The sequence below is a fragment of the Tessaracoccus pujii genome, from assembly GCF_054483895.1.
In genome coordinates this window covers 510226-622274 of sequence record NZ_CM137012.1, presented here as the reverse complement: position 1 = coordinate 622274, position 112049 = coordinate 510226, and the positions used below count along the sequence as shown (strand labels likewise).

Sequence of the window (112049 nt, the reverse complement as noted above, 5' to 3'; positions counted from 1 at the left end):
GGCCCCCGGTGTGGTGCACATGTCCACCAGCACGTCCCACCTGGTGGCCTGCAGTTCGGCCTCCTCCGCGAGTTCGCGTTGGGCCGCGACCACCCACTCCTCGCCGTCGAGGTCCAGCAGGCCGGCCGGGATCTCCACCAGCTCCATCCGCACGGGATGGCGGTACTGGCGCAGCACCGCGATCTCGTCGGTGTCTTCGCGCCAGGCGACGACGGCCACCGCGCCTGGATGCGTGAGGTACTGCCGATCGATCACCTCACCTGAGGGCGTGGTCACCTCCTCGTCCACGAACGCCGACACCCGGCCCTCGCCCAGCACGGTGCGGGAACGCACCGGCCAGCTCATCTGCTCATCGGTGCGCATCGGCTGCGGTCTCCTGTCGGGCCAGGGCTGCGGCGATCAGTCCGGAGAACAGCGGGTGGGGCCGGGTGGGCCGCGACTTCAGCTCCGGGTGGGCCTGAGTCCCGACGTAATACGGATGGACCTCGACCGGCAGCTCGACGAACTCCACCAGCCGTCCGTCCGGCGAAGTTCCCGACACCATCAGCCCAGCCTCCTCCAGCTGCCCGCGATAGGCGTTGTTGACCTCGTAGCGGTGCCGGTGCCGCTCGTCGACCCTCAGTCGACCGTAGGCGCGGGCCACCTGGCTGCCCTCGGCGAGGACGGCGGGATAGGAGCCCAGCCGCATCGTGCCGCCCAGGTCTCCCCCGCCGTCGACGATGCTGACCTGCTCCGCCATCGTCGCGATGACCGGGTGGGTGGTGTGGGGGTCGAACTCGCTTGAGGCGGCGTCGCGGATGCCGGCGAGGGAGCGGGCGGCCTCGATGACCATGCACTGGAGCCCGAGGCAGAGCCCGAGCGTGGGAATGCCGTGTTCCCGCGCGTGGGTGAGCGCCCCCAGCTTGCCCTCCACCCCGCGGATGCCAAAGCCGCCCGGCACGCAGACCGCGTCGACGCCGGCCAGCTGGTGGGCGGCGCCCTCCGGGGTGTCGCAGTCATCGGACCGGATCCAGCGCAGCTCGATGCTGGCCCGGTGCGCGAACCCGGCGGCGCGAAGCGCCTCGGACACCGACAGGTAGGCGTCGGGCAGGTCGATGTACTTGCCCACGAGGGCCACGGTGAGGTGCCGCACGGGATGCTCCACACGGCCGAGCAGGTCGTCCCACGCCCGCCAGTTCACATCGCGGAAGCTGAGGTTGAGTCGCCGCACCACGTAGGCGTCGAGCCCTTCGCCGTGCAGCACCCTGGGGATCGCGTAGATGCTGGGGGCATCGGGGCAGCTGACCACAGCCTCCTCGTCGACGTCGCACATGAGCGCGATCTTGCGCTTGAGGGGCTCGGAGATGGGACGCTCCGCACGACACACGATGGCGTCCGGCTGGATGCCCACCTGGCGCAGCGCCGCGACGGAGTGCTGCGTCGGCTTGGTCTTCATCTCCCCCGACGGCTTGATGTAGGGCACCAGGGACACGTGGAGGAAGAACACGTTCCCCCGGCCGATCTCGTGACGCACCTGGCGGGCCGCCTCGAGGAACGGCAGTGACTCGATGTCTCCGACCGTGCCGCCGATCTCGTGGATCACCACGTCGACGCCTTCGGCCTCCATGGCCATCATGCGGTCGCGGATCTCGCCGGTGATGTGCGGGATGACCTGGACGGTGTCCCCGAGGTAGTCGCCCCGGCGCTCCTTGGCGATCACCGTGGAGTACACCTTGCCGGTGGTGACGTTGGCATCCCCGGAGAGATTCACGTCGAGGAACCGCTCGTAGTGGCCGATGTCGAGGTCTGTCTCGGCGCCGTCCTCCGTGACGAACACCTCCCCGTGCTGGAAGGGGTTCATGGTGCCTGGGTCCACGTTGAGATAGGGGTCCAGTTTCTGCATCGTAACCCGTAGCCCGCGGGAGATGAGCAGGTTGCCGAGGCTGGAGGCCGTGAGTCCCTTGCCGAGCGAGGAAACGACCCCGCCGGTGACGAACACGTGCTTGGTGATCTTCGAGTTATCCACGGAACTCCAGCGTATGGACTCGACGCGCCGGAGTCCTCGCCGCGCCGTGGGCGAAACGAAAACGTAACACCGTCATCGGGCCGGCCGGTCCGCCGACGCCCTGTGGAGCAGCTCGGCGGCATGGTCGAGGCCCTTCGCCGACGACGACTCGCCTCCCATCATGCGCGCGAGTTCCGCGGCCCGCTCCTCATGACCCAGGCGGCGCACGCCGGATGTGGTCACCTGCCCGTCGGAGGCCTTGTGCACGACGAAATGGGCGTCGGCGAACGCCGCCACCTGTGCGAGGTGGGTGACGACGATGACCTGCGATCGCTCCGCCAGGCGCTGCAGCCTGCGGCCGATCTCCAGGCCCACTGCGCCACCGACACCGGCGTCCACCTCGTCGAACACGAAGGTCTGCCCCTCCGTGCCGCCGGCCAGGACCACCTCGAGCGCCAATCGGACCCGCGACAGTTCGCCGCCCGAGGCGACCTTGCCCAACGGCGCGGGCGCGGAGCCGGGGTTGGCCGAGAACAGCAGCTCAACGCGATCCCCGCCGTGCGGGCCCAGGGGGACGGGGGTGATCTCGAACCGCAGTTCGGCGTGGGGCATCGCCAGCGCGGCCAGCTCCTCCCTGACCCGGGCGGCCAGCGAGACGGCCGCCTCCCGGCGAGCGGAGGAGATGACGGCGGCGTCCGCCGCCAGGCCGGCGTCGAGATCCGAGATGCGGCCACGCAGCTCCGTGATCCGCTCGTCGCTGCCCACCAGTTGGGTGAGGCGCACCGCCGCCTCCTCGGCCCACCGGAGCACCTCCTCGACGGTGGCACCGTACTTGCGGGTGAGGCCCGCCAGCTGAGAGCGCCGCTCCCCCACCGCCTCAAGCCTGAGCGGGTCCGCCACGAGGTCGTCGAGATATCCGGCCACCTCGGCGGCCAGGTCGTTGGCCAGCATGCCCAGCTCGTGGGCCCGCGCGGCGAGTGCCGTGGCCTGGTCGTCGCGCTCCGCCAGCTGGACCAGCGCCTTGCGCGCCTCGCCGACGAGCCCCACGGCGTTGGGCGCGTCGAAGTCGGCCTCCGAGCCGCTCAGGCCCTCCTGCGCGGCCGTGGCGAGCCTGCGCAGGTCGTCGAGGTCCATGAGGCGCACCTGTTCGGCCGCCAGCTCGTGGTCCTCGCCCGAGTAGGGGGCCACTGCCGTGATCTCGGCCAGGCCGAAGCGCAGCATGTCCGCCTCCCGGGCGCGTGACATGGCCTCCGCCTCGAGGTGCCCCAGCTCCGCCGCGGCCGCGCGGCGCTCCACGTAGGCGTCGCGGTAGCGCTGCAGCTCGGCCGGCCGGGCCTGCGCGTCGAGCATTTCCCGCTGCCGCTCGGGCGTCGACAGCCGCATCTGCCCGGACTGCCCGTGGATGGTGGCCGTCTCGCTGATCAGCTCGGCCAGGGCCGCCACCGGGACCCCCGCGCCGCCCACGACGGCCCGTGACCTGCCCTGAGCCGTGACCTGCCGCAGCGTCACCACCTCCCCGTCGTCGGATTCGCCGCCGAGTTCGTGCACGCGTTCGACGAGGTGCGGGGGGAGCTGCCAGCGGCCCTCGACGACGGCGCGGTCCCTCCCCCGCCGGACGATCCCGGCGTCAGCCCGCACACCCAGCAGGTGGCCCAGCCCGGCCACCACCATCGTCTTGCCCGCGCCCGTCTCACCGGTCAGCGCGGTCAGGCCCGGCCCCAGCTCCAGATGCGCCTCGTCGACCACCCCGAAAGCCGTCAGCCGCAACGCCGACAGCATCAGCGGTCGCTCCTCTTGCGCCACCCGTCGATGGGCAGCGCGAACTTCTTCACCAGGCGGGTGGTGAACGGCTGCTCGCCCATGCGTGCGATGCGCACCGGATGCCGGTGGGAACGCACGCTGACCCACTCCCCCGGCGCGAGATCGTGGCTGCGCCGGCCGTCGCACCACAGCATGCCGAGAGGGGCCGAACCCTCCGGCAGCTCGAGCTTGACCACCGACGAAGGGCTCAGCACCATGGGGCGGTTGAACAGGGCGTGCGCAGCCAGCGGCACCACCAGCATGGCCCGGACGTCCGGCCACACCACCGGCCCACCGGCGGAGAAGGCGTAGGCCGTCGAGCCCGTGGGCGTTGAGACCAGCACACCGTCGCAGCCCCACCGCGACAAGGGTCGCTCGTCGACGCTGACCAAGACGTTGAGCATGCGTTCGCGCGCCAGCTTCTCCAAGGACACCTCGTTGACGGCCTGCGAGGACCAGGTGATGGTGCCGTCCGCATCGCACACCTCGACCTGCAGCGCGATCCGCTCCTCGACGAGGTAGAGCCGGTTGGCCACGACGCCCGGCAGCGCGTGGATGTCCGAGGGTTCCAACTCCGCCAGGAAGCCGACGTGACCCAGGTTGACCCCGAGCAGCGGCACGCCCATCGGCAGCGCCCATTCCGCCGCTCGGAGGATGGTGCCGTCACCACCGAACACCACGGCGAGTTCCGCCGGCGTGCCGTCCAGGGCATGGATCCGGGCTTCCGGCACCCGGGCGCTGACGCGATCCAGATCGCTGGGGAACACCAGGAAGGCAAAGCCCATGGCGTGCAGGTCCGTGATGAACTGGGCGGCCTTGTCGATCGCCTCGTCTCGTTCGGGGTGGACGAGCACCGCCACAGTTCGTTGCATCACGCACCCACCCTACCGAGTGAGGTGCACGAAGTACTCCACGTTTCCTGCTGCTCCCGGCAGGTCGCTGGCCCCCCGCCACCGCTCCACCCATCCGAGCTCACCGGCGGTGCGTGCCACGTCGTCGACGGCGCGCCTCCGCTGCCGGTCGTCGCGGACCACGCCCCCGTGCCCCAGTGCTTCGCGCCCCACCTCGAACTGTGGCTTCACAAGCAGCAGCGCCGCCCCCTCGGGATGCAGCACCGGGAGAAGTGTGGGCAGCAGGAGGCGCAGCGAGATGAACGACACGTCGCCGACGATCAGGTCCACGGGATCGCCGTCCACGTCGTCGAGGCTCAGGTACCGGAGGTTGAGGCCCTCGTGGACGCGGACGCGGGGGTCGCGGCGAAGGATCGGCGCCAGTTGGTCGTGGCCCACGTCGACGGCATACACCACGTCGGCGCCACGCTCCAGGCACACCTGGGTGAATCCACCCGTCGATGCGCCCGCGTCGAGCACCCGGCCCCGCACCTCTACCCGGGAAGCCTCCAGCGCGCCCAACAGCTTGTGGGCAGCACGCGAGACCCACTGGTCGGTCTCCGCCTCCACCACATCCTCAGGGCCCACGCCGACGGATGGTTTGGACGCCGTCACGCCGTTGATGCTCACCCGGCCCTCGCCGACGAGGGCCGAGGCGTGGGAGCGCGAGCGGGCGAGGCCGCGCTCCACCAGCGCGAGGTCCAGTCTCACCGACCCACTCCGGGAATACCGGGCTGGACCACCCCCGGGTCGTTGTTCAGAACGCCCGCCAGGATGGCCTGCGCCTCACCCAGCCGCGCGGTCTGTTCGTCCAATGGGAGGTCGTCGAGCCCCTCGAGGCCGGCCATGACCTCCTCGACCAATGCCATCCGCCGCACGTGCGGGGCCACGAAGTGGTGAGGGGACGGCGAGGCGGTCATCGCAGGGTGTCGAGCGAGTTGAGCACCGCGGAGATGTCCACGCCGAAACGCCACTTGGCCTGCAGTGCCGCCCACAGCGCGTCGAGTTGCTCGTCCCGGGTGACCGGCCGGGTCGACAGATAGCCGGACCCGTCGATGAGGTCGATCTCCTGATACCCGCACACGAATCGTTGCCGGCGCAGCTCGGCCTCGCGGGGCGGTTCCAACAGCGCAGCGGCGTCGAATCCGATGTAGGTGGGCCGGTAGTCCGGCGGAGCCTCGGCGAGATCGGCCTTGCCGTGGGCGCCCGTGAAGACGAACAGCGAGTCCATCGACACGGTGTTGGCGCCGAGGATGTCCGTGTCGGTCCGGTCACCCACGAAGATGGGGCGCTTAGCGCCGATCCGCAGGACCGTCTCGTCCAGAAGTGGCCGGAAAGGCTTGCCCGCGATCTTGGGCTCCACGTTCACGCAGACGCGCACCACCGCCAACTGTGACCCCAGGCCCGGAACGATCCCCCGGTCCGACGGCCGGGTGAGATCAGGGTTGGTGGCGTACCAGGCCGCGCCCCGCTGAACCGCCAGGGCCGCTTCCTCCAGCCGCGCCCACTCGATGGTGGGGTTGTATCCCTGGACCACGGCGTCGGGTGCATCCTCCAGGGACGTCACCACGACGAAGCCCGCGGCGGTCAGCTGCTCGGCCAACGCGTCGGTCCCCACGGCGAGAATCCGGGCCCCGGCAGGCAGGTCAGCGGCCAGCATCCGGAGGGTGGCCTGGGTGGAGTTGACCACGTCCTCCTCGGTGGCGTGGATGCCCAGCTCTGTGAGGTGCGACGCGACCGTGGCCGGAGTGCGGGCCGCGTTGTTGGTGACGAAGCCCAGGCGTGTGCCTCTGGACCTCAATTCATCCAGAGCCTCGGCCACCCCGTCGACGGCGTAGGGACCGAGATAGATCACCCCGTCGAGATCGAACAGCGCAGCGTCATACTGAGAGGCCAATGCGTGCATCAGTCCTGTTCCTCCTCGACGTCGGTCTCGACCTGGGAATCATCCGTCCGTCCCTCCGCTGCGCGCTCCTCGTCATCAGAGGGAGCAGGCGCGGGCACAGCATCGGGGGCGAGCTCGTCGTAGTCCGGTTCGTCGTCCTCCGCCTCGTCGTCGGGGAGCACCTCGTCCTCCGCCTGGTCGTCAGGGAGCACCTCCTCGGTGTCGTTCTCATCCGAGGGGTCGGCGACGTCTTCGTCAGAGTCCTCTGAGTCCCCCTGATCGTCGGAGTCATCCTCATTCGCGATGTCCTCAGCGTCGGAAACCTCAGCGCCCTCATCATCGGAGTCCGGCTCTTCGCTGTCCTGTGCGTCGTCGTCATCGTCAACGTCGCCATCTGAGGGCTCGTCTTCGTCTTCGTCCTCGTCTTCGTCCGGCGTGAAGTCCGGGAGCACGACACCATCGAGGTTCGCGATCCGGTCCGCCGTGTCCAGCTCCGTGTTCTGGTCCAGGGCGGCCGCCGAGGTGAACCACTGTCGGGCGCCGTCGAGGTCGCCATCCTCCTCGAGCAGATTCGCGTAGGCGTACCGCAACCGGGCCTGACCGAACGGTGGCCCAACCTTGCGACTGATCGCCGCCTGGAGGAGTCGCAGGGCCTCGGGACGCTGACCGAGGTCATCGCGGACACCGGCCTCCACGAGCAGGCATTCGATGCGCAACCAGATGTCCTTGGTGCGGGGGTCGAGTTCGTTCAGGATCTCCAGTGCGTCGCGGGGCCTCCCCAAGGCGCGCTCACAGTCGGCGATGACCGGGATGAGTTCATCTCCCCCGGACATGCGGCGGATCGCCCGGAATTCACGCAGAGCGATGCCGTACTCACCGGCGGCGTACGCGGTCTCGGCCGCGGCCTCCCTGACGATCGGAAGACGGCCGGCTCGACGGCGTGCGGCCTCCGCATGCCGGAACGCCAACTGCGGGTCGAGATCCACCAGCTGACCGGCCGCCCAGATGTGTGCTCCGACGATGTCGGCGAGATCCTTGGGCAGCCCCTTCAGCTCGGCACGCACGCCGACCGGCAGCTCAGACTCCACGAACTCCCGGGGGGTCTCCGGCTCGTCAGGCTGCGCGGCAGTCCCGGGACGCGGGCGGTACTCCTCGTCCCGGTTACCACGCTGAGGGCGGTCGCCCTGGGGATGCGAGCCGCGATCGTCGCGGTTTCCGTATTGGGGGCGGTCGCCCTGGGGGCGTGAGCCGCGGTCGTCACGGTTGCCCCATTGGGGGCGGTCGCCCTGGGGGCGTGAGCCGCGGTCGTCACGGTTGCCCCATTGGGGGCGGTCACCCTGCGGACGTGAGCCGCGGTCGTCACGGTTTCCGTACTGGGGGCGGTCGCCCTGCGGACGGGAGCCGCGGTCGTCACGGTTGCCCCATTGGGGGCGTGAGCCGCGGTCGTCACGGTTTCCGTACTGCGGGCGGTCACCCTGCGGACGCGAGCCACGGTCGTCACGGTTCCCGTACTGGGGACGGTCACCCTGCGGACGCGAGCCACGGTCGTCACGGTTCCCGTACTGGGGACGGTCGCCCTGGGGACGTGACCCGCGGTCGTCACGGTTCCCGTACTGGGGACGGTCGCCCTGGGGACGTGACCCGCGGTCGTCACGGTTCCCGTACTGGGGACGGTCGCCCTGGGGACGTGACCCGCGGTCGTCACGGTTCCCGTACTGGGGACGGTCGCCCTGGGGACGTGACCCGCGGTCGTCACGGTTCCCGTACTGCGGACGGTCGCCCTGCGGACGCGACCCGCGATCATCCCGGTTCCCGTACTGCGGACGGTCGCCCTGCGGACGCGACCCGCGATCATCCCGGTTCCCGTACTGCGGACGGTCACCCTGCGGACGCGAGCCACGATCATCACGATTGCCCCACGAGGAGCGTTGACCCTCTGATCTTCCTCCGCCTCCCGAGCCGCGTCGGTCTCCCGATGAGCGCTCAGGCCGGCCCGAACGATCGCCCTGACCACGGGGCCGGCCCTCCTGCGGGCCTTGACGATCGTCGTTCGGTGTGGAGTTATCACTAGACATGGGTCCATCTTCCCAGGATCGAGCCATTCCACCCAATTCTGGCGCTCCTGCCTGCCAGGACGCCGCACGCGGCGTCGGGAGCCCAGGGGAAAACAAAAAACCCCCCGACCGAAGTCGGGGGGTTTTTATAAGTCCGGCGGCGTCCTAGTCTCCCACAAGGTCCCCCTTGCAGTACCATCGGCGCTGAGAGGCTTAACTTCCGGGTTCGGGATGGGACCGGGTGTTTCCCTCTCGCTATGACCACCGAAACACTATGGAAATAGTGTCGGTTTCTCGAGCTCTCATGTTATTGAGTTATCAAGGTCCCGACCGTATCTCGGGAACCTCACAGTGGACGCGTAGCATCTTTGTAGGGAACAAGCCCTCGGCCTATTAGTATCGGTCAGCTCCGTGCATTACTGCACTTCCACATCCGACCTATCACCCCATGGTCTATAGGGGGCCTTACCAGATTATTCTGTGGGAGCCCTCATCTTGAAGCGTGCTTCCCGCTTAGATGCTTTCAGCGGTTATCACTTCCCAACGTAGCCAACCAGCCGTGCTCTTGGTAGAACAACTGGCACACCAGAGGTTAGTCCGTCCCGGTCCTCTCGTACTAAGGACAGCTCTTCTCAAGACTCCTACGCGCGCAGCGGATAGGGACCGAACTGTCTCACGACGTTCTAAACCCAGCTCGCGTGCCGCTTTAATGGGCGAACAGCCCAACCCTTGGGACCGACTCCAGCCCCAGGATGCGACGAGCCGACATCGAGGTGCCAAACCATGCCGTCGCTATGGACGCTCGGGCAAGATCAGCCTGTTATCCCCGGGGTACCTTTTATCCGTTGAGTCCTGGCGCTTCCATGTGCCACCAGAAGATCACTAGTCCCGACTTTCGTCCCTGCTCGAGATGTCTCTCTCGCAGTCAAGCTCCCTTGTGCACTTACACTCGAAACCTGATTGCCAACCAGGCTGAGGGAACCTTTGGGCGCCTCCGTTACCTTTTAGGAGGCGACCGCCCCAGTCAAACTACCCATCAGGCACTGTCCCTGATCCAGATAATGGACCTAGGTTAGATAACCAGAGTGACCAGAGTGGTATTTCAACGATGACTCCACCTGAACTGGCGTCCAAGCTTCAAAGTCTCCCACCTATCCTACACAAGTCACACCGATCACCAATACCAAACTATAGTGAAGGTCCCGGGGTCTTTCCGTCCTGCTGCGCGTAACGAGCATCTTTACTCGTAGTGCAATTTCGCCGAGTCCATGGTGGAGACAGCGCCCAAATCGTTACTCCATTCGTGCAGGTCGGAACTTACCCGACAAGGAATTTCGCTACCTTAGGATGGTTATAGTTACCACCGCCGTTTACTGGGGCTTAAGTTCAAGGCTTCGCCGAAGCTAACCCTTCCCCTTAACCTTCCAGCACCGGGCAGGAGTCAGTCCGTATACATCGTCTTACGACTTAGCACGGACCTGTGTTTTTAGTAAACAGTCGCTTGGGCCTGGTCTCTGCGACCCTCGACGCTTTCGAAGTAAATTCTAATACGTCTTAGGTCCCCCTTATTCCGAAGTTACGGGGGTATTTTGCCGAGTTCCTTCACCATGGTTATCTCGATCGCCTTAGTATTCTCTACCTATCCACCTGTGTCGGTTTGGGGTACGGGCGGCTAATATCTCGCTCACGAAGCTTTTCTAGGCAGCATAGGATCACTCTTACGGTTACCAAAGTAACCGACCCATCATGTCTCAGGCTTAATGAAACGCGGATTTGCCTACGTTTCGCCCTACGCACTTAGCCCGGGGATATCCAAACCCGAGAAGAGCTACCTTCCTGCGTCCCTCCGCAGCTTGCCTAATACAAGTTTGGGTCGCAGACTCAGTCAGCCTCGGTCCGAAGACCTCCGCTGACCTTGCGTGCTTAGCATTACTCGCCTCGGCATTGGCGATATTTCGCCGGTACGGGAATATCAACCCGTTGTCCATCGACTACGCCTGTCGGCCTCGCCTTAGGTCCCGACTTACCCAGGGCAGATTAGCTTGACCCTGGAACCCTTGGATATTCGGCGGACGGGTTTCTCACCCGTCTTTCGCTACTCATGCCTGCATTCTCACTCGTGTGCTCTCCACGGCTGGGTTACCCCGCCGCTTCACTGTGCACACGACGCTCCCCTACCCATCCGTACAACCTTACGGTTATGTGTACGAATGCCATAGCTTCGGCGGATAACTTGAGCCCCGCTAAATTGTCGGCGCAGAATCACTTGACCAGTGAGCTATTACGCACTCTTTCAAGGGTGGCTGCTTCCAAGCCAACCTCCTGGTTGTCTCCGCGACTCCACATCCTTTTCCACTTAGTTATCGCTTAGGGGCCTTAGCTGATGATCTGGGCTGTTTCCCTCTCGACTATGAAGCTTATCCCCCACAGTCTCACTGCCGCACTCTAACTTACCGGCATTCGGAGTTTGACTAATTTCGGTAAGCTTGTGGGCCCCCTAGACTATTCAGTGCTCTACCTCCGGTAAGAAACATGCGACGCTGCACCTAAATGCATTTCGGGGAGAACCAGCTATCACGGAGTTTGATTGGCCTTTCACCCCTATCCACAGCTCATCTCCTCGGTTTTCAACCCAAGTGAGTTCGGGCCTCCACGACGTCTTACCGTCGCTTCACCCTGGCCATGGATAGATCACTCCGCTTCGGGTCTAGAGCACGCGACTATATCGCCCTATTAGGACTTGCTTTCGCTACGGCTTCCCCACACGGGTTAACCTCGCCACGTACCACTAACTCGCAGGCTCATTCTTCAAAAGGCACGCCGTCACCCTTGCAGGCTCCGACGGATTGTATGCGATCGGTTTCAGGTACTATTTCACTCCCCTCCCGGGGTACTTTTCACCTTTCCCTCACGGTACTTGTCCGCTATCGGTCACCAAGGAGTATTTAGGCTTAGCGGATGGTCCCGCCAGATTCATGCGGAATTTCAGGGGTTCCGCATTACTTGGGGTTACGCTCGAGAGTGAATAACTTACGTCTACAGGAGTGTTACCTTCTTTGCTGTGGCCTTCGCAGCACACTTCGACTTCGTTAATCATTTCTTACTCTCTGACTGCTTGACAGCACAGTCTGAACGGCCCCACTACACCCCAATTGCAACGCCTGTCAGCTATCACACAATTGAGGTTTGGCCTCTTCCGCTTTCGCTCGCCACTACTCACGGAATCACGGTTGTTTTCTCTTCCTGCGGGTACTGAGATGTTTCACTTCCCCGCGTTCCCTCCAACTGCCCTATGTGTTCAGGCAGAGGTTGCCGGACATGACTCCGGTATTTCAAGGTTTCCCTATTCGGAAATCCTCGGATCAAAGCTCGTTTACCAGCTCCCCGAGGCTTATCGCAGGTTACAACGTCCTTCTTCGGCTCTTGGTGCCAAGGCATCCACCGATCGCACTTAGTAGCTTGTTACATTCTACAAAGATGCTCGCGTCCACTGTGAAGTTCTCAAGATACGGGCGGGCCCAGGCAGTCCGGTATCATGACGATACCTTTCGGCGCTGGTCCGCGTTGAAGGCGTTGCTTTCGCAACCGACCCTTCAGGACCCAACAGCGTGCTCAGGTCTCACTCCGCCGGCTGACTTTCCACTCCTGATTACTCAGGTTGTACTGACAGATCGACTTCGTTCGACTTAATGGTCAATGTTCCACATTCCGGTGCCTGCCTGGCCGAAGACGTATGCTTCGGAACCAGACATTGGACAGGGACGCTAGGCGACCCTGTCTGAGGCTCCTTAGAAAGGAGGTGATCCAGCCGCACCTTCCGGTACGGCTACCTTGTTACGACTTAGTCCTAATTACCGGTCCCACCTTCGACGGCTCCCTCCACAAGGGTTAGGCCACCGGCTTCGGGTGTTACCGACTTTCATGACTTGACGGGCGGTGTGTACAAGCCCCGGGAACGTATTCACCGCAGCGTTGCTGATCTGCGATTACTAGCGACTCCGACTTCATGGGGTCGAGTTGCAGACCCCAATCCGAACTGAGACCGGCTTTTTGGGATTCGCTCACCCTTGCAGGTTTGCAGCCCTTTGTACCGGCCATTGTAGCATGCGTGAAGCCCTGGACATAAGGGGCATGATGACTTGACGTCATCCCCACCTTCCTCCGAGTTGACCCCGGCGGTCTCCTATGAGTCCCCGGCATTATCCGCTGGCAACATAGGACGAGGGTTGCGCTCGTTGCGGGACTTAACCCAACATCTCACGACACGAGCTGACGACAGCCATGCACCACCTGTAAACCGACCATAAAGGGGCACCTATTTCTAGATGTTTCCGGCATATGTCAAACCCAGGTAAGGTTCTTCGCGTTGCATCGAATTAATCCGCATGCTCCGCCGCTTGTGCGGGGCCCCGTCAATTCCTTTGAGTTTTAGCCTTGCGGCCGTACTCCCCAGGCGGGGTACTTAATGCGTTAGCTGCGGCACGGAGAACGTGGAATGTCCCCCACACCTAGTACCCACCGTTTACGGCGTGGACTACCAGGGTATCTAAGCCTGTTTGCTCCCCACGCTTTCGCTTCTCAGCGTCAGGAAAGGTCCAGAGAACCGCCTTCGCCACTGGTGTTCCTCCTGATATCTACGCATTCCACCGCTTCACCAGGAATTCCATTCTCCCCTACCTTCCTCAAGTCTGCCCGTATCGGAAGCAGGCTCAGGGTTGAGCCCTGAGTTTTCACTCCCGACGTGACAAACCGCCTACAAGCTCTTTACGCCCAATAAATCCGGACAACGCTCGCACCCTACGTATCACCGCGGCTGCTGGCACGTAGTTAGCCGGTGCTTCTTCTGCAGGTACCGTCACTTGCGCTTCGTCCCTGCTGAAAGCGGTTTACAACCCGAAGGCCGTCATCCCGCACGCGGCGTTGCTGCATCAGGCTTTCGCCCATTGTGCAATATTCCCCACTGCTGCCTCCCGTAGGAGTTTGGGCCGTATCTCAGTCCCAATGTGGCCGGTCGCCCTCTCAGGCCGGCTACCCGTCGGAGCCTTGGTGAGCCATTACCTCACCAACAAGCTGATAGGCCGCGAGTCCATCCTTGACCGCCGGAGCTTTCCAACTTCCTCGATGCCGAGGAGGTTCGTATCCGGTATTAGCACCTGTTTCCAGGTGTTATCCCGATGTCAAGGGCAGGTTACTCACGTGTTACTCACCCGTTCGCCACTCGTGTACCCCCGAAGGGGCCTTACCGTTCGACTTGCATGTGTTAAGCACGCCGCCAGCGTTCGTCCTGAGCCAGGATCAAACTCTCCGTTGAAATTTATCGGTGCAGGCCGAGGCCTGTTTAACCGTCAACTTAACTTTAGTTTGAAACTGACAGATTTCCATTGCTGGATCTATCTATATTTCAACTTCAAAGGAATCCGTACGTGACCGAAATCACGTGACGGGTTCGCAATTGCAGAGCAAGCCCTGCAATGTGCATGTATTTGGCATTGACTTTAAGCACGCTGTTGAGTTCTCAAGTTTCGGGTGCGTCCCGCGCTTCTGTCTTTCGACTTCCGCTTGGGGCAACTCGCTTAACTTTACTTTGAAGTGTTCCGCTAGTCAAATCGGCGGGCTTCTCAGTTCAGTTGTTTGCCGCTAGGCGGCTCGTCCAACTTTACTCTCTTGCGTTCGGCCTGTCAAATCAACCTGACTGGTTCGAGCGGATCGTGAGTGACTCAATCCCCTATTGACTAGGGGATTTGTCTAGGACCACCGCTTTCGCGGCTCGACCTACATTACTCACCTGTGCTCGCCCCTGTCAAACCGTCTGACTTGGGGCCGATCGCTGTTGAGTTGTCAGAGACTGCCGAGGCAGCCTGGTGAACACTACCCGACTCGCTCCGGCCGATCAACTCGGCTGGTCCGGGCCGCACTCGTAGTCCGGGCCTTGAGCGGGTTCTTGCTGAACGCACACTCGCCCGCAGTTCTGAGATGGGTGGTGGCTTCGGGTCCGTCCTGTCGTCCGGTGCACCGTCGAAGCTTGATGAACAATACACAGGCCGTTTGGAGGGCGCAAATCAGGGGGAGGCGTGGCTCCACGCCGCCTCTCGTCAGCACGTAGCCTGGCGCCATGCGCACTCGTTCTGTCGGCCCCGCGCTCCTCGCGGCTCTCGTAGTCGCTGTTCCCGCGTGCGCGCCCGTGGGACTGCCACCCACCGCCACGCCCCTTCCGACCACCAGCTCGGCAGCGGCCACCTCGGCGCCGTCGTCGTCGCGGCCCCCGGCCAGTGCCGATCCCTCCCCCAGCCCGTCACCGGCGCGGTCCGTGACGATCAACGTCAGCGGCGACCTGCTCTGGCACAACTCCCTGTGGGACAGCGCCGTGCTGGACGCGCGGGTGACCGGCGAGCCCCGTTTCGACTTCTTTCCGCAACTCGCTTCGCTCCAGCCCTACGTCGCCGCTGCGGACATGGCTATCTGTCACTCGGAGGTGCCGTTCGCCGAGGAGGACGGCCCCTACCGCAACTACCCGATGTTCGCCGCCCCCCAGGAGATCGCTCCCGCCATCAGAGAGGTGGGGTGGGACCTCTGCACCACGGCGTCGAACCACACCATGGATGCGGGCTGGGACGGGCTGGTGCGCACTGTCGAGGTGCACCGCGCAGCCGGCATCCTCACCGCCGGTTCGTACCCGACACAGGAAGACGCCACCACACCCGTGATCTACACCACGGAATCCGGAGTGCGCGTGGCCGTGATCAGCCAGACCTACGGGCTCAACGGCATCGCCAAGGCCAAGGACAAACCGTGGTCCGTGGAACTGTTGAACGCGGAGCTCGCGGTCGCGCAGGCCGAGCGCGCCCGCGAGGCCGGCGCGGACATCGTCGCCGTCCACATGCACGCCGGCGACGAGTACTCCAGCAGCATCAACGAGCAGCAGCGGGCGTTCGCAGAGACGGTGACGGCCTCACCGCACGTGGATCTGGTCTTCGGTCAGCACGCTCACGTGGTCCAGCCAATCGACCGCGTCAACGACACCTGGGTCATCTACGGCGCTGGCAACCTCATCGCGTCGAGCGGACCGGCCAAGCCACGCTCCTACGACGGCTACATGGCCCAAGTGACGTTCACCGAGCGAAGCGACGGGGGCTTCGAGGCCACCGGAGCTGAGTTCGCCCCGACGTTCATCACGCGGATGGCCGGATCGACGCCGGCCCGGGTCCACCTCATCCCCGACGCGCTCAAGGCCGGGACGCCCTTGAAAGCCGAGATGCTCGCCTCCGCGGCGCGGACCAGGGAGACGGTGCGCTCGCTGGGCGTGGAGGGCCTGACGGAGCGTCAGTGACTCACGCGACGAACACGCCGCCCACGGTCCTGCGACCGCGCCGGAGGATCGCGAACCGGCCGTGGAGCAGGAGGTCCGCCGTGAGCAGCAACTCGGGGTCCAGGATCTTCTCGTTGTTGAGGTAGGCGCCGCCCTCCGCGATGGCACGGCGCGCGGCGCCCTTGGACTCGACGACCCCCGACAGGGCCATGGCGTCGACCACACTGCAGTCCCCATGGATAGGTTGGCCACCGACGTCCCCGAGTACCGCCTCCAACGTCGAGGGCGCCAACTCCTCGAGCCTGCCGCGGCCGAACAGCGCGGCCGCGGCGCGGACCGCAGCCTCACGCTCAGCGACGCCGTGCACGAGGTCCGTCACGTCGTCCGCCAGCGCACGCTGCGCCGCGCGCTTGAACGGCTCCTCCGCAGTGGCCCGCTCCAGCGCCTCGATCTCCTCCCTGCCCCGGAAGGAGAACACCTTCAGGTAGTCGATGACCTTCGAATCCTCGGCGTTGAGGAAGAACTGATGGAACGCGTACGGCGAGGTGAGCGTGCCGTCCAGCCACACCGTCCCGGACTCCGTCTTCCCGAACTTGGTGCCGTCCGCCTTGGTCAGCAGAGGGGTGGCCATGGCATGCACACGGCCCTGGTCGCTCCGTCGGATCAACTCGACGCCCGCCGTCAGGTTTCCCCACTGATCCGAGCCGCCGGTCTGCAGTGTCACGCCGTACCTGCGGTGCAGCTCTCGGTAGTCCATGGACTGGAGGAGGACGTAGGAGAACTCCGTGTACGAGATGCCGGACTCCAGCCGTCGAGCCACCACGTCTCGCGCGAGCATGCGGTTGACCGGAAAGTGCCTGCCCACGTCGCGCAGGAAGTCCAGCACCGACATCTGGCTCGTCCAGTCGAAGTTGTTGACCATGGTGGCGGCGTTGGAGCCGTCGAAGGAGACGAATCGCTCCACCTGGGCCCGGATCCGCTCCACCCAGCCGGCCACCACCTCGGTCGAGTTCATCACCCGCTCCCCTGACTCCTTCGGGTCACCGATGAGGCCCGTGGCGCCGCCCACCAGCATGTAGGGATGGTGGCCGGCATCCTGCAGGCGGCGGGCTAGCAGCAGCTGGACGAGGTTGCCCGTGTGGACGCTCTGCGCCGTGGGATCGAATCCCACGTAGAACTTCACAGCCCCAGCATCCAGATGCGCGGCGAGCGCCTCCGGATCCGTCGAGTGGGCCACGAGGCCACGCCAGCGAAGATCGTCGAGGAGTGCGTTCACGCCCGTCAGCATATCCCCAGGGTGCGATACCGCCTCTGCCGTGCGGCGCGACGCTCGTCGCCCGGCCGCGCGATGACCCGCAGCACCTCGTCGTGGAGCGCGGCTCCCAACCGCCGGCAGAACTGCGCCCTGTCCGCGGCCGGGTCGTCGGGCTCGGGCACCACCCTGTCGACGATGCCCGCGGCCATGAGGTCGCGCGCCCGAACGCCCTGCGCAGCTGCCATCTCGGGCGCCCGCGCAGTGTCCCGGTGCACGATCGCGGCCGCACCCTCCGGAGGCAGCGGCGCCAGCCACGCGTGCTCGCTGGCCACCACCCTGTCGGCCGGCGTGAGCGCCAGGGCTATGCCACCGGTGCCCTGGCCCATGAGCAGGCTCACCGTCGGGGTGGGCAGCGTGAGCAGTTCGCTGAGCGTGCGCGCGATCTCGGAGGCGAGCCCCCGCTCCTCGGCCTCCTTGGAGAGGGCCGCACCCGGCGTGTCGATGACGCTGACCAGAGGCAGGTTCAATTCGCGCGCCAGGCGGATCCCCCGTCGCACCTCCCGCAGCGCGGCCGGATCCAGCGGCCGGCCCTGGTCGTGGCGGTCCTGCCCCACGACGACACACGGCGCCTCACCCCACCTGGCGAGCGCGAGCACCGATCCCGGGTGGGACTCTCCGTCGCCGGTGCCGTTCAGCATCGTCACGTCCCCGGCCGCGAGCGCCAGCAGGTCACGCAGACCCGGTCGGTCCGGTCGGCGCGTCCGCAGCACCGACTCCCACGCCGGCACATCCGGCAGGTCGACCGCCGGCGGATCGGGCACCCGAGCCGGGGGCGGCCCCTGCTCCATCACCCGCAGCAGCCTGTCGAGGACGCCCGCCACCTCCCCGGGCGCGCACACGGCGTCGATGACGCCCCGCTCCGCCAGATTCTCCGACAGCTGGACGCCGGCGGGGAACGGTTCCCCGTATAGCGCCTCATACACACGAGGGCCGAGGAACCCGACCAGGGCCCCGGGCTCCGCCAGCGTGACGTGCCCCAGCGATCCCCAGGACGCGAACACCCCGCCCATCGTGGGGTGACGCAGGTAGACGAGGTAGGGCAGGCACACGTCCTTGTGTGCCATGACCGCGCCGGTGATCTTGACCATCTGCAGGAACGCCACCGTGCCCTCCTGCATGCGCGTCCCCCCGCCCACCGGGAGCGCCAGGATGGGGAGCCGCTCACGCGTCGCCCGCTCGATGCCCGCAGTCAGCCGTTCCCCTGCCGACACCCCGATCGAGCCGCCGAGGAAGGCCGGGTCCCCGGCGACCACGGCGACGCGCCGCCCACGCAGCCTGCCCTCGCACGTGACCACCGACTCGTCCCGGCCGGTGGCGGCGCGGGCCGCGTCGAGGTCCGCACGGTACGACTCGACGCGTGGTGGATCGACGACGGGGACGTCCCAGGTTCGGCGCGAGCCCGCGTCCAGCAGGACCGCGAGCAGTTCCTCGACGCCGAGGCGGGGCACCGGTCTGCCCGTCTCAGCCGGCGACGAACTCAGCCAGCGCGGCCTGGGCCGCTCGCAGTTCGCGGGTCTGCTCACGCACCCGCGACGGCGCCGTGCCGCCCCTGCCGTCGCGGGAGGCGACGGAGCCCTCCACCGTCAACACGTCCAGGACCGAGGCATCGAGCACCGGAGAGATGGCGGGCAGGTCCTCCACCGTCAGATCCTGCAGCGTGAGTGAGCGCGACTCGCAGTACCGCACGGCCTCCCCCGCCACCTCGTGCGCCACGGCGAACGGCACGTGGGCGCGCACCAGATGGTCGGCGATGTCAGTGGCCAGGGAGAAGCCCCGCGGCGCGACCTCCGTCATCCGCCCGGCATGGAACGTCAACGTGTCCACCATGCCGGCCACGGCGGGCAGCAGGACGTGCAACTGGTCGATGCCGTCGAAGATGGGTTCCTTGTCCTCCTGCAGGTCCCGGTTGTACGCCAGCGGGAGGCCCTTGAGGGTGGCGAGCAGGCCAGTGAGGTTGCCGATCAGGCGGCCGGCCTTACCCCGGGCCAGTTCCGCGACGTCCGGGTTCTTCTTCTGCGGCATGATCGAGCTTCCGGTGGACCACGCGTCGTGCAGAGTGGCGAAACCGAACTCCGCCGTGCACCAGAGGATCACGTCCTCGGACAGCCGGGAGAGGTCGACCCCGATCTGCGCCAGCACGAAGGCGGCCTCCGCGATGAGGTCCCGCGACGCGGTGCCGTCGATGGAGTTGGCGACCGAGGACGCGAACCCCAGCTCGCGTGCCACCAACTCCGGGTCCAGCCCGAGCGACGTGCCCGCAAGCGCCGCGGAGCCGTAAGGGCTGACGGCCAGGCGCCGATCGAGGTCACGCAGGCGGTCGATGTCGCGCATCAGCGGCCAGGCGTGGGCCAGAAGATGATGACTGAGGAGGATCGGTTGCGCCGACTGCAGGTGGGTCCGCCCCGGCATCACGACACCGAGGTGCCGCTCTGCCTGCGCGGCCAGCGCGTCGACGACCCCGTTGACGTCCTGGGCGATCAGGCGGATCTCCTCGCGCAGGTAGCTGCGAATCAGCGTGGCGATCTGGTCGTTGCGCGAGCGCCCCGCCCGCAGCCGGCCACCCAGCTCGGCCCCGACGATGCCCTTCAGACCCCGCTCCAGCGCGCCGTGGACGTCCTCGTCGGTGTCGGCGGCGACGAACTCGCCCGATTCCACCCGGCGCGCCAGCTCCGCCAGGCCGGCGTCCATCGCCGCGGCCTGCTCGTCGTTGAGGAGCCCTGCCGCCGCGAGCGCCTTGGCGTGTGCGCGGGAGCCCGCCACATCGTGCAGGGCGAGCCTCCAGTCGAACTGCGTGGACTTGCTGAGCGCGAACATGGCCTCGCTCGGGCCCCCGGCGAACCGTCCGCCCCAGAGCCGTCCCTGATCAGTGCTCATCGCGCACTCCTGTTCCTGGTCGTCCGGTCTTGGTCATCTCGGAGATCCGCAGCACCACGTCGTCCGCGGCCGCCTCGTCGACGGCGATGACGAGGATGGTGTCGTCGCCCGCGATCGTACCCATCACGCCGCCCAGAGCGGCGGCGTCCAGGCTGGCCGCGAAATACTGCGCGGCCCCTGGCGGCACCTTGAGCACGATCTGGTTGCCCGCCGAACGCAGCGACTGAAGCATCTCCGCGCAGAGCCGCGCGAGCTTGTCCATGGTGGTGCCGTGCGCCTCGTCCGTGCCCGTCGCGTACACGAGCGAGCCGTCCGTGGCCCGCTGCCGGACCGCACCGAGCGTCAGGAGATCCTTGGACAAGGTGGGTTGACTCACGGTGATCCCCTCCCCGCTCAACGCCTCGATCAGGTCCGCCTGCGAAGCGTATCGGGCCTCCCCCAACAGCTGCCGCAGGGTGGCCAGCCGCCCCGCCCTGGTGACATCAGACATGAGGATCGAGGAGGGCGGGCAGTGCCGCGACGAATCCCTCCAGATCTGCCGGGGTGGCGATCAGCGGCGGGGCCAGGCGCAATACCCCGGGCCGGGGCGCGTTGATGATGAAGCCGGCGTCCAGCGCAGCATCGGCCACCGACGCCGCGACCTCCCGCGACAGCGTCACACCCAGGAGCAGTCCGCGGCCCCGCACTCCCGTGACCAACGGATGCCGCAGCCCCAGCACGGCCTCCCGGAGCCAGCGCCCGGTGGCCCGGGCGTTGTCCAGCACTCCGCCGGCCAGAGCATCGAGCACAGCGTTTCCGGCCGCCGACGCCACCGGGTTACCGCCGAAGGTGGTGCCGTGCTGACCCGGCTGCAGGAGTGTCGCGGCGGGGCCGGTGGCGAGGCAGGCACCGATCGGGAATCCGTTGCCCAGCCCCTTGGCCAGCGTGATCAGGTCCGCAACCACGCCGTCGGCGCGATGGGCGAGATACTCGCCGCAGCGCCCGAGGCCGGTCTGGACCTCGTCGATCCACAGCAGCGCTCCGGCGTCCGCGGTGATCCGGCGGACGGCGGTGAGGAAGCCCTCGGGCGCCGGCACCACACCGTTCTCCCCCTGCACCGCCTCGACGATCACGGCCGCCGTCCGGTCGTCGACCGCGGCCCGGAGCGCCTCCGCGTCGCCGAAGGGGACGAAGGTCACCTCACCAGGCAGCGGCTCGAAGGGCTCCCGATACCTGGGGTTGTGCGTGAGCGCGAGGGCGCCCATGGTGCGCCCGTGGAAGGACCCCTCCATCGCCACCAGCCTGGTGCGGCCGGTGAGGCGCGTCAGTTTGAAGGCCGCCTCGTTGGCCTCGGTGCCCGAGTTGGTGAAGAAGACCCTCGTCTCCGGCGCTCCGGTGAAGGCCGCCAACCGCTCCGCGAGGCGGACCTGCTGCTCGCTGGCGAAGAAGTTGGACACGTGCCCCAGGCGCCCGAGCTGCCCGGTGACGGCTGCCGTCACGCCCGGATGGTTGTGGCCGAGCGCGTTGACCGCCAGGCCGGACAGGAGATCGGTGTAGCGCATGCCGTCGGCGTCGTAGAGGTGCACCCCCTCGCCCCGCTCGAAGACACGCTTGGGCGGGCCGAACGCGTTCATCATGACGGCGGCGTACCGGGCCGCGACCTCTGACTGGTTCATGCGACTGCTCCCTCGTTGGTGACCATGGTGCCCACGCCCTCGTCGGTGAAGATCTCCAGCAGCAGGCAGTGCGGGATGCGGCCGTCGATGACCGTCGCGGACGTGACGCCGCCCTCCACCGCGTGCACGCAGGCCTCCATCTTCGGGATCATTCCGGAATCGAGCCCGGGCAACATGTCGCGCACCTCGTCGGTGGTGATCTGCGTGATCACGGACTCCTCGTCGGGGTAGTTGGCGTAGACGCCGGCCACATTGGTGAGCATCACCAGCCGTTTGGCGCCGAGCGCGACCGCCAGCGCCGCCGCCGCGGTGTCGCCGTTGACGTTGTGCACCTGGCCCTCGCCGTCTGGCGCCACCGTCGCGACGACGGGGATCCTGCCGGCGGCGATGAGGTCGAGGATGGCAGCCGGGTCCACCGATTCGACGTCACCGACCAGGCCCAGATCGATCTCCTCGTCGTCGACGACGAGGCCGCGACGCTTGGCCGTGAACAACCCGCCGTCCTCCCCGGACATCCCGACGGCGAACGCACCGTGCTGGTTGATGAGGTTGACCAGCTCGCGACCCACCTGGCCGACCAGGACCATGCGCACCACGTCCATGGCCTCCGGCGACGTCACCCGCAGCCCCCCGCGGAACTCCGAGGCGATGTCGAGCCGCTTGAGCATGGACGAGATCTGAGGCCCGCCCCCGTGCACCACGACCGGCCTCACGCCCACGCGGCGCAGGAACACGATGTCCTCGGCGAAGGCCCGCTTCAGCGCGTCGTCGGTCATGGCGTTGCCGCCGTACTTGATCACGACGGTCTGGCCGGCGTATTCGGCGAGCCAGGGCAGGGCCTCGATCAGAGTGCCTGCCTTGGCGATGAGTTCCGGCTGCTGCTGGATGCGGGTCTTGGTCATCATGGTCGATCCCTGGAAGCGGTGGTTAGGAGGGGTGCGGCACTGCGGTCAGGAGGAGTACTCCGCGTTCTCCCTGACGTAGTCGTAGGTGAGGTCGTTGGTGAGGATGGTGGCGCCCGCGTCTCCGGCGTGGAGGTCGACCAGCACGTGCACGTGGCGGCCGCCCAGATCCACCAGGGTGCGGTCGTCGCCGATCTGGCCGCCCCGGCAGACCATGACGCCGTTGAAGGACACGTCCAGCCGGTCAGGGTCGAACTCGGCGTCGGTCACGCCGATGGCGGAGAGCACGCGGCCCCAGTTGGGGTCGCCGCCGAAGACCGCGCACTTGAAGAGGTTGGACCTGGCGATCTCGCGACCCACGGACTCCGCGTCGCGCTCCGACGCCGCCCCCGCCACCTCGATCGCGATCTCGTGGGCGGCACCCTCCGCGTCCGCGATCAGCTGGCGGGCGAGGTCCTGGCACAGCGCGGTGAGCGCGCCCTGGAACACGGCCTGCTCCGGCACCTCACCGGAGGCACCGCTGGCCATGAGGATCACCGTGTCGTTGGTGGACATGCAGCCGTCGGAGTCCGCTCGGTCGAAACTCAGCCTCGTGGCCTCGCGCAGCGCCGCGTCGAGGGCGGTAGCGTCGAGTACGGCGTCGGTGGTGAGGACGACCAGCATCGTTGCCAGGCCCGGGGCGAGCATGCCGGCCCCCTTCGCCATCCCGCCGATCGACCACGGCCCGACGGTGACCCCCGCCTGCTTGGGCACCGAGTCCGTCGTCATGATGGCCGTCGCGGCTGCGCCTCCCCCGTCCGCGCTGAGGTGCCGGCACGCGTCCTCGACGCCGGGCAGGAGCAGGTCCATGGGGAGCCGCACGCCGATCAGCCCGGTTGAACAGACCGCCACGTTGTCCGTGATGAGGCCGAGCGCCGCCGCGACCCTCGATGCCGTGGCCGCGGAATCGGCCAAACCTTCTGGCCCTGTGCAGGCGTTGGCGCCGCCGGAGTTGAGCACCACGGCCTGCACCTGGCCGTCGGCCACCGCCTGCCTCGACCACTTCACCGGAGCCGCGACCACGCGGTTCGACGTGAACACGGCGGCGGCGGCCATGCTCGGGCCGGTGTTGACCACGACGGCGATGTCCGGGCGGCCGCTCGCCTTCAGGCCGGCCGTCACGCCGGCGGCGAGGAAGCCCGCCGGGAGGGTCACTCCGGCCACCGAGGGAAACCTCGGTGAAGGTTCTGCGCTGGTCATGGTCATTCCTCTCAGGGTGCGACGCCGACGGCGGAGAGCCCCAGGCCCTCCGGCAGGCCGAGGGCTAGGTTCATGGACTGGATGGCACCGCCGGCGGTGCCCTTGGTGAGGTTGTCGAGTGCGGAGATGGCGATCAGGCGGCCGGCGCCCTCGTCGACCACCACCTGCATCGAGACACGGTTGGATCCCGCGACCGCCGACGTCTGGGGCCACACGCCGGCGGGTAGCACCTCGATGAACGGTTCCCCAGCGTAGAAGTCGCGGTAGGCCCGCTGGGCCGCCTCCGTGGTGACACCCGCGGTCACCGGAGCTGAGCAGGTGGCGAGGATGCCGCGCGGCATGGGCACGAGCAGTGGGGTGAACGAGACGTTCACCCGGGCCGACGCGACAAGGCCGAGGTTCTGCACGATCTCCGGGGTGTGGCGATGGACCCCTCCCACGCCGTAGGGGCTCATGTTGCCCATCACCTCAGACGCGAGGAGGTGCGGCTTCAACGACTTACCAGCCCCGGACGTGCCGCTGGCCGCGACGATGACGATCTGCCCAGGATCCACCAGCCCGAGCGCGACGGCCGGCAGCAGCGCCAGCGTCGACGCCGTCGGGTAGCACCCGGGGACCGCGATCCGGCGCGCCCCCTTCAGCTTCTCCCGCTGGCCCGGCAGCTCGGGCAACCCGTAGGGCCAGGTCCCCGCGTGGGGGGATCCGTAGTAGCGCTCCCAGGCCGCGGCATCAGTGAGCCGGAAGTCCGCCCCGGCGTCGACGACCACCACGTCGTCTGCCAGCTGCGCGGCGATCGCGGCGGAAGCCCCGTGGGGCAGCGCCAGGACCACCACGTCGTGCCCGCCGAGCACCGCGGCAGTTGTGGCCTCGACGACGCGGTCCGCGAGAGGGAACAGGTGCGGCTGGTGGGAACCGAGACGGTCCCCCACGCTGGAGTTACCGGTGAGAGCGCCGATCTCCATCTCCGGGTGCTGGAGCAGCAGGCGGAGCAACTCGCCGCCCGCGTAGCCCGTGCACCCCGCCACAGCCACTGAATACGTCATGGGCTTGAGTATTCCACGGGTTCGATACATATTCCACCCCGGTCCGGATAATCTTGGCCCCCTACCGGAGAGGAGGCGCCCGTGACCGGAGTCGTCCGAACGACGCTGGCGCTCGTACTGCTCCTGGCCGCCGTCGGTGCCGCCTTCGGCGGGCTCGGCGCCCAGTGGCTGGACCAGGCCGCGCGGACGCCGGGGCCGATGCGCGAGATCGTGGCACCGCTGTCCACGGACGACCGCGTGGGTGAGGCCATCGCCGGTGAACTCAACACCGCCGCCACGCAGGAAATGCCACCACTCATCGGCCGGCTGCCGGGCGTGAGATCCCAGGTTGAGACGCTGATCGGCGAAGCTGTCGAGTCCGCGCTCAGCGACGAGGGGGTCACCCAGGCCTGGCACGTGTCCATCGACCGGTCCAGGGCGGAGTTCGTGGCTGGGCTGGACCGGATGCGCACGGAAGGGGCCGACGCCCCCACACTGTGGCTCCACCTCGAGCCCTTCGTCGAGTTGGGCGAAGCCCGGCTGGTGGATCTGACGCCCAGGCCGCTCCAGCCCTACGTGGCCCAACTCGAGCTGCCTGAGGACGTGCGGCTCGCCCTGGGCCGCCCCGCCACGGTCCAGGCGAGGTACGCGGCCGACGCCCTGGCCGTGGCCGGCCACTGGGAGTGGTTCTACGTCGCGGCGGCGGCCCTCGCGCTGGTGGGGCTGCTCGTCGGCTCGCGGCGGGGCCGGTGGGTCGCGTGGATCCTGGCGGTCGGCGCGGGCCTGGTCGGCCTGGCGCTGGGGCGCGGCCTCGTCGCCGACGTCGCGGCCCCGTCGGGTGACACGGTCGCGGCGGTGGTGGGTGCGCGCCTGGTGGAGGGCACGGCGTCGAGCCTGATGGCGTGGACCCAGCCGGCCGCCACCGTGGGCTGGGCCCTCCTGGCCCTCGGCGTGCTGGGCCTCCTCGTGGCCGCCGCCCGCCGCGGCCGAGCCACGGCGCCGCCCGCTAACTGAGCGCGGCCGCCGGGAACGAGGGTCATCGCGATAGGTTGACGCGGTCGAAAGGGAGACGCCATGACACCACAGACCTACCAGGGCATCGCCATGGTCGTGTACTTCGCCGCGATGATCGCCATCGGAGTCTGGGCGTACTACCGCACCAGCGACCTCAACGACTACATGCTGGCCGGCCGCCGGCTCGGGCCGGTGGCCGCGGCGCTGTCAGCCGGCGCCTCCGACATGTCCGGCTGGCTCCTCATGGGCCTGCCCGGCGCGCTGTACCTCTCCGGCATGGTCGAGTTCTGGATCGCCATCGGCCTCACCGTGGGGGCCTGGCTGAACTGGAAGTTCGTCGCCCCACGGCTGCGGACCTACACCGAGGTGTCGGGCGACGCCATCACCATCCCCAGCTTCTTCGGTAACCGCCTCCGGGACACCACGAAGGCGCTGCGGGTCACCGCCGGGGTGATCATCCTGGTGTTCTTCACCTTCTACGTCTCCAGCGGCATGGTGGCCGGTGGCAAGTTCTTCAACGCCTCCTTCGGCATGGATTACCGCCTCGGCATGGTCCTGGTGGCCGCGATCGTGGTGCTCTACACGCTGGTGGGCGGGTTCCTGGCCGTGTCGTACACCGATATGGTGCAAGGCCTGATGATGCTGGCCGCGCTGGTCGCGGTCCCCCTGGCGGGGATCATCCACCTGGGCGGCCCCTTCGCGTTGTACGACGCCGTCGTGGCGCTCGACGCGGACGCGTTCGCCCTCTGGGGCGCGACGACCACGGTGATGGGGGTGGTGTCGTCTGCGGCGTGGGGGCTCGGCTACTTCGGTCAGCCACACATCATCGTGCGCTTCATGGCGCTCCGCACGCCTCAGGACGCCGTGGCGGGTCGGCGCATCGGCATCGGCTGGATGCTCGTGTCGTGTTTCGGTGCGGCCGCGACCGCCCTGGTGGGCATCGCCCAGTTCAAGCGCGACGAGGGCATACTGCCGGATCAGGAAACGGTCTTCATCGCCCTCGGCCAGCTGCTGTTCCACCCACTCATCGCGGGTTTCATGCTGGCGGCCATCCTGGCGGCGATCATGTCCACCATCTCCTCCCAGCTCCTCGTCACGGCCTCCGCGCTCGTCGAGGACCTCTATCACGGGTTCGCCCGGCACGAACTGGCCCAGAAGCGCGGGGTGCTGCTCAGCCGCGTAGCGGTGCTGACGGTGTCTGTCATCGCCGCGGCCATGGCCTGGGAGCAGAACGACACCATCCTCGCCCTGGTGGCGTTCGCCTGGGCCGGATTCGGTGCGGCGTTCGGCCCCATCGTGCTGCTGAGCCTCTACTGGCGACGGCTGAGCTCGTGGGGAGCGCTGGCCGGCATGGTCGTCGGCGCGGTCACCGTCGGCATCTGGGGAACCCTGGACGGCGGCATCTTCGACGTCTACGAGATCCTGCCCGGATTCCTGCTCAACCTGGCGGCCGCGGTCCTGGTGTCATTGGCGACCTACCGACCTCATCCGGAGATCGAGGCCGAGTTCGACGAGCAGGTCCGGAAGCTGACCTCGGTGTGATCCCGGGGATCAGGCGCCATGCCCACGCGGCCCCGGCCCAGCAGGTGAGGCCGACGACCGCGCCCGCCGCGGTGATCGGCCACACCAGGGTCACCAGCGCCACCACTGCCGGGGCGACGAGCCGCCCCGTCCCGTTGATGGTGTTCCACCTGGCCAGGTGACGGGTGCGGTGCACCTCGGGGGAGAGGTCCACGCCGAGGGTCATCACGATCCCGGCGCCGAAGCCGTTGCCGAACGCCACAAGAGACGCGGAGGCGGCCAACGCCCAGAACGCCGCGGCGCCGGATCCGTCCGCGACCGAGGCCGTGAGTACCACGAGAAGGAGATACCCCGCCCCCGAGAACAGCAGGCACGGGACGAGGACCGCGGTGCGCCCATACCGGTCCATCAGCGTCCCGGCGGGGATGAACATCACGATCTCCACCACCGCCGCCACCGCGAACACCAGCGAGATCTCCTCACCGCGCAGCCCCAGCGTGGCGCCCAGGAGGGGGAGGATGAGCGGCCGGGAGATCCGCGACATGGTCAGTGGCACCGTCGCCAACCCGGCCAGCACCATGGTGACGCCGGCCGTGCGATGGGGCGCGTGCGGCGACGGGACCACGGGCAGCCTGCCGGCGGCCTGACGCACCGTCGGCCGGGCGGTGGCGTGCTCTCCGGGCAGCATGGTGACGGCCACCAGGACGGTGGCCACCGCCATCGCCAGGGCGTCCAGCGCGATCACCCAGCCCTCCGTACCGACGGCGATGATCCCGGCTCCGATCAGCGGGCCGATCACCATCCCGATGCGCATCATTCCGCCGAAGGTGCTCATGCCGCGCGCCCTCAGCTCGGGCGGGAGGGCGGTGCCGAGATAGGCCTGACGGCCGATGATCCACACCTCTCGTGCCACGGAGGACACCACGAGCGAGGCCACGAAGCCGGCCTGGTGCCACGGAGTGGAGCCACCGGATCTGGCGTGCTCCACCAGAACCAGCGTGGCCGCCTGCGTGAGGACGACGGCGATCCCGGTGACGATCATGGCCCGCCGCTCCCCCACGACCGTCATCAGCGTGCCGAGCGGAATGGGCCCGAGGACCCCGACGATGCCGGTGATCATCGTGAGGGTGGCCGCGGCGGGCACGGAGAAGCCCAACGCGAGGGCGATGAGGGGGATGACCGGCAGAGTGGCGCTCAGGCCCACGGACTGCGCGAGCGTCGGCGCGTACACGGGCCCGACGAGCGAGACCAGGACGGCACGGGCGCTCGGCGCCGTCATCGGCTCGCGGGGAGGGCCGCCACCCCGGTGGTGAACAGCGACAGGCCCCACGCGAAGTCGCGCTCGGCCTCGGACGCGTCGACGTGGGCGACCAAACCCAGCTGATGCATCTGGGCCTGAGTCTGCTCCTCCGTCACATGGCCCAGCACGAAGTGCAGGAGGGCCGCCATGCTCGCCGCCGGCTCTGCCACGCCGGCCGCGGCGAGACGGCTGCGGCCGGCGGCGCAGGGATCCACCGCACCGAGACCCAGGGCGTGCGCGGAGGCGACGAGTTCCGCGGCGTCGCGGTGGGCGAGCAGTGCCCCGCGCAGGTCTCCGGCCCAGCCGGTCAGCCACTCGGTCAGGCCGACGTCGTCGTCGGGCCGTCGCGCCGTGGCCAGGATGTGGTCCGCGACGGCCGCCAACAGCGACTGCTTGTTGGGGACGTGGTAATACAGCGCCCCCGCCTGGACCCCCAACGCGTCGGCGACCCTGCGCATGGAGAGGTCACCCAGGCCGTACTGGTCCAGGATGCGGAGTGCGGCGGCGACGATGGCACGGCGCGACAAGGCCACGGGCGTCAGCCCTGACCGCGCAGCTCGAACCACCCCGACGCGGCGACCGGACGGTAGCCGAGGCGCCTGTTGATGGCCAGCATGAAGCGGTTCTCGGACGCGTTGCCGGTGATCAGCCGACGCGCCTCGGGCCAGTGGGCGCGCACCGCGGCGTGGCTGTGGGTCTTCGCGAACCAGCCCAGCCCCTTCCCACGGTGCTGGCGCAGGATCAGCGTCTCCCACTGGTCCACGACCGGCCTTCCCTCTTCGTGGATGAGGCGCGTGAACCCGACAAGACGTCCGCTCGATACGTGGCGCACCGCCGTGTGGAGAGAGGCGCACCCGCCCCGGGCCAACGCCTGCTCGCCGTCGAGGACGCGGGCCGCATCGACCACCTCGGGCTCAAGCGCGGCGTCACCCGTCGGGACATCGGTGCTCATGGCGACCATCAGTTCGGCGAGATCGTCGCGCCACTGGGGCGGGGTGAATTCCGTCCACTGCACCAGGTCGTACTCGCGGGAGGTGCCGGCGCGCGCGGCGGCCGCGTCGCCGTCGAGCAGTCCCTGCTCCGGCAGGGTCAGGGCCGAGATCGTCTCCACCTGGACCAGCCGGAAGCCCTGGCCGAGCAGGAACGCGGCCGGCGGGGCGTCGGGATCGATCGCACCGTCGCCCTCCGCGGCGGACAACCGTCGTGTGCCACCTGGGCGGGCCGGTTCCCACGTCCATGCCTGGATCGTGTCGCGTCCGTCGGCGCGCGCCTCCGCCACCGCGGCGTTGAACAGCGCGGTCCCGACGCCCCGCCCGCGATGTGCCGGCTCGACGATCAGGCTGAGGAACCCCACGTGCCGGTTGTCGCGCTGAGGCAGGTCCAGGAAGGCCACACCCAAGGGGACCCCGTCGTCGTCGAGGGCGGCGAACGGCACAGGCCGCGTATAGGTGGGCCGGGTGCCTTCGGCCCACCTCCGCCGGACCGAGTGCGTCAGGTCATCGTCGCCGAACAGGTCACGCACGACGCCGGCCCACAGGCGCGTGTCGACCTCGTAGATCCAGAAGGTCGGATCCTCCGGCGCGGCGGGCACGTCGACTCGGGTGATCTGCACCCCCGCAGCCTACTCGGCCCCCGGAGGCACGTGCATCGCCGACGGCGACCGCCGCGGGAGCGTCAGGCCCGCTGTACCGCCCCGAACCGCTCTACCGCGACCGCGACCGCCGCCTGCCTGGCTGCCGCCGCGTCAGCGTCGGTGAGCGTCCGGTCTGCCCGGAACCGCAGCGCGAACGCCAGCGACTTCCGGCCCTCGCCGGCCTGATCACCGGTGTACACGTCGAAGAGCGAGATGGACTCCAGCAGGTCACCGGCGCCCTCGGCCAGAGCGGCCTCCACGTCGGCGGCGGCGACGTCGCGGTCCACGATCAGCGCCACGTCCTCCTTGGCGAGCGGGAACGGCGACAGTGCCCCGATACTGCCGCCGTCTGCGGCCTGGGCCAGCAGCAGATCGAGGTTGAACTCGACGGCCGCGGTGCGCTCGGGCAGGCGCAGCGAGCGTACGACGGCAGGGTGCAGCTCACCGGCGTGGCCCAGCACGATCCCGTTGATCGACAACTCGGCGCAGCGTCCCGGATGCCAGGGCGCCATGGCGACGTTGCGGCGGGACAGCCGCACGCCGACCGCCGCCGCGACCGCCTCGGCAAGGGCGACGACGTGGGTCCAGTCCGCCGCGACCGCCGGGCCAGCCCATCCGGCAGGCAACCAGTTGCCCGTGACGACGGCAGCCACGGTGTGCGGCTGCGCGGGGATGGCAGCATCGATGGCCGAGATCTCGTCCTCGGACGGGCGGTGTGCCACACCGGGGCGCGGGGCCCAGTCCTCGCCGCCGTCGAAGTAGGCCTTGCCCTGCTCGAACAGGGCCAGGTCCGTCAGGCTGCGGGACGTGTTGCGCGCGATGGCGGCGAACAGCCCCGGCAGCAGCGTGGTGCGAAGGAAGGGGTGCGTCTCCGACAGGGGGTTCGCGAGGCGAATGAGATGGCGGCGCGGATCCTCGGCCGGGATCTGGAGCTGGTCCAGGTCCTCGACGGAGGCGAACGGCAGGGAGAGCACCTCGGTGAAGCCGACGGCGGCCGCGGCCCGCAGTGCGGCCCGACGGTGACGGAAGCGCGGCGAAAGGCCCCGGCTGACCGGCGGGACCGGCACGGTGAGGCCGATGCGGTCGTAGCCGATGTGGCGGCCCACCTCTTCGACGATGTCGTAGGGGTCCGCGAGGTCGCCGCGCCAGCTGGGCACCTCGAGGGTGAGGGAGTCCCCCAGCGCCGTGACTGCCACACCGCTGGCCGTGAGAAGGCGCACGCTCTCCTCCTGGTCCACGCGCGTCCCGAGCACGGCCGGGATGAGCCCCGCCCGCAGCGAGACCCGGTGCGGCGCGGGCGCGGATCCGACGACGGTCTCCGCGGTGACGGCGCCGCCTCCGTGCGTGGTGAGAAGCGCGGCTGCGCGTCGGGCCGCCGCGTAGGACACCTGCGGGTCCACCCCGCGCTCGAACCGCTTGGACGCCTCCGACGGCAATCCGTGGCGGCGGAAGGTGCGCGACACCGATGCCGGATCGAAGTGCGCCGCCTCCAACACGATCGCGGTGGTGGAGGCGGACACCTCGGTGGCTTCGCCGCCCATCACGCCGGCCAGGCCGACAGGGCCGGAATCGTCGGTGATGAGCAGGTCGTCGGTGTTGAGTTCACGCTCCTGCCCGTCCAGGGTCCGCAGGCGTTCGCCGGCCAGCGCCGCCCGCACCCGGATGGGGCCCGAGAGTGTGGCGGCGTCGTAGGCGTGCAGCGGCTGGCCCGATTCGAGCATCACGTAGTTGGTCACATCCACCGCCAGCGAGATCGACCGCACGCCGCAGGCGCGCAGCCGATCCGCCATCCACCCTGGGGTGGGCGCGGCCGGGTCGATGCCGTCGACGGTGAGGGCGGTGAACGCCGAGCACCTCTCGTCCTCCAGGACGACGGGGTGTCCACCGTTCTGATGGGGCGGGAGGTGGTGGCGGTAGGGATCGTCGAAGGAGACGCCGTTGGCGATGGCGGCCTCGCGGGCCAGGCCACGCATCGACAGGCAGTAGCTGAGGTCCGGGGTGACCTCGAGGTCCAGCACCTCGTCGGGGGTCCAGAGCACGGACGCAGCGTCGTCGCCGGGGTGCGCAGACCCCTGTCGCAGCACGATGATGCCGTCGTGGTCCTCGCCGAGGCCCAGCTCGAGCTGGGAGCAGATCATGCCGTCGGACACGTGGCCGTAGGTCTTGCGGGCAGCGATCTCGAAGTTGCCGGGAAGGACGGTGCCTGGCAGGGCCACCACCACGAGGTCACCCTCGGCGAAGTTGTGGGCACCGCAGACGATGCCGCGGCTGGCGGGTACCCCGTCGGCGGCGGCGTCGTTGTGCGGGCCGACGTCCACCCGGCAGTACCTGATGGTCTTGCCGTTCTTCTGCGGCTCGTCGACGTAGCTGAGGACGCGCCCCACCGTCAACGGACCGCTGACCGGGGACCCGGTGGACTCGATGTGCTCCACCGTCAGGCCCACCGCGGTGAACTGGTCTGCGACGTGGGCCGTGGTGACGCCGGCGGGAAGCGTGACGAGGTCACGCAGCCACGAGATCGGTGCCTTCATCGTGCTCCTCCCAGGATGGAACGGCTGAAGCGGATGTCGCCCTCCACGAAATCTCGCAGGTCGGGGGCGCCGGTGCGGAACATGACGGTGCGGTCCACGCCCATGCCGAACGCGAAGCCGGAGTACACGTCGGTGTCGATGCCGCAGGCCTTGAGCACGCGCGGGTTGACGACGCCGCAGCCGCCCCACTCGATCCACCCCTCGGACCTGCAGGTCCGGCACGGGCGGTCGGGGTTGCCGACGGAGGCGCCGTGGCAGACGAAGCACTGCAGGTCCACCTCAGCGCTGGGCTCGGTGAACGGGAAGTAGTGCGGCCGCATGCGGGTCCGCACGTCGCCGAACATGGCACGCGCGAGGTGGTCCAGCGTCCCCCGCAGGTCCGCCATCGAGATGCCCTTGTCCACGACCAGGCCCTCCAGCTGATGGAAGACGGGCAGGTGGGTGGCGTCGTACTCGTCCGCGCGGAACACCTTGCCGGGGCTGATCAGGTACAGCGGAACGCCCCGCTCCAGGAGGGAGCGCACCTGCACCGGCGAGGTCTGGGTGCGCAACAGCCGGCCGGCAGCCGGCGGATCCACCCACAGCGTGTCCTGCAGCGCCCGGGCCGGATGATCCGGCGCCAGGTTGAGGGCGTCGAAGTTGTACCACTCCGCCTCGAGCTCGGGTCCGTCGGCCACCTCCCAGCCCATGGCGACGAACACGTCGATCATCTCGTCGATGAGGGCGGTGACGGGGTGGAGGGCCCCCTGCGGGGCCAGCGCGACGGGCAGGCTCATGTCCAGGCGCTCCCCTGCCAGCGCGGCATCGAGTTCCACCGCGGTGAGGCTCTCCTGGCGCTCGGCGAGCGCCTTGGCCACGATCCCGCGGGCCTGACCGATCCGCTGGCCGGCGTCCTTGCGTGCGTGCGGGGGGAGGGCGCCGATCTCCCGGTTGGCCAGAGCCAGCGGCGATGCGTCCCCTGCGTGCTCCAGCCGTGCCTGCTTGAGCTCGGCGGTGGTGCTGGCCGCGGCGATCGCGGACAGCGCGGCCTCCACCGAGGCGCTGACGGCCTCGGGCGCCAGGGCAGCGACCTGCTTGGGATCAAAGTTGTCATTGGGCCCGGACATCGTCGGGTCCTCCTTCGGCGGTTCGACGTTGCGCTGAGGCGGTGGCGTACAGGCACACCGCGGCCGCGCTGGAGAGGTTGAGGCTCTCCGCTCTGCCCCACATTGGCACGGCGACGACCTCATCCGCCAACCGGGCGTCTTCCTCGGGCAGGCCCCAGGCCTCGTTTCCCATGATCCACGCCACCGGCCCGCTGAGTTCCCCCGCCGCGGCCTTCAGGTCCAGGGGGACCCCGTCACCGTCGGCGGCGAGGACCCGCATGCCGTGGCGCTTGACGCGAGCCACGGCCTCCGCGAGGGGTACACCGGTGAGGATGGGCATGTGGAACAAGCTGCCCACCGTGGAGCGCACGGTCTTGGGGTTGTAGATCTCCACGCTCCCGGCCGTGAGGATGACGGCGTCAGCGCCGAACGCGTCGGCGCACCTGATGACGGTGCCGGCATTGCCCGGATCCCTGACCTGCGCGCAGATCACGACGAGGCGTGCACCGTCGAGGACGTCCCATCCGTAGTCCAGCTGTCTGCACACCGCGACGATCCCCTGCGGGGTGACCGTGTCGCTCAGTTGGCGCATCTGGTGCTCGTCCGCCCGCCACACCGGCACCTCGACACCCGCCAGGAGGTCGGCGTGCCGGATCGGGTCGTCGACGATGACCTCCACCACAAGGTCCGGCGCAGCGAGCGCCTCACGGACGGCCTGGCGGCCCTCCACGAGAAACAGCGCCGCGACGTCACGGCCCCGGCGCTGCGTGAGACGACGAACCGAACGCAGCACCGAGGCGGGCAGGCCAGGGGCGGCGTTCGGTTCCATCGTCACTGAGACGGCCCTCAGGCCGCGGCGGGCTGGTTGTCCTTGGCGACAGCGACCAGGGCGTTGAACGTGGCGGTGTCGTTGACGGCCAGCTCGGCCAGGATCTTGCGATCCACCTCGACGCCAGCGGCCTTGAGGCCGTTGATGAAGCGGTTGTAGGTCATGCCCTCGGCGCGGACCGCGGCATTGATCCGCTGGATCCAGAGCCTGCGGAAATCGCCCTTCTTGGCGCGACGGTCGCGGTAGGCGTAGGTGGCCGAGTGGAGCAGCTGCTCCTTGGCCTTGCGGTAGAGACGGGAGCGCTGGCCGCGGTAGCCGGAGGCGAGCTCGAGGACTTCACGGCGCTTCTTGTGCGCATTCACAGAACGCTTCACGCGTGCCATGGGGGTTCTCCTTGGGTGTGGTCGGCACAGCCGACGGGTGGTCTGGGTGGGGGTGACGGCGGACCGCCGGGGGCGGTACGGTCAGCGACCCTTGTGCTTGCCGAGCAGCTTGCGCATCTTCTTGACGTCGGGCGCCGCGACGGACTCCACGCTGCCCAGGCGACGGGTACGCCTCGAGGACTTGTGCTCGTTGAGGTGCCCGAGGTTGGCCTGGCGGCGCAGCAGCTTGCCGGTGCCCGTGGTCTTGAAACGCTTCTTCGCACCGGAGTGCGTCTTCATCTTCGGCATATCGTCATGCTCGCTTTCTGTTGTACTCGATCTCGTCAGAGATCGATGTCCGGGTCCATGTTGTCTGCGGGTCCGCGCTTCTTCTTCGGCGCCGGCGCAGCTGTGGCCTGGGCGCGCAGCTGTGCCTCGGCCTGGCGCTCCTGCTCCGCGTGCTCCAGGCGCTCGGCCATGCGGCGGTCGCGGTCCGCAGCCAGTTCCACCTTCGCCTCGGTCTTCTTCTTCGTCGGTCCGAGCACCATGATCATGTTGCGGCCGTCCTGCTTGGGCGAGGACTCCACATAGCCGAATTCGGTCACGTCCGCGGCGAGGCGCTTGAGCAGCTCCATGCCCAGTTCCGGCCGTGACTGCTCGCGCCCGCGGAACATGATGGTGATCTTGACCTTGTCACCGGCCTTGAGGAAGCGGACGACGTGGCCCTTCTTCGTCTCATAGTCGTGCTGGTCGATCTTGAGCCGGAGCTTCATCTCCTTGGTGCTCACGTTCGACTGGTTCCGCCGGGCGTCGCGTTCCTTCTGCGCCGCCTCGAACTTGAACTTGCCGTAGTCCATCAACTTGGCGACGGGGGGACGGGCCATCGGCGCCACTTCGACGAGATCCAGATCGTTCTCGGCCGCCAGACGCAGGGCGTCCTCGACGCGCACGATGCCTACCTGCTCGCCCTTGGGGCCGACGAGCCGGACTTCGGGTACTCGGATGCGATCATTGATCCGCGGTTCAGTGCTGATGGGTCCTCCAGTGTGAGATGTGTCAGGTACTCCGGACGAAAAAAGGCCCCCGCGCAGGCGGAGGCCACAGATGCCGGGCGCGCGGAACAACCGCTCGCCCTGGGCGACCCGGCCACCAGGGGCGGCTTCGGGTGGGAGTGACAACTCCACTTGACGCGGCAGCCGAGGCCGCCGGATAACTCAAGCATCCTACGCCGCGCCGGGGCGAAACTCCAATCGGGCTCTCACTAGGCCGGTCGGGCCCAGGCGAAGCCGCCGTCGGCCAGTTCGACGAGGGCGTTGCCCGCCGCCAAGCTCTCCAGAGCCTCGCCGTCGACGGTGAACGGCACCGGCCCCGCTATGTCGATGAGGAGGCAGCTCGCCCCAGCGGGGACGACGGTGGCACTGAGTTCGTCGAGCAGGCAGGGCACTGGACGCGCGTCGGGCCGCCACGCGCGCAGCGAGTCGTATCCGGTGAAGGCGAGAAGGTAGCTCATAGTGCCGTCGTCGAGGGTGACCGCCGCCATCTCCGCATGCCGGTCCGGGTCCGGGCCCTCGGTCTCATCCCCCGATGCCACCACGGGCAGGAGGAGGCGGCTGGCGCACAGCGCCACCAGCGCGCGGGCGTATCCCTCGTGCCCCGTTGCCCGCGCGATGGCGCCCCTCACCAACGGGTCGGCGGCGCCGTCGTCGCCGGCGAAGCGGGCGTTGGGTTGGGCGAGGGAGCGCAACTGGGGCATGCACCTGAGCGTATCGCCCGTGGACGCGTCCACGCTCTGTGCCAGACTGGGAGGCATGCCACTGACGCTGCTCGTGACCATCGCGCTGACCATCGTGATCCTCGCCGTCGCCGCGGGGATGACCGCACGGTCGCGGCGGGCGCGTCCTGCCGTGATGGGACTGGGCCTGGCCCTGATCCCCGTGGGGCTCTACCTCACCGGCGTGACCCAACTCCTGGCGGACGCCGTCGTGGCCCTGATCGACTGGCTGATGCGAACCCCGTGGACCGTGGTCACCAGCTGGGGCCTGGGCCTGTTCCTGGGCGGGGTGCTGCTGCTGGTCATCGGCGCCTTCCTGCCCAAGACCAGTCGCGCCGCACAGGCGGCTCCGGCCGCGCGGACCCCCGGGCCCGCCACCCGTCCCGCGGTCACGCCCGGCGCGGACCCGAAGACGACGGCCCCGGCGAAGCGGGCTGCCGAGAAGGGCGTCGACCCTGAGGACGCGGAGATCGAGGCACTGCTGCGCAAGCGCGGCATCATGTGAGCCGGCTCAGCCGTCGAGGTGTTCCGGATCGACGTCCCGGCTCGTGGCGCCCCTGTCGACGAGCCACCGCCGCAGCTCGACCACCTTGCGCTGACCCTCGGCGCCCTCCAGGAATTGGATGGCCAGCACCGGCCGCCTCCTCACCTCCCCCGTCCCCTTGATCAGGAGTGAGGACCACGCGTCCCCGGGGCGCAGACGCACGCCCGCGATGTCCTCCACCCGGTAGCGACGCACGAACGGCCCGTTGCGCACGGTGACACCGTCCTCGTTGGCCCAGAGGCGGGAATAGCCGATGGACAACATGATGCCCACCATCAACAGGACGAAGAACAGCAACGTGCCCGCCTGCGCCCAGGTCACGCGGTCCCGGACCTCCTTGCCGAGCGCCCACCACCCGAACAGGGCCGAAGCCATCAGCACGATGGACAGCACCACCCCGGTCATCAGAGCAGGCGGGCTGGTGTAGGACAACCGGTTCGGGAGCGGCCGCTCGCTCACAGCCGGCAGGCCACGAGCTCGGTCAGCAGGATGCCGCGAGCCCCGGCGTCGTAGAGGCGGTCCATGAGCAGGTGGGCGCCCTCCCGCGGGACGAGAGCCCGCACGGCGCACCATCCGTCCTTGGCGAGGGCGGAGACGGTGGGACCCTCGACGCCGGGGGCCAGTTCCGTCGTCCGGGCAAGGTCCTCCTGCGCCACGTTGTAATCCATCATCAGGTAGTTCTGCGCCACCAGCACCGACGTAAGCCGGGTCTCCAGCCCGTCGACGCCGGGCGGCAGCACGCCGTCGGCCCGCCGAATCAGGACCGCCTCCGAGTCACAGATGGAGTCACCGAACAACTCGAGGCCGGCGCGCTTGAGCGTCGTGCCGGTGTCCACCACGTCGGCCACCACATCGGCGACCCCGAGCCGGATCGCCGACTCCACGGCACCGTCGAGCTTGACCATCTCCGCGGCGACGCCCTGCTCGTCCAGGTAGGCCTGCAGCAGCCCTGGGTAGGACGTGGCCACCCGCTTGCCCTCGATGTCCGCGACCGTCATGGAGGAGCCGGCGGGGGCCGCGAACCTGAAGCGCGAGCCGCCGAATCCCAGCGGCATCATCTCGGTGGCCGCGGCGGCCGAATCCAGCAGCATGTCGCGCCCGGTGATGCCCACGTCGAGGTCACCACGGCCGATGTAGACCGCGATGTCACGGGGGCGCAGATAGTAGAACTCGACGCCGTGGTCCGCGTCGATCAGGGTGAGGTCCTTGGCGTCGGTACGTTGGCGGTAGCCGGCAGCGCGCAGCATGGCGGCAGCGGGTTCGGCCAGGGCGCCCTTGTTGGGGACGGCGATGCGCAGGAGGCGATCAGTGCTCACGAGGTGCCTTCGTCAGAGGTGTCAGAGGTAGCGGTAGATGTCGTCGAGGTCCAGGTCCAGCGCCAGCATCAGCACCTGGAGGTGGTAGAGCAGCTGGCTGATCTCCTCGGCGGCCTGTTCCTGCGACTCGTACTCGGCGGCCATCCACACCTCGGCGGCCTCCTCGACCACCTTCTTGCCGATCGCATGGATCCCCGCGTCCAGCCGGGCCACGGTCCCGGACCCTTCGGGGCGGGTGGCGGCAGTCTGGGTGAGCTGCTCGAAGAGTTCGTCGAAGGACTTCACGGGGCGCAGCCTACCGTCTTACAGCCGGATGCCCAGGAGCGCGTCGATGGCGGTGGCCATCTGCGCCACGGATCCGGTGTCGTCACTCTCGACGGCGAGGCTGCCGGCCACCCAGGTGTCGACAGCCCGGAGCGCGGCCGGGGCGTCGAGGTCCGTGCGGAGGGCGGTGCGCATGGCCGCGATGGTCTCGTCCGCCGGAAGCGCGGTGCCGTTGTTGAGCACGCCACGCCAGGTCTGGAGCCGGGCGGTGGCGGCGACGAGCTGGTCGGGGGTCCAGTCCCAATTGGTGCGGTAGTGGTGGTTGAGCAACGCCAGCCGGATGGCCATGGGATCGGCCCCGCTGTGACGCAGCCTGCTGACGAGTTCGAGGTTGCCCTTGGACTTGCTCATCTTCTCCCCGTTGAGCCCCACCATGCCGGAGTGCACGAAGGCCTCAGCCATGGGCTCATGCGCGGCCGCGACGGCCTCGGCCGCACACATCTCATGGTGCGGGAAGATCAGGTCCGAGCCGCCGCCCTGCAGGTCGAAATGGGGGCCGAGAAAGCGCATGGCGATGGCGGTGCACTCGATGTGCCAACCGGGCCGGCCGGCGCCCAGCGACGACGTCCAGTTCGGCTCGTCCGGGCGCGCGAACCGCCACACGAGGCAGTCCAGAGGATGCCGCTTGCCGGGGCGCTCCGGGTCCCCTCCGTTCTGGGCGAAGAGCTCGATCATGCGGGCCTCGTCGAGGTTGCTGACACCACCGAAGCCCTCAGCGGCCGCGGTGTTGAAGTACCAGTCCGGGTGCTGCTCGTCCTCGACCTGGTACACGAGACCACTGGGCAGGAGCTGTTCGATGAGCTCGATCACGCACGAAATGGATTCGACGGCGCCGATGTAGTTGCCGGGAGGCACGACCCTCAGGTCCTGCATGTCGCTGCGGAACAGCTCGATCTGGTCCTCGGCGAGTTCCTCCCACTCCTGCCCGGTGGCGGCGGCCCGCTCCAGGAGCGGATCGTCGACGTCGGTGACGTTCTGGGTGTAGTCCACGGTGAGCCCGAGGTCCCGCCAGACGCGATTGACCAGGTCGAAGGTCACGTAGGTGTTCGCGTGGCCCAGGTGCGTGGCGTCGTAGGGCGTGATGCCGCAGACATACATCCTCGCGGCGCCGTCGACGGGACCCACGGCCATCAGCTTCTGGGTGGCGGTGTCGAAGAGGCTGAGCCTCTCCGGGACATCAGCCGATGTCGGAAGGCTGGGAACGGCGACTGGGGCCCACGCATACATGGGCACCAACTTAGCGTGTTGGTTGAGGGCTAAAGCGGGGGCCAGGGGATGCCCGGCCACCGACCGCCGGGCACCGGCATGGTGCCCAGCGCTATCAGATCCTCCGCTCGCGCGGTGAGCGCCTCCCACTCCTCGTCGGCCAGCCCGGGCGCCAGGGGGGCGTTCAACGCGGCGGTCCGCGCCAGAAGGTCCAGCTCCGTCCGGGTCAGGGGGTCCCCCGCCCACCCCCACAGGACGGTGCGCAGCTTGTCGTCCACATGCAGGCTCACGCCGTGGTCCACGCCGGCCAACTCGTCACCGCGGGCCAGGAGATGGCTGGCCTTGCGGTCGGCGTTGTTGAGGAGCGCGTCGAAGACCGCCACCCGCCTCAGCCGGGGATCGTCGCGGTGGGCGAGGACCACCGGCGTGTTCTCCTCCGTGACCGCGCTGAGGATCGGCAGCCATGCCTCAGTGAGCTCCTCCGGGGCCAGGAGGTCGATGAGGTCCGTGACGTCGCCGTCGACCCACTCCTGCGCGGAGCCCTCGCCCAGCGGCCCGTCGATCCATACCGTCAGCGGGACGAGGTCCACGCCGAGCTCTCGCGAGAGGGCGTAGGCCGCCACCTCGCGGCGACCGAGGGTGCCGGTCGGAAAGTCCCACAGCGGCGCCTCCCCCGCCACCGGCTTGTACACCCATCGGCGGCCTTCGGCGTCGAGTCCGAGGAAGGTCCCGTTCGAGGCGTCCACCAGCCGCCCCACCACGCGCAGGTCCCCCACGGGTCCTGTCATGGGAACAGCGGGCCCCGATACCCGTTGGCGCGCGGGCAGATGTGACCGGCCGGATCCAGGGGTTGGCCGCATGCCGGGCACGCAGGGCGGCCCGAGGCGACCACCGTCTCGGCGCGCGCCGCGAACTCCCGGGCCATGGCCGGGGTCATCAGGATCTGCAGCAGGGAGTTCTCCCCCTCGTCATCGACCTCGTCGGAAAACAGTTCCAGCACGAGACGCTGCCGCTCCTGGTCCCAGGCCAGACCGATGGCAGCCGCCCGGAAGGACACGGTGACCGGAGCGTCCAGGGGGCCCCGGTCCGCCGGCGGCTGCCGGTCCGGCACGTCGTGACCGAGTTCGGCGAGTTGATCGAGCACCTCACCCACGCGCATCCCCAGGAGCAGCGCCTGCTGTTTCTCCACCGCGACGGCCGCGATGCGGTGGCCCTGAGCCACCTGGATGAGGAACAACCGGTTGCCAGGTTGGCCAACCGTGCCCACGACGCAGCGATCCGGGTGATCGAACTCCAGCAGCATGCCGCCAGCCTAATCCCGCACCGGGGGCGGTGGAGCGACGTCTCCGCCGCCGACGACGGGGGCGACGGTCGTCGCGAGCAGCGACCCGATGTCGGCCCCGAGGTTGACGCCCAGCACCATGGGCCGTTCTCCCCCGTACTCGACGACGCTGACGCCGGCGGGGCCGACGTGCACGCGCTGGAAGTCGTCCAGGCCCATCCCGAAGGCGTGGGCCAGGACCGCCTTGATGGGGTCGCCGTGGGAGAAGATCAGCACCGTGGCCGCCTGGCCATGGGCCGCGGCCACCCCCGCGACGGCCGCCGTGGTCCGGTCGAACATCTCGAGCATCGACTCGCCGCCCGGGAACGACACCGTCGACGGAGCGGCCTGGATGTCCGTCCACAGCGCCTCACCCTGGAGCGCGGCCAGCTTCGCGCCCGTCCACACGCCGTAGTCGCACTCGCTCATCCCGTCGAGCACAGCTGCCTCCGGGAACCCCGCCAGGGCTGCGGTCTCCCTGCAGCGCTGGATGGGTGAGGTGTAGGCCGCCGCCACAACCACGCCGGCGAGCATCTCTCCCAGCGCCCGGGCCTGCCGGCGGCCCACGTCGTCGAGCACCACCCCCGGCATGCGGCCCGCCAGCACGCCGTCGGCGTTGGCCGTCGATCTCGCGTGCCGCACCAGGACCACCTTTGTCATGGGCTTCAGCCTAGTCGGCCCCCGCGGGGGCCCAGCGGTACAGTGGCGCCCGGCATTGACGAAGGGTGTGGACGTGGACTGGTTCGAGGCGATCGTATTGGGCGTGGTGCAGGGCCTGACGGAGTTCCTGCCCATCTCCTCCAGCGCGCACGTGTCCATCGTCGGCCAACTCCTCTTCGACGGGCGGGACCCGGGGGCCGCGTTCACCGCGGTCACCCAGCTGGGCACCGAGACGGCCGTCCTCGTCTACTTCCGCAAGGACATCTGGCGGATCATCACAGCCTGGCTCGGGAGCCTCCGCGGCACCGTCGAGAGGTCGGATCCCGACGCCCGTATGGGGTGGCTGGTCATCCTCGGCTCCGTGCCCATCGTCGTCCTCGGCCTGCTGTTCCAGGACGCCATCGACTCCACGCTGCGGAACCTGTGGATCACCGTGGCGATGCTCGCCGGTGTCGCGTTGATCCTGGCCGTCGCGGACCGGATGGCGACGGACAACACCCGCGAGTTGCGGCAGCTGACCTGGCGCGACGGCGTCCTGTTCGGCCTGTTCCAGGCAGCAGCGCTGATCCCGGGAGTGTCGCGCTCAGGTGCCACCATCTCGGGCGGACTCTTCCTCGGCTACACGCGGGAGGCGGCCACGCGCTACGCGTTCCTGCTGGCCATCCCCGCCGTCTTCGGCTCCGGGCTGTACAAGCTGAAGGACATCGGAGGCGACCAGGCCACGGCGTGGGGCCCGACGGTCGCGGCTACGGTCCTGGCGTTCTTCATCGGGTACGCGGTCATCGCCTGGCTCCTGCGCTACATCTCCACCCACAACTTCCGCATCTTCGTGGTGTATCGCCTCATCCTGGCTGCCGTCGTCGCCGTGCTGATTCTCACCGGCGTCCTCGACGCGTAGGGTCGAGCGCATGCACCTGCGACCGCTCGGCGCCTCCGGCCTCCACGTGTCGCGCCTCGGGCTCGGCACGATGGCGTGGGGCCGGGACGTGGACTGGCCGGCCGCCCGCGACCTCCTTGCGGACTTCGTCGACGGCGGCGGCAACCTGGTGGACACGGCCCCGGCCTACGGCGCGGGTGTCGCGGAGAAGATGATCGGCAAGTCACTGTCTGCAGGCCTGCCCCGCGAGGCGCTGGTCATCGCCACGAAGGCCGGATTCGTCATCCGGGACGGCAAGCGCTCCATCGACACGTCTCGCGGCGCCCTGCTCAGCGACCTGGAGCAGTCGCTCCGCCGGCTCAACACCGACCACGTGGACATCTGGCAGGTCCACGCCTGGGGTGACGCCCGGATCGACGAGACCCTGTCCGCGCTGGATTCGGCCGTGAACCGGGGCATGGCGCGCTACGTCGGAGTGTCGAACTTCGTCGGGTGGCAGACCGCGACGGCGGCCACCTGGCAGGAGGCGGATCGCGGGCGCACCCCCCTCTCGAGTGTTCAGGTGGAATACTCGCTCCTCGCCCGCCGCGCCGAGGTCGAGGTGGTCGGCGCGGCCCGGCATCACGACCTGGGGATCCTGGCCTGGTCCGGGCTCGGCCGCGGCGCGCTGACGGGCAAGTACCGAGACGGCCGCCTGCCCCGGGACTCCCGGGCCGCCTCGGACCACTTCGGTTGGTTCCTGGAACCGTACCTCCAGCCGAGGTCCGCCGCGATCGTCGATGCCGTGGCCCACGCCGCGCAGGGTCTCGGCATGACCCCCGCGCAGGTGGCCCTGCTGTGGGTGCGCGATGCACCCCAGGTGGCGGCCGCGCTCGTGGGCCCCAGAACGTCGGAGCAGCTGGCGGAACTCCTGGACACCGAGGAGAAGGAGCTTGTCGCACCCATCGTGTCGGCGCTCGACGACGTGTCCGGAGGGCCGAACGCCTACCGCTGAGGCTCAGGCGATGTCGAACGCCACGTGATGGACACCCTCAGCATCGATCTCCAGGGTGAGCGAACCGACGCATCCCGCCAGGTCCTCCGTTCCTGAGCCGGGGACCACTTCGTAGCGGACCTCCTGGGTGCCGTCGCGCATGGTGCCGAACTGCTGGAAGGCGACGGTGCCGCTGCGCCCGCCGATGCGCCCCTCGAACACCTCCAGAGCCACGTAGCCGGCGGTGCCCTCCGCTGGGTTGCCGGCCGACAGCATGAATCCGCGGCTGGCTCCTTCCGCTTCCCCGCTCCACACTTTGGCGAACTCGAATCGCCGGGTACCGGGCAGAAGCCCCTCTTCCGGGGCGATCTCGATCTCGAACGTTGCGTTGACGACCATGGGCTCCTCCTCGATACGCCCACCCTAGGGGGATTTGCGCTACCCGGGCGCCTACCTGCTAGAGTTCCTTGTCGCTCCCCCTCGGGGGTGTCACTCGTCCGGGTGGCGGAATTGGTAGACGCGCTAGCTTGAGGTGCTAGTGCCCGTAAAGGGCGTGGAGGTTCAAGTCCTCTCTCGGACACATCTGGTATCCCCCAGTCGGCAAGGCGAAACGCCCGCTGACTGGGGGTTTTGCTATTTCTTGCCTCGCCACCCTCCGTCAGTGTGCGCCAATCTTCAGCACGTTCATGGCACGGATTCGCACGACGGCGGACATGCCATGAGGTTCGGCTACACAAGAAGGCCGCAGAGAAGATCGGCCGCAGCGCGCTTAAGGGCCACAAGTTCAGAGTCACCGCAGCAACCCTGGCAGGCCGCTGGCGATCGGTACGCGAGACCGAGCACCTCTTCGCTGCGGTGGTGATGTGCGTTGTTGGCATCCAACGTGTCCGCGGTGACGGGACGCCAGTGCGGGGGTCCACGCTCAGGGGGGAGACTAGAGGGTCCCACTACCGGCACGTTTCCGCGAGATGTGGTTCGGTCCCTGGAGGTGGCAGGAGCCCGCTGCGCGGTAACGTGGCGGTAGCGGCGGTGGCCCGTGGATGGGGTGAGCGTGGGGGGCGGCACTGGGGGACCGTCTCCGCGGCACTGGGGTTCGGATTCGGGCTCGTCGCAGGGAGCCGGCTAGAGCGCGGGCAGCCCAAGAACCTCACGCAACTGGGAGACGCTTGGCGATCCCTCAAGCCCCGACGAGGCGGAATAGACACGACACGTCAAGCCCACAGGGGCGCCCTCCGGCGCGAAGGGGTCACGCCCGTCCAAGAGAAGGCTCGGCGAGCCATGGAAGCCCATGCTACGGGCCTCTTCGTCGGTCTCAATCAGGACCCGCTCGACCTCGATGCCCGCTTCGATGGCCAGGTCATCGAGGCGCTGCTCAAGGAGCCGCCAGTTCGGGCAGCCGTCGAAGTACAACAACTGCACGCGCATTGTGGTACCGCCTTGTCTGCTCAGAGTCCTTGTGTATCAGACTTCAAGGGCCCCCGGGCGAGGCCGGTCTGATGGGCGATGTCGCCGGCGCCGAGCTTGACGGAATCTTGACCCGATGAGCATCGAACGCACACGACTGGCGCGTCATAGTGGTCCCACATTTCTACAAATCACTAGGAGAATCCCCGTGCCAGCTCGCCCCGGCGGTCTACGCCGCCCCCTGTTCCTCGCCGTCCTGGTGACGACCGCCCTGACGTTCACGGCCTGTGGGCAGACTGCCCCCGGGACAAGTTCGGCTGCGCCGTCGAGCAGCACCGGCGCGACGCAGGGCGCCGAGAGCACCGCCGCCACCGGAGAGGACAACGAGTCTCAGGAGCCGACGGAGATAAGGGGCACGGTCTGGGTCGCCAACGAGGACGGTGACTCCCTGTCGGCCATCGACGCCGCCACCGGGGCCCTGGTGACGACGGTGAGCGGAATCGAGAGCCCTCACAATGTTCAGGTGAGCCCGGATGGGGCCACGGTCTGGGCCGTCAGCGGTCAGGCCAACGCCCTTGTGGGACTCGATGCCGCCACCTACAAGCTGGTGGGCACCGCCCCTACCGGAGCGAGCCCTGCGCACGTTGTCGTCAGTCCCGACGGTGAACAGGTCCTTGTCACCAACGCGGGAGATGACACGCTCAGCGTCTACGACGCGGCGACGCTGGAACTCCGGGCCGTCGTCGGCCTCAGCGCGGGGCCGCATGGACTGCGTCCTACCCCGGATGGTTCGGCGGTGGTCGTGGCCAACACCACCGCGGGCACCGTCGACGTCGTGGACACCAGCACGTATGAGGTCACCGCGACGATCCCGGTCGGCGATTCGCCTCCGCAGGTTGCCGTGGCGCCCGACGGGCGGTACGCCTTCGTCAGCCTGGTCGGGTCCAGTTCCGTGGTGAAGGTTGACCTCGTGGAGCAGAGGGTCACAGGATCGGTGGCGGTTCCGGCGCCCCCGGTCCAGCTGTACCTGACCGCGGACGGGACGCGGCTGCTGTCGGCCGACCAGGGAACCGAGGACGCCCCGGGTAGCACGGTCTCGGTGATCGACCCCGCATCCATGACGGTGCAGGCGACCGTCCCCGCAGGATCCGGCCCGCACGGGGTCGTCATCGAGCCGACCGGGCAGCGAGCCTGGGTGACCAACCTCTTCGACGACACCGTCTCCGTGATCGACCTGTCGACCGACGAGACGGTCGCGACTGTGCCTGTCGGCGACAAGCCCAACGGCATCAGCTACAGTCCCCAGCCGCCGACACCCGGACCCGCCACCATCAGCATCAGCATCCCCGACTACGCCACCGAGGCCGAGGGCAACCACGCGGAGCACTGACCAATCCAGGTGCGCAGCCCTCATCCTCGTCCGTCGGATCATCCTGGCGTTGGGGGCCCCCGCCGACCGTGAGCCAGCAGGTCGGGGGCACTTCGGCGGGGATGGTCGGCGGCCGCGTACAGACTTGGTCAAGGTCTTCTCAAGATGCTCTGCAGAACCGGGGTTCTGGTGATCTCGGTCATGGGCGGTCAGTCACGATAAGGCGGTCATTCCATACCGAGGAGTTCCCGAATGAGCCGCATACTGAGCGTCGCCCCAGCCGCTGTTGTCGTCGTGTGGACGATGGTCAGTCTCTCACCGCCGGCGGTGGCGAACTCGGCGACCGAACCTCCGAGCCCTGCCGCGACCTCCAGCAGCCAACCCACTACTGGCAGCAGTGACCGGCCTCCGGGCCACGAGCACGGGCCGGCAGTCGAAGAGAGCGCACCCCCCGCGGCCTCCGCACCCGTGACGTCGTCACCCGAGCCGGAACCGGCCCCGGCCCCCGCTGAGGACTCTGTGCATGGGGAGGGCCACAACGCCTCGGCCGGCGAGCAGGCGCCGGCAGCAGGGGAGGAGACCGCGGCTGAGGAGCATGGCAGCGGCGCGGAGGAACACAGCGAGGAACCTCCTATGGACCGGCCTCGGGCTCTTGTGTTGGGCGGCTTCGGCGTGTTCAACGGCGCGGTCATGCTGTACGCGGCCCTGTTGCGCCGCAGGAGCGCCCCCGACCACAAGCGACGTCGTGAAGCGCGCGCCGCGGCACTGACCACCGACACCCACACCGTCGCGAAGGAATCCTGATGACCACTCCCACTCTGCCGACACTCGAAGGGCCCGGAGGAAAGCCCGGGGACAGGCCGGGTCCGGTCTTCCTCGACCTGGACGAGAAGCCGGACCTCACTCCCCCGCCGGCGGGTCGGAACCTGATGAGCGTCCCGTGGGTGGCCCGGATGCTGCGGAGCCGGCTGTACCCCGGCATCATCCAAGTCCCTGTAGCAATGGTGTTCGGCCTGGTCGCGTACCAGTTGCTGGTGGGCCCCGACTCTGCCCACGACAACGCCGGCACCGCTTTGATGTGGGTGCTGTGGTGGCCGCTGATCCCGATCGTGTTCGTCCTGCTGGGCAGGTTCTGGTGCGCGGTGTGCCCATTCGGGTGGCTGTCGGATCAGGTCCAGAAGTTGGTGGGGGTGAACCAGCCGGTCCCGGCCTTCCTGAAGAGGTACGGCATCTGGATCATCGACGCATCCTTCCTGCTGATCACGTGGGCAGATCATGTGTGGGGCATCGTGGAGTCGCCGTGGGGCTCAGGTGTGCTGTTGCTGCTCCTCACCAGTGCCGTGATCGTCTCCGGTGCGCTGTTCCAGCGCCGTACCTTCTGCCGCTACCTGTGCTTTCTCGGCGGTTTGGCGGGCAACTACGCCCGCACCGGCATGGTGGAGCTTCGCGCCGACGCAGACATCTGCCGCACCTGCAAGGCGCGGGCCGCGTGCTACAACGGCAACGAGAAGGTCGCGGGCTGCCCGCTGTTCACCTTCCCCCGGACGATGGACACCAACGCCAACTGCAACCTGTGCGCCAACTGCATCAAGGCGTGCCCCAATGACGCCATCCAGGTGCGGCTGCGGAAGCCGACCAGCGAGCTGTGGTTCATCAACAAGCCCTCCGTCGAGGAGTCGTTCCTCGCGATGGCCATCATGGGCATCGTGATCGTGCAGAACGTCACGATGCTGGAAGTGTGGAATACGGCGCTGGCGTGGCTGGAGGCCACGACCGGCATCACCAACTACGCGCTGATCTTCACCGTCGCATTCGCCGTCGCGGTCAGCCTGCCGGTCGGGCTGCTCATTGGTGCGTCTCGTCTGGCAGCGGGCCGCAATCTCGAGACCACGATGAAGAACTTCGCCCGGTTCGGCTACGCCCTGATCCCGCTCGACGTCGCCGGCCACATCTCCCACAACCTGTTCCACCTCCTGGCCGAGGGCGGATCGGTGATCACCACGGTCGCGGCGCTGTTCGGAACCACCTACGGCGCCGAGTCGCCGGCGCTGGCCAGCAACCTCACCATCCAGATCCTGCAGTTCGCCCTGCTGGCGTTGGGCATCGCCGGTTCCCTGTACACCGCGTGGCGCATCACCCGCCGCCGCTACCAGACGGCGAAGCGCCGGACCAGCACCTTCGTGCCGATGGCTGCCCTCGTGGGGTTCCTCGGCCTGGTCAACATCGTCTTGTTCCTCCTCCCGATGGCTCATCGAATGTGAGGGGCGCCGTCTGGACCCGCACCGACACCTGAGACCATCTCAACCACAGACCAGCCCCCAGGAGGACACCATGACGACTGCCCCGCAGACCGCGTGCGTCGACGGAAACGAAGCCGCCGCGCAGATCGCCCACCTCCTCTCCGACGTGGTGGCGATCTACCCGATCACGCCGGCTTCCACGATGGGCGAGCTGGCCGACACCTGGTCTGCGGCCGGGCGAGAAAACCTGTGGGGTGCCGTGCCTGAGGTGGTGCAGATGCAATCCGAGGCGGGCGCTGCCGGCGCCCTGCACGGGGCGATCCTCAAGGGGACGCTGGCCACCACGTTCACGGCCAGCCAGGGGCTGCTGCTGATGCTGCCCAACATGTACAAGATCGCCGGCGAGCTGACACCGGCGGTGATTCACGTCGCGGCCCGCACGCTGGCCACCCACGCCCTGTCGATCTTCGGTGACCACAGCGACGTCATGGCGGCGCGCGGCACCGGCTGGGCCATGCTCTGCGCGTCATCGGTGCAGGAGGCACACGACTTCGCCGCCGTGGCCCACGCTGCCACCCTGACCAGCAGAGTGCCGTTCCTCCACTTCTTCGACGGCTTCCGAACCTCCCACCAGATCGACCGCATCAACCTCCTGGCAAGGGAGGATGTGCGCGGCCTCGTCGACGAGGGCGCCGTGTCTGCCCACCGCGCCAGCGGGCTCAGCCCGGACGCCCCCACCATCCGCGGCACCGCGCAGAACCCGGACGTGTTCTTCCAGGCCCGCGAGGCCGCGAACCGCTTCCACGACGCCCTCCCGGAGACCGTTCAGGCGCTCTTTGACGATCTGGCGGGCAGAACGGGTCGCCGATATCGGCTCGTGGACTACACCGGTGCACCGGATGCGGAGCGGATCCTGGTGCTCATGGGCTCCGGGGTCGGCGCCGCCACCGAAACAGCGGAAGAGCTGCTCGCCCGGGGGGAGAAAGTCGGCGTGTGCACCATCCGGCTGTACCGGCCCTTCCCCGCCGCCCAGCTCCTGGAGGCGCTCCCCGCGACGGCGCGACAGGTGATGGTGCTGGACCGCACGAAAGAGCCTGGAGCCGTCGGCGAGCCGTTGTACACCGACGTCCTCGCCGCGCTCGCCGAAGGGGGTCGCGGCGACATCTCGGTCACGGGCGGCCGCTACGGCCTCGGGGGCAAGGAGTTCAACCCGGCCATGGCCAAGGGCCTCTTCGACGAACTTCTACGCGCCACGCCACGGCGGCACGTCACCGTCGGGATCGTCGACGACGTGACCGGTCTGTCTGTCCAGCCCGACCCGTCGTTCACGGTTCCCAAGGCGCCGTTGCAGGCCGTGTTCTACGGCTTGGGCTCTGACGGGACGGTCGGGGCGAACAAGGCGGCGGTGAAGATCGTCGGGAAACACACCGATCTGCACACGCAGGGGTATTTCGTCTACGACTCGAAGAAGGCGGGCTCGATCACCGTCTCGCACCTGCGCTTCGGTCCGGATCCGATCCGATCGACCTATCTGATCGACCGGGCCGACTTCATTGCCGTCCACCAGTTCCCGTTGCTGACCCGACGACGGGTCCTCGACACCGCCCGACGAGGCGCAACCGTCCTCCTGAACTCGCCTCATCCGGCTGACAAGGTCTGGTCCCACCTGCCCCGGGAGGTCCAGCAGGACATCATCGATCGCGACCTGAGCGTCTACGTGGTCGACGCCTACCGGATCGCCCGCGAGAACCACCTTGCCGGCCGCATCAACACCGTCATGCAGACATGCTTCTTCGCGCTGGTCGACCTGCTGCCCGACGCAGACGTCGAGGAGATCCTCTGCGCGTCGGCGCGTCAGGCCTACGGATCCAAGGGCAGCGATGTCGTCGCCCACAACGTGTCCGCCATCCTGGCCGCCCTCGGCGGCCTGCAGCAGGTGACCATCCCCGTCCAGGTCGAGGGCGCGGTGCGGCGGATGGCGCCGCTGCCGGGGCACGCGCCGAGGTTCGTTCGCGAGGTCACGGGCCCCATGCTTGACGGCGACGGCGACCTGCTGCCCGTCAGCGCCCTGCCGGTTGACGGGATGTTCCCCACCAACACCGCCAGGTGGGAGAAGCGCGGCCTCGCAAGCGAGGCACCGGTCTGGGACGCCGACCTGTGCACCGGCTGCGGGAAGTGCACCATCGTGTGCCCCCACGCCGCCATCCGCATGGCAGTGTTCGACCCGTCAGGGACCCAGTCACTCCCGCAGCAGTTCCCCTTCACCAAGTTCAGTTCTCGCGAACTCCCGGGGCACCGCCTCACCCTGGCGATCTCCCCCTTGGACTGCACCGCCTGCGGCCTGTGCGTCGAGGCGTGCCCGGTGGCAGACAAGGTCAACCCCGCCCACAAGGCGCTGCTGATGGAGCCCATCGGTGACCGCCTCAACTTCGACCAGGAGCATTTCGCCGCCGTCGAGGACCTCCCCCAGCCACCCCGCTCCGCACTGAAGACCGACACCGTCAAAGGCTCCCAGCTGCTGGAACCCCTGTTCACGTTCTCCGGTGCCTGCTCAGGATGCGGTGAGACGCCCTACCTCAAGCTTCTCAGCCAACTGACCGGCGACCGGCTGATCCTCGCCAATGCCACCGGCTGCTCCTCCATCTTCGGAGGAAACCTGCCCACCACCCCCTGGTCGACCGATGCCTGCGGACGCGGCCCCGCTTGGGCGAATTCCCTGTTCGAAGACAACGCCGAATTCGGGCTCGGGATCCGCCTCGCCGCCGACCATCAGCACCAGCAGGCCCGGAAGCTGCTGGCGCAGAACAGCGACGCCCTGGGAACCGATCTCGCAGCCAGCATCCTCGACGCCGACTCCGACGGCGAGGACCTGTCGCGGCTACGGCGCAACATCTCGCGCCTCAAGACCCGGATCAACGACCTCGCGCCCGTCGACGGATCCGACCTGGCACGCCTGCTGACCTTGGCCGACGAACTCGTCGACCGCACGGTGTGGATCATCGGAGGCGACGGCTGGGCACACGACATCGGATTCGGCGGCCTGGATCACGTCCTGGCCTCCGGACGCAACGTCAACATCCTCGTGCTGGACACCGAGGTGTACTCCAACACCGGCGGACAAGCGTCCAAGGCGACCCCACGGGGTGCGATCGCAAAGTTCGCCTCAGGAGGCAAGGGCACCCAGAAGAAGGACCTCGGTCGATTCGCCCTGACCTACCGCGACGTCTACGTCGCACAAGTGGCCCTCGGCGGCAACGAAATCCAAACGGTGCGAGCCCTGCAGGAGGCACAACGATGGCCGGGAGTCTCACTGGTCATCGCCTACGCCAGCTGCATCGAACACGGCATCGAGATGGCCCAGTCCCTGCACCACCAGAAAGCAGCCGTCACCAGCGGTCACTGGCCCCTGTACCGATCCCGCCCCGCAACACCCGAGCGGCCCGCAGCCTTCTCCCTCGACTCCAAATCACCCACCCGGCCCGTCCGGGAGTTCGCCCTGGCGCAAAGCAGATTCTCCCGGCTGCAGCGCACCGACCCCGCCCGCAGCGAGCACCTCCTCACCGAGATGCAACAAGACACCGACGAGCGCTGGGCCCACTACCAGGACCTGGCAGCCCCGACCCCCTGATCCTGGCCGTCTCCCATGTTCGTAGGTGTGGTTGGCGAGGCTTCGAGGGCGAATCTGCACCTAGCCGATGGCCGGTCGTCAACTTCTTGACCGAAGCGAAGGGGATCGTGCGTCAAATCCATACCTCGGTGAGGGAGAGTGGTTTCATCGGCCGAACGGCCGCCCCCGAACGAAGGAGACCACCATGATCACGAAGCGAAGGATCGCCGCCCTCGCCGCCGTCGCCGCATTAGTCGCCGCGATGACCGCTGTCCCCGCCGGAGCTGCTGACTTCACCGGACGCGAGTTCGCGGGCCACGTCCGGATGATGACCCAGTCAGAGATGGGTCTGGACGGGACCATGAACCCCGGCATGCATCAGGGGTTCTCCGGCATGGGGGCCCACCACTCCTCCTGACCGGCGCGATCGGCCCGCTCGTCACGCTATCCCCGCCAGGCCCAGCCTGGCGGGGATTCACCATGACTTCACCGCAATCGCGTGGTGATCTCGTCGAGGAGTTCCTGGGGGTCGAGCCACATGGAGGGATAGTTGCCGTACCAGCGTTGGACGCCGTCGCCGTCGATGAGGACGAAGCCGTGACCGGGCATTCCAGGGTGCATGCCCTTGTCGAGGACGTCGTAGGCCTTTGACACGGTGCCGTCGTCGAGGAGGTACGGGGTGGTGACTCCGAACTGCTGCATGTCGGGCAGGATCTGCTCAGCGGTATTCATGACGATCGGCAGGACCTCGATGCCTGCCTCAGCGAAGCCGGGGTTCTTCTCGATCTCGGCCATCTGCATGGTGCAGGATGCGCAGCCGGCGCCTTCGTTGAAGTAGATGAGCACCGGGTTGGGGCGCAGGTCGCTGAGTGTCACCGAAGTGCCGGCGGTGGTGGTGAGCGTGAAGTCTGGGGCGAGTCGCTGGGTGTCACCCTGCTCGGGGATGGCTGTCCACAGTCCGTAGCCGACGACTGCCAGCACGATCAGCGTCACTGCTCCGCCCAGGATCCGAATCACGGTGCGCCGCTTCTTGTCGCGCTGCGTTTCGGCCTGCTGGCGGGCTTTGAGTTGCTCGCGACGGGAGGCTGCCGGGGTGGCGGTGGGGGTCATCGGGGCTCCTGGGAAGGGACGGTGGCTGCGCCGGTGTCCTCAGGCGCAGCGCCGGCTGTGGGTTCGGTGTCGCAGCAGTCGTGGGCTGCGGGCGCGGGTTCGGCGCGTCGACGGTCGCGGAGGGTGGCCACGACGAACACGGCCGCCAGGGCAAGCAGCGCCAGGCCGAGGACGACTTCGGGGATGGGGGCGGTGATCGCGATCAGCCACGCGAAGACCTCGGAGAGCCAGGCACCCATGCCGAACAGCGGGGCGTCGGCGCCGGTCATCTCGGTGGCGCCGGCCTGACCGATCACCAGGATGCCCATGATCACGAACCCGACCGCGACCAGCAGGTTGACTGTGTTGGTGGCCAGCGTGAAACGGCCCAGGTTGATGCGGATCGGCTTCGCACGGAGGCTGCGCATCCGCTCGGGTCGCTTGTCCCACATCAGTGCCATCACGAACAGCGGGATCACCATTCCGAACACATAGGCCACACCGAGCACCAGCCCGCCGACTGGTGATCCGGACAGCGCCGACAGTGTCATCACCCCGGCCAGGACCGGCGCGCAGCAGCTTGAGGCGATGCCGGAGAACACTCCGAGGCTGAAGAAGGTGGCGGTGTCCCCGCGGGCGGTGTCCGGGGCACGGAGGAACGATGGCATCGACCACATCGCCCCCGACAGTGCGAGCAGCCCGAGTCCGATCATCAGCAGCCCGCCGGCCCAGTAAAGGACGACGTGGTACTTGGCGATGGCGCCGGCGACCAGGCTGACGCCCATGGTGATCGGAACCAGGACCGCCGCCAAGCCGGCGGCGAACACGAAGGTCAGCGGGATCAGGCGCCAGCGGCGGTTCTTCGCGGCGGCGGCCAGGTAGCTGGGCGCGAGGAACACGATGCAGCACGGCGCGAACAGCGCGACGCCGCCGGCGAGGAACGCTGCCAGGATTCCGCCGGCGCCGAGGAGATCGGCGCCCATCAGCGGGCACCCAGGTGGTCGACGAGCCGCGCGAGTTTGCCCCGCGGGATCCGCCCGTCGTGGAAGTAGCGTCCCGCCACCAGCGTCAAGGGAAACATCCCCGGACGGTGCTCGGCGATCAGCGCCTGACCCTCCGGAGACTCAGCCGGCACCGTCGCGAGGCGAAGCAGGCCGGCGCGGTCGAGGGCATCGAGGCGCTCGTGGGCGTCGTCACAGAAGTGGCACGCGGGGGTGGTCACCAAGGTGACGTCCACCACCTCGATCGGAGCGCTCGGCGGCGCTGACGCCAGGATGTCATTCACGATCCCAGCGTGACCCCTCCAGATCAGGGAACGGTTCATCCCGGGTCAAGGTTCGGCCAAGAAGAGTCGCCCAACCCTGCGAGGGAGGTGGGCCGGCGGGCGTGGTGTGTCAATAATGGCGGTATGGCTGAGCCCCGTAGGTCGAGTGTGTTGGTGATTGACGACGAGCGCCCGCTGGCGGGGATCGTCGCCTCCTACCTCAATAGGGCAGGTTTCGACACCGCATTGGCCTACACCGGACCCGAGGGGGTCCGCTCGGCCCAGGAGCTGGATCCCGACGTCATCATTCTTGATCTGGGTCTCCCGGGGATCGACGGCATCGAGGTGTGCCGCCAGATCCGGTTGTTCTCCGACTGCTACATCCTGATGCTGACCGCCCGGGCCGACGAGGTTGACAAGCTGATCGGCCTGTCGGTGGGCGCCGATGACTACCTGACCAAGCCGTTCAGCCCCCGCGAGCTCGTCGCCCGGGTCAACACCGTGCTGAGGCGGCCGCGCCGCCAGGCCCACGGCACACAGCCGGCAGCGCCGCGCGAGTTCGGAGTGTTGCGGGTGGATGCGGAGGGCCGTGATGTGTGGATCAACGGCGAGCCGGTGGGTTTGACCCGCACCGAGTTCGACATCCTCGACGCACTGTCGGCACGGCCGAACGTGGCGCTCAGCCGGCGGCAGATCATCGACGCGGTGTGGGGGCCGGGCTGGGTCGGTGACGATCACGTCGTCGATGTCCACGTGGCGAACCTGCGCAAGAAGCTCGACGACCCACCCGCCGAGCCGCGCTACATCCTCACGGTCCGCGGCGTCGGATATCGGATGGGACCAGGGCGATGATGCAACTGCGCGGCTCCGTCGGCCGGATGCGATGGGGCACCCGCACCTTCCTCACACAGGCGCTCGTGGTGACTGTCGGCGTGATCACGGCCGCACTGGTCGCTGTGGTGGTCGGCCCCTCCCTGTTTCACGAACACCTGGAACAACTCGGCCAGGCGGGCGGCATCGCCGAGATGGGGCACGTGGAACAGGCGTTCCTGGACGCCGGCGTCAGATCGTTGGGTATCGGGCTGGTTGTGGCGCTGGCTCTGGCCATCGGCCTGACCTGGCTGGAGACCATACGGTTGCGCCGGCCCCTGGAGCAACTGACAGCGGCCGCCGCACTGCTGGAGGCGGGCGATTACACCGCTCGCGTCCCCGAGACCGCGACAAGTCCCGAATTCCACGCCGTTGCTGAAGCATTCAACGGCATGGCCAGCCGCCTGGACTCGACCGAAACCAGCCGACGTCGGCTTCTCTCGGACGTGGCGCACGAGCTCCGCACCCCCCTGGCCACGCTGACCGCTGAGCTGGAGGCCGTCATCGACGACGTGGTCCCCTGGGACCGGGAGAGCCAACAACTGCTCACCCTGCAGGCCGCCCGGCTCAAGAAGATCGCCGCAGACCTCGACGACGTGTCGCGCGCCGAGGAGGGCCGATTCACCCTCGACACCCAGGCGCAGCCGGTGTGGGACCTCATCGAGACCGCGGTGGCCTCGGTCGCGACCAGATATGCGGACAAGGGCGTTGTGTTGTCCGCGGACTCTGACTCAGGGTTCGTCGTAGCGGATCCGCAGCGGGTGGGTCAGATTCTGGGCAACCTGCTCGACAACGCTCTGCGGCACACGCCCGCCGGTGGGATGGTGCGCATCAGCGCACGCGAATCCAAGAGTGAGGTGGTGATGATGGTCACCGACACCGGCGACGGTCTCGCTGCGGAGCAGCTCTCGAAGGTGTTCGAACGGTTCTACCGCGCCGACACGGCCCGGGCCCGCGATGCGGGCGGGTCCGGGATCGGGCTGACCATCGCGCGCAGCCTCGCCCTGGCCCACGGCGGCTCATTGACGGTCACCAGCCCGGGCCTCGGGCACGGCTCGACCTTCACCCTCAGCCTCCCCCTCGCCACCGCGCGAGCATCGGAGAGTGTCTTGACCGATTCTTGACCCTCCACGGGTTGGACCGTCAGCTGACGGTACGTAGCCTCGACATCAAGGACCGGCGACCCCCGTCGGCCAGGAACGGAGCAAGAACACATGTCACCCACGAAGCGGATCACCGCCACGTTGGCGGGGCTGGTCCTGACGGCCACCCTGGCGGCCTGCGGAAACCAGAGCACCACCCCCCCTGCAGCGACCACCTCCCCCACGGCCACCGAATCCGCGTCCGCCAGCGCCTCGTCGGAGGTCGCGGGCGACCACAACGACCAGGACACCACGTTCGCGCAGATGATGATCATCCATCACGAGGGCGCCATCGAAATGTCGCAGCTGGCGATCGAGCGCGCCGAGACCCCCGAGGTGGTGGCACTGGCCGAGCGGATCGCCGAGGCCCAGGGCCCGGAGATCGACGAGATGACCTCCTGGCTGAGCGCCTGGGGTGAGGACATCTCCCCCGGTGACCATGGCGGCATGGACATGGGCGGCATGGACATGAACGGCATGAGCCAGGAAGAGATGATGGGCCAGCTCGACGGCCTCTCGGGTACAGAGTTCGATCAGGCGTTCCTCGAGGCCATGATCGCCCACCACGAGGGCGCCATCGGAATGTCCGAGCAGCAGGTGGCCGAGGGCCAGAATCCCGACGCGGTCGCCCTGGCCGAGAAGATCATCGCCGACCAGCGGGCCGAGATCACCGAGATGGAGGACATGCTCACCAACCTCTGACCCGCGCACTCGAGAGCACGAAGCAGGCGCCCGTCCAGCCGCTGTGGCCGGACGGGTGTCATCGGGTGGGTGAGGCGCTGTGATGCCCTTCGTGTTCTTCGGAGCCGGACGCGCTGGCGGAGGCTGCCGGTTCGGGGCCGGGGGTGTTGTCTGAGTCGCTGGTGGCGGCTGGGTTGAACAACGGCCCGATCACGAACGCGGACAGGGCAAACAGCCCAGTGAACACCGCCATCCCCATCGCAGGCGCCTTCCAGGTGCCGAACCGGCGACGGAGCCGTCGCAGCAGCGGGATGCTCAACGCCAACCCCACCACGTAGAGCACGGTGTTACCGAGGACGCCGGTCAGGAGCGCGGCCCCCGCCAGGAACCCGATGTGGTGCATCACATGCGGCGCCAGCCCCATCAACGCGCCCACGGTGGCCCGGGTCCCGGCCCACAGCGCACCCCAGAACCCCCGACGGCCCCCTGCCGCACCGGCCTCTGCCTCGGCGGTCGTGCTGTCCACGGCTGTCACCGCCCGACCGCGTGCGCAAGGTTATCGTCGTAGCCGATCCGCATGAATGCGCGACCCACCAGCCACGCGCCGACCAGCAGCGCCAGTGCCTTGCTCAGCCCGTAGACCGGGATCCCCACACCAAATATCGAGAACTCTTCAGACCACACGGCCCACTCCCATCGTCGAAACGGTCACCAGACGGCGCGGCGTGCGCGCGTGGCCCCACTGCCTAGTCTCAACTGGTCGGGTAAAGCAAAGAACAGGACTCGGACAAGGTTTGGTCAAGGACGAGGTCGCATCAGGCAGCCACAGGGTGCCTGATGCGGCGCGGCAGATCTGCGCCTTCTGAAGTAGCCGGTCCTCTCCCGTGGGAATGTGTCCGAGACGACAATCATCCAGTGGATTACTGCGAACTGGGCACCCGAACCCTTGAAATGTAGTTACGTCGAGCACGTTCAGACCCGTGCCGACGCGCGCCCCCGTCACGCGCGAGCCGCCGCACCTCCCGTCGAAGCCCTGGCCGCCGGCACGGGTGTACAACCCGATCCCCGGCCGCGGAGGCGGGGCCCCAGTGCAGCTACCCACGCTCAACCCGGTCACAGGCCACCCCCACTACCGGCACGCCTCCGCGGACAGGGCCGCCAGGTACCGAACCTGAAGGCGCGGTTACGTGCCCCCAGTGGCACCCGCTGGTCTGCCTCCTGAGCGTGGACCGCCGCACTCGCGTCCCGCCTCCGCGGACCTTGGATGCCCCCGGCACAGTGGCTTGGCCACCGCGGCGGCAACCACCGCTGGGTCAACACTCCACTGGTCCGTCCGCGCGGCGGAAGAGTGCGTTCTCGCGATCAGCTGCACTTGGCACGGCCGCCACAACCGGCCTCGGCGTCGCAGCTGCACGGCGACGCCGAGCGGGCCCCGGGAGGTCAGGCAGAAGACCCGTCAGACCAAGGAGCAGGTCGTGTTCAGCCGACGATCTCGATCTCAGCACAGAAGTTGTTCACGGCGTTGGCGGTACATAGCCGGTACTGTGCGCCGCGGTCGACAGCCCGGAATTGACTGCCGGGGATCGCGGATGCATTCTTGGCCTCAGATACACGTATGCGTGCTCTGGGGGCGGTGAAATTCCGCACCGGCGGTGATAGTCCGCGACCCGGCCAACCTGTTTGGCCGGTTGACCAGGTGAAACTCCTGGACCGACGGTCAAAGTCCGGATGGGAAGCGCACGCTACGGTCGGCGGCAGCCTATCTGCCGCCTGATCGTGTGCCCCCGAGCGCGCCCGAAATGGGATGTGGGGCGCCGTGACTGAATCACCGGCAGAACTGGCCGCCATGCTGCGCGCCCTCGATCTGGCCGTCGCCGACGACGCCCCGCTCGGACCGAACCCGCGCGTGGGCTGCGTGCTGATCTCGCCCGAGGGGCGTCGCATCGCCGAGGGGCACCACCGCGGAGCGGGCACGCCGCACGCAGAGATCGACGCGCTCACCGCAGCAGGCGACCTTGCTGAGGGTGCGACGGCGGTCGTCACGCTGGAGCCGTGCAATCACTGGGGCAGGACGGGACCGTGCGCCGAGGCACTGATCGCGGCCGGGGTGCGGCGGGTGGTCTTCGCGCAGGCCGATCCCAACCCGGAGGCCGCCGGCGGGGGCAGGCGGCTTCGTGACGCGGGCGTCGACGTCGAGGGCGGCCTCCTCGCTGACGACGCGGCCGAGGTGAACCACCACTGGACCTTCGCCGTCACCCAGGGCCGACCGTACGTGACGTGGAAGTTCGCCGCGACGCTCGACGGGCGCACCGCGGCCGACGATGGCAGCTCGCGCTGGGTGTCCTCAGGCGCGGCACGTGCGGACGCGCACGGGCTTCGCGCCCGGTGCGACGCCATCGTCGCCGGGACCGGCACCGTGGCCGTGGACGACCCTCACCTCACGGTCCGCGACCGCGACGGCGCCCTGGTCGGGACCCAACCGCTGCGATTGGTCATGGGGCTGCGGGATCTTCGCCCGGGGAGCCGGGTGTTCGACGACGCGGCCGAGACGCTGCACCTGCGCACCCGCGACCCACGAGCCGCGCTGGCAGAGCTGCACCGCCGGCAACGCCGGCATGCGCTCCTCGAGGGCGGACCGACCCTGGCGGCCGCGTTCCTCCGCGAGGGCCTGATCGACGAAGTGGTGGCCTATGTGGCACCCAAGCTTCTGGGAGCCGGCAGCCCCGTGATCGGCGGCCTCGGCATATCCAGCATCGGCGACGCAGTGCACCTGACCCTCGTCGACGCCACCACCCTGCCGCCGCTCGAGACTGGCGACCCACCCAATCTGCGGCTCACCCTACGCCCGATCCCTCCAACCCCCCTTGAAAGAGAATGCTGATGTTCACTGGAATCGTCGAAGAACTGGGGCACGTGGTGGCCCTCGAGCCCTACCCGGATGCGCTGCGCCTGACCATCGACGGCCCCATGGTCACGAGCGACTCGGCGCCGGGTGACTCGATCGCGGTCAACGGCTGCTGCCTGACCGTCGTCACCCTCGACGGTGCCGCTTTCACGGCCGACCTCATGCAGGAAACCCTCGACAAGACCTCCCTCGGGTCCCTCTCCGCAGGCAGCCCTGTCAACCTCGAACGCTCCCTCACCGCGACCGCGCGGCTCGGCGGCCACATCGTCCAGGGACACGTCGACGGCACCGGGCATGTCGTGGACCGCGTGCCCAGCGAACACTGGGACACCGTCACGTTCTCGCTGCCCAGAGCGCTGGCACGCTACGTCGTCGCCAAGGGATCCATCGCCGTGGACGGCACCAGCCTCACGGTGATCTCGGTCGACGACGACGCCGAGACGTTCACCGTCGGCCTGATCCCGGAGACCCTGACCCGCACCACGCTGGGCCTTCGAGAGGTCGGCGACGAGGTCAACCTCGAGGTCGACATCATCGCCAAGTACGTCGAGCGCCTGGTGACCCGATGAGCATCCAACTCGACACCATCGAGCGGGCGATCGCTGACATCGCCGCCGGCAGGGCCGTGGTGGTCGTCGACGACGAGTCCCGCGAGAACGAGGGCGACCTCATCTTCGCCGCCGAGAAGGCCACGCCCGAGATGATGGCCTTCACCATCAGGCACTCCAGTGGCGTGATCTGCGCCCCCATGCCCGGCGACCTGCTGGACCGCATGCAGATTCCGCTGATGACCCGCGACAACGACGACCAGTACCGCACCGCGTTCACCGTCACCGTCGACGCGCGGCACGGCGTGTCCACCGGCATCAGCGCCGCCGACCGCGCCCACACCACCCGGGTCCTGGCCGACCCCACCACCCAGCCCACGGACCTCACCCGCCCTGGACACGTATTCCCGCTGCGCTACCGCGAGGGCGGAGTGCTGGCCCGCCGCGGACACACCGAGGCCGCCGTCGACCTGGCCAGGCTCGCCGGGTTGCAGCCCGTCGGCGTTCTCGTGGAGATCGTCAACGACGACGGCACCATGAAGCGCGGCCAGCAGCTCCGCGACTTCGCCGACGAACACGGCCTGGCGATGATCTCCATCGACGACCTCGCCGCCCACCGCGAACGCACCGAGCAGTTCGTCGAGCGCGTCACCGAGGCGGTTCTCCCCACCCGACACGGCGACTTTCGAGCCTTCGGCTACCGCAGCACCCTCGACGGCGAGGAACAAGTGGCCCTGGCGCTCGGCGAGATCACCGGCCCGGACCCCGTCCTGACCCGCGTGCATTCCGAATGCCTCACGGGTGACGTGTTCGGCAGCAGCCGCTGCGACTGCGGACCTCAGCTGGACCTGGCACTGGAGCGCATCGCGGCAGAAGGTCGCGGCCTGCTCGTCTACCTGCGGGGCCACGAGGGTCGCGGCATCGGGTTGGTGGCCAAGATCAACGCCTACGCCCTCCAGGAGACCGGCCGGGACACCGTGGACGCCAACACCGACCTCGGGCTCCCCGTCGACGCCCGCCGCTACACTGTGGCCGCGCAGATCATCCGCGACCTCGGCGTAGAAGCCGTACGACTCATGACCAACAACCCCGCCAAGGTCACCGCACTCCAGGAGCTGGGCACCGACGTCGCCGGACGGGTTTCGCTCGTCGTACCACCAGGGGCACACAACCTCTCCTACCTCACCACCAAACGCGACCGCATGGGACACCTCATCCCCGGCCTCCCGACCAAGTAGAAGAGAGCACTTTCATGAGCAGACACGGCGCACCCGAAACTCCCGGCGTCGACGCCAGCCGCCTCACCGTCGCCATCGTCGCGGCCAGCTGGCACAAGGAGGTGATGGACGGCCTCCTCGCCGGCTCGCTCCGTGCTTGCGCCGAGGCCGGCACCGAGCCGACGGTGGTGCGCGTACCCGGCAGCTTCGAACTACCCGTCGCCGCCGATGCGCTGGCCCGCACCCACGACGCCGTCGTCGCCCTCGGCGTCGTCATCCGCGGCGGCACCCCGCACTTCGACTTCGTGTGCTCCGCCGCCACCGACGGACTCACCCGGGTTGCACTCGATCACGCCACCCCCGTGGGCTTCGGCGTCCTCACCTGCGACACCGAGGAACAGGCACTCGCACGGGCCGGACTCGCAGACTCGGTTGAAGACAAAGGCTACGAGGCCGCCCACGCAGCCATGGATACCGCTCTGACGCTGCGCCGCCTGCGCTCACCGCACCGGCCCCGCGCCCGACGCGCCGACGGCGCCGATGAGGACCGTTCCTAGATGACGCCTTGCCGCCGCATCACGCGATCACGGCAGGACGCTATGCGAACCCGAAGACAGGCGGGAACACGCAGACCACGACGGCCGCCCACATTGCGTAGACGGGGAGATACGCCATCTGCCACCGCTCGAGCCCTGCATAGGGACGCCGTCCGCGAACGAAGTCGAGCAGAAGCCATCCGAGCCAGGCCAGATTGACCAGCAGCAGCAGATTGAGCCCCAGGGCGGCCACCTTGTTGGGGCTGGGGCCGTAGATCGCGATCCGGCTGACCATGGCGGCCAGGCCCACGAGGTCCACCGCCAGGGCACTGCCGACAAGCACGAGTTGCAGCCGGTCGAAGGCTCCCGGCCGGGCGGTGGGTTCCCGCGCGGACATCGAGTACAGCACCAGGGCGAGCACGACGACCAGCAACAGGTCGAAGATGATGAGCACCTCGCGCTCCACATCCACGAGGTTCCGGGTCCACACCATCGCCGCCAGAAAGGCCAGGAGCAGCACCGTGAACAGTGGCGTGAAGAGCTTCGTCAGCACCGGAGCCATGTTCTCCACGACGGCCTGCTTGGCCTCGACCAGCAGCGCCGCCACGATCACGGCGCCTGCGGCTCCCATCGGGAGCAGCCACGTCGCCACCGCGTCCTCGACGTCGAGACCTATGGCGGAGAAGACCCCGATCGACAGCCCCACCAGCACCCCGCCCCCTAGGGCCATCAGCGCGAAATAGATCGCCATCTCCCCCGTGAAGCGGACGACATCCATGCGGGCCTGGGAGAGTCGCCACCGCTTCCCCGTATAAGAGAGCCCGACGACGAACCACAGCAGCACGGGCAGGTGGACCGCCAGTAGTGCCTCCGTGGCAGGTGTGGGTGCGCTGTCCTCGAACGGGAAGATGTTCGCGACGACGGCAAAAGCCACGAACAGCGCGACGACCGCGGCGAGCACTGCGGCCCCTGATCGTCGGCTCCAGACGAACCACCCGGCGAGGAAGGGCAGCACGAGGAAGGCGAGGTTGCGGACGTACCACGTCCCCTCCCCCACTTCGATGCCGAGCAGTGCGGGGAGTTTGACTGCGAGCGCGGCGGCGACGGCGAAGAGGAGGCCCACCACCATCCGTCGCGTGAGCCCCTCGGTCCCCTCACCGCCCAGGACGAGTTGCTTCCACAACCGGTCGGAATGCTCCCGGGCGAACTCCCGTGACAGCACGTCGAGGGAGCCCATCCGCTTGACGGCGACCAGGAATGCCTCGTCCGCGGTCAACCCGGCACTGGTCAGTTCGCCGACCTGGCCGCGGAGGTGGTCCTCCAGTTCGTCGATATCGGGCGCGATCGCCGCCCCGCGGCGCAGGACCCAGGCGCGCCATTGACCGATCTGATCCTCCAGGCCGTGGAGGTCGGCTCCGCTGGCGTTCGTCATGGCTCAGCCCTGCCAGGCGGGTCGGTTGCCGGCGGTCAGCGCAGGCGTCGTGAGCCCGGTCCACACAGCCTCCATGGCCTCGGTGACCGCCGCCCATTGCCGACGTTGTTCCGCCAGGACGTCCACGCCACGGGCGGTGATGCGGTACTCCTTGCGTCGTCGTCCTTCCGGCGACAGGCACCAGGCGGACTCGAGGTGACCGAGCCGCTCGAGCCGGTGCAGGAGGGGATAGAGCATGCCATCGCTCCACTCGAGCCTTCCGCCCGAGACCTCCTGGATCCGCTTGAGGATCGCGTAACCGTGCGACTCCCCCTCGGCGAGTATCCCAAGGACGAGGGGCGTCGCCGAGGCGGCGACAAGGTCCTTCCCGATGCGCATGTGCGTCCTCTCGACGAGCAACACCCTGCAGTGCTAGGTATATACCTTGAGCTGCCAGGGGTCAAGGTTCGGCTAATGTCGGGACTCAAGCACCCCACCACGCTACGAAAGGCCGCCGATGCGCCTGGCACCCCTTGCGCAACCTGGCCAACGCCAGCCCCTGTTCGCTCGCCGCGGCGCCGTCGCCACCTCGCAGCCGCTTGCCGCCGAAGCCGGCCTCGCGACCCTGCGAGCGGGGGGCAACGCGGTCGACGCCGCAGTGACGATGGCCGCATGCCTGCCCGTCGTGGAGCCGTGCAGCAACGGCCTCGGCTCGGACGCATTCGCTCTGGTCTGGGACGGTGGCCGCCTGCACGCCCTCAACGGGTCGGGCCGGGCGCCCTCGACCGCCTCCGCCGCACGCCTCCGGGCCCAGGGCCGGACGACGATGCCGTCACTGGGGTGGGAGGCCGTCACCGTCCCGGGCGCGGTGCGCGCATGGGCCGACCTGCACGGCCGGTTCGGGCGCCTGCCGTTCGCCGCAGTGCTGGAGCCGGCCATCGCCCTGGCTGCGGGAGGGTTCGCGGTCTCCGGCGTCGTCGCGTGGGGCTGGCAGCGGGGCGTGGCCGCGGCCCTCGCCCGGCGGCACGAGCCCAGCGCTGCCGGCTTTGCGCCTCTGTTCGCGCCGGATGGACGCGCGCCCTCGGTGGGCGAGGTCTGGCGCAGCCCCGAGATGGCGGCAACCCTCACCGCTATCGCCGCCAGCCGCGGCGAGGACTTCTACGCCGGGGACCTCGCCGCCCGCATCGTGGCCTTCGCCCGCGCAAGTGGCGGCGGTCTGTCGCCGTCGGATCTGGCTCAGCACAGGAGCGAGTGGGTAGAGCCGATCAGCGCCAGATACCGCGACCACGAGGTCTGGGAGGCGCCACCCAACGGGCAGGGCATCGCCGCGCTCATGGCGCTCAACGTGCTCGACGGCTTCAGCCCTGCTGAGGCGGCCGACTGGCACCGGCAGATCGAGGCAGTCAAGTCCGCCCTGACCGATACCCACGCACTGGTCGGCGATCCCGCCGTCGTCGAGGTACCTGTCGACGCCCTGCTGTCACCCACCCACACCGCCCGGCGCCGCGCCGGCATCGGGGACCGCGCCACCTCGCCTGCCGCCCTGGATCCTCGAGGCTCTGACACGGTCTATCTCTGCGCCGCGGACGGCGACGGGATGATGGTGAGCTTCATCCAGAGCAACTTCCACGGCTTCGGTGCGCAGGTCGTCGTCCCCGGCACAGGGATCTCGCTGCAGAATCGCGGCGCAGGCTTCTCCCTGCGCCCCGGACACCCCAACGAGCTCGCGCCGGGAAAGCGTCCCTTCCACACGATCATTCCCGGGTTCCTCACCCGCGGCGGGGACCCCGTCGGGCCCTTCGGGGTCATGGGCGGCGACATGCAGGCCCAAGGGCACGTGCAACTGGTGCTCCACACCGTCGACGGCCGGGACGATCCCCAGACGGCGCTCGGTCGCCCGCGGTGGTTCTGGGACCCGGCCACAGGCTCGGTCCAGGTCGAGAAGTCCGCCGGCACCGATGCCGTTTCGAACCTGCGCAACCGCGGGCACGACGCGGTGGTGGCGCAGCACGCGGCCATCTTCGGCCGCGGTCAGGCCATCTGGCGCCTTGATCCGAAGGACGTCGGCAGCGTCCTCGTCGCCGGCTCCGAGCCGCGCGCAGACGGCTATCCCCTTGGCTGGTGAGGTGTTCCCGGGCCTCCGCCTGCCCCGGGGTGTCCGAGTTGGCGCCACGCCTCGTACACGGCGATGGCCGCCGCGTTCGCGAGGTTCAACGATCGCATCCCGGGCCGCATCGGGATCCGCACCCGCGCGGTGACGCGAGGATCGGCCAGCACCTCGGCAGCGAGGCCGGTGGGCTCGGGGCCGAAGAGTAGGACGTCGCCCGGCTGATAAGCGACGTCGGTGTAGGCAGCGTCGGCGTGGGCGGTGAAGGCGAACACCCGGGCTGGCAGCAGGACCCTGAAGGCATCCTCGAGTGACTCGTGGACGAACGTGGCGGCCTTGTCGCGATAGTCGACCCCGGCGCGGCGCAGCTTGGCGTCGTCCATGTCGAACCCGAGAGGGCGCACCAGATGCAGTTCCGCACCGGTGACTGCCGCGAGCCGCATCGTCGCCCCCGTGTTGTTCGGGATCCGGGGCGAATGGAACACGATGCGCATCGGGCGGGTCTCAACGGTCATGCGCCCAGCGTGCCGCGCCGGCGACTCGATGGCGAACCCATCCCTGCCAGACCTTCCCCGGCGCCCCCGGCAACCACAAGGAGTGAGACCCCCGCGACACCGGGTCCACCGGATGCTGAAAGAATCTCCTCGCCGCATGAGAGGAGAAGGTTCGTGGTCGAGATCCTGATCCGGGCGCTGTCCCTGGTGGCGATCGTGGCGATCGGGTACGGGATCAAACGGCTGGGCTGGGTGAAGGCCTCCGACTTCGGGATCTTCTCCAAGATCGTCCTGCGGATCACCCTGCCCTGCGCACTGGCGACCAGCTTCAACTCCTACACCATCCTTCCCGCACTGCTGTTGCTGGTGGTGATCGGCTTCGTCGTCAACGCCGGACAACAGGCTGCCGGATACTGGCTGAACCGCCGCAACGGTCCCAGCGCCAAGGCCTTCGGGATCTTCCACTCCGGGACCTACAACATCGGTGCCTTCTCGATGCCCTACATCTCGGGCTTCATGGGCTCGCCCGCCATGGTGTACACGGCCATGTTCGACGTCGGCAACTCGCTCGGCTCCGCCGGGGTTGGGTACGGATGGGGCATGAGCCTGGTCGACCAGTCGAAGAAGACTACCGTCAGGTCCTTTCTCAAGATCGTCTTCAGCTCGCCGATCTTCGTGACCTACCTGGTACTAGTGGTGATGCGACTGGCCCACATCACGCTGCCGGACCCGATCATCGTGTTCACCAGCACTGTCGGCGCTGCGAACCCTTTCCTCGCCATGCTGATGATCGGAGTCGGGCTCGAAATCCGGCTGCACCGCAGCAGGCTCACCCGCGCCGTCAAGTACCTGGCGATGCGCTACACGTTCGCGATCCTCCTCGCGCTGGGGGTCTGGTACGCCCTGCCCCTCGCCCGCGACATCAGAATCGTGCTCGTCATGCTGCTCTTCGCGCCGGTCGCCTCGATGGTGGTTGCGTTCTCGGAGGAGGCGGGGCTCGACGTCGAGACGAGCGCCTTCTTCACCAGCATGACGATCCTCGTCGCGATCGTGGTGATGCCCACGATCCTGCTCCTGCTGGGATGAGCATGCCTGCCCGGTCAGCGGGAGGCCAGCACCTCGGCGACGTAGTCCACGTCCTTGTCACCGCGTCCCGACAGGTTGACCAACACGATCGCGTCCTTCGGCAGGGACGGCGCCAGCCGCATGGCGTGCGCCACGGCGTGCGAGCTCTCCAGCGCGGGGATGATTCCCTCCGTGCGGCACAGCAGCTGGAAGGCGTCCAGGCACTCGGCGTCGGTGGCGGACACGTACGTGACCCGGCCCGACTCCTGCAGGAAGGCGTGCTGCGGGCCGACGCCCGGATAGTCCAGACCCGACGCGATGGAGTGCACGGGGGCGGGTTCGCCCTCAGGCGTCTGGATCACCTTGGTGGCCATGCCGTGCAGGATGCCGTCGGTGCCCGTGCTCATGGTGGCGGCGTGTTCGCCCAGCACCTCCACCCCGCGGCCCGCCGGTTCGACGCCGTAGAGCCGCACGTCCTCGTCGTCGAGGAAGGCCGTGAACAGACCGAGCGCGTTCGAGCCCCCGCCCACGCACGCGGTGATGGCATCGGGCAGGCGCCCCTCGGCCTCACGAATCTGGGCACGGGCCTCGCGCCCGACGATGGACTGGAAGTCGCGCACCATCGACGGGTACGGGTCCGGGCCGACCACCGAGCCGATCCCGAAGAACGTGTCCTTGAAGTCCCGGGCGTACGTGGCGAAGGCGGAGTCGACGGCCTCCTTCAGGGAGGCACCGCCCTCGGTGACCTCCACCACCTTGGCTCCGAGAAGCTCCATGCGCACCACGTTGGGATGCTGCTTGGCGACGTCGATCGCGCCCATGTGGATCTCGCATTCGAGGCCCAGCAGGGCTGCCGCCGTGGCGAGCGCGACACCATGTTGACCCGCGCCGGTCTCGGCGATCAGCTTCCTCTTGCCCATGCGGCGGGCCAGCAGCGCCTCGCCGAGGCAGTGGTTGATCTTGTGTGATCCCGTGTGGTTGAGATCCTCACGCTTGAGGTAGACCTTCGCGCCGCCCAGATGCGCGGTGAGGTTCTCCGCGAAGTGCAACAGGGACGGGCGTCCGACGTAGGCCTTGAGGAGGTGGGCGTACTCCTCCATGAACGCGGGGTCGGCGCTTGCCTCGGCGTAGGCCGCCTTGACTTCCGCGATGGGCTCCACGAGGTGGGGCGGGAGGTACGCACCGCCGAATCGTCCGAAGTAGCCTGCCTCGTCCGCCTGGGAATAGTTGGTCACGCGGCAGAACCTACTGCCTCGCGGCACACGCATGCCGGGTGCCCCCCGATATCGGTGGACCCGGTGCGTCGCCGTCGACGGACGCTGCCAGACTGGGGCCGTGCGCGTCTACAACTTCTCCGCCGGTCCTGCCATGCTCCCGCTCGCCGTCCTCGAGCGGGCCAAATCCGAGTTCACCGACTGGCTCGGCTCCGGCATGTCGGTGCTGGAGGTCAGCCACCGCGGCAAGGACTTCGTCGCCTGCGCGGCCGCCGCGGAAGCCCGTATGCGTGAGGTGATGGGCGTCCCGGACAACTATCGCGTCCTCTTCCTGCAGGGTGGGGCGATGGGGCAGTTCGCCGGCATCCCGATGAACCTGACCGCCCCCGGTGACCTGATCAACGTCCTCCACACTGGGCAGTGGACGAAGAAGGCCATCTCCGAGGCGAAGCGGCAGGGACTTGTCGTCGACGTCCTCGCCGACGAAGCCGCGTCGAACTACACCACCACGCCCGCCGCCGGTACCTACGACGTCAACCCTGACGCGGCGTACCTCTACTACACGCCCAACGAGACGATCGGGGGCGTCGAGTACTCCTATGTGCCGGATGCCGGAGCCGTCCCGCTCGTCGCGGATCTGAGCTCCACGATCCTCTCGCGTCCGATCGACGTCGAGAGGTTCGGCCTCATCTTCGCCGGCGCGCAGAAGAACATGGGCCCCGCCGGGCTGTGCGTCGTCATCGTCCGCGACGACCTCGTCGGCCATGCCCGCCCCGCCACCCCGTCCATCTTCGACTACGCGCAGATGGCTGCCAGCGACTCGATGCTCAACACCCCGCCCACCTTCAGCGTCTACCTGCTGGGCCTCATCCTCGAGTGGGTGCAGTCCCTCGGCGGACTGGAGGCCATGGCCGCGCGGAACTCGGCCAAGGCGGCGAAGCTGTACTCCTTCATCGACGCGTCTGAGTTCTACTCCAACCCCGTGGCCGTGGACTCCCGCTCCTGGATGAACGTCCCGTTCGTCACCTCGAAACCCGAGGGGGACAAGGCATTCGTGGCCGAGGCGGCCGAGATCGGGCTCACCAACCTTGCCGGTCACCGCAGTGTCGGCGGCATGCGGGCGTCCATCTACAACGCCATGCCGATGGAGGGCGTCGATGCTCTGATCAGCTTCATGGCGGACTACGAGCGCCGGAACGCCTGATCGTGGTCTACCGGGTCCAGACCCTCAACGCCATCAGCGCCCACGGGCTGGCGCAGCTTCCAACAGAGTCCTACGTCGTGGCGTCCGACCTGTCCGAGCCGGACGCGCTCCTCCTCCGTTCCGCCTCGCTGCACACCAGGGAGATCCCGGCATCCGTGCTCGCGGTCGCCCGGGCAGGCGCCGGGACCAACAATGTTCCCGTTGCGGCCCTGAGTGCCCGGGGCATCCCCGTCTTCAACACCCCGGGCGCGAACGCGAACGCGGTCAAGGAGCTCGTCCTGGCCGGCTTGTTGGTGGGTGCCCGAAACATCGTGCAGGCGGTGGAGTTCAGCCGCTCCCTCGAGGGCTCGGCCGAGGAGATCGAGGAGGCGGTCGAGAAGGGCAAGAAGGCCTTCGTCGGCTTCGAGCTCCCCGGACGGGTGCTCGGCGTGATCGGGCTGGGCGCCATCGGCGTCCAGGTGGCCAACGCGGCGGCGGCGCTGGGCATGCGCGTCATGGGCTACGACCCCCAGATCACCGTCGGCCACGCCTGGAAGCTCTCCGCCACCGTCGAGCAGGCCACCACGATCGAGGACGTGCTGAAACGCTCCGACGCCGTGTCGCTGCACATCCCGCTGGTGGCCGGGACTCGCGGTCTGCTCAACGCCGACCGCCTGGCCCTCATGAAGCCGAAGGCGCTGCTGCTCAACTTCTCCCGTGCCGCGATCGTCGACGAGGAGGCCGTCGTCGACGCCCTCGACCGGCACAAGCTGCGCGGCTACGTCTGCGACTTCCCCTCCCCGCTGCTCACCAGCCACCCCGCGGTCGTCGCCACACCCCACCTCGGGGCATCCACGGGCGAGGCCGAGGACAACTGCGCGGTGATGGCGGCCGCGCAGCTTCGCGCCTTCCTCGAGAACGGCGACATCACCAACTCGGTCAACTTCCCCGATGCCGTCCTCGCCAGCTCGCCGTCGACGCGGCGCGTGGTCATCGCGAACGCGAACGTACCCAACATGGTCGGACGCATCTCGACGGTGCTGGCCGACGCGGGGCTCAACATCGCCGACCTGTTGAACAAGTCACGTGGCGAGTTGGCCTACACGGTGATCGACGTCGAGGGCACGGTGCCAGACACGCTGGCGGACCAGATCGCGGAGATCGAGGGCGTCCTCTCCGTCCGCGTGATCTGAGCAGTCGCCCGTCACACGTCAGTTCCCCGGGTCACCGGGAGGCGTGGAACCGCTCCAGCTCGGCGCCGCTGATGCCGTAACAGTGTTCGGGACCCGGGTAGGTGCCATCGCGGACCTCCTCGGCGAAGCGACGCAGCCCATCGACCGTCTGCGTGCCGAGATCCGCGTAGCGCTTGACGAAACGTGCGGAACCGCCCGACGTGAGCCCGAGGAGGTCGTGAAACACCAGGACCTGTCCGTCGGTCGCGGGACCTGCCCCGATCCCGATGGTGACCACGTCCATCAGCGGCGTGATCGCCTCCGTCAGCGCCGCCGGGATGGCCTCGAAGACGATCGCGAAACACCCGGCCTCCTGCAACGCCACGGATTCACCGGCAATCCGCCGCGCCGATTCGGCGGTTCGGCCCTGGGCCTTGAACCCACCCAGGCCGGCGGCAGTCTGCGGCGTGAGCCCGACGTGCCCCATCACGGGGATTCCGGCCGCGACGATGGCCCGGACGCGCGCCACCGACTCCGGTCCCCCGCCCTCGAGCTTGACGGCGTCGCATCCTGCCTCATCGGCGAAGCGTCGCGCCGTCGCCACCGCCAGGGCGTCGCTGGCCTCATAGGAGCCGAAGGGCAGATCTCCCACGAGCAGGGGGGTGTGGAGCCCCCGCCGCACCGCCGACGCGAGCATCAGCATCTCGTCGACGCTGACCTCGTTGGTGTCCGGGTATCCCAGGACCGTCATCGCGCCGGAGTCACCCACCAGCACGACGTCGACGCCGGCGGCTTCCGCCGCCTGCCCACCGGGATAGTCGTAGGCCGTCACCATCACGATCCTCCGATGGGCGCGTTTCAACTCGGACAGACCTGCGGGCGTCACCCGGGCAGTCACCGTCGGGCCGGTCGAAGGGCCGGGGCGGGCCGACATCGCCAGCCTCAGCGGCCGTTGGTGAGCAGAGTCGCGACCTCTGCGTCGATGTCGATGATGGCGTTGCTGCCCTTCTGCACGTGGACCACGACCGGCTCGTAGGCGGCCATTTCGGCGCGATCGTACTGGGCGTAGGAAATGACGATGATCGTGTCTCCGCGGTGCACGAGCCGCGCGGCCGCCCCGTTGACCTTCATCTGCCCCGTGCCGCGCTCTCCGGCGATGGTGTAGGTCTCGAAACGGGCCCCGTTGTCGACGTTGACGACGCTGACCTGCTCGTGCTCGACGATGTCGGCAGCCTCGAGCAGGTCCGCATCGATGGTGATCGATCCGACGTAATGCAGATCGGCGTCTGTCACCGTGGCACGGTGAATCTTGGACTTCAGCATGGTGCGCAACATCAGTGGGCCTCCTGGGGGGCGGTCACGGGCTGGATGGGCAGGTTGTCGATCAGTCTTACCTCGCCCACATGCGCGGCGACGACGGCGAGGCTCGTGCGGGTGAGGTCGCTGGCGAGCGCGAAGGTGTCGGGGTCCACGAGGGCGAAATACTCGGGCTCGACGCCCAGGTCCAGCATCTCCGCGCGCCCCTGGTCCTCGGCGGCCCGGGCCCCCGCGCCCTCAGCCGCCGCCGCGGCCGCGGCCCGCAGCCCCGCCGACAGCGCCAGCGCACGCGAGCGATCCCCCGCGCTCAGCCTCGTGTTGCGGCTGGACATGGCCAGGCCGTCGGGCTCGCGCACGGTGGGGCACACCTCGATTCGAACCGGAAGTCCCAGGTCCGTGACGAGGCGCTTCACGACGGCGACCTGTTGCGCATCCTTCTGACCGAAGTAGGCCACGTCCGGGGCGACGGCGATGAGGAGCTTCGCGACGACGGTCGCCACACCCGCGAAGTGCGCCGGGCCGCGTCGCGCTCCCTCGAACGGCTCGCTGACGCCGCCGACGGTCACAGTCGTGGCGAAACCGGGTGGGTACATCTCGTCGACGTCGGGGAGAAAGAGGAGATCGACGCCCGCGCCGGACGCCAGCGCGGCGTCGCGGGCCTCGTCACGCGGGTAGGCGTCCAGGTCACGCACGTCATTGAACTGGGTGGGGTTGACGAAGGCCGATGCCACGACGACGTCGCACTGGGCTCGGGCTGCCCGCATCAGGGTCAGGTGTCCGTCGTGGAGGGCGCCCATCGTGGGGACGAACCCGACGCGCCCAGACTCCCCCGCCAGCGCCTCACGGAGCCCGCCCACAGTGCGCACCGTCCTCATGATGAGGTCCCCCTCTCGGAGAGTCGGTGTGTCGCGGCCACCAGTGCGTCGAACAGCCCCAGGTCTGTGCCGCACCTCTCGGCGATGGCAGCTCGTTGCCTGGCCACGGTCTCCCGATCACCGCGGGCGACCGGTCCTGTGAGTGCATCCGCGCCCATCTCCGCCCAGTTGTCCACGGCTGCACGGACCAGGGGCACCAGCCGTTCTCGGGACACTCCTGCCGAGGCGGCGACTCGTTCGGCAAGATCCTCCAGGACCACGAGGAAGTTGGAGGCCACCGATGCGGCCGCATGGTAGGCCGCGCGGTCGACGTCGCGGACCTCGACCGGGACCATGTCCAGGGATTCGGCCAGCAGGATCGCCGTGCCCAGAGCGCGTGGGGTGGTGCCCGCGACCGCGGCTGTGGCGCCGCCGAACCGCGGGGCCACACCGCGGGGCACGGTCATCAGCGGGTGCAGACCGAACGCCTCGTGGGGGACGAGCGCGTCCAGCGTGACGGCACCGGAACAGTGGCCCACCAGGAGACCGTCGCGACGGGTGAGGGCGGCAGCGGCCACCTCGATCTCGCGGTCAGGCACGCACAGCACCACGACGTCAGCATGGCGAGGGTCCGCACCACGGCCGTACGGCTCGTCAATCGGCCAGCCCACCGAAGCCAGCGCTCCGGCGAGTGCACTACCGAGGCGGCCGCGGCCGACGATCGCGACGGACGGACGCGTGACGACCTGCTCCATCAGGTGACTCCTCCGCGGTCAGGTTCGGCAGACAATGCCGGCAACTGTAACCCAGTCACGCGCCTACACCCAGTCGGCAGGAGCCCAGGGACGCCGGAAACGCCTGAGGAGTCGGCTCAGAACTCCCCGGGGCCCCACCAGCTTCAGGCCATCGAGGCGGTGTAGATCTCGTCGATGGACCGCTCCAGCGTCTCATTGAACTCGTCGTCGTTCTGGTCCACCCTCAGCCCTTCCATGAGCGCCCGTGCGAAACTCGCCACCACGCCCGGCTGCCGCGACAGCCTCTCGGTGGCCTCCGCGCGGGAATAACCGCCGGAGAGCGCGAACACCCGCAGCACCCGGGGATGGGCGACCAGGTCGGTGTAGAGACCGTCGTGCTCGGGCAGCGTCAGCTTCAACATCACCCGGTCCCCCTCCGGAAGGTCGTCCAGGCCGGCGCCGAGGAGATCGTGGACGTGCCGCTCCGCCTCCTCCTTGTGGGCCGACGTGATGTCCACCTCAGGCTCCAGGATCGGGACGAGCCCTGCCGCCAGGATTCGCCGCCCCAGATACAGCTGCTGCGCGACTGCCGCTTCGGCGCCCGCCCCGGGAGCCGTGATGACCGAACGCATCTTGGTCCCGAAGATTCCCTTGCCGGCTGCGTCCGCCAGGAGTTCGTCCAGTCCGTCGATCTCCTTCATCAACTGCGCCCCGTCGACCTCGGCTTCCAGCCCGCGGTCCACCTTCAGGATCGGGACGATGCCCTTGACCGCCCACAGGTAGTCCGGCGTGGGGCGGCCGTCGACGTCCCTGTCCATCGTCTTCTGGAACAGGATCGTGGCGAGGATCCGCTCCCCGTCGAAGCTCGGACTGGTCATGATGCGGGCCCTCATCTCGTGGACACGGTCGAACATCTCCGCATCGTCGGCCCACTGGTCGATGCCATAGCGCTGGAGCGTCCTGGGGGTGCTCCCACCGCTCTGATCCAGCGCAGCCACGAACCCCGGCGCGCCACCCATCTTCGAGTACTGCTGCTCGTTCATTCCATCCTCCTCATGACGAGAGCAGGAGCGGGCGCCGAGCCGTCGGGCGTCGTCGCCCTGTCCTTGACTCCAGTGTGACACTCCCCCCCGGCCGGTGGGCGGAAACGTCCCCGCGCCGCAGACGTTGGGAGTAGCGTCGGCGACCAGGGAAGGAGTTGCGATGACGCACACCGAACGCGACGACGAGGTCTACGACCCGGAGGTGTACCCCAGCCAGGACATCCTCCACCCGGATCCCAGCCCGGGGCATACCGTCCTGGACCCCGACGTCGGCGCAGTGACCCACCACCCCACGGCCGCAGAGTTGACCGGGGACGCACTGGGGCAGGTCCCCAACGCGGAGAGCGAGACCCGCTTCGGCTGATCCGCTCAACCCCCACGTGGGCCGCGCGCTACCGTGGGGGGATCGACGACGAAAGGATGGTCATGATGGGCTTTCTCGACAAGCTGCTCCGACGAGACGCCGGCGACGACGACGGCCCCGTCATCCTGTCGCCGTTCAGCACCGAGACGGTGCAGGCCCCATTGAGTGAGCTCATCGAGGCGCTCGAGGCCCTGATCGACGCCATGGACACCGACGACGCGCCACTGTCCAATCCGGGGTGGCGCGGGCGGCTGCACGACCTGCGCGAGTCCCGCGGAGGCCTGCGCATGCTCGCGCGGCGCGCCACCTTCACCAAGGAGGACCTGTACGAGGAGCTGACCTGCGTGCGCCCCCTCTACCGGGGCGAGCCGCCGAAGGATTTCGCGCACCTGGCACCGCTCAACGACAGGGTGGTCGCGGCGGTCGACAACGTCCACCGGGCGGCCGCATCCTAAACGGCTGGAACGTTCCGCTAGGTGGCACCCCCGCTTTGCGCCGCGGAGGGCTGCGTCCATAGTGAATCATGGCCACTTTCGCGGACACAGCAGCTATCAACCTTCGCCTCGGTCTGCTCGGGCTGCCGCTGCCCTCCGAGGGCGCAGCGGGGCGCGCGGTGGATCTGGTGCGCCCCATCCTGGCCAGGCAGCGTGAGCTGAACCGACGCCTCGCGCACAGGCTGCCCGCCGTGGACACGCGCATCCAGAGTTTCCTCGACAGCTACCTCGAGGGCACCGGCGCCCGGCCGTGCCTGCCTCGCCAGACCCTGGTACTCGACCAGCCCGGGCTGGCGCGCGAGATGTCGCTTCCCGTCGACGGCGACACCTTCTCGTCCGAGCTCCTCACGAGCTTCCGCCTGGTCAACGGCGTGCTGCACAACCCGGCCAACGACCGGCGCACCACCCAGGGGGTGTTCCACATCGCGGAGGGTGGGCTGCCCATCCAGGACGACAAGGTCGCCGTCCCCCGTGCTGTGTTCGGTCGGCTGCTGGAGCAGGCGTTCCTGCCGCCGGAGGACGCCATGGTGCTGCCCTACACCTCCGGGCACGCCGAACGCCCGAAGTGCTGGGCCTCGCTGCTGCTCCGCCCCATCGTCGTACCGGCGGTCCCCGGCTACACGCGGGAGCGTCGCATGGAGACCCGGTTCATCGCCCCTGCCACCCTCATGGCGAACCTGGACTTCGTCGAGGGGATCTTCGGCAACGGCGGCGACCCGTACCTCCCCGAGAACGACGCCTCCCTGGACCCCGAGGGGTGGACCGGGCACACCGGGCTGGTGGTCCTCGCCCCCCACCTGACGCGGCTCACGAAGAAGGAGCTCGGTCTCCCCCACCACGATGACGCCTCGGAACGCCAGCGCCGCGACGGCATGTGTTGGCGCGACGAGAATGAGCGCTACAACAACGGATCGGCGTTCAAGGCGTGCGCGCGGGATGAGCGCGGCGTCATCGTGACCGTGATCGCCGACAACTACTTCGGGTACTGCAAGAAGGAGGTCAAGGCCCAGATCAGCTACTCGGCCAACCTTCTGGGGCTCGTGGAGGAGGAGCACTCCGGGGGCGCGATCACCTTCCCGCGCTACAACCTCGGTCAGACCTACACCCACACATACGGCGACCCGGCCTACCGCCTGGCAGACGTCATCGCCAGGGACCCCGGGCGCTTCGCACTGCAGCCGGAGGGGCACGCGCTGGACCTCGAGCAGCGCCACATCGTGCTCGTGCCGGAACTGTCCACGTTCTCCCTGCGTGACAGCACCATTTCCTGGGTGGTGGACGGCGACCCGCACACCATCGCGTTGCGCGCAGAGACCTACTACGTCAGCCCGGACGGCTACGTGGTGGAGCTGGCCCACATCGAAGCGGACGGGGATCAGTGGACCCTGCTGGGGACCTCCCCAGTCGCGACGTCGTGCCACAAGCCGGCCACCGTCTCGGGCGGCGGCAAGTCCGAGATCTCCAAGTCCATCACCGACGCCTTCGTGTTCGGCAACGCCTACATCTCCGACTTCGTCGACGACATGGCCCAGGTGGGCGCCATCGTGGACCATGACTTCTCGCGCCGCTTCCGCGACCCGTCGGTGGGAGACCTGCGCCCCCTCCTGTCCGACGCCCGGTCCGTGGGCAGCGTGATCAAGCTTCTCACCCCCAGCCCGGACTACACGGAGGAGTACAACGCCTGGGTCGATGCCATCCCCCACCACATCAAGGAACTGGTGTTCGTCGTCAAGCGCTTCTACCGGCCGGAATGGGGCAACGAGTGGGCGTCTCACTTCTCGGTGGGGCGGATCAACGGGCGCGCCGGCCACGCGCTCCGCCTCGACGGGGACAAGATCACCGTCAACATGCTGCGCGTCGGTTTCGCGCCCGACGGTTCGTGGCGGCTGTTCGGTCTCCGCCACGATTTCCATCCGGCGGCGAAGGTCCAGACGGAGGACGACATCACCGCCAGCATCGTGGTGCCCGGAGTCGTGGCCGGACGCGTCGACGGCCTGTCGCGCAAGTACGTCACCAACTGCGAGCAGTTGCTCTTCCAACGCCCGGACGACGCCATCCACCGCGGGTACGACAAGCAGGCGGAGCACGACATCGCCGGCGGCGCCTTCCTCAGCAACTTCGAGCCGATGACCACCGACGATGCTCGGGAACTGGTCGACGACGCCATCGCGTTCTCCAGCTTCTCGAAGCCCATCCAGAAGCTGATCCGGCGCGTGGCGAAGGGGGGCCGGGACATACCCGGCTACTTCGTCTCATCGGCCCACCCGCGCGTCATCAACGGTGCACGCTCGAAGAATCCCCGGTACCTCCAGGTCCGCACCGACGTCTCCCACCCCCGCCAGACGGCCATGGCGGAGATGGTGTCGCGGCTCAACCGCCGGCTTCCCATGCAGGCGCCGCTGAGGCTGCCGGTGGACGTCGTGGCCGCCGGGCGGCGGAACAACGCGGCCGAGGACGGGGTGCCACCGCTGTGCTCCTACGCCCCGCTGCACTACATGGAACTGCCCGAGTTGCTCATGGAGTTCATCTCCTCGATGACGGGCAAGTCGCCGTCGACCACCGGTGCCGGCTCCGAAGGGGCGATGACGAAGGGGCCGTTCAATGCGTTGCCCTCGGTGATCGATCTCAACGCAGCCTTCCTGTCCTTCGCGCTCACCGGGTACGACGGCTGGCTCTCGAGCGCCGGCGTGATCGGGCCCAACGTACGGGTGGACCACGACATCTCGCTGCTGGTCCCGGAAGTGTTCTCCCGCATGACGCCGAACGAGCGCGACGCGGCCTCGCTGATCGCGGAGGGCGCCCTCGAGCGGGTCCCGGATTTCGAGCACGACGGGGAGCTCATCGAGGCGAGCCGGCTCGGCTACCGCATGACGTCGAAGTTCCAGTCGAAGTACTTCGGCCGGATCTTCATGCATCCCCACGTGGTGTTCTCGGAGAACATGCTGCAGCCCGAACTGCAGGACGTGGAGGCCTACGTGGCGTCGGTGCGCACGATCGTGACCACACACAAGCGAGTGGCCCAGTCCTACCTCGACGACGGCACCATCGGACTGGCCGTGCCTCCCGTGAAGGCCCTCCTGGAGATCATGGCCACCGGCATGTCCGACGGCATGACCCTCCACGACGCGCACTTCCGTCGCCTGTTCGACCGGGACGAGGTGCTGGCGTCGGACTGGTACCGGGACCGCCTGGAGTCCCAGTGCGCAACCGATGCCGCCCACCACTCCGCGGCTGTGGCGGCCATGACGAAGTTCATCGACGAGCCCACCAATGCTCTGGCAGCACAGCGGCTCGGTATCCGGGACAGGATCTCCGCCATGCAGGCGCAGCTGACGGCCTCGAGCCGCCCCGGCGCCGCGGCAGGTCTCAGCGGCACCTTGGGCCGTCAGGTCACCTGGAGGCTGGGCTGAGGCGGCCGACGAGCTCGTGGGTAAGGTCGTCGAGGGTGTCGATGACGGTCGTCCGGGCGAGGAGTTCTGCCGACGGCGGGTGGAAGTGCGGGGGAACCGCCACCACCACCATCCCGGCGGCCAACGCCGAGAGCAGGCCGTTGGGCGCGTCCTCCACTGCGATGGTGTTGCGCGGATCGGCCCCCACCAACTCACAGGCGCGGAGGTATCCGTCTGGCGCGGGCTTACCGCGCTCAACCTCCTCGGTGGACACGGTGGCCGCCAGGACCTCCCGCAACCCCATGACCTCAACGGCCGTGTCGATGAGGAGCCTGGGCGAGGAACTGGCGATCGCCACCGGGTACCGCACCGCCATGCGCCGAACGGCGTCCACCGCCCCGGGCAGCAGGGTGATGCCGGAGCGGTAGTGGGCCGCCATGGCCTCCACCGTGCTCCGCGCAGCCTCCTCCGGCGTCATGGGCAGGCCGACCGTGTCAACGAGGAAGGCGCTCCATTCGCCCGTGCTCATACCCATCATCGCCTGAGTGGCACCGTCGGGCCACGGGAGCCCGGCTTCCGCGGCGAGCCCGCGTCGCACGACATCCCAGGTGGCCTCAGTGTCGGTCAGGGTCCCATCCATGTCGAAGACCACGGCGTCGGGCAGCATGCGTACTCCTTGAAGTAGGGGATTCGGCCAGCCTACCGGTGAGGTAGTGTGTCGCCGTTGGCAGTCGAATCCGGTGCGATCCCGGAACTGTCGCGCAACCGTGATCCCACTACCAGGGGAGTCGGACCGCTGACCAACGCAGAAGGATAGAACTTCCGTCGCGACCAGCGGAGAACCTTTGGCCGACGGACCAATGGATAGAGGTCCACATGCCCCCCATCACCGTGCGCCGCGTGGCGCTCCCCGTCGCCGCCCTTGTCGCACTCGGGCTAGCCGCCATCGCGCAGCCTGCAGCCGCCGACCCGGCCGCCATCGAATGCGTGGAGGCCGGAAACGTGTGGGTCCACGTCGAGCACGACGACGTCGTCACCGGAGCCTGCGCCACGGAGTTCGCCACCGGCACCGAGGCCATGGTCACCACCGGCCTCGCCGCGGATCAGGGGTCCTACGTGACCACCATCGACGGCGTCACCAGCAAGGATCCCCAGTGGTGGAGCCTGTGGACCGCCACCCCCGCCGACGGTGACCTCGGCGAGTGGGAATTCTCGCAGGTGGGAATCGCGGAGATGGCGCCTGAGGCGGGCCAGGTCATCGGCTGGCGACTGCTCGAGGACTACAACGAGCCGCAGGAGGCCCCGCTGGTCGACCCGTTGGAGGAGTCGGCCGACGCCGGGGCATCCGGGTCCGCCGAGCCCACCGCCTCCGAGGCCGTGGCCTCCGATGCCACGGCCACACCCGAGGCGGCTGAGGACGTCTCGGATGAGGATCAGCCCGGCTCCGGCGTGCCGACCGGCACGCTCCTGGGCGCCGGCGCCGTGGTGGCGCTCGCCGTCATCGGCGGCGTGGTGTGGTGGCGTCGCCGCGGACAGTGATGCAACTTCGCGCGCTTCCGCGTCAGCTCCACCCGTTCGCCTGGTGGGGCTACGCGCTGGCGCTTGCGGCGGCCGCGTCGATGACGACCAACCCCCTCCTCCTGGCGGGCATCATCGCCGCGGTGTGCCTCGTGACGCTGTCGACCAGGGGGTCCAGCCCGTGGGCGGCGTCCTTCTCGCTGTACCTGTGGCTGGCTGCGTTCATCGTCGCGCTCCGGGTTGTCTTCCGGATCTTCTTCGGCGGCGGCGACGGCCCCACCGTCCTGTTCACCCTGCCCGTGGTGCCACTGCCGTCCTGGGTGCAGGGGATCCGGTTGTTGGGCCCGGTGTCCTTGGAGTCGCTGCTCGCGGGGCTCTACGACGGCTTGAGGCTGGCCGCCATCATCGTGTGCATCGGGGCGGCCCACGCTCTGGCCAATCCGAAGAAACTGCTCGCCAGCCTGCCCGGCGCGTTCTACGAACTGGGCACGGTGATGGTCGTCGCGGTGAGCGCCCTCCCACAGCTGGGCGAGTCCCTGCAGCGCGTCCTCCGGGCCCGCAAGCTCCGCCGCGGCCCAAGGTCCCGGTCACGGCGGGGGAAACTCCGAGCCGTCGAGACCATCATCGTGCCGGTGCTCTCCGATGCCCTTGAGCGATCCCTCTCCCTCGCCGCGTCGATGGACGTGCGCGGCTTCGGGCGCACCGGGGTCGCGTCACGGCAGGATCGGCGGCTCTCCTTCGGCCTCGGGTCGCTGGCCATGGTGCTGCTGGCCCTCTGGTCATTCCGCTTCCTGGCCCGCTCCCCTGACCACACTGTGCTCGGGCTGCCGCTGGTGTCGACGGCGCTGCTGGGGGCGGGCCTCGCATCCGCCGTGGCAGCCATGCGCATCTCGGGAGCCCTCGTGCACCGGACCCAGTACCGGCCCATCCGGTGGACGCGCCAGGAGAGCCTCGTCGCGGCCTGCGGGGTCGGGGCGGCCGGTGCGCTCTGGTGGGTCGGCGGCACTGGCGGCGAGTCGGTGCTCTACCCCACCATCGCCCCGCTGTCATGGCCCACACTGACCCCCCTTCTGGCCGCGGCCCTAGCGCTGGCCGCGCTGCCCGCGGTCGCGGCGCCCCGGCCCGTCGCCCTGAGGACCCCGGCATGATCCGATTCGACAACGTCTCCTTCCGCTACGCCGCCAGCGACGCCCTGCGGCTCCGCGACGCCTCCTTCCGCATCGACGAGGGCGAGTTGTGCCTCGTGGTCGGCCCAACCGGCAGCGGCAAGTCCACGCTGCTGGGCTGCATCAACAACCTGGTCCCCCGCTTCACCGGAGGAGTCCGCACCGGCGTCGTCAGGATCGACGGCCGTGACACCAGCCTCCTCCAGCCCAGGGAACTCGCCACGACGGTGGGCTACGTGGGGCAGGATCCCCTGGCCGGCTTCGTCACCGACACCGTCGAGGACGAGGTCGCCTATTCCATGGAACAGCTCGGCTTCGCACCAGCCGACATGCGACGGCGTGTCGAGGAGACGCTGGACCTGCTGGGCATCGCCGACCTGCGCGACCGCGCGCTGCGCACCCTCTCCGGCGGTCAGCAGCAGCGCGTCGCGATCGGCAGCGTCCTGGCCAGCTCCCCCAAGGTCCTCGTGCTGGACGAACCCACCTCCGCGCTCGATCCCATCGCGGCCGAGGAGGTGCTCGCGATCATCAGCAGACTCGTGCGGGACCTCGGCACCACCGTGGTCATGGCAGAGCATCGCATGGAGCGGGTCATCGAGTTCTCGGACAGCGTCCTCCTCGTCGGCGACGTCATCAGGCACGGATCCACCCGCGAGGTGCTCGCCACCGCCCCCATCCGGCCGCCGCTGGTCCAGCTGGGTGTCCGGGTGGGGTGGACTCCCCTGCCGCTGACCATCCGGGAGGCCAGGAGGGCCGGCGCCGAACAGCGGCGGGCGTGGATCGAACGTCCCCCGGAGCTTCCCGCCCCGCCGGACCCGGGGCGCCCGGTGCTCGCCGGTCGCGGAATCGTGGTGCGCTACGCCGACCTCGTGGCTGTGGCGGGAGTGGATCTGACTCTGCACTCCGGCGAGGTCACCGCGCTCATGGGGCGCAACGGCTGCGGCAAATCGAGCCTGCTGTGGGCCCTGCACGGCGCTGGGCGCCGCGACGCAGGTCGCGTGACGGGGTCCGAGGGTGTCACCGTTGCACTGGTTCCTCAGACGCCGACCGACCTGCTCTACCTCACCACAGTCCGGGAGGAGTGCTCCGCCGGCGACGCCGCCGCGGATCTCGCCCAGGGCACCACTCTCGGCCTCCTGAACCGGCTTGTGCCCGGGATCGACGCTGCGTCCCACCCACGCGACCTGTCGGAAGGGCAGAAGCTCGCCGTCGTCCTGGCCGTGGAGCTCGCCGGCAATCCGCACGTGGTCCTGCTCGACGAGCCGACCAGGGGCCTGGATTACGCTGCCAAGGAGGTTCTGAGCGGCATCGTCGGAGCGATGGCGGAGGAGGGGCGCGCAGTGCTCATCGCCACCCACGACGTGGAGATGGTGGCCCAGACGTGCACGCGTGTGGTGGTGATGGCGGAGGGCGAGGTGGTCTCCGACGGGTCCACCCGTGACGTGCTGGCAGGCTCGGCCCTCCTGGCCACCCAGGTGGCCAAGGTGGCCAACCCCACACCCGTCCTGACTGTTCAGGAGTACCTCGATGCGAGGTGACGATTCCACCCTGCGAATCCCCGCGCCCGTCATCGGAGTGCTCCTGGGATGGCGGACATGGGCCCTGATCCTGACCTCGTCGCTTCTCGGGCTCTTCGCCCTGTTCTGGCCGTTGTTGATCCCTGCGATCGGCGTCGCCCCACAGCACTCTGGCGACGCACCGTTCGTGTTCGCCGCGATCCTCCCCGTGGTGCTGCTCCTGGTCATCGCGCAGATGAGCGAGGGGGGCCTCGACGCGAAGTCGTTGGCGATCCTGGGGGTCCTCTCGGCGATGAACGCGGCGATCAGGCCGGCGCTCGGGGTGGGTACCGCCGGGGTGGAGTCGGTGTTCTTCCTGCTGCTGCTGGCGGGGAGGGCCTTCGGACCCGGATTCGGATACCTTCTGGGCTTCACCTCGATGTTCGCCTCCGCGCTCCTCACAGCTGGGGTGGGCCCGTGGCTGCCGTTCCAGATGTTGTGTGCTGCCTGGGTGGGGCTGGCTGCGGGTCTCCTGCCGAAGCGCGTCCACGGCAGAACTGAAATCCTGATGTTGACCGTGGTGGGCGTGATCTCCGCCTACGCCTACGGGGCGCTCATGAACATGTGGTTCTGGCCGTTCATCACCGGCATCGACGGCGGCACCGCCGGCAGCCTGGACTACCTTCCCGGCGCACCGGTCGGTGACAACCTTGCGAGATTCGGGTGGTTCACCCTCCTCACCTCCACGGGCGGCTGGGACACAGGGCGTGCCGTCTCCACTGCACTGGCCCTGATCATCCTCGGGCGTCCGGTGCTGATCGTCCTGCGGCGGGCCTCCGGCATGGCACGCGTGGTCCCCGGAGCGACCCGCCCGGATGCCGAGGACGCCGTCCCACGGCAGACCGACGCCTCCCTGCCCCTGACTGCACCGGTGGGACGCTAGGCGGCGCGCCCAGGGAGCCGGAAGGTGCCGCCATCCCCCTCGGCCAGCCACCCCGACTCCACCAACTCCGCCGCGTTCGCCAGGGCGTCCACCATGGTCTGACCGGTGCGCGCCGCCAACTCGGCCGCCGTCACCTCCTCCCTCGAGCGGACGGCCTCGCGCAGCTCCCGCAGAGCCGGCGCCAGATGGTCGATCGGCCGCGCCGAGCCCCTGCCTGACGGCTCCGGAACCGTGCCGACGGGGGCGAGCAGCGCCTCCACCTCCTGGGCCGAGCTCACCAGCACAGCTTCCCCATCCCGGATGAGCCGATTCGGTGTGGCCGACAGGGACGACGTGATGGGCCCTGGAACAGCCATCACGTGGCGCCCCAGCGCCATGGCCCAGGACGCTGTGTTCTTGGCCCCGGACCGGTTCGAGGCCTCGACCACCACGACACCCTCCGCCAATGCCGCGATCAAACGGTTGCGCGCCAGGAAGGCGTACCGGGTGGGCCGGTACGCGGGGGGCAGTTCTGAGACCACCGCGCCGCTCGCCGAGGCCGCCTCCGCGAGCCGCGCATTGGCAGTGGGGTATGGATCATCCAGCCCGCTGGCCACCACCGCGATCGTGCGCCCACGCACGCCGAGGGTCCCCCGGTGGGCCGCGGCGTCGATCCCGAACGCCAGCCCCGAGATGACGATCCGCCCACCCACTGCGAGGTCCGCCGCCAGCGTGACAGCCGCCTGTTCACCGTAGGAGGTGCACGCCCTGGCCCCCACTACCGCGACGCCACCCGGCATGGATGTCAGGGCGTCTCCACGCACCCACAACCCCAGTGGCGGCCCCGTCTGACCGCCGACCGCCACGCCCTCGAGATCCTGCAGTGATCCCGGCCACTCATCGTCCGACGGCGTGATGAACCGGGCCCCGCAAGCCTCGGTTGCCCGTGCCACTTCCCCCAGGTCCACCACGGCGGCCCGTCGGGACAACGGTCCTGCATCCGGCTGCGCCACGAGTCCGCGCCACACCTCCACGGCGCCGAACTCTCCCACCGCCTGGACGAGCGGCGGCGAGCCCATGGCAGCCAAGGCGCAGAGGCCCATGCGGGCCTGCCGCTCTGTCGTCGTCACGCCGCCCCCTTCCGTTCGTCGCCCTGGCGCAGGTGCAGGGCCGCTCTCAGCTCCCTGCCACTGACCGTGTCCCTCCCCGCGAGATCCGCCAGCGTCCAGGCCAGCCGGATCACCTTGTCCACGCCGCGGGCGCTGATCGCACCCCGCTGAAGAGCGGTGTTGAGGACCCCGAGGTCTGCCGGGAGGCTCAACTGCTGGCGCAGGTAGGAGCCGGGCACCTCACCGTTGGTAACCCACGGCGTGCCGCGGAGGCGACGCCGCTGGCGTTCTCGGGCCTCCACCACGCGCTCGAGCACTGTGGCGCTGGACTCCCCCACGCCGCCGTCCACCTCCAACAGCACCCGGTTGATCGCTGCCATCTGGTGCTTGATATCGATCCTGTCCAGGATGGGACCGCTCATCCGCTCCTGGTACTTGCGCACCCGCAGCGCATCACATCTGCACTCCATTCCCGCCACGCCGTGCATGCCGCACGGACATGGATTGGCCGCCATCACCAACTGGAACCGGGCGGGGAACGTGGTGGTATGACGCGCCCTACTCACAGTGATGGCACCGCTCTCGAGCGGGGTGCGAAGCGCATCCAGCTTTACTCCGAAATCCGGCGACTCGTCGAGGAACAGCACACCGCGGTGACCAGGCGATCCGAAATAGTTGCCTGGTTTGATAGTATCAACCATGAAGACGGACCAGCCACAAGACGCCGTGATCTACGTTCGCCTCTCACAGGACTCAACGGGCGAAGGTGTCGGCGTGAAGAGCCAGCGCGAAATGTGTCTAGAGATGGCTGAGCGCCGCGGGTGGCACGTCGTTGAGGTCTGCGAGGACAACGACATCAGTGCCTATAGCGGTAAGCGACGGCCCGGATTCGAACGCATGCTGGAGCTCGTAGCGAAAGGCAGCGTTAGGTACGTGGTCGTGCGACATGTGGATCGAATCATGCGCTCTTTGGAGGACACAGCAAGGTTCTCCAAGATCGGTGCCGATGCGGGTGTCGTGCTCTCTACAGTCCTCGGCGGTGACATGGATCTGGGGACCGCCGCTGGTCAGTTCCAGGTCTCGATCATGTCTTCGGTCGCGAGGAACGAATCCCAGCTCAAGGGTGAGCGTCAGAAGATCGCGGCAGCGCGCGATGCGCGCAAAGGGAAGAGGAACGGACGCAGACACTTCGGCTACGACCTCATCAAAGAGGACGGGCGCGTCGTGCGTGAGGTCATCAACGAGCGTGAGGCAGAGGTCATCCGTTGGATGGCCGACCGGGTGCTGTTGGGCGCGAGCATCCGAAGCATCGTGACCGAACTCAACGACAGGCTCCAAGCGGGCGACCCCACTGCCGTAAAGCCCAGTCAGGGCGACCGGTGGAACCTCCTCGGCGTTCGAAGGCTCCTCCTTAGTGCCCACATCGCGGGGCTACGTACACACCACGGCGAGGTCGTGGCGGTCGGCTCACAGTGGGACCCCATCATCGACAGGGCCACCCATGACAGGTTGACGCGCCTTCTCAGGGACCCCAAGCGCCAGACCAACGGCGCGACCCTTGGGAGGAAGTTGCTGCTGTCGGGGTTCGCGCGGTGCGGCGACTGCGGAGAAGCTCTCTACTCCAGGCCACGGCCGCTGATTGTGAAGGGGCAGAGGGTCCAGGCCAAGGACGCGGCTGGCGAGTTGCTGTGGCACACGAGACAAGGCGATCCACGGCCAGTGTGGGCGACCCAGGACACCTACGCGTGTGTCTCGGGTAACAGGCACGGCGCACGGACGGACGGACGCCACTTCCTCAGGATCAAGGCCGAGTGGCTGGACGAGCACGTCGCGCGGCAGATCATGGCGCGGCTGACCGAACCGGGATCGGCCGTTCTCTCCGCATTGGCCGAAGCCAACGACCAGCACGCCGCGTTGGAGCTGGCGCAGAAGACGATAGATGACGCTGAGCGAAGCCTTCGGGAGTTGGCCGATGACTACTACGTTCAGAAGTTGATGGACCGTCAGACGTTCCTCCAGACCCAGGCACACCTTCAAGCGGTGGTGCGCGACGGCCAGCGCCAAGTGATGGAGGCAACCGGGGATCGGTTCATCAGCCAGCTACCCACGACGGCGGACGACCTTCGACGCGCCTACGAGGAGAACGACGTCGTGTGGAGACGCGCCCTCATCACTGCGGTTGCTGAGCGCGTCGTTGTCCAGCGCGCGACGCTCCACGGGTCGAACAAGTTCGATCCGGCGCGGGTGGAGATCCACTACCGCTACTAAGAAACTTGCAAGGTCCGCGGCCTGCTGGGATACAATGGTTGTTGAAGTCGCCATATGCGCAGTTGGGCAGCCAGTAGGCCGGAGAAGCCCCCTCCACAATTGAGTGTTGAGTGGCATGGCCCCTGAATCACATCTCCTCAGGAAGTGGTACGGCTCAATACGCAGCGGAGATGATTCCTCATAAGGAGTCGTCGTGGCCAAGACTTCATGGCCTCAACCGGTGCTCAGGCACCTCAAGGAACAGCGCTGGACGTTGAATCGTGCAGCGGCAGAAATGGACATCCCCAGGTACCACTTCATCAGTGCGTGCTATGGACGTGTCTCCCCATCACCGGACCTTCGGGCGCGTCTCCCGAAGCTTCTCAATGTGCCCGTCGAGATGTTGTTCTCAGCACAGATGCTGGCCAGGCCCTACGCGAGAAACGCGAGGGCCGAGAAGTGATCTGGACCCTCACCCCCATCGAGCGCGAAATCCTCAAGCGGGACTGCGAGCGCTCCAGCGTGCAGACGCACATCAGCGGCAACACCGACGCCATCGTGGCGGTCCTCAAGAAGGGAGCCACGCGGTGAAGGTCGCAGCTACGTTCCATGAAATGTCCGATCTCGGCTTCATTCTCCGGAGCGGTCTCATCGACCTCGGCGAGAACCCCACGGCCCAGGACCAGCAGATGGAGCAGGCCCTCATGGCCGCCTACGGCGTCTTCCTCAATGGGGCGCTGGAGGTTGTCGAGCGGTGGGGTCTCAAGGTTCTCAACCGCACGATGGCAGTCGTCAGCGGGACCGACCTTCTCGTGCCGGTTGAGGTCGGTGCGCGCCGCGCAGTCAAGAGCGCGTCGGACGAGGGTCTGGGTGACGCGTATCTGTGCGGCCGCTGTCGGGTGCCCCACGTCACGCACGCGGTGGGGACTTTCGTCATCGACGCGACGGTGCGCGTTCCCATCTTCATGGGTCTGTGCAAGCACTGCTACCGACTGATGTTCAGGAGGATGGCATGAAGCTTGACGTGACCTACAAGGACCACTCCGCCGTCGTGACACTGCGTCACGGAAAGGCCCGGTCGGCTTTCATCCGGAGCCGTGACCGGTTCCTTTCCGAGTACAAGCACATCCGGCCGAAGCTCGACACCAGCCGGGACAATTGGAACTGGCCCATCGCCCTCGAGTACGGCAAGGACACCTACGCGCCTACCAGCTGGGTTATTGCGCCAGTGACGACGTGCCCCCTCTGCCTTCAGCAGGGTGAATCGTCCTACCCGGTATATGTGCGGCCCCTCGATGTTCCCATGAATGTCCTCATGCGCGCGACGCTGTGCAGCGCGTGCTTCAAGGGGGTGTTCACCGATGAGTGAGGACATGAAGATGGCCCCAGCTCGGGGGTGGGAAGCTGGGGCCACCGGTACATATAGGAGCAATATCGATTCTATCCAGTCGGTCTTGGACCTGGGATGGAAGGTCATTCCGTGCCACAGCATCACGGGTAGCGGTTCGTGCACGTGCGGCGACACGGCATGCCGCGCGGCGGGGAAGCACCCTCGGATTCGCGACTGGATGAACGGGGCCACCAGCGATATCGACACCATCAGTCAATGGCTGGAGAAGTGGCCCAACGCGGTCAACCTCGGGGTGGTCCCCACCACGGGCGTGGTGGTCGACATCGACCCGCGGAACGGCGGAACGTTGGACGCGGTCAGTGACCTCCCGGAGACTCCGCTCGTGGTGGCGACCGGTGGCGGCGGGTGGCACCTCTACTACGACGCGCCGCGTGAGTGGGTCGCGACCTCGGAGGGCAAGGCCCAACAGGTCGTGCGAAGCGTCACCAAGAGGACGAACTGGCGACCCGGCATCGATATCCAGGCCACCAACGGCTACGTGCTCATGGCGGGCTCCAGGCACGTCTCGGGCAGGGCCTACACGTGGCATCGGTTCGACCGTGCCCAGTCGGTGCCGGAGTTCCCCACGGGCAAGCTCGACGACAAGGCGAGCACGCCCCATGGGTCGTTGCCCAAGACGGGCGACGCACTGCTGAATGGGATTCCGGAAGGGCAGCGGGACAACGAGCTGTTCAGGTTGTGCTGTCGGTGGCGTCGGCAGTTGGGGGACGATCGGGCAGCGGTCGAAACTCTTGCACTCAAGGCCGCGGAGAGTTGCACCCCTCCATTCCCCAGGGTCGAGGCTTTGGCGAAGGTCGAGCAGGCGTTCAAGATGGACCACTCCGACGCTGACCAGCAGTACTCCCCCACGGACGACGGCAACGCGTCACTGTTCGTGGACCAGCACCACGACGTCATCCGGTACGCCACCGACGCGGAAATCTGGATGGCGTGGGATGGCAGTAGGTGGGCTCCAAAGGCGGACACGCGGGTGCTGGCGCTGGCGCGCGAAACGGCCCGGTCCCTAGGCGAGCGGGCGGTGACGATCCAGGGTGACGAGGCGCGCAAGGCGGCACTGAAACACGCCACCATGTCTCTCAGCGCGGGGAGGATCAAGTCCATGCCGGCGCTGGGGTTGGCCGATCCGAAGATCGGCGTCAAGCTCAACGAGTTCGACGTCGACGCGTGGACGCTCAACACCCCTAGCGGGACGGTCGAACTGACAACGGGAGCACAGCGCGAGCATCGGCGGGACGACTTGCTGTCGAAGATCACGCAGACGGCCTACGACCCTTCGGCAAGCGCACCGGGCTGGGAGGCGTGGTTGTCGTGGGCGATGTGCGACCGTCCAGAGCTGGTGGAGTTCCTCCAGCGGGCCGTGGGTTACACCATCACCGGAGACACGGGCGAGCAGGTGCTGTTCCTCCTCCACGGTGGCGGCGCCAACGGCAAGTCGACCTTCCTTTCCGTCATGGAGGGCGTGTTAGGTGACTACGCACTCCACGCGGAGCCGGACCTCCTCACGACCAAGCGCGGTGGGGCGTCCACGACTGGCGTGGCAGACCTTCACGGCAAGCGGTTCGTGGTGGCCAGCGAGACCAGGGAGGGTGCGAGGCTCGACGAGCGGACCGTTAAGCAGTTGACGGGTGAGGACGCGATCACGGCGAGGAGGCTCTATCAAGACTTCTTCACGTTTGTCCCTACCCACAAGATCTGGTTCGCGGTGAACCACAGGCCGACCATCACGGACGACAGCCATGCGATGTGGCGGCGCGTCTTGCTGGTGCCGTGGGATGCCAGGGTCGAGCCTCAGGATCAACGTCGGGGGCTGGCGGACTCGTTCATCGAGAACGAGGGGCCGGGCATCCTCAAGTGGATGGTCGAAGGTGCCCTCAAGTGGCAGCAGGACGGTCTCCAGGTGCCGGACGTCGTGCGCGCCAAGACGAACAGCTACCGGAGCGAGCAGGACGACATTGGCCAGTACGTCGAGGAGCGCCTGAAGAGCACCACGGGTGCCTTCCTCGACGTTGCCAGCCTCTACGCGGACTATCGCGTGTGGGTTGGCGACGGGGGCCGTCCCATGGGCAAGACCACGTTCCTCAACAGGATGGACGGGCGCCTCGGTGAACGCGTCAGGGAACGGCTCGGTGACGGTACCCGGCCGTGGGGCTATCGGGACTGGAGCCTCACGTTGGGGCACGACTGGAGGCCGTAGGAGGTGCTGGACCAGAAATTTGGTCCAGGTGCAAACTTTCTAGAGTTGCGTGCAATCTCGCGGTAGCGACGGAGACGGGGACCCATTCTCACGGGAGTGGGTCCCTTCTCTCGTAGAAAATCTGGTCCATCTGGTCCACGTGGTCCAGAAACTGGTCCAGCTCAAACCCGGGTTGACAACGGTATTTACTGCTGTGGACCAGATGGACCAGTCGAAATGACAAACAAAAGCCCTATAGAGGTTTTTTTCTAGCCAGAGTTTGCGAATGGACCAAAAATCTGGTCCAGCATTTTCACGAGATCGGAGACTTGGACCAGAAAGTGGTCCAGACCCTATACATGCGCGCCTGAGATGGTGGGGTTGCCTAACACTCGTTCGTACCAGACGCTCCAAACTTTCCAGGCCACGCCGTAACCCCCTCTGCCTCACGTGATCAGATGCCACCAGACGGCACGGCATTCACGGGCTGGGGACTACCACCAGTCGTCAGACTCGACGCGTCTAGAGGCCATCTGTCGTCGCGACCATGCTTATCAATAAGCACGGATTGACACATGCATCGAGTCCTGTTGCAATCGAACTACCGTACGATTGACGAAAGGACGACGGCGATGACCACCACCACGACATGCACCCAGTGCGGCAAGCGGCTAACGGCAGCCCAGCGCAAGGCTGGTGACCACCTCTGCCAGGAGTGCAACGAGGTTGCGATGCTGGAGAACGAGCACCAGGACGGTGCGCACGAGGGCAAGCCCTCCCCCTCCTGCCCCATGTGCGGCGAGGCCGAGACCGAGGCCGACCCCAAGCCCCTCACGCGCAAGCAGTGCAAGGAGATCCTCCAGGCGCTGGGCTACGAGGGACCGACCAGCTACCTCATGCCCAAGGTCCGCGAGATCGTCGCGACGGCCCAGGCGCACGCGGAACACAAGGACCAGGCTGATCCAAGCTGTTCCCTCTGCCCCAGCGATGCGGCCTAGACCAGCTCCGGGACGCCGTAGATGACGACCAGACGGCCGCGGGGATCGGGGCTGGGGATTTGTCCCGGTCCCGATTCAGGCGTGCTCAGATCGTCACTGTGCAGGGATGTCCTCGGTGACGAAGTACGGGTACCAGAAGCCCAGACCGTCCTCCCCATCGACAGTCTCGAAGGGGTTGAAAGTATAGGTGCGCTGCCGAGGGCGCCCCATAGCGGAGTGCCAACGCAGGACCAGGACGATCTCACCCTCCTTCATGCGCCTGAACAGCTCGTGTGGGTCCTCACCAAGGTCCCACTCATGGGATGGGAAGGGGCGAACGTCACGGGGAGGCGCGGGCTTATCGGGTGGTGGCAGGAACCCCTCATACTCCGAGGCTGGACTGACCAGCTTGATCCCGTTGGTGTTGGGGAAGAAGGGTTGCGCGTCGCCAGGGCTGATGTCTCCCAACCTCACCATGCCGGTCCAGGACCCTCCGACACGAAACAGCACTTTGACATCGAAGGCCACGTCTGGGCCGTCGTTCTTCACGAGGAGGTCGGGGAGCCGATCGGGCTCGACCTCCCCTGCCGTTGGCACGTGTTGCCATCTCACCGTCCAGTTGACGTGGTGGAACTCCTCCTCGCGAAGCATCGCGCGCTCGTTGGCCCTTTCGGCTGCATCGGCGGAGCGCTTCGCGGCATCGGCGGCCCCTCGGGCAGTCACGTTGCTACGTGCGGCGATCACCAGCGCAATGACGGCGAGCACCGCGGACAGCCCGGCTGCGACGGCGGCGACCCAATCAGCCACACTCCCCACCTCCAACAGCATCATCGGTCCCCCCTCCGACGCTCGACGGCCACGCGGGCCAGGGCAAGAGCCCAGAACGCGACGGCTAGGGCAGCGACAGCGACGACGAGGGCCACAACATCCACCCACGCACAGTAACGGAGCCATCGTGCAAGTGATCATCTACCTACGGGTATCCACCACCACCCAGGCGGAGCAAGGCAACGGCCTAGCGGTACAGGAGGCGGCGTGCCGCAGCTACGCAGCCCAGCACCACCACGAGGTGGTCCACCTCCTCAGTGAGGAAGGGGTCTCAGGCAGTAGGGCTGACCGGCCGATGCTGGCACAGGCACTCGCGGAAGTCCGGAACGGGGGCGCAGAGGCCATCCTCGTGGCCCGGTTGGACCGGCTCGCACGTGATGTGGTCCTCCAGGAGATGCTGATCCGGGAGCTACACCAAGCCGGGGGAAGGCTCCTCTCTGCCGTTGCGAGCGAGAACGACCTCCTCGACGACCCCAACGATCCCAGCCGGAAGATGATGCGGCAGATACTCGGCGCGTTCGCGGAGTACGAGCGCAGTCTCATCGCGCTACGTCTGGCATCTGGGCGCGCGGCCAAGCAGGCACGCGGAGGCAAAGGCAGCGGAAGCTACAGGTTCGGGTGGACCAAGAACGGGCCAGACGAACGCGAGCAAGGCGTCATCGAGGCGATCCGAACCCTACGGGCCGGGGGCCACCCCACTGCCGATATCGCGGCGTGGCTCAACGCGCGGCCCAACATGCAGCCACGCCATGCGGCAGAGTGGACGGCAAGAGGTGTCAGCCATGCCATTTCGTGAGCAACCAGCCGATGCGGTCTACACGCCACCGGGCTACCGGCAGCCGGAGTACGACCACGCCGCAGAGGTCACACCACTGGCGGACGGCGGTTACATCGTGTGGCAGGAGCCGGACCGGCTGGCGGTGTTCCTCAACCGTGCGGCGCTGATGACGGCGCGCGAGTTGGCCACGGTGGACGCGCCGCCGGTGGTGGCTCGTGACGTTCTGAAGCTCCTCCACGCGCCAACCGACCAGACCTACACGGTCGCAGGCGAGGACCTCACAGAGACGATCCGCAGCTGGTACGGCTAGGCGGTGCCCACCTCCCAGGAGCAGCGCCCCGGGCCCGACCGACACGATCAGGCCCGGGCACGATGGACTAGGCGGCCTACTCAAAGGCAGTGTCGAACTGCATGATGCCTTCGTTGTCGAGCTCGACCTCGATCTTCACCCGCGCCCCGAGGAACTGCGGGAATGCCTCGTGCCAAATCTCGACCACGTGCGCCCACTCGTCAACGTTTCCGGGGTCGAACTCGGGAATCACCAGTCCGCGCGGAACCGATCCACTCCAAGGGCTCGCGATTTCATCCATGTCTGGACACTCCTTTCAGTCATGGCTAGACCGCCAGGAGCGGGAACGCACAAACGGACCACACCCCAGAGGGTCTAGTCCGTTTGTCTGCCACAGACGCTACACGGGTCGGCGGCCAAGGTCAAGAGCGCTCAGACGGCCAGGTCCAGCGGCAGATCGGAGATATCGCGCAGGCGCTTCCCGTTTATGAGGGTCTCAAGCATGGCGCTTGCTTCGTCATTGCCGAGGTCCTCAACTGCGGTGATCAACTCAGGTAGCGCCATGTGATAGACCATGTCGAGGTCGCCAGTACCCAGTGCCAGCGATGCGAGGCGCGAGGGTGTCGGTTCCCCAGTGACGACCACCACATGCGGAGTGCGACCCTTGCGGTTGCGGATCACGTTCAGGGCTTCCGACCGCGCGTTCTGGGCGCGATCCGAGCGAAGCGTCCACTTGCACGAGATGACGGCGTGCACAATCGGGTGCGGATTGTTCACGGCGCGCACGATGGACAGGTTCCCAGACCCGTCATCGACCACAACCTCATCACGGTTGATCGTGTCGTCCGGTTCAGGTTCGCGCGTGATGACTACGTCGGGCGACACAGAGTAGTTGTTGCCCAACACGCTCTCAAGGGTTCGGTCCCTCTTGATCGCGTTGGCGAGTTCGTCGAGGTGCAGGTAGGGCTCATAGCGCGCCAAGTGATACTCACGGCGAGAACCACCTACGTCCCTCACGTCCCACTTGCCGGGACGGATGGACTGCATGTGGGGGAAGGTGTCACGCAGGAACTCCTTCACGCAGCCCTCAAACCTACTCCCGGCACTTTGCCCAGGAAGCTTCACACCTTCGGGTGCGTCGAGTGCACGTGCAATGGAGAGCGCGATTGTCCGGCTGGAGTACTGGTCTTTGTCCGCGTTCGACGCGACACCATCAGGGCTGATCGCCAGCGCCCCCTCTGCCACAAGGGACTCATGGAACCGGCGTCGAGCTTCGGTCAGGAGCGCGTCAGACATCCTTGTCCCCTCGGCGGATAGCAGCGGCGATCTTCAGTCCCACAGCACGAGCCACGGGCGGAGGCAGAGCGTTGCCGACTTGGCGGTATGCGGCCGTCTTGGCCCCAGCAAAGCGCCATTCGCGTGGGAAACCTTGCACGCGTGCGGCCATGTCGACGGTGAGACGCGGGAGACCAACGAAGCCAGGCTCTGGCGGCTCGGGAGCCAGCGACCCACCGTTGACACCGAGCTTCTTCCACGCGGCGCGGGCACGGGTGGGACCGAGGTCGGGGCCACCGTGTTTGGTGGAACCACCAACGAGTGTTGGGGCGATCCCATCTGCCCCCTGGGCCCATGCATCGGCACCTTCCCAGCCCGCAACCGCCATGTCGTCGCGCAGCAACTCACCGACGGTGATGGGGTCCTCCATGTTCGGAGCGGGCCAGGCAAAGTACTGATCCCACGGGTCACGCATGGCCACCAAGATGACGCGCGGACGCAGCTGGGAGACCCCATAGTGCGAGGCGTTAAGCAGCTGCCAGCGCGGGTTGTACCCCATAGAGCGCAGAGTCTCATCGATGCTGTCACGGACACCCGAGAACTTGGGGTCAAGCAGGCCGCGCACGTTCTCAAGCATCACGGCCTTCGGTTCGATCTGGGCGACCAGTTCGAGGGCGCGCGGAAATAGGTTGCGCTCGTCGTCCTCCCCCAGTTGCTTCGAGGCGACAGAGTACGGAGGGCATGGCACGCCACCGGCGAAGAGGTCCACCTTGCCCCGGTAGATGTGGCCATCCCACTCGCGCAGGTCGGCCTCGACAACGTGCCACTCCGGGCGGTTGAGGCGGAGGGTCTCACAGGGCAGATGTTCCCACTCGACGCACACCCGGTGCTCGAACCCGGCTTGCTCCAATCCCAACGCTTGGCCACCAGCACCAGCGCAGATCTCAGCGCTCCAGAGTTTCCGAGGGGTCACCCGGCGATTGTGCCACAGTTCCCAAAGCGGCCATGACAGGCCACTTCGACAGCACATGAACCGGCCGACCTGGTTGGTTGCCAGGCCGGCCGGTTGGAGTGTCTCAGATCAGCTTCTGCGGTCCCTCATGGCGCGATTGAGCCACGCGGGCGGGGCGCTGGACATGTTGACCTTCTCCTCTTCCTCGGTCAGCGGAGCCGGCAGCGCGGGCTGCGGCTCCTCCTCAACGATCGACCCTTCGATGATCAGGTCGGTGCTGTCCTCCAGCGCGTCGGGATCAGCGAGCAAGTCACGGAACAGTTGCTCCATCGGGTCGCTCTGGTCCGTGACGATCCGGTGCATCTGGGTTGCTGCCAGACCAGCGCGATCAGCGATGTCTTGGGCAGCCTTCAGACGAATCCCAGCGGGGACATCCGCGTCGTTGATGAAGTCGATGATCCGGTCCACGGCCGCCTCTGCCGAGCGAACAACGCGCTCAGCGGCCTTGCGGCGAACTTGCCCGGCTTCACCACCGTGCAGGGTGCACACGTTCCCACCGGCGATGGCCTCGGCCCTGCAGCGGGTTCCGTCACGTTGGGTCGCCAGACAGCGCGTGAGGTGGCCGTGGTTCGGGTCAGCCCAGAAGGCCTCACTGTGCGTGACACGTTCCCGTCCCTTGTGAGGATGAACACCCACGGGGGATCACCTCTTCAATGCGGGGTACTTGGCGACCAGCCCGTCAACGCTGGGCGTGTTCGGGTCCATGCGCCTCCGACGCGTGGGTTGACCGCTCGGGGGAAGCAGAGGGGGTTCGGTCGCGGGAGTCTCCTCCAGCGACGTGCCAGGCTCGGGCACGAACGCGCCACCCTTATCGAGCATCGGGAAGCGGCGGAGCATGTCGTCACGTGCCGCGGCCGGGGCGTTGCCACGCTCCCTAGTTCGGTTGTACTCAGCGACCAGCTCACCCACGGCGGACTGGAGCTGTTCGTACTTCGTGCGAAGCTCCGTCGTGCGACGCTTGATGGATGCCGCGTCGGCGTCTCCCCCACCGTCGGCGATCTCATCGGTGAAGTCCCACATCTCTTGGATGCAGGCCACCGCTGCGTCGGTTTGCGTCTTGATGGCCTTGTGCAACTCGGCCAGGCGGGCGGCCGTCTGCTCTCGGATGAGGCCAGCCTCAGCCTCACGCTCCTCCTCGGCAGTGGGGAACATGGCGTTGACCTTCTCGGCCAGTGCCGATGCCTGAGCCTGGCGCGCTGCGTGCGTGATCAGATCATCCATGTCAGCCCTCCTCCTTCGATCCGCGCAGCTGTTCCTTCAAGCTCTCGACCTCGCGCCGGAGTTCATCGAGCTGTTCCTTCTCGCGCTGGCGTTCCTTCTTGCGCTCGATCTCCTGGTTGAGCTCGGCGAGGTACTGCGCGTTGCGGTTGGCGTCCGAGAAGTACTCAGTGACCTTCATGTCAGCGCCCTTCCTTCAGTGCGGGGAACTTCTCGACGAGACGGTCCACGTCCATGGTCTGGACGTCGTCGTGCAGTGCAGCCCGCGCATTACGGATCTGCACCTGCTGAACTGCGGTGTCCTCAACCTCACGAAGCGCATCGGCTGCGCCACGCATTGCGAGTTCAAGATCAGCCAGCGGGCTGGTCTCCTGGTCTGCCATTGTGGGGTCCTTCCACGTAGGTGTTATGGGGTCCGAGGTCCGGGGTGGGACGGACACCCAAGCGGTTACCTACTGGGTGCCCGGCCACCGGACCCAGGTAACAATTCCGAATCTCCAGCATGCGCCAGCGAGATGGCTCCGGGCCTGACCTCGGACGTGCCCCCGCCGACCAGCGCGACCGGGGTGACCGAGTGGTGGGGATCCGCGTAGGGGGGCCGGACAATCAGCCCGGTCAGCTCCCTGCCCGCCAGCGAGTGGATGGCAGACACCTCCACCGCCTCACCCTCATCCAGGTCCGGGAGGATGGAGGGCAGCCGCGAGGCCAGCATGGTTTTCCCCACCCCTGGTGAGCCGTGGAGAAACAGGTGGTGCCGCCCAGCGGCCGCCACCTCCAAGGCGAACTTGCCGTCCTCATGACCGACCACATCCGCGAGATCCGGAGTGAAGCCGGCCGGACCGTCGAACGGCTCGGAGGATGCGGGGGCTGCCTCAGTGGGGTTGGTGACGGGCTTGCCCTCCAGCAGGTCTACCACCTCAGCGAGACGTCCAGCCCCCCACACCGTCAGACCTGACACGAGCGAGGCCTCGGTCTGCTGGCCCGCGGGGACGATGGCACGCTCGAACCCCGCCTTCGAGGCGGCCAGCATGGCAGGGAGCACCCCGCGCACCTTCCGGATGCGGCCGTCCAGGCTCAGCTCGCCCACCAGCACGGTGCGGGTGTCCGAGACCAGCTCCATCTGGCCCTCGGCGATCAACGCAGCCACCGCGATGGCCACGTCGTAGTGCGTGCCGGCCTTGGGCAGACCGGCCGGCGACAGGTTGATGGTGACGAGGCCGGGTGGCCAGGACAGACCTGTGGCAAGCACCGCAGCCCTGACGCGGGCCTTGGCCTCACTGAGCGCGGCGTCAGGCAGACCCACGAGCTGAACCCGCGGCAGCCCCCCGCCCTTGGCCGCCTCCACCTCGACGGGGAACCCGTTGATCCCGGAGAGCGCCACCGACCAGACGTGCCGGCCTACCATTCGTCGATCCCGCGCGCATAGGTGTACTCGCACTGGCCGCCGCGGGGCCACAGCACCCCGACCGCGTCCACCCGGATCACGCTCGGGTGAAGACCGGACTCCCTGACGTACAGGGCGGCCAGGCGACGCAGCCTGCACGCCTTCCGGTAGGTGATGGTCTCCAGAGGGGCGCCGAACCCGGTTCCCGAGCGGGACTTGACCTCCACCACCACCAGAGTGCGTCCGTCCGGTTCGGCCGCCACGATATCGATCTCGCCCTCGCGACACCGCCAGTTGCGCGCCAGGACCCGCCAACCGCGGGCCACCAGATACTCGACGGCCTTGTCCTCGCCTCGCCTACCGAGAGCCTGTGTAGGGCTTTCCATCGCCACCACCTCCGATCCCATGATCGGACGGCGCGGCTCCTACTTACCGTTGTCCACAGGCAGCGGGATCACTGGTTCTCAGGCACCTGAAGATCCGAGTGGGCTATCTCCTCGATGGACACATCGCGGAAGGTCAGCACCTTGGCCGACTTCACGAACCGTGCCGGACGGTACATGTCCCACACCCACGCGTCGCCCATGGACACCTCGTAGTAGACGTCTCCGCCCTCGGTACGCACCTTCAGGTCCACGACGTTGCAGAGGTAGAAGCGCCGCTCGGTCTCCACCGCATAGGTGAAGATGCCCACCACGTCCTTGTACTCGCGGTACAGGTCGAGCTCAAGCTTGCTCTCGTATTGTTCAAGGTCCTCGGCGCTCATCGTCCCCCAACTCTAGCCGTTCGCGCCACGTTGTCGAAGCACCACCGGTGGATGGCGGACGGCCCGTGCTCGTCCAGCGCAGATTGATGGAGCGAGGTGCAATAACCCTTGTGGATCGCGAAGTGGTAAGCCGGAAAGGCTGAGTCGTGGGCCACCATGATGCGGTCCCGGGTGACCTTCGCGACGATGGAGGCGGCACTGACGCACGCAGCCACCTTGTCGCCCTTCCACACCGCCAGGCCGGGGACCCCGAGCCCGTCGACAGCGAATCCGTCCGTGATGACGAAATTGGGTGCGACGTCGAGCCGGCCGACTGCCCGGCGCAGCCCGTGCAGATCTGCCTGATGCATCCCCAGGCGGTCACACTCGTCGGCCTCCACGATGGCGACGGCCACCGCGGTGGCGCGACGCATGATCTCGTCGTGGAGCCGATCCCTCGCCGCTTCCGTCAACGCTTTCGAATCATCGAGCCCGGCAATGGGGCGATCCGGGTCCAGGATGACGGCAGCGGCCACCAGCGGACCCGCGCACGCGCCCCGACCTGCCTCGTCGGCCCCCGCCACCGGTCCGAGCCCAGCCCGGACCAGCGCCCGCTCGTAGCTGTACGTCCCTCGACCGAGCCGGATCATCAGCAGCCGGGCTCCACGTGAATCAGTTCCGCCTGGGCAGGGGCCGGGTCAACGGCCGCCGGGACCTTCGCGAAGGTCACCGGAAGGGTGAAGGTGGCCAGCCGGTCCAGGGGCGCGACGATCGCCACTGCAGCACCGACCACGTTCTCGGTGGGGACGAAGGCGCTCTCACCCGGGTTCTGCGACACCTCGGCGAGCCGGCACCGTGAGTCGGCCGACGCGTTGCGGTGGTCTCCCATGACGAAGAGGCTCTCCGCCGGTACGACGATGTCGAAGGGCACCGTCACCGGGGCGACCTGAATCCCGTTCTCGCTGTACAGGTAGGAGCTCTCCTCCAGGACCGATCCGTTGACCTCGATCTTGCCGTCGTCCGTGCTCCGGACGTGATCCCCGGGCATCCCGATCACGCGCTTGATGAGGTGCTCAGTGCCCGAGTTGGGAAGCACTCCCACGAACTCCAGGGCGATCTTCGCCGGGTTGGTCGACGGCGCGCTGGCCGCCAGCCAGCTGCCGGGATCCTCGAACACCACCACGTCGCCGCGCTCGAACCCGCCGAACTTCGCCACCAGGACCCGGTCGTTGACCTGCAGGGTGTTCTCCATGGAACCCGACGGGATGACGAACATCTGGCCCACGAACGTGCGCAGGAGCGTGGCGATGACGACGGCCCCCACCAGGATGAGCACGCCCTCCGTGAGCCATCCCAGCACTTTCGAGCCCAGGCTGGGCGACGCCGGCCGAGCTTCATCGAGCGGGTCGGCAGTGGATTCCACAGGATCAGTCCTTCGGGGCGGGTTGGCGGCGCTCCCCAGAGCATACCGCGCGCGCCTCGGGCCCCTGCATGCACGAACCGCCGGTGGCCACGGCCACCGGCGGTTCGACGTCATCGAGCCTGCGCTCAGAAACGCTTCTCCTTGATCTTGGCTGCCTTGCCGCGAAGACCGCGCAGGTAGTACAGCTTGGCGCGGCGCACGTCTCCGCGACGCTCCACCTCGATCTTCTCGATGATCGGGCTGTGCAGGGGGAAGGTGCGCTCGACGCCGACGCCGAAGCTCACCTTGCGAACGGTGAATGCGGCCTGCACATCGCCCGCGTTACGCGCGATGACGACGCCGGCGAACACCTGGACGCGGGAGCGGGTGCCCTCGACGACCTTCACGTGCACCTTGACGGAGTCACCGGCGCGGAAGTCCGGGATGTCGTCGCGCAGGGACGCCTTGTTGAATTCCTGGATCAGCAGGTTGGTCATGGTCAAACCCTTCCGTCAGTGCCACAGGTCACCGCGGGTTGTTCTGGCCGGACAGCCACAGACAGTCCCCCAGTGGCAGGAGCTGCGGCGAATCCGGGTTGCCCAGGTGTGGGCAACGACTAGTCATTATGGCAGAGGGACACACCGCCGCGAAATGCGGGAGGCCCCGGGGGTCAACTCCCCGGGGCCTCCCGTTGGTTTCGATGCGGACTCGCCTCCCGGCGCGTCCCCACTCACCCTGGCTTGCCTTGCCCGACGGGCACCTACAAGCTCACTTCCCGTCCTTCTTGAACATCGCGGCGATGAGGTCGCGGTTCAACTGCGAGATCGACTCCAGCGGGATCCCCTTCGGGCACACCGCGGCGCACTCGCCGATGTTGGTGCAGTTACCGAATCCCTCTTCGTCGTGCTGCGCCACCATGGACTTGACGCGACGGTACCGCTCTGGCTGCCCCTGCGGGAGCATGGCCAGGTGGGTGATCTTCGCGGCCGTGAAGAGCATGGCGGAGCTGTTGGGGCACGCCGCGACACACGCGCCGCACCCGATACAGGTGGCGTTGTCGAACGCGACGTCCGACTCCCGCTTGGGGGCCGGCATGGCGTGTGCGTCAGGAGCGGAGCCGGTGTTCGACGAGATGAAGCCGCCGGCCTGGATGATCCGGTCGAACGCCGTGCGATCGACGGCCAGGTCCTTGAGCACCGGGAACGAACCAGCCCGCCAGGGCTCGATGTCGATCGTGGCGCCGTCTGCGAACGAACGCATGTGCAGCTGGCAGGTGGTGGTCCGGATACCCTCGGGCGCGCCGTGGGCGACGCCGTTGATGACCACGCCACACATGCCGCAGATACCTTCGCGGCAGTCGTGGTCAAACGCCACCGGCTCCTCGTTGCGTTGCGTGAGGTTCTCGTTGAGCAGGTCAAGCATCTCCAGGAAGGACATGTCGTCCGACACGCCGTCCAGATCGTACTCGACCATCCGACCGGCTGCATCGGGGCCGGCCTGACGCCAGATACGTAGCTTGAGTTTCACTTGTAACTCCGTTGCTTCAGTTCGATTGCCTTGTAGATCAGCGGCTCGCGGTGCAGTACGGGCTTGCCGCTCTCGCCACCCCACTCCCACGCGCCGACGTAGAGGTACTCGTCGTCGTTTCGCAGCGCCTCGCCCTCTTCGGTCTGGGATTCGGCGCGGAAGTGACCGCCACACGACTCTCGTCGGTGGAGTGCGTCGATGCACATGAGTTCACCGAGTTCGAAGAAGTCCGCCACGCGGCCTGCGCGTTCGAGAGCCTGGTTGAAGTCCTCGTTCACGCCGGTCACCCGGACGTTCTTCCAGTAGTCGGCCTTGAGCTCACGGATGAGCCCGATGGCCTTGGTGAGCCCCTCCTCCGTGCGGTACATGCCGCAGTACTCCCACATGATGTTGCCGAGTTCCTTGTGATAGGAGTCGACCGACCTCGTGCCCTGGATGGAGAGCAGCGTCGTGATGCGGGCGGTCGCGGCATCGCGTGCCTCGACGACGGCGGGGTGATCCTCGGAGATCTTCTCGAACGGAGCGTCGGCGAGGTAGTCGTTGATCGTGTTCGGCAGAACGAAATAGCCGTCTGCCAGACCCTGCATGAGCGCCGATGCGCCGAGGCGGTTCGCTCCGTGATCGGAGAAGTTCGCCTCACCCGTGACGTAGAGCCCGGTGATCGACGACTGCAGGTCATAGTCCACCCAGAGGCCGCCCATCGTGTAGTGGACCGCCGGGTAGATGCGCATGGGCACCTCGTAGGGGTTCTCGCCCGTGATCTGCGCGTACATGTCGAACAGGTTGCCGTACTTGTTCTCCACGGTCTTCTGACCCATGCGGTTGATGGCATCCGAGAAGTCCAGGTAGACGCCGCGACGCACCTGACGCTCGACTCCGGAGGAGTCACGCTCGGTGACCGCCGGGCCGACGCCGCGGCCCTCGTCGCACATGTTCTTCGCCTGACGCGACGCGATGTCGCGCGGCACCAGGTTGCCGAACGAGGGGTAGATGCGCTCCAGGTAGTAGTCGCGATCCTCCTCGGCGATCTGGCGCGGATCCTTGGCGCAGTCCTCGGCCCGCTTGGGCACCCAGATGCGGCCGTCGTTGCGCAGCGACTCGGACATGAGCGTCAGCTTCGACTGGGTATCCCCGTGCACCGGGATGCAGGTGGGGTGGATCTGCGTGTAGCAGGGGTTGGCGAAGTGTGCGCCCTTGCGGTGCGCGCGCCAGGTGGCCGTGACGTTGCAGCCCATGGCATTGGTCGACAGGAAGAAGACGTTGCCGTAACCGCCCGTGGCGAGCACCACCGCATCAGCGGTCCAGGTCTCGACCTTGCCGTTGATCATGTTGCGGGTCACGATGCCGCGGGCGCGGCCGTCGACGACGATGATCTCGACCATTTCGTGGCGCGCGTACATCTTCACGGTGCCCGCGGCGATCTGACGCTCCAGTTGCTGGTAGACCCCGATCAGCAACTGCTGGCCGGTCTGACCTCTGGCGTAGAAGGTGCGCTGGACCTGGACGCCGCCGAAGGAGCGGGTGTCCAGCAGACCGCCGTACTCGCGGGCGAACGGGACGCCCTGGGCAACGCACTGGTCGATGATGTTGGCCGACACTTCCGCAAGGCGGTAGACGTTCGTCTCGCGGGCGCGGTAATCGCCACCCTTGACCGTGTCGTAGAACAGCCGGTGCGTGGAGTCGTTGTCATTGCGGTAGTTCTTGGCGGCGTTGATGCCACCCTGGGCCGCGATGGAGTGGGCGCGACGGGGGCTGTCCTGGTAGCAGAAGTTCAGGACGTTGTAGCCTGCCTCGCCGAGCGTCGCCGCCGCGGCACCACCGGCGAGCCCGGTGCCCACGATGATGACGCTGAGCTTGCGACGGTTGGCCGGGTTGACCAGGCGGGCCTGGAACTGACGCGACTTCCAGACCTTGTCGATCTCGACTCCGCGGGGAGCCTTGGTGTCGGCGATATCGGCGCCTTCAGCCCAGTACTCACTGGCGAGGCCGGGGGTCGTGCTGGTTGCAGTCATCAGATACCAACTCCAAAGAGGACGGCCAGGGGCATGATCATGAAGCCGACGAACAGGGCGACGGACACGACGATGGCCAGCACATTGAGCACCGTGCGCGACTGGGCGCTGGTGTTGCTGCCGAGGGTTGTGAACGCGCTCCAGAAGCCGTGCCGGACGTGCATCGTGATGAGCACCATGCAGACGGCGTACAGCGCGACCATCCACCACTGGCTGAAGCTGGCCAGGACCATCGAGTGCGGCTCGTCGGCGTTGCCGCCGAAGGATCCGGGGATGATGGTGAACTGGATCAGGTGGAAGATGATGAAGGCCGCGACAATGATGCCGCCCCAGCGCATGGTGCGCGACGAGTAGGTCTGCACCTTCTTCTGGGACTTGACGTACTTGCTACCGCGGTTCTTGAGCGTCTCCGCCGAGAGAGTCACTGCAGACCAGATGTGCAGGATCACGGAGGCGACGAGGGCGAACCTGAAGATCCAGATGAACCAACCGGCCGGAAGGAGGGGGTAGAGGATGCCACCGTCATCGGTGTTCCCCTTCAGCCAGTCGGCGTAATGGTCGAAGGCCTCGGGACCGAGGAACATCTTCAAGTTGCCGTACATGTGCACGAGCAGGAACGCGATCATGATCAGGCCTGTCACTGCCATGACGACCTTCTTGATGACCGTGCTACGCATCGCCCGTTGATGGATGGTGAGAGTTGTTGCCACGCCGTCACTCTAGCCAACGCAGCACCCCTACGGGCGCCGGGGTGATGTTATCCGAGACGCGTTTCGCTAGGCCATTTACGGGCCTGTTCCGTTACGAAAACTCGTCTGGGATCAGGTCCGGCCGACGCTCGAGCGTGCGCGCCAGCGCCTGCTCGTGCCGCCACCGATCGATCAGCGCGTGGTTGCCGCTCAGCAGCACCTCCGGCACCGCCCTACCGCGCCAGACCGGGGGCTTGGTGTAGCTCGGATACTCCAGCAGGTTGCCGTGCCCGGCCGAGTGGGATTCCTCGACGAGTGAGGCCGGATTGCCCAGCACGCCGGGAAGGAGCCGCACAACGGCCTCGATGATCGCCAGCGTGGCCACCTCCCCCCCGTTGAGCACGTAATCACCGAGGGAGACCTCCACGAGCTCATAGCGTTGCGAGCAGTGATCGATCACTCGTTGATCGATGCCCTCGTAGCGCCCACACGCGAAGACGAGCCGCTCCCGCTCCGCGAGTTCGTAGGCCAGGGCCTGGGTGAACGGCACGCCCGCGGGAGTCGGGACGACCACCGTCATCGGACTTGATGACGCCTCCTCGAGCGCGTCCAGCGCCTCCCCCCACGGCTCGGGCTTCATCACCATTCCCGCGCCACCTCCGTAGGGCGTGTCGTCCGTGGTGCGGTGACGGTCGTGCGTCCAGTCCCTCAGGTCGTGCACCGCGAGGGCCACGGTGCCGGTGGACACGGCCTTGCCCACCAGGCTGAGCGCCAGCGGCGCGAAGTAGTCCGGGAAGATCGTCACGATGTCGATCCTCATTCGAGGTCCTCCAGCAGACCCTCGACATCAGCCAGTTGCACGTGCCCCACCTGGAGATCCACCACGGGCACCAGCGCGGTTACGAACGGCACCAGACGTTCCTCCTCGTCGGCGAGGGTGATGCGCAGGACGTCCTGGGCCGGCAGGTGCAGCACCTCCTCGACGCTGCCCACCCGGACGCCCGCGTGATCGAGGACGCTCAGCCCCACCAGCTGCCGATCGAAGTACTCCTCGGTCTCACTGGGACGCTCCTCGGCGGGAACGCGAGCCCCCAACCACTGGCCGATGAGGGGCTCGACGGCAGTGCGGTCCGGGTACCCCACGAACGACAGGATCAACCGCCCCCTGTTCCAGGTCACCGTCGCGATCTCGATGCTCTGGCCCTTCTCCCCCAGCTGCAGCCTCGTGCCCACCGTGAACCGGCGCGCCGGCTCGTCCGTGCGCAGGTCGATGAACACGTCGCCCCTCAAGCCGTGCGGACGGCCGATCCTGCCGACAGTCACGTCCACCAGGTCACTCACCGGTACTCCTTCGCTGTTGTCCCGCCACGCGGGGACGGCGATGCCCCGGACCCGTTGGGGTTACCGGGGCATCGTTTGTGCTGGTGTGTCAGGGGCGACGGGGACGGTCCACGTCCACGAAGTCCACCCGGACGCTCTCCTTGCCGGCCAACGCCGCGACCACGGTGCGCAGAGCCTGCGCAGTGCGACCTTGGCGGCCGATCACCTTGCCGACGTCCTCTGGGTGCACCCGCACCTCGAGGAGGCGCCCGCGCCGCAGGTCCTTGTCCTTGACCGACACGTCGTCGGGGTTCGACACGATTCCGGCGACGAGGTGCTCAAGGGCTTCCGCGAGCACGATCAGGCCTCTTCTGCAGGAGCCTCGGCCTCGTTGGCCGCGGCCTCGGGCTCGGACGCCGCCGCAGCGGGCGCGGTCGCAGCCTTGGCGGCGGCCTCGTCAGCCTTCTTCTTCGCCTTGGAGATCGCCGGCGCTGTCGCGCCGCTGTCCTCGGCGAGGGCCTTGGCGAACTCGGCCTCACGGTCACGGCGCTCCGGCTGCGGATCGATGCCCGAGGGCGTCGTGTCGCCGCTGAACTTCTGCCAGTCACCACTGCGCTTGAAGATGGCGACGACGGCCTCGGTGGGCTGGGCGCCCACGGACAGCCAGTACTGGGCGCGCTCGGAGTCGACGCGGATCACCGAGGGATCGTTCTTCGGGTGGTAGAGGCCGATCTCCTCGATGGCCTTGCCCTCCCGCTTGGCGCGCGAGTCGATGACGATGATGCGGTAGTGGGGCGAGCGGATCTTGCCGAGCCGCTTGAGGCGAATCTTGGTTGCCACGGGTGTGGTTCTCCTGTGATGAAAGTGTCTGCCGGGCAGACGATGTGGATGGACGCACGCGACGTGTGGGGCACGCCGCGCACAAACCTGAGGGACCTCGAGGCTCGGATGAGAGGGCCCGGGCAAAGAGGTGCATCAGACATTCTGCCAGATCCACCGGCGACGGCCAATCCGTGCGAGACGCCGACGTAGCATCGGGCCCGTGGACATCTCAGAATCCGGGTTCGAGGCCCTCGTCGAGGAGGCCCTCGCTGCGCTGCCCGAGCAGCTGGTCACCGGGCTCGACAACCTCATGTTCGTCATCGAGGACGAGCCGGAGGACGGCTCGGACTCACTCGGCTGGTACGAGGGGACAGCCCTGACCGAGCGGGACCAGTACGGCTACGGGCAGCTGCCGGACCGGATCGTGCTGTTCAGTGGACCCCTGGGCCGGATGTGCGCGACGGAGGACGAGCTCTACGAGGAGATCTGGGTCACGCTGCTCCATGAACTGGGCCACTACCACGGGATCGACGAGGCCTCGCTTCATTCGCTGGGCTGGGGCTGACCCTCAGCCGCAGACGGCCGAGAGGTCCCCGGAGTACGCCAAGGGCTGGGTGGCCCGGCAGAAGACCGGGCTCAGCACGGGCGCCACCCCCTGCGATCCGTGGACCGCGGGCGCCACACCGAAGGGCCGCTGCACTCCCAGAAAGGCCTCCCAGGCGCTCGGCTGACGGACCGCCTCGACCCGCGTGTCGTCCGGGTCGAGCCCGGCGGCCTCAGCGGCATGACGGAAGAACTCGTCGCGGCCCAGTACCCCGTCGATCAGCCCGTGGGCCTCTGCCCTGGACCCGTCGTAGAGGTGCGCCCCGATCTCTGAGCGGATGGTCGCCTCGGGAATGTCTCGATGCTCGGCCACGTGGCCGATGAAGTTGTCGTACTCGTTGGCGAGTCCAACGGTGTACACGGCGCGTTCCCCGGCGGTGATCGGCCGGTACGGGTTGCCGAAGTCCTTACCCTCGCCCTGCGAGAGGTACTCCCGGGTGATGCCACCGGTGGTGGTGACGCCGGACTCGAAGAGCGTGCCACTCGTGGCGACGACCCCCGAGTACTGGTCGAACGGGCCGAAGATGACGCCGATGGACCCCACCAGCGCGCCGTGGCCCGCGATGATCTCATCCGCGGGCGCGGTGGCGTACACGCCTCCGGAGGCAGACATGGAACTGACATGTACCAGGACCTTCTGGCCCGTGCGCTCCTGGTACCGGACCACGGCGTCGCTGATGGCCCTGGAGCCGCCGATGCTCCCGCCGGGCGTGTTGACCAGCAGCACCAGGCCCCCCGCGTCGTCGGCCGTGAGTCCGTCGATCTGGGTGGCGATCTCGTAGCCGTAGGACCCCACCGACAGGAGCGCGCCGTCGGAGGCGTCCGCCAGGATGGGGCCGGTGATCGGGATGGCCCTCAAGGACTGGCTGCCGCCGCCCCAGATGGTGGCCAGTTGGGTGGTGGCGGTGCCGCCCGCCGTCGACACCAGGGTCAGTGAGCCGACCAGCGCCATGCCGCCCAGGACGAGAGCCAGCAGCAGCGACGCGGCTCCCAGGCCCAGACCGATACCGCTGCCGATCCCGAAACCGCGGCCGAAGCCGCTGCCCCGCTTATGAGTCACGCCGGCGTGCGGGAAGGGGGTCGGGGGCAGGGGCGCGGAGGGCAGATCTGGTGATCGGTGTTCCACGCTGGGCGGCGGGAAGGACGGGGTGGGGTCGGTCACAGTGGGCCTCCTTGAGTCCCCGCCAGGGTACCGACTCAGCGGACCACCCTGCCGCGGAGCACCATCGCCAAGGGGCGCCGGAGTGTGGAGAGGTCCTCGCGCGGGTCCGCATCCAGCACGATGAGATCCGCGCTGGATCCGGCTGTCAGACAGTCCGCCCCCAGCCATTGCCGGGCGCGCCAGCTGGCGGCACCGAGCGCGTACTCGGTGCCCGCCAGTTCGGCGAGCGCGTCTACCTCGTCACGGATCCTGCCGTGCTCCACGACGGAGCCGGCGTCGGTGCCCGCGAAGACGGGCACCCCGGCCTCGATGGCGGCTCCGATGGTCTGCTTCCGCCGAGCGTAGAGGTCCATCATGTGGGAGTAGTAGCGGGGGAACTTCTCCCGTGCCGGTGTGGCGTACATGGGGAAGTTGTCCAGGTTGATCATGGTGGGCACCAACGCCGTCCCCCGCTCGGCCATCTGGGAGATTCCCTCGTCCGAGAGACCCGTGCCGTGCTCGATGCAGTCGATCCCCCCTGCCACGAGCTCGTGGACCGCCTGCTCACCGAAACAGTGGGCCGTGACGCGCACCCCCTCCTCGTGCGCCGCCGCGATTGCCGCCGCGGCGACGTCGGCCGGCCACAGCGGTGCCAGGTCACCCACTTCCCTGTCGATCCAGTCCCCCACGAGCTTGACCCATCCGTCGCCGTCACGGGCCTCGTGCCGCACCTGCTCGACGAGGTGCTCGGGTTCCACCTCGACGCCGAGGTAGCGGATGTAGCGCAGCGGGCGCGCCACGTGGCGCCCGGAACGGATGAGGCGGGGTAGCTCCGGCGTAGCCTGCACCCACCGGGTGTCCGACGGGGAACCGGCGTCCCGGATGAGCATGGTCCCCGCCGCCAGGTCCGCGCGGGCCTGCCCGCGTGCAGCGTCCGCGCTGACTGCTCCCCGGGGGCCGAGGCCGATGTGGCAGTGCGCGTCCACCAGACCCGGGATCACCCAGGCGTTGGTCGCAACGGTGAGGGCGCCGGCCACCGGCTCGGACGTCAGCATTCCGTCGCTGATCCACATCTCCCGGGCCTCGGCGTCGGGCAGGAAGACGCCTTGCAGGTGCAGCGCTGACGTCATGACGGCTCCTCGGATGTGACTGACTAGAACTTCGGCTTGTTCTCGTTGAACATCTTCTGCAGCTCCGGGGGCAGCTGGAACTCGTCCAAGGACTGCGGGATCTCAGCCTGCGCGGGTCGCTGCTGCGCGGGCTGCGGCCGGACACCCTTGGGGCCACGCCGCTGCTGCTTCTTCTGCTGCTGCTTCTTCTGCTGAGCCTTGCGGCCGGCCCCCACGGCGGGGGCGCCGGGCATGCCGCCCATTCCGGGCAGGCCTCCGCCGGCCATCGCCTCCATCATCTTGCGGGCCTCGACGAACCGGTTCACCAGCTTGTTGACCTCGGCCACCTGAACCCCCGCCCCCTTGGCGATGCGCGCCCGCCGGGACCCGTTCAGGATGGCCACGTCGTCGCGTTCCCGGGGGGTCATCGAGTAGATGATGGCCTCGATGCGATCGATCTCCTTCTCGTCGATCTCGTTGATGGCCTGCTTGAACTGTCCTGCCCCCGGCAGCATGCCGAGGATCTTCGACATGGGTCCCATCTTACGGAGCTGCTGCATCTGTGAGAGGAAGTCCTGGAGCCCGAACTTGTTCCTCCCCATCAGCTTCTCGGCTGCGGCCCGGGACTCCTCCGCGTCGAAGGTCTTCTCCGCCTGCTCGATGAGGGTGAGGACGTCGCCCATGCCGAGGATGCGCGAGGCCATCCGGTCCGGGTGGAACATGTCGAAATCGGTGAGGCCCTCGCCGCTCGAGGCGAACATGATGGGCTTACCGATGACCCGCACGATGGAGAGCGCCGCGCCACCGCGGGCGTCACCGTCGAGTTTGGTGAGTACCACGCCGTCCACGCCCACGCCCTCGTCGAAGGCCTTGGCCGTGTTGACGGCGTCCTGACCGATCATGGCGTCCACCACGAACAACGTCTCGTGCGGTCCCACGGCGGCCTTGATGTCCGCCGCCTGCCGCATCA

The 112049-nt window shown here is 68.0% G+C and carries 114 protein-coding genes, 1 tRNA gene, 3 rRNA genes and 1 riboswitch (2 of these 119 only partly in view); of the genes, 39 read left to right on the top strand and 79 right to left on the bottom strand.

Going from position 1 to position 112049, the window contains the following annotated elements; all coding sequences use genetic code 11:
* From ACX1D0_RS02960 to ACX1D0_RS02910, 11 genes are all read right to left on the bottom strand, one after another.
* On the bottom strand, window positions 1–363 hold the 5' portion of the coding sequence (locus ACX1D0_RS02960; protein ID WP_459019415.1) for an NUDIX domain-containing protein. Its footprint begins 258 nt before the window's first position; only the first 363 of its 621 coding nucleotides appear in the window; it begins with the start codon at window positions 361–363; the stop codon falls past the left edge of the window.
* Window positions 350–2005 (bottom strand): CTP synthase, encoded by a 1656-nt coding sequence (gene pyrG / locus ACX1D0_RS02955; protein WP_459019414.1) that lies wholly within the window; start codon window positions 2003–2005, stop codon window positions 350–352. Before pyrG ends, ACX1D0_RS02960 begins: the two co-directional genes overlap by 14 nt.
* A 72-nt stretch (window positions 2006–2077) precedes the next feature.
* Window positions 2078–3763, bottom strand: a complete 1686-nt coding sequence (gene recN, locus ACX1D0_RS02950; protein ID WP_459019413.1) for a DNA repair protein RecN — start codon at window positions 3761–3763, stop codon at window positions 2078–2080.
* Complete coding sequence (locus tag ACX1D0_RS02945; RefSeq protein ID WP_459020372.1) at window positions 3763–4656, bottom strand: NAD kinase; 894 nt, start codon at window positions 4654–4656, stop codon at window positions 3763–3765. Before ACX1D0_RS02945 ends, recN begins: the two co-directional genes overlap by 1 nt.
* Window positions 4657–4668: 12 nt before the next feature.
* Complete coding sequence (locus tag ACX1D0_RS02940; RefSeq protein WP_459019412.1) at window positions 4669–5385, bottom strand: TlyA family RNA methyltransferase; 717 nt, start codon at window positions 5383–5385, stop codon at window positions 4669–4671.
* A complete protein-coding gene (locus ACX1D0_RS02935; protein WP_459019411.1) occupies window positions 5382–5594 on the bottom strand; it encodes a hypothetical protein in 213 nt (70 codons plus the stop codon). Before ACX1D0_RS02935 ends, ACX1D0_RS02940 begins: the two co-directional genes overlap by 4 nt.
* On the bottom strand, window positions 5591–6583 hold the full coding sequence (locus tag ACX1D0_RS02930; RefSeq protein WP_459020371.1) for an HAD-IIA family hydrolase: 993 nt from the start codon (window positions 6581–6583) through the stop codon (window positions 5591–5593). The genes ACX1D0_RS02935 and ACX1D0_RS02930 overlap by 4 nt, the downstream gene beginning before the upstream one ends.
* Window positions 6580–7545 carry a hypothetical protein gene (locus tag ACX1D0_RS02925; RefSeq protein WP_459019410.1) on the bottom strand — a complete coding sequence of 322 codons (966 nt, stop codon included), beginning with the start codon at window positions 7543–7545 and terminating at the stop codon, window positions 6580–6582. Before ACX1D0_RS02925 ends, ACX1D0_RS02930 begins: the two co-directional genes overlap by 4 nt.
* Window positions 7546–8765: 1220 nt before the next feature.
* Window positions 8766–8882, bottom strand: a 5S ribosomal RNA gene (gene rrf / locus ACX1D0_RS02920).
* A 104-nt stretch (window positions 8883–8986) separates the two neighbouring features.
* Window positions 8987–12078 (bottom strand): 23S ribosomal RNA (locus tag ACX1D0_RS02915).
* Window positions 12079–12405: 327 nt separating this feature from the next.
* A 16S ribosomal RNA gene (locus ACX1D0_RS02910) occupies window positions 12406–13924 on the bottom strand.
* The 16S, 23S and 5S rRNA genes sit together here, the layout of an rRNA operon.
* A gap of 801 nt (window positions 13925–14725) precedes the next feature.
* On the opposite strand from ACX1D0_RS02910, the gene ACX1D0_RS02905 reads away from it, so the two are divergent.
* Complete coding sequence (locus ACX1D0_RS02905; protein WP_459019409.1) at window positions 14726–15940, top strand: CapA family protein; 1215 nt, start codon at window positions 14726–14728, stop codon at window positions 15938–15940.
* A 1-nt stretch (window position 15941) separates the two neighbouring features.
* Here the strand turns inward: ACX1D0_RS02905 and tyrS are convergent, their stop codons facing one another.
* The 8 genes from tyrS to argC are packed head-to-tail and all read right to left on the bottom strand — an operon-like array spanning window position 15942 to window position 24947.
* Window positions 15942–17195: a tyrosine--tRNA ligase gene (gene tyrS / locus ACX1D0_RS02900; protein ID WP_459019408.1), complete on the bottom strand. Its 1254-nt coding sequence runs from the start codon at window positions 17193–17195 to the stop codon at window positions 15942–15944.
* A 5-nt stretch (window positions 17196–17200) separates the two neighbouring features.
* Window positions 17201–18682 (bottom strand): carboxyl transferase domain-containing protein, encoded by a 1482-nt coding sequence (locus ACX1D0_RS02895; protein WP_459019407.1) that lies wholly within the window; start codon window positions 18680–18682, stop codon window positions 17201–17203.
* Between the two features lie 13 nt (window positions 18683–18695).
* On the bottom strand, window positions 18696–20108 hold the full coding sequence (gene argH / locus ACX1D0_RS02890) for an argininosuccinate lyase (protein WP_459019406.1): 1413 nt from the start codon (window positions 20106–20108) through the stop codon (window positions 18696–18698).
* Window positions 20098–20598 carry an arginine repressor gene (locus ACX1D0_RS02885; protein WP_459019405.1) on the bottom strand — a complete coding sequence of 167 codons (501 nt, stop codon included), beginning with the start codon at window positions 20596–20598 and terminating at the stop codon, window positions 20098–20100. Before ACX1D0_RS02885 ends, argH begins: the two co-directional genes overlap by 11 nt.
* The gene (locus tag ACX1D0_RS02880) at window positions 20591–21763 is read right to left on the bottom strand and encodes an acetylornithine transaminase (protein ID WP_459019404.1); all 1173 of its coding nucleotides are present in this window, start codon (window positions 21761–21763) and stop codon (window positions 20591–20593) included. Before ACX1D0_RS02880 ends, ACX1D0_RS02885 begins: the two co-directional genes overlap by 8 nt.
* A complete protein-coding gene (gene argB, locus ACX1D0_RS02875; RefSeq protein WP_459020370.1) occupies window positions 21760–22665 on the bottom strand; it encodes an acetylglutamate kinase in 906 nt (301 codons plus the stop codon). Before argB ends, ACX1D0_RS02880 begins: the two co-directional genes overlap by 4 nt.
* A gap of 48 nt (window positions 22666–22713) precedes the next feature.
* Window positions 22714–23904, bottom strand: a complete 1191-nt coding sequence (gene argJ, locus ACX1D0_RS02870) for a bifunctional glutamate N-acetyltransferase/amino-acid acetyltransferase ArgJ (RefSeq protein WP_459019403.1) — start codon at window positions 23902–23904, stop codon at window positions 22714–22716.
* 11 nt (window positions 23905–23915) lie between these two features.
* Window positions 23916–24947 (bottom strand): N-acetyl-gamma-glutamyl-phosphate reductase, encoded by a 1032-nt coding sequence (argC, locus tag ACX1D0_RS02865; RefSeq protein WP_459019402.1) that lies wholly within the window; start codon window positions 24945–24947, stop codon window positions 23916–23918.
* Window positions 24948–25028: 81 nt separating this feature from the next.
* Here argC and ACX1D0_RS02860 point away from each other — a divergent pair, with 81 nt between their 5' ends.
* Both ACX1D0_RS02860 and putP read left to right on the top strand, forming a co-directional pair.
* Entirely contained in the window at window positions 25029–25940 is a 912-nt protein-coding gene (locus tag ACX1D0_RS02860) for a hypothetical protein (RefSeq protein ID WP_459019401.1), read from the top strand.
* Window positions 25941–26000: 60 nt separating this feature from the next.
* A complete protein-coding gene (putP, locus tag ACX1D0_RS02855) occupies window positions 26001–27482 on the top strand; it encodes a sodium/proline symporter PutP (protein ID WP_459019400.1) in 1482 nt (493 codons plus the stop codon).
* On the opposite strand, the gene ACX1D0_RS02850 is transcribed toward putP, so the two are convergent.
* The 10 genes from ACX1D0_RS02850 to ACX1D0_RS02805 all read right to left on the bottom strand — a co-directional run bounded on the left by ACX1D0_RS02850 (window position 27379) and on the right by ACX1D0_RS02805 (window position 36954).
* Window positions 27379–28740 carry an MFS transporter gene (locus ACX1D0_RS02850; RefSeq protein ID WP_459019399.1) on the bottom strand — a complete coding sequence of 454 codons (1362 nt, stop codon included), beginning with the start codon at window positions 28738–28740 and terminating at the stop codon, window positions 27379–27381. The genes putP and ACX1D0_RS02850 overlap by 104 nt on opposite strands.
* Window positions 28737–29294: a TetR family transcriptional regulator gene (locus ACX1D0_RS02845; protein WP_459019398.1), complete on the bottom strand. Its 558-nt coding sequence runs from the start codon at window positions 29292–29294 to the stop codon at window positions 28737–28739. Before ACX1D0_RS02845 ends, ACX1D0_RS02850 begins: the two co-directional genes overlap by 4 nt.
* Window positions 29295–29299: 5 nt before the next feature.
* Window positions 29300–30373 (bottom strand): GNAT family N-acetyltransferase, encoded by a 1074-nt coding sequence (locus tag ACX1D0_RS02840; protein WP_459019397.1) that lies wholly within the window; start codon window positions 30371–30373, stop codon window positions 29300–29302.
* 62 nt (window positions 30374–30435) lie between these two features.
* Window positions 30436–32925, bottom strand: a complete 2490-nt coding sequence (gene pheT / locus ACX1D0_RS02835; RefSeq protein ID WP_459019396.1) for a phenylalanine--tRNA ligase subunit beta — start codon at window positions 32923–32925, stop codon at window positions 30436–30438.
* Window positions 32922–34031: a phenylalanine--tRNA ligase subunit alpha gene (pheS, locus tag ACX1D0_RS02830; RefSeq protein WP_459019395.1), complete on the bottom strand. Its 1110-nt coding sequence runs from the start codon at window positions 34029–34031 to the stop codon at window positions 32922–32924. Before pheS ends, pheT begins: the two co-directional genes overlap by 4 nt.
* Entirely contained in the window at window positions 34015–34839 is an 825-nt protein-coding gene (locus ACX1D0_RS02825; RefSeq protein ID WP_459020369.1) for a TrmH family RNA methyltransferase, read from the bottom strand. The genes pheS and ACX1D0_RS02825 overlap by 17 nt, the downstream gene beginning before the upstream one ends.
* Window positions 34840–34856: 17 nt before the next feature.
* A complete protein-coding gene (rplT, locus tag ACX1D0_RS02820; RefSeq protein WP_459019394.1) occupies window positions 34857–35222 on the bottom strand; it encodes a 50S ribosomal protein L20 in 366 nt (121 codons plus the stop codon).
* 81 nt (window positions 35223–35303) lie between these two features.
* Window positions 35304–35510 carry a 50S ribosomal protein L35 gene (rpmI, locus tag ACX1D0_RS02815; RefSeq protein WP_459019393.1) on the bottom strand — a complete coding sequence of 69 codons (207 nt, stop codon included), beginning with the start codon at window positions 35508–35510 and terminating at the stop codon, window positions 35304–35306.
* 35 nt (window positions 35511–35545) lie between these two features.
* The gene (infC, locus tag ACX1D0_RS02810; RefSeq protein WP_459020368.1) at window positions 35546–36217 is read right to left on the bottom strand and encodes a translation initiation factor IF-3; all 672 of its coding nucleotides are present in this window, start codon (window positions 36215–36217) and stop codon (window positions 35546–35548) included.
* Between the two features lie 245 nt (window positions 36218–36462).
* On the bottom strand, window positions 36463–36954 hold the full coding sequence (locus ACX1D0_RS02805; protein WP_459019392.1) for an SseB family protein: 492 nt from the start codon (window positions 36952–36954) through the stop codon (window positions 36463–36465).
* Between the two features lie 55 nt (window positions 36955–37009).
* Here ACX1D0_RS02805 and ACX1D0_RS02800 point away from each other — a divergent pair, with 55 nt between their 5' ends.
* Window positions 37010–37477 (top strand): hypothetical protein, encoded by a 468-nt coding sequence (locus ACX1D0_RS02800; protein WP_459019391.1) that lies wholly within the window; start codon window positions 37010–37012, stop codon window positions 37475–37477.
* A gap of 6 nt (window positions 37478–37483) precedes the next feature.
* On the opposite strand, the gene ACX1D0_RS02795 is transcribed toward ACX1D0_RS02800, so the two are convergent.
* The 7 genes from ACX1D0_RS02795 to ACX1D0_RS02765 are packed head-to-tail and all read right to left on the bottom strand — an operon-like array spanning window position 37484 to window position 42343.
* Entirely contained in the window at window positions 37484–37975 is a 492-nt protein-coding gene (locus ACX1D0_RS02795; RefSeq protein ID WP_459019390.1) for a PH domain-containing protein, read from the bottom strand.
* Window positions 37972–38832, bottom strand: a complete 861-nt coding sequence (gene hisG, locus ACX1D0_RS02790; protein WP_459019389.1) for an ATP phosphoribosyltransferase — start codon at window positions 38830–38832, stop codon at window positions 37972–37974. Before hisG ends, ACX1D0_RS02795 begins: the two co-directional genes overlap by 4 nt.
* Window positions 38833–38853: 21 nt before the next feature.
* Window positions 38854–39117: a phosphoribosyl-ATP diphosphatase gene (locus ACX1D0_RS02785; RefSeq protein WP_459019388.1), complete on the bottom strand. Its 264-nt coding sequence runs from the start codon at window positions 39115–39117 to the stop codon at window positions 38854–38856.
* A gap of 18 nt (window positions 39118–39135) precedes the next feature.
* Complete coding sequence (mshC, locus tag ACX1D0_RS02780; protein WP_459019387.1) at window positions 39136–40383, bottom strand: cysteine--1-D-myo-inosityl 2-amino-2-deoxy-alpha-D-glucopyranoside ligase; 1248 nt, start codon at window positions 40381–40383, stop codon at window positions 39136–39138.
* A 29-nt stretch (window positions 40384–40412) separates the two neighbouring features.
* Complete coding sequence (locus ACX1D0_RS02775; protein WP_459019386.1) at window positions 40413–41150, bottom strand: Rv2133c family protein; 738 nt, start codon at window positions 41148–41150, stop codon at window positions 40413–40415.
* Window positions 41147–41665, bottom strand: coding sequence for an Rv2134c family protein (locus ACX1D0_RS02770; RefSeq protein WP_459019385.1), 519 nt, complete (start codon window positions 41663–41665; stop codon window positions 41147–41149). The genes ACX1D0_RS02775 and ACX1D0_RS02770 overlap by 4 nt, the downstream gene beginning before the upstream one ends.
* 9 nt (window positions 41666–41674) lie before the next feature.
* Window positions 41675–42343, bottom strand: a complete 669-nt coding sequence (locus tag ACX1D0_RS02765; RefSeq protein WP_459019384.1) for an Rv2135c family putative phosphatase — start codon at window positions 42341–42343, stop codon at window positions 41675–41677.
* 73 nt (window positions 42344–42416) lie between these two features.
* Between ACX1D0_RS02765 and ACX1D0_RS02760 the strand changes: the two genes are divergently transcribed.
* Entirely contained in the window at window positions 42417–43241 is an 825-nt protein-coding gene (locus ACX1D0_RS02760; protein WP_459019383.1) for an undecaprenyl-diphosphate phosphatase, read from the top strand.
* 10 nt (window positions 43242–43251) lie between these two features.
* Window positions 43252–44214: an aldo/keto reductase gene (locus ACX1D0_RS02755; protein WP_459019382.1), complete on the top strand. Its 963-nt coding sequence runs from the start codon at window positions 43252–43254 to the stop codon at window positions 44212–44214.
* 3 nt (window positions 44215–44217) lie between these two features.
* Here the strand turns inward: ACX1D0_RS02755 and ACX1D0_RS02750 are convergent, their stop codons facing one another.
* Complete coding sequence (locus tag ACX1D0_RS02750; RefSeq protein WP_459019381.1) at window positions 44218–44592, bottom strand: DUF3224 domain-containing protein; 375 nt, start codon at window positions 44590–44592, stop codon at window positions 44218–44220.
* A gap of 96 nt (window positions 44593–44688) precedes the next feature.
* On the opposite strand from ACX1D0_RS02750, the gene ACX1D0_RS02745 reads away from it, so the two are divergent.
* Window positions 44689–44773, top strand: a tRNA-Leu gene (locus ACX1D0_RS02745).
* Between the two features lie 542 nt (window positions 44774–45315).
* Here the strand turns inward: ACX1D0_RS02745 and ACX1D0_RS02740 are convergent.
* Window positions 45316–45618, bottom strand: a complete 303-nt coding sequence (locus ACX1D0_RS02740) for a thioredoxin family protein (protein ID WP_459019380.1) — start codon at window positions 45616–45618, stop codon at window positions 45316–45318.
* A gap of 187 nt (window positions 45619–45805) precedes the next feature.
* Between ACX1D0_RS02740 and ACX1D0_RS02735 the strand changes: the two genes are divergently transcribed.
* The 5 genes from ACX1D0_RS02735 (at window position 45806) to ACX1D0_RS02715 (ending at window position 53231) form a co-directional block, all read left to right on the top strand.
* Window positions 45806–46987 (top strand): YVTN family beta-propeller repeat protein, encoded by a 1182-nt coding sequence (locus ACX1D0_RS02735; RefSeq protein ID WP_459019379.1) that lies wholly within the window; start codon window positions 45806–45808, stop codon window positions 46985–46987.
* Between the two features lie 612 nt (window positions 46988–47599).
* Complete coding sequence (locus ACX1D0_RS02730; protein WP_459019378.1) at window positions 47600–47770, top strand: hypothetical protein; 171 nt, start codon at window positions 47600–47602, stop codon at window positions 47768–47770.
* On the top strand, window positions 47770–49227 hold the full coding sequence (locus ACX1D0_RS02725) for a 4Fe-4S binding protein (protein WP_459019377.1): 1458 nt from the start codon (window positions 47770–47772) through the stop codon (window positions 49225–49227). Before ACX1D0_RS02730 ends, ACX1D0_RS02725 begins: the two co-directional genes overlap by 1 nt.
* A 70-nt stretch (window positions 49228–49297) precedes the next feature.
* Window positions 49298–52834: a pyruvate:ferredoxin (flavodoxin) oxidoreductase gene (gene nifJ, locus ACX1D0_RS02720; protein WP_459019376.1), complete on the top strand. Its 3537-nt coding sequence runs from the start codon at window positions 49298–49300 to the stop codon at window positions 52832–52834.
* Window positions 52835–53018: 184 nt separating this feature from the next.
* Window positions 53019–53231 carry a hypothetical protein gene (locus tag ACX1D0_RS02715; RefSeq protein ID WP_459019375.1) on the top strand — a complete coding sequence of 71 codons (213 nt, stop codon included), beginning with the start codon at window positions 53019–53021 and terminating at the stop codon, window positions 53229–53231.
* 68 nt (window positions 53232–53299) lie between these two features.
* Here the strand turns inward: ACX1D0_RS02715 and ACX1D0_RS02710 are convergent, their stop codons facing one another.
* The 3 genes from ACX1D0_RS02710 to ACX1D0_RS02700 are packed head-to-tail and all read right to left on the bottom strand — an operon-like array spanning window position 53300 to window position 55187.
* Window positions 53300–53923, bottom strand: a complete 624-nt coding sequence (locus ACX1D0_RS02710; RefSeq protein WP_459019374.1) for a peroxiredoxin family protein — start codon at window positions 53921–53923, stop codon at window positions 53300–53302.
* Window positions 53920–54885 (bottom strand): cytochrome c biogenesis CcdA family protein, encoded by a 966-nt coding sequence (locus ACX1D0_RS02705; RefSeq protein ID WP_459019373.1) that lies wholly within the window; start codon window positions 54883–54885, stop codon window positions 53920–53922. The genes ACX1D0_RS02710 and ACX1D0_RS02705 overlap by 4 nt, the downstream gene beginning before the upstream one ends.
* On the bottom strand, window positions 54885–55187 hold the full coding sequence (locus tag ACX1D0_RS02700) for a glutaredoxin (protein ID WP_459019372.1): 303 nt from the start codon (window positions 55185–55187) through the stop codon (window positions 54885–54887). Before ACX1D0_RS02700 ends, ACX1D0_RS02705 begins: the two co-directional genes overlap by 1 nt.
* A gap of 153 nt (window positions 55188–55340) precedes the next feature.
* On the opposite strand from ACX1D0_RS02700, the gene ACX1D0_RS02695 reads away from it, so the two are divergent.
* From ACX1D0_RS02695 to ACX1D0_RS02685, 3 genes are all read left to right on the top strand, one after another.
* Window positions 55341–56018 (top strand): response regulator transcription factor, encoded by a 678-nt coding sequence (locus ACX1D0_RS02695; RefSeq protein ID WP_459019371.1) that lies wholly within the window; start codon window positions 55341–55343, stop codon window positions 56016–56018.
* Complete coding sequence (locus ACX1D0_RS02690) at window positions 56015–57160, top strand: sensor histidine kinase (protein WP_459019370.1); 1146 nt, start codon at window positions 56015–56017, stop codon at window positions 57158–57160. Before ACX1D0_RS02695 ends, ACX1D0_RS02690 begins: the two co-directional genes overlap by 4 nt.
* Window positions 57161–57250: 90 nt before the next feature.
* Entirely contained in the window at window positions 57251–57880 is a 630-nt protein-coding gene (locus tag ACX1D0_RS02685) for a DUF305 domain-containing protein (RefSeq protein ID WP_459019369.1), read from the top strand.
* Between the two features lie 58 nt (window positions 57881–57938).
* On the opposite strand, the gene ACX1D0_RS02680 is transcribed toward ACX1D0_RS02685, so the two are convergent.
* Window positions 57939–58385 carry a hypothetical protein gene (locus ACX1D0_RS02680; protein ID WP_459019368.1) on the bottom strand — a complete coding sequence of 149 codons (447 nt, stop codon included), beginning with the start codon at window positions 58383–58385 and terminating at the stop codon, window positions 57939–57941.
* Between the two features lie 5 nt (window positions 58386–58390).
* On the bottom strand, window positions 58391–58543 hold the full coding sequence (locus ACX1D0_RS02675) for a hypothetical protein (RefSeq protein ID WP_459019367.1): 153 nt from the start codon (window positions 58541–58543) through the stop codon (window positions 58391–58393).
* A 931-nt stretch (window positions 58544–59474) separates the two neighbouring features.
* Window positions 59475–59604: riboswitch (FMN riboswitch) on the top strand.
* A 71-nt stretch (window positions 59605–59675) separates the two neighbouring features.
* Here ACX1D0_RS02675 and ribD point away from each other — a divergent pair.
* From ribD to ribH, 4 genes are read left to right on the top strand one after another with little or no spacing between them, the layout of a single operon-like run.
* Window positions 59676–60740, top strand: coding sequence for a bifunctional diaminohydroxyphosphoribosylaminopyrimidine deaminase/5-amino-6-(5-phosphoribosylamino)uracil reductase RibD (gene ribD, locus ACX1D0_RS02670; RefSeq protein WP_459019366.1), 1065 nt, complete (start codon window positions 59676–59678; stop codon window positions 60738–60740).
* Window positions 60740–61333 carry a riboflavin synthase gene (locus ACX1D0_RS02665; protein WP_459019365.1) on the top strand — a complete coding sequence of 198 codons (594 nt, stop codon included), beginning with the start codon at window positions 60740–60742 and terminating at the stop codon, window positions 61331–61333. Before ribD ends, ACX1D0_RS02665 begins: the two co-directional genes overlap by 1 nt.
* Window positions 61330–62550, top strand: coding sequence for a bifunctional 3,4-dihydroxy-2-butanone-4-phosphate synthase/GTP cyclohydrolase II (locus ACX1D0_RS02660; protein ID WP_459019364.1), 1221 nt, complete (start codon window positions 61330–61332; stop codon window positions 62548–62550). Before ACX1D0_RS02665 ends, ACX1D0_RS02660 begins: the two co-directional genes overlap by 4 nt.
* 14 nt (window positions 62551–62564) lie before the next feature.
* Window positions 62565–63086, top strand: a complete 522-nt coding sequence (gene ribH, locus ACX1D0_RS02655; RefSeq protein WP_459019363.1) for a 6,7-dimethyl-8-ribityllumazine synthase — start codon at window positions 62565–62567, stop codon at window positions 63084–63086.
* A 40-nt stretch (window positions 63087–63126) separates the two neighbouring features.
* Here ribH and ACX1D0_RS02650 read toward each other — a convergent pair whose 3' ends face one another.
* Window positions 63127–64497 carry a permease prefix domain 1-containing protein gene (locus ACX1D0_RS02650; protein WP_459019362.1) on the bottom strand — a complete coding sequence of 457 codons (1371 nt, stop codon included), beginning with the start codon at window positions 64495–64497 and terminating at the stop codon, window positions 63127–63129.
* A gap of 3 nt (window positions 64498–64500) precedes the next feature.
* A complete protein-coding gene (locus tag ACX1D0_RS02645; protein ID WP_459019361.1) occupies window positions 64501–64875 on the bottom strand; it encodes a PadR family transcriptional regulator in 375 nt (124 codons plus the stop codon).
* Between the two features lie 118 nt (window positions 64876–64993).
* On the opposite strand from ACX1D0_RS02645, the gene ACX1D0_RS02640 reads away from it, so the two are divergent.
* The gene (locus ACX1D0_RS02640) at window positions 64994–66601 is read left to right on the top strand and encodes a gamma-glutamyltransferase family protein (RefSeq protein ID WP_459019360.1); all 1608 of its coding nucleotides are present in this window, start codon (window positions 64994–64996) and stop codon (window positions 66599–66601) included.
* On the opposite strand, the gene ACX1D0_RS02635 is transcribed toward ACX1D0_RS02640, so the two are convergent.
* The gene (locus ACX1D0_RS02635; RefSeq protein ID WP_459019359.1) at window positions 66583–67098 is read right to left on the bottom strand and encodes a tRNA (cytidine(34)-2'-O)-methyltransferase; all 516 of its coding nucleotides are present in this window, start codon (window positions 67096–67098) and stop codon (window positions 66583–66585) included. The two genes, ACX1D0_RS02640 and ACX1D0_RS02635, sit on opposite strands and share 19 nt — an antisense overlap.
* A gap of 153 nt (window positions 67099–67251) precedes the next feature.
* Between ACX1D0_RS02635 and ACX1D0_RS02630 the strand changes: the two genes are divergently transcribed.
* Window positions 67252–68163 (top strand): AEC family transporter, encoded by a 912-nt coding sequence (locus ACX1D0_RS02630; RefSeq protein ID WP_459019358.1) that lies wholly within the window; start codon window positions 67252–67254, stop codon window positions 68161–68163.
* A 14-nt stretch (window positions 68164–68177) separates the two neighbouring features.
* Here ACX1D0_RS02630 and trpB read toward each other — a convergent pair whose 3' ends face one another.
* Complete coding sequence (trpB, locus tag ACX1D0_RS02625; protein ID WP_459019357.1) at window positions 68178–69377, bottom strand: tryptophan synthase subunit beta; 1200 nt, start codon at window positions 69375–69377, stop codon at window positions 68178–68180.
* A 100-nt stretch (window positions 69378–69477) separates the two neighbouring features.
* On the opposite strand from trpB, the gene serC reads away from it, so the two are divergent.
* Together serC and ACX1D0_RS02615 are read left to right on the top strand one after the other, a co-directional pair.
* Complete coding sequence (gene serC, locus ACX1D0_RS02620) at window positions 69478–70560, top strand: 3-phosphoserine/phosphohydroxythreonine transaminase (protein WP_459019356.1); 1083 nt, start codon at window positions 69478–69480, stop codon at window positions 70558–70560.
* A gap of 2 nt (window positions 70561–70562) precedes the next feature.
* Window positions 70563–71732 (top strand): phosphoglycerate dehydrogenase, encoded by a 1170-nt coding sequence (locus ACX1D0_RS02615; RefSeq protein WP_459019355.1) that lies wholly within the window; start codon window positions 70563–70565, stop codon window positions 71730–71732.
* A 31-nt stretch (window positions 71733–71763) separates the two neighbouring features.
* Here ACX1D0_RS02615 and panB read toward each other — a convergent pair whose 3' ends face one another.
* From panB to ACX1D0_RS02590, 5 genes are all read right to left on the bottom strand, one after another.
* Window positions 71764–72645 carry a 3-methyl-2-oxobutanoate hydroxymethyltransferase gene (gene panB, locus ACX1D0_RS02610; protein WP_459019354.1) on the bottom strand — a complete coding sequence of 294 codons (882 nt, stop codon included), beginning with the start codon at window positions 72643–72645 and terminating at the stop codon, window positions 71764–71766.
* Between the two features lie 8 nt (window positions 72646–72653).
* Window positions 72654–73046 carry an aspartate 1-decarboxylase gene (gene panD / locus ACX1D0_RS02605; protein ID WP_459019353.1) on the bottom strand — a complete coding sequence of 131 codons (393 nt, stop codon included), beginning with the start codon at window positions 73044–73046 and terminating at the stop codon, window positions 72654–72656.
* Window positions 73046–73903, bottom strand: coding sequence for a pantoate--beta-alanine ligase (gene panC / locus ACX1D0_RS02600; protein ID WP_459019352.1), 858 nt, complete (start codon window positions 73901–73903; stop codon window positions 73046–73048). Before panC ends, panD begins: the two co-directional genes overlap by 1 nt.
* On the bottom strand, window positions 73900–74637 hold the full coding sequence (locus ACX1D0_RS02595) for a DUF2520 domain-containing protein (protein ID WP_459019351.1): 738 nt from the start codon (window positions 74635–74637) through the stop codon (window positions 73900–73902). Before ACX1D0_RS02595 ends, panC begins: the two co-directional genes overlap by 4 nt.
* 143 nt (window positions 74638–74780) lie before the next feature.
* Window positions 74781–75659: a fructose bisphosphate aldolase gene (locus ACX1D0_RS02590; protein ID WP_459019350.1), complete on the bottom strand. Its 879-nt coding sequence runs from the start codon at window positions 75657–75659 to the stop codon at window positions 74781–74783.
* Window positions 75660–75819: 160 nt separating this feature from the next.
* On the opposite strand from ACX1D0_RS02590, the gene ACX1D0_RS02585 reads away from it, so the two are divergent.
* From ACX1D0_RS02585 to ACX1D0_RS02575, 3 genes are all read left to right on the top strand, one after another.
* Window positions 75820–76023 carry a hypothetical protein gene (locus tag ACX1D0_RS02585; RefSeq protein ID WP_459019349.1) on the top strand — a complete coding sequence of 68 codons (204 nt, stop codon included), beginning with the start codon at window positions 75820–75822 and terminating at the stop codon, window positions 76021–76023.
* Window positions 76024–76085: 62 nt separating this feature from the next.
* A complete protein-coding gene (locus tag ACX1D0_RS02580; protein ID WP_459019348.1) occupies window positions 76086–76478 on the top strand; it encodes a hypothetical protein in 393 nt (130 codons plus the stop codon).
* A 68-nt stretch (window positions 76479–76546) separates the two neighbouring features.
* Window positions 76547–79927, top strand: a complete 3381-nt coding sequence (locus ACX1D0_RS02575; protein ID WP_459019347.1) for a PPi-type phosphoenolpyruvate carboxykinase family protein — start codon at window positions 76547–76549, stop codon at window positions 79925–79927.
* Here the strand turns inward: ACX1D0_RS02575 and ACX1D0_RS02570 are convergent.
* Window positions 79908–80573: an HAD family hydrolase gene (locus ACX1D0_RS02570; protein WP_459019346.1), complete on the bottom strand. Its 666-nt coding sequence runs from the start codon at window positions 80571–80573 to the stop codon at window positions 79908–79910. The two genes, ACX1D0_RS02575 and ACX1D0_RS02570, sit on opposite strands and share 20 nt — an antisense overlap.
* Before the next feature lie 209 nt (window positions 80574–80782).
* Between ACX1D0_RS02570 and ACX1D0_RS02565 the strand changes: the two genes are divergently transcribed.
* The 4 genes from ACX1D0_RS02565 to ACX1D0_RS02550 are packed head-to-tail and all read left to right on the top strand — an operon-like array spanning window position 80783 to window position 85029.
* On the top strand, window positions 80783–81445 hold the full coding sequence (locus tag ACX1D0_RS02565; RefSeq protein ID WP_459019345.1) for a hypothetical protein: 663 nt from the start codon (window positions 80783–80785) through the stop codon (window positions 81443–81445).
* Window positions 81445–82572, top strand: a complete 1128-nt coding sequence (locus ACX1D0_RS02560; RefSeq protein ID WP_459020367.1) for an energy-coupling factor transporter transmembrane component T — start codon at window positions 81445–81447, stop codon at window positions 82570–82572. The genes ACX1D0_RS02565 and ACX1D0_RS02560 overlap by 1 nt, the downstream gene beginning before the upstream one ends.
* The gene (locus ACX1D0_RS02555) at window positions 82569–84128 is read left to right on the top strand and encodes an ABC transporter ATP-binding protein (protein ID WP_459019344.1); all 1560 of its coding nucleotides are present in this window, start codon (window positions 82569–82571) and stop codon (window positions 84126–84128) included. The genes ACX1D0_RS02560 and ACX1D0_RS02555 overlap by 4 nt, the downstream gene beginning before the upstream one ends.
* Window positions 84118–85029, top strand: coding sequence for an ECF transporter S component (locus tag ACX1D0_RS02550; protein ID WP_459019343.1), 912 nt, complete (start codon window positions 84118–84120; stop codon window positions 85027–85029). The genes ACX1D0_RS02555 and ACX1D0_RS02550 overlap by 11 nt, the downstream gene beginning before the upstream one ends.
* Here the strand turns inward: ACX1D0_RS02550 and dprA are convergent.
* A complete protein-coding gene (dprA, locus tag ACX1D0_RS02545) occupies window positions 85026–86138 on the bottom strand; it encodes a DNA-processing protein DprA (protein ID WP_459019342.1) in 1113 nt (370 codons plus the stop codon). The two genes, ACX1D0_RS02550 and dprA, sit on opposite strands and share 4 nt — an antisense overlap.
* Window positions 86135–86818: an ATP-binding protein gene (locus tag ACX1D0_RS02540; protein ID WP_459019341.1), complete on the bottom strand. Its 684-nt coding sequence runs from the start codon at window positions 86816–86818 to the stop codon at window positions 86135–86137. Before ACX1D0_RS02540 ends, dprA begins: the two co-directional genes overlap by 4 nt.
* Here ACX1D0_RS02540 and ACX1D0_RS02535 point away from each other — a divergent pair.
* The 6 genes from ACX1D0_RS02535 to ACX1D0_RS02510 all read left to right on the top strand — a co-directional run bounded on the left by ACX1D0_RS02535 (window position 86817) and on the right by ACX1D0_RS02510 (window position 92946).
* Entirely contained in the window at window positions 86817–88385 is a 1569-nt protein-coding gene (locus ACX1D0_RS02535) for a recombinase family protein (RefSeq protein ID WP_459019340.1), read from the top strand. The two genes, ACX1D0_RS02540 and ACX1D0_RS02535, sit on opposite strands and share 2 nt — an antisense overlap.
* A 438-nt stretch (window positions 88386–88823) precedes the next feature.
* Window positions 88824–88955, top strand: coding sequence for a hypothetical protein (locus tag ACX1D0_RS02530; protein WP_459019339.1), 132 nt, complete (start codon window positions 88824–88826; stop codon window positions 88953–88955).
* 23 nt (window positions 88956–88978) lie between these two features.
* Window positions 88979–89380 carry a hypothetical protein gene (locus tag ACX1D0_RS02525; protein WP_459019338.1) on the top strand — a complete coding sequence of 134 codons (402 nt, stop codon included), beginning with the start codon at window positions 88979–88981 and terminating at the stop codon, window positions 89378–89380.
* Window positions 89377–89733 carry a hypothetical protein gene (locus ACX1D0_RS02520; protein ID WP_459019337.1) on the top strand — a complete coding sequence of 119 codons (357 nt, stop codon included), beginning with the start codon at window positions 89377–89379 and terminating at the stop codon, window positions 89731–89733. Before ACX1D0_RS02525 ends, ACX1D0_RS02520 begins: the two co-directional genes overlap by 4 nt.
* Window positions 89672–91969 carry a phage/plasmid primase, P4 family gene (locus tag ACX1D0_RS02515; protein WP_459019336.1) on the top strand — a complete coding sequence of 766 codons (2298 nt, stop codon included), beginning with the start codon at window positions 89672–89674 and terminating at the stop codon, window positions 91967–91969. Before ACX1D0_RS02520 ends, ACX1D0_RS02515 begins: the two co-directional genes overlap by 62 nt.
* A gap of 611 nt (window positions 91970–92580) precedes the next feature.
* Window positions 92581–92946 (top strand): hypothetical protein, encoded by a 366-nt coding sequence (locus ACX1D0_RS02510; protein WP_459019335.1) that lies wholly within the window; start codon window positions 92581–92583, stop codon window positions 92944–92946.
* A 93-nt stretch (window positions 92947–93039) separates the two neighbouring features.
* Here ACX1D0_RS02510 and ACX1D0_RS02505 read toward each other — a convergent pair whose 3' ends face one another.
* Entirely contained in the window at window positions 93040–93732 is a 693-nt protein-coding gene (locus ACX1D0_RS02505) for a hypothetical protein (RefSeq protein ID WP_459019334.1), read from the bottom strand.
* 148 nt (window positions 93733–93880) lie between these two features.
* Between ACX1D0_RS02505 and ACX1D0_RS02500 the strand changes: the two genes are divergently transcribed.
* The gene (locus ACX1D0_RS02500) at window positions 93881–94549 is read left to right on the top strand and encodes a recombinase family protein (protein ID WP_459019333.1); all 669 of its coding nucleotides are present in this window, start codon (window positions 93881–93883) and stop codon (window positions 94547–94549) included.
* Window positions 94536–94841: a hypothetical protein gene (locus ACX1D0_RS02495; protein WP_459019332.1), complete on the top strand. Its 306-nt coding sequence runs from the start codon at window positions 94536–94538 to the stop codon at window positions 94839–94841. Before ACX1D0_RS02500 ends, ACX1D0_RS02495 begins: the two co-directional genes overlap by 14 nt.
* 76 nt (window positions 94842–94917) lie before the next feature.
* Here the strand turns inward: ACX1D0_RS02495 and ACX1D0_RS02490 are convergent, their stop codons facing one another.
* The 20 genes from ACX1D0_RS02490 to rpsP all read right to left on the bottom strand — a co-directional run bounded on the left by ACX1D0_RS02490 (window position 94918) and on the right by rpsP (window position 108244).
* Complete coding sequence (locus ACX1D0_RS02490; RefSeq protein WP_459019331.1) at window positions 94918–95121, bottom strand: hypothetical protein; 204 nt, start codon at window positions 95119–95121, stop codon at window positions 94918–94920.
* A gap of 131 nt (window positions 95122–95252) precedes the next feature.
* The gene (locus tag ACX1D0_RS02485; RefSeq protein WP_459019330.1) at window positions 95253–96116 is read right to left on the bottom strand and encodes an NgoMIV family type II restriction endonuclease; all 864 of its coding nucleotides are present in this window, start codon (window positions 96114–96116) and stop codon (window positions 95253–95255) included.
* A complete protein-coding gene (locus tag ACX1D0_RS02480) occupies window positions 96109–97068 on the bottom strand; it encodes a DNA cytosine methyltransferase (protein WP_459019329.1) in 960 nt (319 codons plus the stop codon). Before ACX1D0_RS02480 ends, ACX1D0_RS02485 begins: the two co-directional genes overlap by 8 nt.
* Before the next feature lie 108 nt (window positions 97069–97176).
* Window positions 97177–97596, bottom strand: a complete 420-nt coding sequence (locus ACX1D0_RS02475) for a hypothetical protein (protein ID WP_459019328.1) — start codon at window positions 97594–97596, stop codon at window positions 97177–97179.
* Window positions 97597–97749: 153 nt separating this feature from the next.
* Entirely contained in the window at window positions 97750–98328 is a 579-nt protein-coding gene (locus ACX1D0_RS02470; RefSeq protein WP_459019327.1) for a hypothetical protein, read from the bottom strand.
* A gap of 1 nt (window position 98329) precedes the next feature.
* A complete protein-coding gene (locus ACX1D0_RS02465; protein ID WP_459019326.1) occupies window positions 98330–98506 on the bottom strand; it encodes a hypothetical protein in 177 nt (58 codons plus the stop codon).
* Between the two features lies 1 nt (window position 98507).
* Window positions 98508–98708, bottom strand: a complete 201-nt coding sequence (locus ACX1D0_RS02460; protein WP_459019325.1) for a hypothetical protein — start codon at window positions 98706–98708, stop codon at window positions 98508–98510.
* Between the two features lie 65 nt (window positions 98709–98773).
* Window positions 98774–99730, bottom strand: coding sequence for an ATP-binding protein (locus tag ACX1D0_RS02455; RefSeq protein WP_459019324.1), 957 nt, complete (start codon window positions 99728–99730; stop codon window positions 98774–98776).
* A complete protein-coding gene (locus ACX1D0_RS02450) occupies window positions 99724–100095 on the bottom strand; it encodes a YraN family protein (RefSeq protein ID WP_459019323.1) in 372 nt (123 codons plus the stop codon). Before ACX1D0_RS02450 ends, ACX1D0_RS02455 begins: the two co-directional genes overlap by 7 nt.
* Before the next feature lie 68 nt (window positions 100096–100163).
* Entirely contained in the window at window positions 100164–100475 is a 312-nt protein-coding gene (locus ACX1D0_RS02445) for a DUF2469 domain-containing protein (RefSeq protein ID WP_458993560.1), read from the bottom strand.
* Entirely contained in the window at window positions 100472–101104 is a 633-nt protein-coding gene (locus ACX1D0_RS02440) for a ribonuclease HII (protein ID WP_459019322.1), read from the bottom strand. The genes ACX1D0_RS02445 and ACX1D0_RS02440 overlap by 4 nt, the downstream gene beginning before the upstream one ends.
* Window positions 101104–101877 carry a signal peptidase I gene (lepB, locus tag ACX1D0_RS02435; protein ID WP_459019321.1) on the bottom strand — a complete coding sequence of 258 codons (774 nt, stop codon included), beginning with the start codon at window positions 101875–101877 and terminating at the stop codon, window positions 101104–101106. The genes ACX1D0_RS02440 and lepB overlap by 1 nt, the downstream gene beginning before the upstream one ends.
* Window positions 101878–102002: 125 nt before the next feature.
* Entirely contained in the window at window positions 102003–102353 is a 351-nt protein-coding gene (gene rplS, locus ACX1D0_RS02430; RefSeq protein ID WP_459019320.1) for a 50S ribosomal protein L19, read from the bottom strand.
* Window positions 102354–102624: 271 nt separating this feature from the next.
* Window positions 102625–103383: a succinate dehydrogenase/fumarate reductase iron-sulfur subunit gene (locus tag ACX1D0_RS02425; protein ID WP_459019319.1), complete on the bottom strand. Its 759-nt coding sequence runs from the start codon at window positions 103381–103383 to the stop codon at window positions 102625–102627.
* The gene (locus tag ACX1D0_RS02420) at window positions 103380–105395 is read right to left on the bottom strand and encodes a fumarate reductase/succinate dehydrogenase flavoprotein subunit (RefSeq protein WP_459019318.1); all 2016 of its coding nucleotides are present in this window, start codon (window positions 105393–105395) and stop codon (window positions 103380–103382) included. The genes ACX1D0_RS02425 and ACX1D0_RS02420 overlap by 4 nt, the downstream gene beginning before the upstream one ends.
* Window positions 105395–106105, bottom strand: coding sequence for a succinate dehydrogenase cytochrome b subunit (locus ACX1D0_RS02415; protein WP_459019317.1), 711 nt, complete (start codon window positions 106103–106105; stop codon window positions 105395–105397). Before ACX1D0_RS02415 ends, ACX1D0_RS02420 begins: the two co-directional genes overlap by 1 nt.
* Window positions 106106–106196: 91 nt before the next feature.
* On the bottom strand, window positions 106197–106904 hold the full coding sequence (gene trmD / locus ACX1D0_RS02410; protein WP_459019316.1) for a tRNA (guanosine(37)-N1)-methyltransferase TrmD: 708 nt from the start codon (window positions 106902–106904) through the stop codon (window positions 106197–106199).
* Window positions 106901–107425 carry a ribosome maturation factor RimM gene (gene rimM / locus ACX1D0_RS02405; RefSeq protein ID WP_459019315.1) on the bottom strand — a complete coding sequence of 175 codons (525 nt, stop codon included), beginning with the start codon at window positions 107423–107425 and terminating at the stop codon, window positions 106901–106903. Before rimM ends, trmD begins: the two co-directional genes overlap by 4 nt.
* A gap of 88 nt (window positions 107426–107513) precedes the next feature.
* Window positions 107514–107762 carry an RNA-binding protein gene (locus tag ACX1D0_RS02400; RefSeq protein WP_459019314.1) on the bottom strand — a complete coding sequence of 83 codons (249 nt, stop codon included), beginning with the start codon at window positions 107760–107762 and terminating at the stop codon, window positions 107514–107516.
* A 2-nt stretch (window positions 107763–107764) separates the two neighbouring features.
* A complete protein-coding gene (gene rpsP / locus ACX1D0_RS02395) occupies window positions 107765–108244 on the bottom strand; it encodes a 30S ribosomal protein S16 (protein ID WP_459019313.1) in 480 nt (159 codons plus the stop codon).
* Between the two features lie 202 nt (window positions 108245–108446).
* Here rpsP and ACX1D0_RS02390 point away from each other — a divergent pair, with 202 nt between their 5' ends.
* A complete protein-coding gene (locus ACX1D0_RS02390) occupies window positions 108447–108791 on the top strand; it encodes a metallopeptidase family protein (protein WP_459019312.1) in 345 nt (114 codons plus the stop codon).
* A gap of 3 nt (window positions 108792–108794) precedes the next feature.
* Here the strand turns inward: ACX1D0_RS02390 and ACX1D0_RS02385 are convergent, their stop codons facing one another.
* The 3 genes in view from ACX1D0_RS02385 to ffh are tightly spaced (at most 35 nt apart) and all read right to left on the bottom strand, a layout consistent with a single transcriptional unit that may run on beyond the window.
* On the bottom strand, window positions 108795–109991 hold the full coding sequence (locus ACX1D0_RS02385) for a S49 family peptidase (protein ID WP_459019311.1): 1197 nt from the start codon (window positions 109989–109991) through the stop codon (window positions 108795–108797).
* A gap of 35 nt (window positions 109992–110026) precedes the next feature.
* Complete coding sequence (locus ACX1D0_RS02380; RefSeq protein ID WP_459019310.1) at window positions 110027–111100, bottom strand: amidohydrolase family protein; 1074 nt, start codon at window positions 111098–111100, stop codon at window positions 110027–110029.
* A gap of 23 nt (window positions 111101–111123) precedes the next feature.
* Window positions 111124–112049, bottom strand: partial view of a signal recognition particle protein gene (gene ffh, locus ACX1D0_RS02375; RefSeq protein ID WP_459019309.1) — the 3' portion only. The gene runs 607 nt beyond the window's last position; only the last 926 of its 1533 coding nucleotides appear in the window; its start codon lies off the right edge, out of view; the stop codon is at window positions 111124–111126.

What these genes read in the sequence shown, in the direction of transcription:
- recN (WP_459019413.1), bottom strand. Translation starts at nt 3,763, where the DNA reads ATGCTGTCGGCGTTGCGGCTGACGGCTTTCGGGGTGGTCGACGAGGCG.
- ACX1D0_RS02945 (WP_459020372.1), bottom strand. Translation starts at nt 4,656, where the DNA reads ATGCAACGAACTGTGGCGGTGCTCGTCCACCCCGAACGAGACGAGGCG.
- ACX1D0_RS02935 (WP_459019411.1), bottom strand. Translation starts at nt 5,594, where the DNA reads ATGACCGCCTCGCCGTCCCCTCACCACTTCGTGGCCCCGCACGTGCGG.
- ACX1D0_RS02905 (WP_459019409.1), top strand. Translation starts at nt 14,726, where the DNA reads ATGCGCACTCGTTCTGTCGGCCCCGCGCTCCTCGCGGCTCTCGTAGTC.
- argH (WP_459019406.1), bottom strand. Translation starts at nt 20,108, where the DNA reads ATGAGCACTGATCAGGGACGGCTCTGGGGCGGACGGTTCGCCGGGGGC.
- ACX1D0_RS02885 (WP_459019405.1), bottom strand. Translation starts at nt 20,598, where the DNA reads ATGTCTGATGTCACCAGGGCGGGGCGGCTGGCCACCCTGCGGCAGCTG.
- ACX1D0_RS02880 (WP_459019404.1), bottom strand. Translation starts at nt 21,763, where the DNA reads ATGAACCAGTCAGAGGTCGCGGCCCGGTACGCCGCCGTCATGATGAAC.
- argB (WP_459020370.1), bottom strand. Translation starts at nt 22,665, where the DNA reads ATGACCAAGACCCGCATCCAGCAGCAGCCGGAACTCATCGCCAAGGCA.
- argJ (WP_459019403.1), bottom strand. Translation starts at nt 23,904, where the DNA reads ATGACCAGCGCAGAACCTTCACCGAGGTTTCCCTCGGTGGCCGGAGTG.
- argC (WP_459019402.1), bottom strand. Translation starts at nt 24,947, where the DNA reads ATGACGTATTCAGTGGCTGTGGCGGGGTGCACGGGCTACGCGGGCGGC.
- putP (WP_459019400.1), top strand. Translation starts at nt 26,001, where the DNA reads ATGACACCACAGACCTACCAGGGCATCGCCATGGTCGTGTACTTCGCC.
- ACX1D0_RS02850 (WP_459019399.1), bottom strand. Translation starts at nt 28,740, where the DNA reads ATGACGGCGCCGAGCGCCCGTGCCGTCCTGGTCTCGCTCGTCGGGCCC.
- pheT (WP_459019396.1), bottom strand. Translation starts at nt 32,925, where the DNA reads ATGAAGGCACCGATCTCGTGGCTGCGTGACCTCGTCACGCTTCCCGCC.
- pheS (WP_459019395.1), bottom strand. Translation starts at nt 34,031, where the DNA reads ATGTCCGGGCCCAATGACAACTTTGATCCCAAGCAGGTCGCTGCCCTG.
- ACX1D0_RS02825 (WP_459020369.1), bottom strand. Translation starts at nt 34,839, where the DNA reads ATGGAACCGAACGCCGCCCCTGGCCTGCCCGCCTCGGTGCTGCGTTCG.
- rplT (WP_459019394.1), bottom strand. Translation starts at nt 35,222, where the DNA reads ATGGCACGCGTGAAGCGTTCTGTGAATGCGCACAAGAAGCGCCGTGAA.
- rpmI (WP_459019393.1), bottom strand. Translation starts at nt 35,510, where the DNA reads ATGCCGAAGATGAAGACGCACTCCGGTGCGAAGAAGCGTTTCAAGACC.
- ACX1D0_RS02805 (WP_459019392.1), bottom strand. Translation starts at nt 36,954, where the DNA reads ATGCCCCAGTTGCGCTCCCTCGCCCAACCCAACGCCCGCTTCGCCGGC.
- ACX1D0_RS02800 (WP_459019391.1), top strand. Translation starts at nt 37,010, where the DNA reads ATGCCACTGACGCTGCTCGTGACCATCGCGCTGACCATCGTGATCCTC.
- mshC (WP_459019387.1), bottom strand. Translation starts at nt 40,383, where the DNA reads ATGTATGCGTGGGCCCCAGTCGCCGTTCCCAGCCTTCCGACATCGGCT.
- ACX1D0_RS02775 (WP_459019386.1), bottom strand. Translation starts at nt 41,150, where the DNA reads ATGACAGGACCCGTGGGGGACCTGCGCGTGGTGGGGCGGCTGGTGGAC.
- ACX1D0_RS02770 (WP_459019385.1), bottom strand. Translation starts at nt 41,665, where the DNA reads ATGCTGCTGGAGTTCGATCACCCGGATCGCTGCGTCGTGGGCACGGTT.
- ACX1D0_RS02765 (WP_459019384.1), bottom strand. Translation starts at nt 42,343, where the DNA reads ATGACAAAGGTGGTCCTGGTGCGGCACGCGAGATCGACGGCCAACGCC.
- ACX1D0_RS02755 (WP_459019382.1), top strand. Translation starts at nt 43,252, where the DNA reads ATGCACCTGCGACCGCTCGGCGCCTCCGGCCTCCACGTGTCGCGCCTC.
- ACX1D0_RS02750 (WP_459019381.1), bottom strand. Translation starts at nt 44,592, where the DNA reads ATGGTCGTCAACGCAACGTTCGAGATCGAGATCGCCCCGGAAGAGGGG.
- ACX1D0_RS02740 (WP_459019380.1), bottom strand. Translation starts at nt 45,618, where the DNA reads ATGCGCGTGCAGTTGTTGTACTTCGACGGCTGCCCGAACTGGCGGCTC.
- ACX1D0_RS02730 (WP_459019378.1), top strand. Translation starts at nt 47,600, where the DNA reads ATGGACCGGCCTCGGGCTCTTGTGTTGGGCGGCTTCGGCGTGTTCAAC.
- ACX1D0_RS02725 (WP_459019377.1), top strand. Translation starts at nt 47,770, where the DNA reads ATGACCACTCCCACTCTGCCGACACTCGAAGGGCCCGGAGGAAAGCCC.
- nifJ (WP_459019376.1), top strand. Translation starts at nt 49,298, where the DNA reads ATGACGACTGCCCCGCAGACCGCGTGCGTCGACGGAAACGAAGCCGCC.
- ACX1D0_RS02715 (WP_459019375.1), top strand. Translation starts at nt 53,019, where the DNA reads ATGATCACGAAGCGAAGGATCGCCGCCCTCGCCGCCGTCGCCGCATTA.
- ACX1D0_RS02710 (WP_459019374.1), bottom strand. Translation starts at nt 53,923, where the DNA reads ATGACCCCCACCGCCACCCCGGCAGCCTCCCGTCGCGAGCAACTCAAA.
- ACX1D0_RS02705 (WP_459019373.1), bottom strand. Translation starts at nt 54,885, where the DNA reads ATGGGCGCCGATCTCCTCGGCGCCGGCGGAATCCTGGCAGCGTTCCTC.
- ACX1D0_RS02690 (WP_459019370.1), top strand. Translation starts at nt 56,015, where the DNA reads ATGATGCAACTGCGCGGCTCCGTCGGCCGGATGCGATGGGGCACCCGC.
- ACX1D0_RS02685 (WP_459019369.1), top strand. Translation starts at nt 57,251, where the DNA reads ATGTCACCCACGAAGCGGATCACCGCCACGTTGGCGGGGCTGGTCCTG.
- ACX1D0_RS02665 (WP_459019365.1), top strand. Translation starts at nt 60,740, where the DNA reads ATGTTCACTGGAATCGTCGAAGAACTGGGGCACGTGGTGGCCCTCGAG.
- ACX1D0_RS02660 (WP_459019364.1), top strand. Translation starts at nt 61,330, where the DNA reads ATGAGCATCCAACTCGACACCATCGAGCGGGCGATCGCTGACATCGCC.
- ribH (WP_459019363.1), top strand. Translation starts at nt 62,565, where the DNA reads ATGAGCAGACACGGCGCACCCGAAACTCCCGGCGTCGACGCCAGCCGC.
- ACX1D0_RS02650 (WP_459019362.1), bottom strand. Translation starts at nt 64,497, where the DNA reads ATGACGAACGCCAGCGGAGCCGACCTCCACGGCCTGGAGGATCAGATC.
- ACX1D0_RS02645 (WP_459019361.1), bottom strand. Translation starts at nt 64,875, where the DNA reads ATGCGCATCGGGAAGGACCTTGTCGCCGCCTCGGCGACGCCCCTCGTC.
- ACX1D0_RS02640 (WP_459019360.1), top strand. Translation starts at nt 64,994, where the DNA reads ATGCGCCTGGCACCCCTTGCGCAACCTGGCCAACGCCAGCCCCTGTTC.
- ACX1D0_RS02635 (WP_459019359.1), bottom strand. Translation starts at nt 67,098, where the DNA reads ATGACCGTTGAGACCCGCCCGATGCGCATCGTGTTCCATTCGCCCCGG.
- panB (WP_459019354.1), bottom strand. Translation starts at nt 72,645, where the DNA reads ATGTCGGCCCGCCCCGGCCCTTCGACCGGCCCGACGGTGACTGCCCGG.
- panD (WP_459019353.1), bottom strand. Translation starts at nt 73,046, where the DNA reads ATGTTGCGCACCATGCTGAAGTCCAAGATTCACCGTGCCACGGTGACA.
- panC (WP_459019352.1), bottom strand. Translation starts at nt 73,903, where the DNA reads ATGAGGACGGTGCGCACTGTGGGCGGGCTCCGTGAGGCGCTGGCGGGG.
- ACX1D0_RS02595 (WP_459019351.1), bottom strand. Translation starts at nt 74,637, where the DNA reads ATGGAGCAGGTCGTCACGCGTCCGTCCGTCGCGATCGTCGGCCGCGGC.
- ACX1D0_RS02590 (WP_459019350.1), bottom strand. Translation starts at nt 75,659, where the DNA reads ATGAACGAGCAGCAGTACTCGAAGATGGGTGGCGCGCCGGGGTTCGTG.
- ACX1D0_RS02585 (WP_459019349.1), top strand. Translation starts at nt 75,820, where the DNA reads ATGACGCACACCGAACGCGACGACGAGGTCTACGACCCGGAGGTGTAC.
- ACX1D0_RS02580 (WP_459019348.1), top strand. Translation starts at nt 76,086, where the DNA reads ATGATGGGCTTTCTCGACAAGCTGCTCCGACGAGACGCCGGCGACGAC.
- ACX1D0_RS02575 (WP_459019347.1), top strand. Translation starts at nt 76,547, where the DNA reads ATGGCCACTTTCGCGGACACAGCAGCTATCAACCTTCGCCTCGGTCTG.
- ACX1D0_RS02570 (WP_459019346.1), bottom strand. Translation starts at nt 80,573, where the DNA reads ATGCTGCCCGACGCCGTGGTCTTCGACATGGATGGGACCCTGACCGAC.
- ACX1D0_RS02565 (WP_459019345.1), top strand. Translation starts at nt 80,783, where the DNA reads ATGCCCCCCATCACCGTGCGCCGCGTGGCGCTCCCCGTCGCCGCCCTT.
- ACX1D0_RS02560 (WP_459020367.1), top strand. Translation starts at nt 81,445, where the DNA reads ATGCAACTTCGCGCGCTTCCGCGTCAGCTCCACCCGTTCGCCTGGTGG.
- ACX1D0_RS02555 (WP_459019344.1), top strand. Translation starts at nt 82,569, where the DNA reads ATGATCCGATTCGACAACGTCTCCTTCCGCTACGCCGCCAGCGACGCC.
- ACX1D0_RS02550 (WP_459019343.1), top strand. Translation starts at nt 84,118, where the DNA reads ATGCGAGGTGACGATTCCACCCTGCGAATCCCCGCGCCCGTCATCGGA.
- ACX1D0_RS02535 (WP_459019340.1), top strand. Translation starts at nt 86,817, where the DNA reads ATGAAGACGGACCAGCCACAAGACGCCGTGATCTACGTTCGCCTCTCA.
- ACX1D0_RS02540 (WP_459019341.1), bottom strand. Translation starts at nt 86,818, where the DNA reads ATGGTTGATACTATCAAACCAGGCAACTATTTCGGATCGCCTGGTCAC.
- ACX1D0_RS02525 (WP_459019338.1), top strand. Translation starts at nt 88,979, where the DNA reads ATGTCCGATCTCGGCTTCATTCTCCGGAGCGGTCTCATCGACCTCGGC.
- ACX1D0_RS02520 (WP_459019337.1), top strand. Translation starts at nt 89,377, where the DNA reads ATGAAGCTTGACGTGACCTACAAGGACCACTCCGCCGTCGTGACACTG.
- ACX1D0_RS02515 (WP_459019336.1), top strand. Translation starts at nt 89,672, where the DNA reads ATGTCCTCATGCGCGCGACGCTGTGCAGCGCGTGCTTCAAGGGGGTGT.
- ACX1D0_RS02510 (WP_459019335.1), top strand. Translation starts at nt 92,581, where the DNA reads ATGACCACCACCACGACATGCACCCAGTGCGGCAAGCGGCTAACGGCA.
- ACX1D0_RS02495 (WP_459019332.1), top strand. Translation starts at nt 94,536, where the DNA reads ATGCCATTTCGTGAGCAACCAGCCGATGCGGTCTACACGCCACCGGGC.
- ACX1D0_RS02490 (WP_459019331.1), bottom strand. Translation starts at nt 95,121, where the DNA reads ATGGATGAAATCGCGAGCCCTTGGAGTGGATCGGTTCCGCGCGGACTG.
- ACX1D0_RS02485 (WP_459019330.1), bottom strand. Translation starts at nt 96,116, where the DNA reads ATGTCTGACGCGCTCCTGACCGAAGCTCGACGCCGGTTCCATGAGTCC.
- ACX1D0_RS02470 (WP_459019327.1), bottom strand. Translation starts at nt 98,328, where the DNA reads ATGGATGATCTGATCACGCACGCAGCGCGCCAGGCTCAGGCATCGGCA.
- ACX1D0_RS02465 (WP_459019326.1), bottom strand. Translation starts at nt 98,506, where the DNA reads ATGAAGGTCACTGAGTACTTCTCGGACGCCAACCGCAACGCGCAGTAC.
- ACX1D0_RS02460 (WP_459019325.1), bottom strand. Translation starts at nt 98,708, where the DNA reads ATGGCAGACCAGGAGACCAGCCCGCTGGCTGATCTTGAACTCGCAATG.
- ACX1D0_RS02455 (WP_459019324.1), bottom strand. Translation starts at nt 99,730, where the DNA reads ATGGTAGGCCGGCACGTCTGGTCGGTGGCGCTCTCCGGGATCAACGGG.
- ACX1D0_RS02450 (WP_459019323.1), bottom strand. Translation starts at nt 100,095, where the DNA reads ATGGAAAGCCCTACACAGGCTCTCGGTAGGCGAGGCGAGGACAAGGCC.
- ACX1D0_RS02445 (WP_458993560.1), bottom strand. Translation starts at nt 100,475, where the DNA reads ATGAGCGCCGAGGACCTTGAACAATACGAGAGCAAGCTTGAGCTCGAC.
- ACX1D0_RS02440 (WP_459019322.1), bottom strand. Translation starts at nt 101,104, where the DNA reads ATGATCCGGCTCGGTCGAGGGACGTACAGCTACGAGCGGGCGCTGGTC.
- rplS (WP_459019320.1), bottom strand. Translation starts at nt 102,353, where the DNA reads ATGACCAACCTGCTGATCCAGGAATTCAACAAGGCGTCCCTGCGCGAC.
- ACX1D0_RS02420 (WP_459019318.1), bottom strand. Translation starts at nt 105,395, where the DNA reads ATGACTGCAACCAGCACGACCCCCGGCCTCGCCAGTGAGTACTGGGCT.
- trmD (WP_459019316.1), bottom strand. Translation starts at nt 106,904, where the DNA reads ATGAGGATCGACATCGTGACGATCTTCCCGGACTACTTCGCGCCGCTG.
- ACX1D0_RS02380 (WP_459019310.1), bottom strand. Translation starts at nt 111,100, where the DNA reads ATGACGTCAGCGCTGCACCTGCAAGGCGTCTTCCTGCCCGACGCCGAG.